The sequence below is a fragment of the Paraburkholderia sp. EB58 genome, assembly GCF_050436665.1.
GTDB lineage: Bacteria > Pseudomonadota > Gammaproteobacteria > Burkholderiales > Burkholderiaceae > Paraburkholderia.
In genome coordinates this window covers 115,344-228,760 of sequence record NZ_JBNDMQ010000012.1, presented here as the reverse complement: position 1 = coordinate 228,760, position 113,417 = coordinate 115,344, and the positions used below count along the sequence as shown (strand labels likewise).

At 62.9% G+C, this 113,417-nt stretch carries 109 protein-coding genes, 5 tRNA genes and 1 pseudogene (2 of these 115 cut by a window edge); 65 read left to right on the top strand and 50 right to left on the bottom strand.

Features of this window, described 5'->3' with window-relative positions:
* On the bottom strand, positions 1–641 hold the 5' portion of the coding sequence (locus tag P3T40_RS19875; RefSeq protein WP_429269419.1) for a D-amino acid dehydrogenase. Its footprint begins 646 nt before the window's first position; 641 of the gene's 1,287 nt are visible here — the first part of the coding sequence; it begins with the start codon at positions 639–641; its stop codon lies off the left edge, out of view.
* Positions 642–810: 169 nt separating this feature from the next.
* Between P3T40_RS19875 and P3T40_RS19870 the strand changes: the two genes are divergently transcribed.
* Both P3T40_RS19870 and P3T40_RS19865 read left to right on the top strand, forming a co-directional pair.
* Positions 811–1,299 carry an Lrp/AsnC ligand binding domain-containing protein gene (locus P3T40_RS19870; protein WP_429269418.1) on the top strand — a complete coding sequence of 163 codons (489 nt, stop codon included), beginning with the start codon at positions 811–813 and terminating at the stop codon, positions 1,297–1,299.
* Positions 1,300–1,423: 124 nt separating this feature from the next.
* Positions 1,424–2,563, top strand: a complete 1,140-nt coding sequence (locus P3T40_RS19865) for a PA0069 family radical SAM protein (RefSeq protein WP_429269417.1) — start codon at positions 1,424–1,426, stop codon at positions 2,561–2,563.
* Positions 2,564–2,600: 37 nt separating this feature from the next.
* Here the strand turns inward: P3T40_RS19865 and P3T40_RS19860 are convergent, their stop codons facing one another.
* Together P3T40_RS19860 and P3T40_RS19855 are read right to left on the bottom strand one after the other, a co-directional pair.
* The gene (locus tag P3T40_RS19860; protein WP_429269416.1) at positions 2,601–3,068 is read right to left on the bottom strand and encodes a TM2 domain-containing protein; all 468 of its coding nucleotides are present in this window, start codon (positions 3,066–3,068) and stop codon (positions 2,601–2,603) included.
* 129 nt (positions 3,069–3,197) lie between these two features.
* Positions 3,198–4,280, bottom strand: a complete 1,083-nt coding sequence (locus tag P3T40_RS19855; RefSeq protein WP_429269436.1) for a PQQ-dependent sugar dehydrogenase — start codon at positions 4,278–4,280, stop codon at positions 3,198–3,200.
* 265 nt (positions 4,281–4,545) lie between these two features.
* Here P3T40_RS19855 and rpsP point away from each other — a divergent pair, with 265 nt between their 5' ends.
* The 6 genes from rpsP to P3T40_RS19825 all read left to right on the top strand — a co-directional run bounded on the left by rpsP (position 4,546) and on the right by P3T40_RS19825 (position 8,830).
* Positions 4,546–4,800, top strand: a complete 255-nt coding sequence (gene rpsP / locus P3T40_RS19850; RefSeq protein ID WP_429269415.1) for a 30S ribosomal protein S16 — start codon at positions 4,546–4,548, stop codon at positions 4,798–4,800.
* A 132-nt stretch (positions 4,801–4,932) separates the two neighbouring features.
* Complete coding sequence (rimM, locus tag P3T40_RS19845) at positions 4,933–5,667, top strand: ribosome maturation factor RimM (RefSeq protein ID WP_429269414.1); 735 nt, start codon at positions 4,933–4,935, stop codon at positions 5,665–5,667.
* Positions 5,668–5,692: 25 nt separating this feature from the next.
* Positions 5,693–6,460 (top strand): tRNA (guanosine(37)-N1)-methyltransferase TrmD, encoded by a 768-nt coding sequence (gene trmD, locus P3T40_RS19840; RefSeq protein WP_429269413.1) that lies wholly within the window; start codon positions 5,693–5,695, stop codon positions 6,458–6,460.
* A gap of 143 nt (positions 6,461–6,603) precedes the next feature.
* Positions 6,604–6,984, top strand: a complete 381-nt coding sequence (gene rplS / locus P3T40_RS19835) for a 50S ribosomal protein L19 (protein ID WP_074263789.1) — start codon at positions 6,604–6,606, stop codon at positions 6,982–6,984.
* A 99-nt stretch (positions 6,985–7,083) separates the two neighbouring features.
* On the top strand, positions 7,084–7,764 hold the full coding sequence (locus P3T40_RS19830) for a CoA pyrophosphatase (RefSeq protein ID WP_429269412.1): 681 nt from the start codon (positions 7,084–7,086) through the stop codon (positions 7,762–7,764).
* 127 nt (positions 7,765–7,891) lie between these two features.
* Positions 7,892–8,830 carry a CobD/CbiB family protein gene (locus tag P3T40_RS19825; RefSeq protein WP_429269411.1) on the top strand — a complete coding sequence of 313 codons (939 nt, stop codon included), beginning with the start codon at positions 7,892–7,894 and terminating at the stop codon, positions 8,828–8,830.
* 122 nt (positions 8,831–8,952) lie between these two features.
* Here P3T40_RS19825 and P3T40_RS19820 read toward each other — a convergent pair whose 3' ends face one another.
* The 3 genes from P3T40_RS19820 to P3T40_RS19810 form a co-directional block, all read right to left on the bottom strand.
* On the bottom strand, positions 8,953–9,273 hold the full coding sequence (locus P3T40_RS19820) for a putative signal transducing protein (protein WP_429269435.1): 321 nt from the start codon (positions 9,271–9,273) through the stop codon (positions 8,953–8,955).
* Between the two features lie 98 nt (positions 9,274–9,371).
* Positions 9,372–10,307, bottom strand: coding sequence for a ribosome small subunit-dependent GTPase A (gene rsgA, locus P3T40_RS19815; protein ID WP_429269410.1), 936 nt, complete (start codon positions 10,305–10,307; stop codon positions 9,372–9,374).
* Complete coding sequence (locus P3T40_RS19810; RefSeq protein ID WP_429269409.1) at positions 10,304–11,563, bottom strand: M48 family metallopeptidase; 1,260 nt, start codon at positions 11,561–11,563, stop codon at positions 10,304–10,306. Before P3T40_RS19810 ends, rsgA begins: the two co-directional genes overlap by 4 nt.
* 140 nt (positions 11,564–11,703) lie before the next feature.
* On the opposite strand from P3T40_RS19810, the gene orn reads away from it, so the two are divergent.
* A complete protein-coding gene (orn, locus tag P3T40_RS19805) occupies positions 11,704–12,312 on the top strand; it encodes an oligoribonuclease (protein ID WP_429269408.1) in 609 nt (202 codons plus the stop codon).
* A gap of 146 nt (positions 12,313–12,458) precedes the next feature.
* On the opposite strand, the gene mog is transcribed toward orn, so the two are convergent.
* On the bottom strand, positions 12,459–13,085 hold the full coding sequence (gene mog, locus P3T40_RS19800; RefSeq protein WP_429269407.1) for a molybdopterin adenylyltransferase: 627 nt from the start codon (positions 13,083–13,085) through the stop codon (positions 12,459–12,461).
* Positions 13,066–13,677: a ribosome biogenesis factor YjgA gene (gene yjgA / locus P3T40_RS19795; RefSeq protein WP_429269434.1), complete on the bottom strand. Its 612-nt coding sequence runs from the start codon at positions 13,675–13,677 to the stop codon at positions 13,066–13,068. The genes mog and yjgA overlap by 20 nt, the downstream gene beginning before the upstream one ends.
* Before the next feature lie 195 nt (positions 13,678–13,872).
* Between yjgA and pmbA the strand changes: the two genes are divergently transcribed.
* Positions 13,873–15,243 carry a metalloprotease PmbA gene (pmbA, locus tag P3T40_RS19790; RefSeq protein ID WP_429269406.1) on the top strand — a complete coding sequence of 457 codons (1,371 nt, stop codon included), beginning with the start codon at positions 13,873–13,875 and terminating at the stop codon, positions 15,241–15,243.
* Positions 15,244–15,373: 130 nt separating this feature from the next.
* Here pmbA and P3T40_RS19785 read toward each other — a convergent pair whose 3' ends face one another.
* From P3T40_RS19785 to P3T40_RS19745, 9 genes are all read right to left on the bottom strand, one after another.
* Positions 15,374–15,901, bottom strand: a complete 528-nt coding sequence (locus P3T40_RS19785; protein WP_429269405.1) for a dihydrofolate reductase — start codon at positions 15,899–15,901, stop codon at positions 15,374–15,376.
* Between the two features lie 98 nt (positions 15,902–15,999).
* Positions 16,000–17,619 (bottom strand): sigma 54-interacting transcriptional regulator, encoded by a 1,620-nt coding sequence (locus tag P3T40_RS19780; protein ID WP_429269433.1) that lies wholly within the window; start codon positions 17,617–17,619, stop codon positions 16,000–16,002.
* A gap of 24 nt (positions 17,620–17,643) precedes the next feature.
* On the bottom strand, positions 17,644–19,050 hold the full coding sequence (locus P3T40_RS19775; protein WP_429269432.1) for a hypothetical protein: 1,407 nt from the start codon (positions 19,048–19,050) through the stop codon (positions 17,644–17,646).
* Between the two features lie 145 nt (positions 19,051–19,195).
* Positions 19,196–19,990: a peptidase C39 gene (locus tag P3T40_RS19770; RefSeq protein WP_429269404.1), complete on the bottom strand. Its 795-nt coding sequence runs from the start codon at positions 19,988–19,990 to the stop codon at positions 19,196–19,198.
* 6 nt (positions 19,991–19,996) lie between these two features.
* Positions 19,997–20,611, bottom strand: coding sequence for a C39 family peptidase (locus tag P3T40_RS19765; RefSeq protein ID WP_429269431.1), 615 nt, complete (start codon positions 20,609–20,611; stop codon positions 19,997–19,999).
* A 171-nt stretch (positions 20,612–20,782) separates the two neighbouring features.
* Complete coding sequence (locus P3T40_RS19760; protein ID WP_429269403.1) at positions 20,783–22,177, bottom strand: hypothetical protein; 1,395 nt, start codon at positions 22,175–22,177, stop codon at positions 20,783–20,785.
* A gap of 29 nt (positions 22,178–22,206) precedes the next feature.
* Positions 22,207–22,854 (bottom strand): hypothetical protein, encoded by a 648-nt coding sequence (locus P3T40_RS19755; RefSeq protein WP_429269402.1) that lies wholly within the window; start codon positions 22,852–22,854, stop codon positions 22,207–22,209.
* Entirely contained in the window at positions 22,851–23,348 is a 498-nt protein-coding gene (locus tag P3T40_RS19750; protein WP_429269401.1) for a hypothetical protein, read from the bottom strand. The genes P3T40_RS19755 and P3T40_RS19750 overlap by 4 nt, the downstream gene beginning before the upstream one ends.
* Positions 23,349–23,427: 79 nt before the next feature.
* Positions 23,428–23,928, bottom strand: coding sequence for a hypothetical protein (locus P3T40_RS19745; RefSeq protein WP_429269400.1), 501 nt, complete (start codon positions 23,926–23,928; stop codon positions 23,428–23,430).
* A 536-nt stretch (positions 23,929–24,464) separates the two neighbouring features.
* Here P3T40_RS19745 and P3T40_RS19740 point away from each other — a divergent pair.
* Both P3T40_RS19740 and P3T40_RS19735 read left to right on the top strand, forming a co-directional pair.
* Positions 24,465–25,856 carry a sigma 54-interacting transcriptional regulator gene (locus P3T40_RS19740; RefSeq protein ID WP_429269399.1) on the top strand — a complete coding sequence of 464 codons (1,392 nt, stop codon included), beginning with the start codon at positions 24,465–24,467 and terminating at the stop codon, positions 25,854–25,856.
* Positions 25,857–25,947: 91 nt separating this feature from the next.
* Positions 25,948–26,919 carry a thymidylate synthase gene (locus tag P3T40_RS19735; RefSeq protein WP_429269398.1) on the top strand — a complete coding sequence of 324 codons (972 nt, stop codon included), beginning with the start codon at positions 25,948–25,950 and terminating at the stop codon, positions 26,917–26,919.
* Between the two features lie 18 nt (positions 26,920–26,937).
* Here P3T40_RS19735 and P3T40_RS19730 read toward each other — a convergent pair whose 3' ends face one another.
* The 5 genes and pseudogenes from P3T40_RS19730 to P3T40_RS19710 all read right to left on the bottom strand — a co-directional run bounded on the left by P3T40_RS19730 (position 26,938) and on the right by P3T40_RS19710 (position 31,914).
* A complete protein-coding gene (locus P3T40_RS19730) occupies positions 26,938–27,363 on the bottom strand; it encodes a HipA domain-containing protein (RefSeq protein WP_429269397.1) in 426 nt (141 codons plus the stop codon).
* Positions 27,360–27,698, bottom strand: a pseudogene (locus P3T40_RS19725) (HipA domain-containing protein); the annotation flags it as partial. The pseudogene P3T40_RS19725 and the gene P3T40_RS19730, both read right to left, overlap by 4 nt.
* A 107-nt stretch (positions 27,699–27,805) precedes the next feature.
* A complete protein-coding gene (locus P3T40_RS19720) occupies positions 27,806–28,147 on the bottom strand; it encodes a helix-turn-helix domain-containing protein (RefSeq protein WP_429269396.1) in 342 nt (113 codons plus the stop codon).
* 236 nt (positions 28,148–28,383) lie between these two features.
* On the bottom strand, positions 28,384–31,029 hold the full coding sequence (locus tag P3T40_RS19715) for a DUF6600 domain-containing protein (protein WP_429269395.1): 2,646 nt from the start codon (positions 31,027–31,029) through the stop codon (positions 28,384–28,386).
* Between the two features lie 171 nt (positions 31,030–31,200).
* Positions 31,201–31,914, bottom strand: coding sequence for an ArsR/SmtB family transcription factor (locus P3T40_RS19710; RefSeq protein ID WP_429269394.1), 714 nt, complete (start codon positions 31,912–31,914; stop codon positions 31,201–31,203).
* A gap of 202 nt (positions 31,915–32,116) precedes the next feature.
* Between P3T40_RS19710 and P3T40_RS19705 the strand changes: the two genes are divergently transcribed.
* The 4 genes from P3T40_RS19705 (at position 32,117) to P3T40_RS19690 (ending at position 35,572) form a co-directional block, all read left to right on the top strand.
* The gene (locus P3T40_RS19705) at positions 32,117–32,260 is read left to right on the top strand and encodes a hypothetical protein (RefSeq protein WP_429269393.1); all 144 of its coding nucleotides are present in this window, start codon (positions 32,117–32,119) and stop codon (positions 32,258–32,260) included.
* 156 nt (positions 32,261–32,416) lie between these two features.
* The gene (locus tag P3T40_RS19700; protein WP_429269430.1) at positions 32,417–33,703 is read left to right on the top strand and encodes an MFS transporter; all 1,287 of its coding nucleotides are present in this window, start codon (positions 32,417–32,419) and stop codon (positions 33,701–33,703) included.
* A 111-nt stretch (positions 33,704–33,814) separates the two neighbouring features.
* The gene (locus P3T40_RS19695; RefSeq protein ID WP_429269392.1) at positions 33,815–34,852 is read left to right on the top strand and encodes a GlxA family transcriptional regulator; all 1,038 of its coding nucleotides are present in this window, start codon (positions 33,815–33,817) and stop codon (positions 34,850–34,852) included.
* 213 nt (positions 34,853–35,065) lie between these two features.
* Positions 35,066–35,572 carry an acyl-CoA thioesterase gene (locus tag P3T40_RS19690; RefSeq protein WP_429269391.1) on the top strand — a complete coding sequence of 169 codons (507 nt, stop codon included), beginning with the start codon at positions 35,066–35,068 and terminating at the stop codon, positions 35,570–35,572.
* Between the two features lie 137 nt (positions 35,573–35,709).
* Here P3T40_RS19690 and fumC read toward each other — a convergent pair whose 3' ends face one another.
* The 5 genes from fumC to P3T40_RS19665 form a co-directional block, all read right to left on the bottom strand.
* Positions 35,710–37,110, bottom strand: coding sequence for a class II fumarate hydratase (fumC, locus tag P3T40_RS19685; RefSeq protein WP_429269390.1), 1,401 nt, complete (start codon positions 37,108–37,110; stop codon positions 35,710–35,712).
* A gap of 82 nt (positions 37,111–37,192) precedes the next feature.
* Complete coding sequence (locus tag P3T40_RS19680) at positions 37,193–38,770, bottom strand: phospholipase D family protein (protein ID WP_429269429.1); 1,578 nt, start codon at positions 38,768–38,770, stop codon at positions 37,193–37,195.
* Between the two features lie 435 nt (positions 38,771–39,205).
* Entirely contained in the window at positions 39,206–40,165 is a 960-nt protein-coding gene (gene panS / locus P3T40_RS19675) for a ketopantoate/pantoate/pantothenate transporter PanS (RefSeq protein ID WP_429269389.1), read from the bottom strand.
* A 158-nt stretch (positions 40,166–40,323) separates the two neighbouring features.
* Positions 40,324–41,724 carry an MATE family efflux transporter gene (locus P3T40_RS19670; protein WP_429269388.1) on the bottom strand — a complete coding sequence of 467 codons (1,401 nt, stop codon included), beginning with the start codon at positions 41,722–41,724 and terminating at the stop codon, positions 40,324–40,326.
* Between the two features lie 153 nt (positions 41,725–41,877).
* Positions 41,878–42,096, bottom strand: coding sequence for an RNA-binding S4 domain-containing protein (locus P3T40_RS19665; RefSeq protein WP_074265967.1), 219 nt, complete (start codon positions 42,094–42,096; stop codon positions 41,878–41,880).
* 329 nt (positions 42,097–42,425) lie between these two features.
* On the opposite strand from P3T40_RS19665, the gene P3T40_RS19660 reads away from it, so the two are divergent.
* The 3 genes from P3T40_RS19660 (at position 42,426) to P3T40_RS19650 (ending at position 45,602) form a co-directional block, all read left to right on the top strand.
* On the top strand, positions 42,426–42,875 hold the full coding sequence (locus tag P3T40_RS19660) for a hypothetical protein (RefSeq protein ID WP_429269387.1): 450 nt from the start codon (positions 42,426–42,428) through the stop codon (positions 42,873–42,875).
* A 132-nt stretch (positions 42,876–43,007) separates the two neighbouring features.
* Positions 43,008–43,244 (top strand): hypothetical protein, encoded by a 237-nt coding sequence (locus tag P3T40_RS19655; RefSeq protein WP_429269386.1) that lies wholly within the window; start codon positions 43,008–43,010, stop codon positions 43,242–43,244.
* A 243-nt stretch (positions 43,245–43,487) separates the two neighbouring features.
* Positions 43,488–45,602, top strand: a complete 2,115-nt coding sequence (locus tag P3T40_RS19650; RefSeq protein ID WP_429269385.1) for an ATP-dependent helicase — start codon at positions 43,488–43,490, stop codon at positions 45,600–45,602.
* 163 nt (positions 45,603–45,765) lie between these two features.
* Here the strand turns inward: P3T40_RS19650 and P3T40_RS19645 are convergent, their stop codons facing one another.
* The 8 genes from P3T40_RS19645 to fdxA all read right to left on the bottom strand — a co-directional run bounded on the left by P3T40_RS19645 (position 45,766) and on the right by fdxA (position 50,273).
* Entirely contained in the window at positions 45,766–46,548 is a 783-nt protein-coding gene (locus P3T40_RS19645) for a DUF4088 family protein (RefSeq protein WP_429269384.1), read from the bottom strand.
* Positions 46,549–46,815: 267 nt separating this feature from the next.
* Positions 46,816–47,139: an AzlD domain-containing protein gene (locus P3T40_RS19640; protein ID WP_429269383.1), complete on the bottom strand. Its 324-nt coding sequence runs from the start codon at positions 47,137–47,139 to the stop codon at positions 46,816–46,818.
* Positions 47,139–47,807 carry an AzlC family ABC transporter permease gene (locus P3T40_RS19635; protein ID WP_429269428.1) on the bottom strand — a complete coding sequence of 223 codons (669 nt, stop codon included), beginning with the start codon at positions 47,805–47,807 and terminating at the stop codon, positions 47,139–47,141. The genes P3T40_RS19640 and P3T40_RS19635 overlap by 1 nt, the downstream gene beginning before the upstream one ends.
* Positions 47,808–48,011: 204 nt before the next feature.
* Positions 48,012–48,839 (bottom strand): AraC family transcriptional regulator, encoded by an 828-nt coding sequence (locus tag P3T40_RS19630; RefSeq protein ID WP_429269382.1) that lies wholly within the window; start codon positions 48,837–48,839, stop codon positions 48,012–48,014.
* A gap of 62 nt (positions 48,840–48,901) precedes the next feature.
* Positions 48,902–49,375: a CreA family protein gene (locus tag P3T40_RS19625; RefSeq protein ID WP_429269381.1), complete on the bottom strand. Its 474-nt coding sequence runs from the start codon at positions 49,373–49,375 to the stop codon at positions 48,902–48,904.
* Between the two features lie 230 nt (positions 49,376–49,605).
* Positions 49,606–49,681: transfer RNA gene (locus P3T40_RS19620), tRNA-Asn, on the bottom strand.
* A 59-nt stretch (positions 49,682–49,740) separates the two neighbouring features.
* Positions 49,741–49,816, bottom strand: a tRNA-Asn gene (locus P3T40_RS19615).
* Positions 49,817–49,949: 133 nt separating this feature from the next.
* Positions 49,950–50,273, bottom strand: a complete 324-nt coding sequence (fdxA, locus tag P3T40_RS19610; protein WP_027198371.1) for a ferredoxin FdxA — start codon at positions 50,271–50,273, stop codon at positions 49,950–49,952.
* Positions 50,274–50,539: 266 nt separating this feature from the next.
* Here fdxA and pncB point away from each other — a divergent pair, with 266 nt between their 5' ends.
* The 5 genes from pncB (at position 50,540) to rmuC (ending at position 56,566) form a co-directional block, all read left to right on the top strand.
* On the top strand, positions 50,540–51,736 hold the full coding sequence (pncB, locus tag P3T40_RS19605) for a nicotinate phosphoribosyltransferase (RefSeq protein WP_429269380.1): 1,197 nt from the start codon (positions 50,540–50,542) through the stop codon (positions 51,734–51,736).
* A 127-nt stretch (positions 51,737–51,863) separates the two neighbouring features.
* The gene (locus tag P3T40_RS19600) at positions 51,864–52,526 is read left to right on the top strand and encodes a LutC/YkgG family protein (protein WP_429269379.1); all 663 of its coding nucleotides are present in this window, start codon (positions 51,864–51,866) and stop codon (positions 52,524–52,526) included.
* A 95-nt stretch (positions 52,527–52,621) separates the two neighbouring features.
* Positions 52,622–54,046: a sodium:proton antiporter gene (locus tag P3T40_RS19595; protein WP_429269378.1), complete on the top strand. Its 1,425-nt coding sequence runs from the start codon at positions 52,622–52,624 to the stop codon at positions 54,044–54,046.
* A 55-nt stretch (positions 54,047–54,101) separates the two neighbouring features.
* Positions 54,102–55,091: a 2-hydroxyacid dehydrogenase gene (locus P3T40_RS19590; protein ID WP_429269377.1), complete on the top strand. Its 990-nt coding sequence runs from the start codon at positions 54,102–54,104 to the stop codon at positions 55,089–55,091.
* Positions 55,088–56,566: a DNA recombination protein RmuC gene (rmuC, locus tag P3T40_RS19585; protein WP_429269376.1), complete on the top strand. Its 1,479-nt coding sequence runs from the start codon at positions 55,088–55,090 to the stop codon at positions 56,564–56,566. Before P3T40_RS19590 ends, rmuC begins: the two co-directional genes overlap by 4 nt.
* Before the next feature lie 165 nt (positions 56,567–56,731).
* Here rmuC and P3T40_RS19580 read toward each other — a convergent pair whose 3' ends face one another.
* The 6 genes from P3T40_RS19580 to P3T40_RS19555 all read right to left on the bottom strand — a co-directional run bounded on the left by P3T40_RS19580 (position 56,732) and on the right by P3T40_RS19555 (position 64,276).
* On the bottom strand, positions 56,732–57,235 hold the full coding sequence (locus tag P3T40_RS19580; protein ID WP_429269375.1) for an N-acetyltransferase family protein: 504 nt from the start codon (positions 57,233–57,235) through the stop codon (positions 56,732–56,734).
* Entirely contained in the window at positions 57,235–57,510 is a 276-nt protein-coding gene (locus P3T40_RS19575) for a hypothetical protein (RefSeq protein WP_074301714.1), read from the bottom strand. Before P3T40_RS19575 ends, P3T40_RS19580 begins: the two co-directional genes overlap by 1 nt.
* 69 nt (positions 57,511–57,579) lie before the next feature.
* The gene (gene moeA / locus P3T40_RS19570) at positions 57,580–58,875 is read right to left on the bottom strand and encodes a molybdopterin molybdotransferase MoeA (protein WP_429269374.1); all 1,296 of its coding nucleotides are present in this window, start codon (positions 58,873–58,875) and stop codon (positions 57,580–57,582) included.
* A gap of 111 nt (positions 58,876–58,986) precedes the next feature.
* Positions 58,987–59,610: a molybdenum cofactor guanylyltransferase MobA gene (gene mobA / locus P3T40_RS19565; RefSeq protein WP_429269373.1), complete on the bottom strand. Its 624-nt coding sequence runs from the start codon at positions 59,608–59,610 to the stop codon at positions 58,987–58,989.
* Positions 59,611–59,623: 13 nt separating this feature from the next.
* Positions 59,624–60,733, bottom strand: coding sequence for a GTP 3',8-cyclase MoaA (moaA, locus tag P3T40_RS19560; RefSeq protein WP_429269372.1), 1,110 nt, complete (start codon positions 60,731–60,733; stop codon positions 59,624–59,626).
* Between the two features lie 159 nt (positions 60,734–60,892).
* Positions 60,893–64,276, bottom strand: a complete 3,384-nt coding sequence (locus tag P3T40_RS19555; protein WP_429269371.1) for an Rne/Rng family ribonuclease — start codon at positions 64,274–64,276, stop codon at positions 60,893–60,895.
* A gap of 732 nt (positions 64,277–65,008) precedes the next feature.
* Here P3T40_RS19555 and P3T40_RS19550 point away from each other — a divergent pair.
* The 4 genes from P3T40_RS19550 to P3T40_RS19535 are packed head-to-tail and all read left to right on the top strand — an operon-like array spanning position 65,009 to position 68,098.
* Positions 65,009–66,034: an RluA family pseudouridine synthase gene (locus P3T40_RS19550; RefSeq protein WP_429269427.1), complete on the top strand. Its 1,026-nt coding sequence runs from the start codon at positions 65,009–65,011 to the stop codon at positions 66,032–66,034.
* Positions 66,027–66,686 carry an HAD-IA family hydrolase gene (locus P3T40_RS19545; RefSeq protein ID WP_429269370.1) on the top strand — a complete coding sequence of 220 codons (660 nt, stop codon included), beginning with the start codon at positions 66,027–66,029 and terminating at the stop codon, positions 66,684–66,686. The genes P3T40_RS19550 and P3T40_RS19545 overlap by 8 nt, the downstream gene beginning before the upstream one ends.
* Positions 66,683–67,075, top strand: coding sequence for a Rieske (2Fe-2S) protein (locus tag P3T40_RS19540; RefSeq protein WP_429269369.1), 393 nt, complete (start codon positions 66,683–66,685; stop codon positions 67,073–67,075). The genes P3T40_RS19545 and P3T40_RS19540 overlap by 4 nt, the downstream gene beginning before the upstream one ends.
* An 18-nt stretch (positions 67,076–67,093) precedes the next feature.
* Positions 67,094–68,098 carry a S49 family peptidase gene (locus P3T40_RS19535; RefSeq protein ID WP_429269368.1) on the top strand — a complete coding sequence of 335 codons (1,005 nt, stop codon included), beginning with the start codon at positions 67,094–67,096 and terminating at the stop codon, positions 68,096–68,098.
* Between the two features lie 150 nt (positions 68,099–68,248).
* Here the strand turns inward: P3T40_RS19535 and P3T40_RS19530 are convergent, their stop codons facing one another.
* Positions 68,249–68,968 carry an SAM-dependent methyltransferase gene (locus P3T40_RS19530; protein ID WP_429269367.1) on the bottom strand — a complete coding sequence of 240 codons (720 nt, stop codon included), beginning with the start codon at positions 68,966–68,968 and terminating at the stop codon, positions 68,249–68,251.
* Positions 68,965–69,582, bottom strand: a complete 618-nt coding sequence (locus tag P3T40_RS19525; RefSeq protein ID WP_429269366.1) for a Maf-like protein — start codon at positions 69,580–69,582, stop codon at positions 68,965–68,967. Before P3T40_RS19525 ends, P3T40_RS19530 begins: the two co-directional genes overlap by 4 nt.
* Positions 69,583–69,854: 272 nt before the next feature.
* Between P3T40_RS19525 and P3T40_RS19520 the strand changes: the two genes are divergently transcribed.
* The 22 genes from P3T40_RS19520 (at position 69,855) to nagZ (ending at position 89,948) form a co-directional block, all read left to right on the top strand.
* Positions 69,855–70,499, top strand: coding sequence for a DUF177 domain-containing protein (locus P3T40_RS19520; protein WP_429269365.1), 645 nt, complete (start codon positions 69,855–69,857; stop codon positions 70,497–70,499).
* Positions 70,500–70,598: 99 nt separating this feature from the next.
* Positions 70,599–70,778 carry a 50S ribosomal protein L32 gene (rpmF, locus tag P3T40_RS19515; RefSeq protein WP_074263835.1) on the top strand — a complete coding sequence of 60 codons (180 nt, stop codon included), beginning with the start codon at positions 70,599–70,601 and terminating at the stop codon, positions 70,776–70,778.
* A gap of 172 nt (positions 70,779–70,950) precedes the next feature.
* Positions 70,951–72,057: a phosphate acyltransferase PlsX gene (gene plsX, locus P3T40_RS19510; RefSeq protein ID WP_429269364.1), complete on the top strand. Its 1,107-nt coding sequence runs from the start codon at positions 70,951–70,953 to the stop codon at positions 72,055–72,057.
* On the top strand, positions 72,057–73,046 hold the full coding sequence (locus P3T40_RS19505; protein WP_429269363.1) for a beta-ketoacyl-ACP synthase III: 990 nt from the start codon (positions 72,057–72,059) through the stop codon (positions 73,044–73,046). The genes plsX and P3T40_RS19505 overlap by 1 nt, the downstream gene beginning before the upstream one ends.
* Before the next feature lie 101 nt (positions 73,047–73,147).
* The gene (fabD, locus tag P3T40_RS19500; protein ID WP_429269362.1) at positions 73,148–74,080 is read left to right on the top strand and encodes an ACP S-malonyltransferase; all 933 of its coding nucleotides are present in this window, start codon (positions 73,148–73,150) and stop codon (positions 74,078–74,080) included.
* 96 nt (positions 74,081–74,176) lie between these two features.
* Positions 74,177–74,926: a 3-oxoacyl-ACP reductase FabG gene (fabG, locus tag P3T40_RS19495; protein WP_429269361.1), complete on the top strand. Its 750-nt coding sequence runs from the start codon at positions 74,177–74,179 to the stop codon at positions 74,924–74,926.
* A gap of 153 nt (positions 74,927–75,079) precedes the next feature.
* Entirely contained in the window at positions 75,080–75,319 is a 240-nt protein-coding gene (acpP, locus tag P3T40_RS19490) for an acyl carrier protein (RefSeq protein WP_004197638.1), read from the top strand.
* A 219-nt stretch (positions 75,320–75,538) separates the two neighbouring features.
* Positions 75,539–76,777: a beta-ketoacyl-ACP synthase II gene (gene fabF / locus P3T40_RS19485; protein ID WP_429269360.1), complete on the top strand. Its 1,239-nt coding sequence runs from the start codon at positions 75,539–75,541 to the stop codon at positions 76,775–76,777.
* A 14-nt stretch (positions 76,778–76,791) separates the two neighbouring features.
* A complete protein-coding gene (locus tag P3T40_RS19480; RefSeq protein ID WP_429269359.1) occupies positions 76,792–77,295 on the top strand; it encodes a protein YgfX in 504 nt (167 codons plus the stop codon).
* Between the two features lie 101 nt (positions 77,296–77,396).
* The gene (rpoE, locus tag P3T40_RS19475) at positions 77,397–77,996 is read left to right on the top strand and encodes an RNA polymerase sigma factor RpoE (protein WP_006051939.1); all 600 of its coding nucleotides are present in this window, start codon (positions 77,397–77,399) and stop codon (positions 77,994–77,996) included.
* An 82-nt stretch (positions 77,997–78,078) separates the two neighbouring features.
* Positions 78,079–78,705 (top strand): sigma-E factor negative regulatory protein, encoded by a 627-nt coding sequence (locus tag P3T40_RS19470; protein WP_429269358.1) that lies wholly within the window; start codon positions 78,079–78,081, stop codon positions 78,703–78,705.
* A gap of 4 nt (positions 78,706–78,709) precedes the next feature.
* Complete coding sequence (locus P3T40_RS19465) at positions 78,710–79,753, top strand: MucB/RseB C-terminal domain-containing protein (RefSeq protein WP_429269357.1); 1,044 nt, start codon at positions 78,710–78,712, stop codon at positions 79,751–79,753.
* 28 nt (positions 79,754–79,781) lie between these two features.
* Positions 79,782–81,335, top strand: a complete 1,554-nt coding sequence (locus tag P3T40_RS19460) for a DegQ family serine endoprotease (RefSeq protein ID WP_429269356.1) — start codon at positions 79,782–79,784, stop codon at positions 81,333–81,335.
* Positions 81,332–81,595 (top strand): glutaredoxin family protein, encoded by a 264-nt coding sequence (locus P3T40_RS19455; RefSeq protein ID WP_429269355.1) that lies wholly within the window; start codon positions 81,332–81,334, stop codon positions 81,593–81,595. Before P3T40_RS19460 ends, P3T40_RS19455 begins: the two co-directional genes overlap by 4 nt.
* 171 nt (positions 81,596–81,766) lie before the next feature.
* On the top strand, positions 81,767–83,560 hold the full coding sequence (lepA, locus tag P3T40_RS19450) for a translation elongation factor 4 (RefSeq protein ID WP_429269354.1): 1,794 nt from the start codon (positions 81,767–81,769) through the stop codon (positions 83,558–83,560).
* Between the two features lie 18 nt (positions 83,561–83,578).
* Positions 83,579–84,472: a signal peptidase I gene (gene lepB, locus P3T40_RS19445; protein ID WP_429269353.1), complete on the top strand. Its 894-nt coding sequence runs from the start codon at positions 83,579–83,581 to the stop codon at positions 84,470–84,472.
* Positions 84,473–84,648: 176 nt separating this feature from the next.
* Positions 84,649–85,788, top strand: a complete 1,140-nt coding sequence (gene rnc, locus P3T40_RS19440; protein WP_429269426.1) for a ribonuclease III — start codon at positions 84,649–84,651, stop codon at positions 85,786–85,788.
* Between the two features lie 54 nt (positions 85,789–85,842).
* Complete coding sequence (gene era, locus P3T40_RS19435; RefSeq protein ID WP_429269352.1) at positions 85,843–86,742, top strand: GTPase Era; 900 nt, start codon at positions 85,843–85,845, stop codon at positions 86,740–86,742.
* The gene (gene recO / locus P3T40_RS19430; RefSeq protein WP_429269351.1) at positions 86,729–87,679 is read left to right on the top strand and encodes a DNA repair protein RecO; all 951 of its coding nucleotides are present in this window, start codon (positions 86,729–86,731) and stop codon (positions 87,677–87,679) included. The genes era and recO overlap by 14 nt, the downstream gene beginning before the upstream one ends.
* Complete coding sequence (gene pdxJ, locus P3T40_RS19425) at positions 87,676–88,440, top strand: pyridoxine 5'-phosphate synthase (RefSeq protein WP_429269350.1); 765 nt, start codon at positions 87,676–87,678, stop codon at positions 88,438–88,440. Before recO ends, pdxJ begins: the two co-directional genes overlap by 4 nt.
* Positions 88,441–88,452: 12 nt before the next feature.
* Positions 88,453–88,863 carry a holo-ACP synthase gene (acpS, locus tag P3T40_RS19420; protein WP_429269349.1) on the top strand — a complete coding sequence of 137 codons (411 nt, stop codon included), beginning with the start codon at positions 88,453–88,455 and terminating at the stop codon, positions 88,861–88,863.
* A gap of 56 nt (positions 88,864–88,919) precedes the next feature.
* Entirely contained in the window at positions 88,920–89,948 is a 1,029-nt protein-coding gene (gene nagZ / locus P3T40_RS19415) for a beta-N-acetylhexosaminidase (protein ID WP_429269348.1), read from the top strand.
* A gap of 112 nt (positions 89,949–90,060) precedes the next feature.
* Here nagZ and P3T40_RS19410 read toward each other — a convergent pair whose 3' ends face one another.
* The 4 genes from P3T40_RS19410 to earP form a co-directional block, all read right to left on the bottom strand.
* Entirely contained in the window at positions 90,061–91,443 is a 1,383-nt protein-coding gene (locus P3T40_RS19410; RefSeq protein WP_429269347.1) for a sigma-54-dependent transcriptional regulator, read from the bottom strand.
* 116 nt (positions 91,444–91,559) lie between these two features.
* Positions 91,560–91,763 (bottom strand): CsbD family protein, encoded by a 204-nt coding sequence (locus tag P3T40_RS19405; protein ID WP_429269346.1) that lies wholly within the window; start codon positions 91,761–91,763, stop codon positions 91,560–91,562.
* Positions 91,764–92,071: 308 nt separating this feature from the next.
* The gene (gene efp / locus P3T40_RS19400; RefSeq protein ID WP_429269345.1) at positions 92,072–92,629 is read right to left on the bottom strand and encodes an elongation factor P; all 558 of its coding nucleotides are present in this window, start codon (positions 92,627–92,629) and stop codon (positions 92,072–92,074) included.
* Between the two features lie 353 nt (positions 92,630–92,982).
* A complete protein-coding gene (gene earP, locus P3T40_RS19395) occupies positions 92,983–94,209 on the bottom strand; it encodes an elongation factor P maturation arginine rhamnosyltransferase EarP (protein ID WP_429269344.1) in 1,227 nt (408 codons plus the stop codon).
* Positions 94,210–95,318: 1,109 nt separating this feature from the next.
* Here earP and ltrA point away from each other — a divergent pair.
* From ltrA to P3T40_RS19340, 11 genes are all read left to right on the top strand, one after another.
* A complete protein-coding gene (ltrA, locus tag P3T40_RS19390) occupies positions 95,319–97,019 on the top strand; it encodes a group II intron reverse transcriptase/maturase (protein WP_429269343.1) in 1,701 nt (566 codons plus the stop codon).
* 172 nt (positions 97,020–97,191) lie between these two features.
* Positions 97,192–99,492, top strand: a complete 2,301-nt coding sequence (uvrC, locus tag P3T40_RS19385; protein ID WP_429269342.1) for an excinuclease ABC subunit UvrC — start codon at positions 97,192–97,194, stop codon at positions 99,490–99,492.
* 153 nt (positions 99,493–99,645) lie between these two features.
* On the top strand, positions 99,646–100,239 hold the full coding sequence (gene pgsA, locus P3T40_RS19380) for a CDP-diacylglycerol--glycerol-3-phosphate 3-phosphatidyltransferase (protein ID WP_429269425.1): 594 nt from the start codon (positions 99,646–99,648) through the stop codon (positions 100,237–100,239).
* Positions 100,240–100,382: 143 nt separating this feature from the next.
* Positions 100,383–100,458 (top strand) — tRNA-Gly (locus P3T40_RS19375).
* Between the two features lie 74 nt (positions 100,459–100,532).
* Positions 100,533–100,608: transfer RNA gene (locus P3T40_RS19370), tRNA-Gly, on the top strand.
* Positions 100,609–100,722: 114 nt separating this feature from the next.
* Positions 100,723–100,796, top strand: a tRNA-Cys gene (locus P3T40_RS19365).
* A 144-nt stretch (positions 100,797–100,940) separates the two neighbouring features.
* Positions 100,941–101,357, top strand: coding sequence for a hypothetical protein (locus P3T40_RS19360; protein WP_429269341.1), 417 nt, complete (start codon positions 100,941–100,943; stop codon positions 101,355–101,357).
* Positions 101,358–101,452: 95 nt separating this feature from the next.
* The gene (locus P3T40_RS19355; RefSeq protein WP_429269340.1) at positions 101,453–102,202 is read left to right on the top strand and encodes a TraB/GumN family protein; all 750 of its coding nucleotides are present in this window, start codon (positions 101,453–101,455) and stop codon (positions 102,200–102,202) included.
* A 503-nt stretch (positions 102,203–102,705) separates the two neighbouring features.
* On the top strand, positions 102,706–103,599 hold the full coding sequence (locus P3T40_RS19350) for a hypothetical protein (RefSeq protein ID WP_429269339.1): 894 nt from the start codon (positions 102,706–102,708) through the stop codon (positions 103,597–103,599).
* A gap of 286 nt (positions 103,600–103,885) precedes the next feature.
* The gene (locus P3T40_RS19345) at positions 103,886–104,866 is read left to right on the top strand and encodes a diguanylate cyclase (RefSeq protein ID WP_429269338.1); all 981 of its coding nucleotides are present in this window, start codon (positions 103,886–103,888) and stop codon (positions 104,864–104,866) included.
* 124 nt (positions 104,867–104,990) lie between these two features.
* Positions 104,991–105,485 (top strand): GNAT family N-acetyltransferase, encoded by a 495-nt coding sequence (locus P3T40_RS19340; protein ID WP_429269337.1) that lies wholly within the window; start codon positions 104,991–104,993, stop codon positions 105,483–105,485.
* A gap of 60 nt (positions 105,486–105,545) precedes the next feature.
* On the opposite strand, the gene P3T40_RS19335 is transcribed toward P3T40_RS19340, so the two are convergent.
* Both P3T40_RS19335 and P3T40_RS19330 read right to left on the bottom strand, forming a co-directional pair.
* Positions 105,546–106,007 carry a copper chaperone PCu(A)C gene (locus P3T40_RS19335; protein WP_429269336.1) on the bottom strand — a complete coding sequence of 154 codons (462 nt, stop codon included), beginning with the start codon at positions 106,005–106,007 and terminating at the stop codon, positions 105,546–105,548.
* Between the two features lie 73 nt (positions 106,008–106,080).
* Positions 106,081–106,644, bottom strand: coding sequence for an SCO family protein (locus tag P3T40_RS19330; protein WP_429269335.1), 564 nt, complete (start codon positions 106,642–106,644; stop codon positions 106,081–106,083).
* A gap of 506 nt (positions 106,645–107,150) precedes the next feature.
* On the opposite strand from P3T40_RS19330, the gene otsB reads away from it, so the two are divergent.
* Both otsB and otsA read left to right on the top strand, forming a co-directional pair.
* Positions 107,151–107,900, top strand: a complete 750-nt coding sequence (otsB, locus tag P3T40_RS19325) for a trehalose-phosphatase (protein WP_429269334.1) — start codon at positions 107,151–107,153, stop codon at positions 107,898–107,900.
* Between the two features lie 67 nt (positions 107,901–107,967).
* Complete coding sequence (gene otsA / locus P3T40_RS19320) at positions 107,968–109,407, top strand: alpha,alpha-trehalose-phosphate synthase (UDP-forming) (protein WP_429269333.1); 1,440 nt, start codon at positions 107,968–107,970, stop codon at positions 109,405–109,407.
* A 99-nt stretch (positions 109,408–109,506) separates the two neighbouring features.
* On the opposite strand, the gene P3T40_RS19315 is transcribed toward otsA, so the two are convergent.
* Positions 109,507–111,342, bottom strand: a complete 1,836-nt coding sequence (locus P3T40_RS19315; RefSeq protein WP_429269332.1) for an ABC transporter ATP-binding protein — start codon at positions 111,340–111,342, stop codon at positions 109,507–109,509.
* Between the two features lie 712 nt (positions 111,343–112,054).
* Here P3T40_RS19315 and P3T40_RS19310 point away from each other — a divergent pair.
* Positions 112,055–113,119, top strand: a complete 1,065-nt coding sequence (locus P3T40_RS19310; protein ID WP_429269331.1) for a glycosyltransferase family 4 protein — start codon at positions 112,055–112,057, stop codon at positions 113,117–113,119.
* Between the two features lie 231 nt (positions 113,120–113,350).
* Positions 113,351–113,417, top strand: partial view of a hypothetical protein gene (locus P3T40_RS19305; protein WP_429269330.1) — the 5' end (the start) only. The gene runs 800 nt beyond the window's last position; 67 of the gene's 867 nt are visible here — the first part of the coding sequence; its start codon is at positions 113,351–113,353; the stop codon falls past the right edge of the window.

Genomic DNA, 113,417 nt, shown 5'->3' with positions numbered 1-113,417 from the left:
AGTTCCTCAGCCATTGCGGCGAGCCGCGTGGTGAAGAGCTGGCAATCGCCGGTTTCGTCGCCCGGCAGACGCAGGCCGCCGGTCAGCTTGTGCGCGGTCGCGGCGAGCGCCGGCTCGGCGCGCGCCAGTTCGGCCGATGTCAGCAACTCATACGGTACGTTAGCGTCTTTCAGCACGGCGATGTCTTTCGCCGCGCCATCGAATTGCTGTTGCGTGCGGAACAGTTGCAGCGTGCCGCCCGTGCGGCCTTCGTATTGAATGCCGGTATCGGCGCGCAGCGCTTGCAGGCAGTCGCGGCTGTATTCGGCGAGACGCACCATGCGGCCCTTGTTCACGGCGTAGCGCGCGGACGTGCAGTTCTGCAGCATCTGCCACATCCACTGCAGCTGGAATTGCGTGCCGTCAAGCCGGATGGCAAGCGGCGCGTGTTTCTGGAACATCCATTTGACGGCCTTCAGCGGCACGCCTGGTGCTGCCCACGGCGACGCGTAGCCCGGTGAAATCTGGCCAGCGTTGGCAAAGCTCGTTTCGAGCGCTGGACCGGCTTCGCGGTCGATCACAGTCACCTCGTGACCCGCGCGCGCAAGATAATAAGCGCTCGTCACCCCGACGACACCACTACCCAAAATAACGACTCGCATAGCTGCTCCAGAAGGTTCTTTGGGGCTTGCGCGTCCGTGGATGGCACAACTCGCTCTCAAATAGTTCGATTAACGAGGTGATACGCTTTCAGCCCAGTGTTATCCGCTATACTATTGACTGTCAGGTAGGTTTTGTTATTGTATTTTTCTGATTTTCAGTAAAAAGACCATGCGAACTCAGCGTCATCCGATACGTGCGCTAGACAAGCTCGATCACAAGATCCTCAAGCTGCTGCAACAGGACGGCCGGATGGCGATGAAAGACCTCGCGGAGCAGGTCGGGCTGTCGGTTACGCCGTGTATCGAACGGGTCAAGCGCATGGAGCGCGACGGCGTCATTACCGGCTATCACGCCCGCGTGAACCCGGCCGAGCTGGGTGCGGCGCTGCTGGTGTTCGTCGAGATTACGCTCGACCACAAGAGCGGCAACATGTTCGACCAGTTTCGCCGCGAAGTGCAGAAGATTCCCGAGGTGCTGGAGTGCCATCTGGTCTCGGGCGACTTCGACTACCTGATCAAGGCGCGCATCGGCGAGATGGCCGATTACCGGAAGCTGCTTGGCGACATCCTGCTGCAACTGCCGGGCGCGGTGCAGTCGAAGAGCTACGTGGTGATGGAAGAAATCAAGGAAACCTTGACGATTGCGGTCGGCGAGTAAGCCGCCGCAGGCAGCGCAAGACAGGGCTCGACAAACGGCTCAAACACTGTATATTTATACAGTATTGTTTGAGCTTTTTTCGTTTCCGCTCTCGTTTCGTTGTTCGCTTGCGCTGGACTTCACTGTGACCGATTCCGTCCCCGAATATCCGATCGCTCCACCAGCGCCACGCAAGGGGCGTGGTGCCGTGACCAACCTGCAGGGCCGCTATGAAGTCGACCAGCGTGAAACGGTCGACGACGGCTGGATGGTGCACGAGGAAGAAGAGGGAGAGGGCGGACCGCCCGCACTGCGCACGCAGGTCTTCGACGAGCGGGCGAAAACCATTCTGACCCGCAACGCGTCGCCGGACATTCCCTTCAGCGTGTCGCTCAACCCGTATCGAGGGTGCGAGCATGGTTGCATCTACTGCTTCGCGCGGCCCACGCATAGTTATCTGGGCTTGTCGCCGGGGCTCGATTTCGAGAGCCGCATCTATGCCAAGGTCAATGCACCGGAACTGCTGGAGCGCGAGATATCGAAGAAGTCGTACGTGCCCGAGCCGATCGCGTTGGGTGTCAATACCGACGCCTGGCAGCCCGTCGAGCGCGAGTTGCGCCTCACACGGCGGGTGATTGAAGTGCTGAGCGCGCGCGGCCATCCGTTCGCGGCTATTACGAAATCGTCGCTGATCGAGCGCGATCTGGATCTGCTGGCGCCTATGGCGGCGCGCGGGCAATTCATGGCGGCCATCACTATTACCACCCTGGATGCAGACATCGCCCGCACGCTCGAACCGCGCGCGGCCACGCCGGCGCGCCGGCTGCGCACGATCCGCACGCTGAGCGAAGCCGGCATTCCGGTTGGGGTGAGCATTGCGCCGGTGATTCCGTTCGTCACCGAGCCGGACATGGAGCGGGTCCTGGAGGCGTGTGCCGAAGCCGGGGCAAGCATTGCCAGCTATATCGTGCTGCGCTTGCCGTGGGAAGTTGCGCCGCTCTTCAAGGACTGGCTCGCGGCGCATTTTCCGGATCGCGCGGAGCGGGTAATGAGCCGCGTGCGCGACATGCGCGGCGGCAAGGATTATGACGCCAACTTCGCGACCCGCATGAAGGGCGAGGGCTTGTGGGCCGATCTGCTCAAGCAGCGGTTTCATCAGGCGGCGCGCCGACTCGGGCTGAACGAGCGCCGCCACGGTATTCTGGATATGTCGCACTTTGTGCGCGCGGGCCCGGCCGCGCCGTTAGCCCCGGCGCGTGACGATCCGCAAATGAATCTGTTCTAGACGGCGGAGCCCGCAGTACAACGATGGCGCCGGTCTGCTATTGAGACAGCGTCTTGGCCGCCTGGACCTGCGACTCGAAATAGGTCTGGAACGACACGGCAAGGCCTGTCATGAGCAGCATCGCGCCGATGAACAGCGAAAAGATCACCACGAAAATCACAGCCCAGCCGGAGCGGCTGCGTTGCTGGGCCTGCGGGTTGAATTGCGCGTCCCATTTCTCATCGGGACGCAGGCCGTAGACGATCGCCACAAGGAATGCGGCGAACAGCGAGATGGCGCCTGGAACCGCTAGTACCCAACCGAGCGCCGAGGTCCGCTCGCTGGCGACCAGCAGCAGAACGCCTGGAATGCCGGCCAGGGTGCAGATGAGATGGATCCAGCCGTACACGTCACGCTGGCCATATAGATAGAAGCGGTGCGCGCCGAGGCTGCCGAAGAAGAAGGCGAGCGCGGCGGTCATCGTCTTGGACCTGAAGCGTGGGGAATTCGAAACGCGGGTGGACATGTGGGCGAGAGTTCAGTGACAGGCGGTCGCAAGGACCGGCGCGCAACGGTGCGCGGACCGACGCGCATTCTACGCCCCGGCGTGGGGCGAAGGTCATGCCGCACCCTGATGGACAGCATTCGTCGGTTGTCAGGGCGCCATGTACGTCACGCGATAAATCGCGCCCGCATAGTCGTCGCTGATCAGCAAAGAACCGTCGGGCATCGGCAGAACGTCGTCCGGGCGGCCCCAGACGCTTTCATCGGGCATCAGCCAGCCTTGGACGAAGGCCTCCTGATGGATGCCGCTGCCGTCCGGATCGGTCACGACGCGCATGACCCGGTAGCCGACTTTCTTGCTGCGGTTCCAGGAGCCGTGCTCAGCGATAAAGATGTTGTTGCGATACGCAGCGGGGAACATCGAGCCGGTATAAAACCGCATGCCAAGCGACGCGACGTGGGCGCCAAGTTTAAGCGCGGGCGGCGTGAAGGCGCTGCAGGGGTGGTCCTTGCCGTACTCGGGGTCGGGCGTGTCGCCGCCGTGACAGTACGGATAGCCGAAATCCATGCCGGCTTGCGGAGCGCGGTTGAGTTTGTCGTCCGGGACGTCGTCGCCCATCATGTCGCGGCCGTTGTCGGTGAACCAAAGTTCGTGGGTGACCGGATGCCAGGCGAAGCCCACCGTATTGCGTATGCCGCGTTCGACGGTCTCATAATGGCTTCCGTCCGGATCCATCCGCCCGATCATGGCGTAGCGATCGCGGTCCGGAAGGCAGATATTGCAGGGCGCGCCTTGTGGCGCATAGAGCTTGCCGTCCGGGCCAAAAGCGATGAATTTCCAGCCGTGATGGCGATCGGTGGGCAGCTTGCCGTTGATGACAACCGGTTTGGGCGGGTCATTTAAATGGGTGTCGATCGCATCGAAACGCAGGATCTCCGACACCGCCGACACGTAGAGCGCCCCGTCGCGCCATGCCACGCCGGCCGGCATCTCCAGTCCGGACGCAATCACGTACCGCGCAACGACGTGCGCGTCACGCAATTCGAGCGCATAGACGTGGCCGTCGAGGCTGCCGGCGTACAACACGCCGTTCGGCGAAAGCGCCATCTCGCGCGCACTCGGAACCTCATCGGAGAGCACTTCGATATGGAAACCCGGCGGCAGCTTGAGCCGCTCGATGGGCAGGGCGGCAAGCGCCGGGCCGGTGAGGACCAACAGCAGGGCGGCTGCCAGATAGCGGCCGGCGCGCGTCGCGCCCGCTTGTGTGGCAAGCTGGAGCCGGGCGAAAAGCGCAACGGACAGCGCGGCGATGAGGGCAGGTTTCACGGGCTCTCCATCCGGTTATTCGGGCGATCTGACGGGCCCTGGCCGGCTGGACTGTATGACCAGCGCAACCGCGAATGTCAGTTTATCCCGGTAAGTGTTTGTTATGGCTTCAGTTTCCCGCTATAATCGCGTGTTTCAGTGGTTCCGAACCCCGGTTTTCAAGGATTCTAGTATGGTCATCATCCGCTTGGCTCGTGGCGGCTCCAAGAAGCGCCCGTTCTACAACATCGTCGCAACCGATTCGCGTAACCGTCGTGACGGCCGCTTCATCGAACGCGTTGGCTTCTACAACCCGATCGCTACGAAGGGTGAGTCGCTGCGTATCGCTCAAGACCGCCTGACGTATTGGCAAGGCGTTGGCGCACAACTGTCGCCGACGGTCGAGCGTCTCGTGAAGGTAGCGCAAAAGGCGCAGCCGGCTGCTTAATGGTAGCTAGCATGTGCATCGCTGGCGGCTCGCGCAGCTTGCGCGAGGTGTCGGATGCGCGATTTTTGCTGCGTGTTTTGCTAAAACAGCAAACGTCGAAGGTAGCAGCGAGCTTCGCCTTGAGGTGTTTTCATGTCTGAGCGTGATTCGGGAAGTTCAGGTCGCGCCAAGGCGGGTCCGGGTGCTCGGGCGTCAAGTCAAGCATCGGGTCAGGCACCGTTCGGCGCATTCGTCCGCAAGCCGGTCGAACGCGCCCAGGGCAAAGCTAAGTCCGATGCCGTAGTTGATTCGAGCGCTGCAGCCATGCGCGCCGAAACGGCCGAAAGCTGGCCGGACGACGCTGTCGAAGTGGGCGCGATCGTCGATGCCTACGGCCTCAAGGGCTGGGTCAAGGTAGCCGCGCATGCGGATGCCGGGCGAGGTGGCGACGCGTTGTTGAGCGCGAAACGCTGGTGGCTGATGAAAGGTCACGAGCGCACTTCGGCGCCGGCGTTGCAGGCAAAGATTCACAGCGACAGCATTGTGGCCCATCTGGGCAGCACGGCTGACCGCGACGAGGCGCTCGCACTGCGTGGCACTCGCGTGTACATCTGTCGCAGCGATTTCCCGGCACTGGAAGCTGACGAATTTTACTGGGTCGACCTGCTCGGCCTGGATGTCGTGAACCTGACCGGGGTCGCCCTCGGCAAGGTGGCCGACATGATCGACAACGGTGCGCATTCGGTGTTGCGCATCGAATACCCAGCTACCGATAAAGACGGTAAGCCGGTGACTGGCGAGCGCTTGATCCCGTTCGTTGGTGTCTATGTCAAAACGGTGGACCAGAAGGCGAAGCAGATCACCGTCGACTGGGAAGCCGACTATTAAACGAGCTCGATGACTGGAGAGAGCGATGCAGTTCGATGTCGTCACGCTCTTTCCTGAGATGTTTCGTGCGCTGACCGACTGGGGCATTACCAGTCGCGCGGCGAAGCAGGAGCGCTATGGTTTGCGTACGTGGAATCCGCGCGATTTCACAACCGACAACTATCGCACTATCGACGATCGCCCATATGGCGGTGGCCCAGGCATGGTGATGCTGGGCCGGCCGCTGGAAGACGCGATCGGCGCGGCGAAAGCCGCGCAGGCAGAGCAGGGCATTACCGGTTCGCGCGTCTTGATGATGTCCCCGCAAGGGGCGACGCTCAATCACGAGCGGGTGATGGGATTTGCCGCGGAACCTGGCCTGATCGTGTTGTGCGGCCGCTATGAAGCGATCGACCAGCGCCTGATCGACCGGTGTGTCGACGAAGAAGTGAGCCTCGGCGACTTCGTGCTGTCGGGCGGCGAATTGCCGGCGATGGCCTTGATGGACGCTGTGGTGCGTCAGTTGCCTGGCGTGCTGAACGACTCGCAATCGGCAGTGCAGGATAGTTTTGTCGACGTGCTGCTGGATTGTCCGCATTACACGCGTCCCGAGGAATACGAGGGCGTGCGTGTGCCCGATGTGCTGCTTGGCGGCCATCATGCGGAGATCGAGTTGTGGCGCCGGCGCGAAGCGTTGCGCAACACGTTCAACAAGCGGCCCGATCTGATCGAAAAGGCCAGAAAGAACAAGATGTTGAGCCGTGTCGATGAGGCATGGCTTGCAAGTCTCGCGAAGGAAGCATCGAAGGCGTAAAGCCCCGGTGTCACTAGCGAATAGGCGGCGCCGCACATGCGTGTACGGTGCCTGATGTGAACCCATCCTCTATCGGGGCCGTAGCCAAGCAGTTTTCTGCGAGGCAGGTACGAACGCCGACAAGATGGCACTAGGAGTCAGTGATGAATCTGATTGCAAAACTCGAGCAGGAAGAAATCGCGCGCGCCCTCGGCGAGAAGACCATCCCCGAATTCGCCCCCGGCGACACGGTGATCGTCAGCGTGAACGTGGTTGAAGGCACGCGTAAGCGTGTTCAGGCTTACGAAGGCGTCGTGATCGCCAAGCGTAACCGTGGTTTGAATTCGTCGTTCATCGTCCGCAAGATTTCGTCGGGCGAAGGCGTCGAGCGTACGTTCCAGACGTACTCGCCGCTGCTGGCAAGCATCGTCGTGAAGCGTCGTGGCGATGTGCGTCGTGCGAAGCTGTACTATCTGCGCGACCGTTCGGGCAAGTCAGCTCGGATCAAGGAAAAGCTGGTCTCGAAAGACCGCGCTGCTTCCTAAGCGTAAGAGCTGTAAGAAAAAGCACCCTTCGCGGGTGCTTTTTTCTTTGTTGGGTCAAAATAGCGGCATGTCCTATACAAGCTCGCTCCGAGAGTCCCGTTGACCCGCCCCGTCTTCGAACCCGAAACCCTGCCTGTCGAATCGACGGGCGACGATCTGCCAGCGATTGCCCCCGCGCGTCTGACGCCCGACGGGTTGCGTGCCCGCTTCGAGCAGCGCCTGTCATGGACGCCGGAGGCGGCGGATGCGCGTTGGAAAGAGTTCGACGACCCGCGGGTTGCGGCGGTACTCGTGCCACTTGTGGTGCGCGACGAAGGTCTCACGGTGCTGCTCACGCAGCGTGCCGATCACCTTAACGATCATGCAGGCCAGGTGAGCTTTCCCGGTGGGCGTCACGAACCGTTCGATGCAAACGCAACGGCCACCGCGCTGCGCGAGGCGCAAGAGGAAGTCGGGCTGGACCCTCAGCGTGTCGAGGTACTCGGTTCGTTGCCCGACTATCTGACGGGCACGGGTTTTCGCGTCACGCCGGTGGTGGGACTCGTGCATCCGCCATTTACCGTCGAGGCCGACTCACTCGAAGTCGCCGAAGTCTTCGAAGTGCCGCTACGCTTTCTGATGGATCCGGCTCATCATGAGGTACGGGTGTTTCGCTGGGAAGGCGGCGAGCGGCGCTTTTTTTCGATGCCTTACCCGCGCGGCGACGCAGCCGGACACTACTTCATCTGGGGCGCAACGGCGGGTATGTTACGCAACTTCTATCGCTTCCTCGCCGCATGACCGGCATGGAGCGGTACGAACGGGCCCGAGTGTCGCGGCTTTGCAACCATCGCTGCGCTCAGTCGCATCCGACCCTGTGCTATCGTTATAAAACAATCGTAAAAACTCGAATGGCACGGCGCACCGCATGACTTTTTTCTCCGTATTGCTGGCTCTGATCATTGAACAGGTACGCGCGCTGTCGCCGAACAATCCGGTGTCTGCGCTGCTTCAATATCATGCGGAGTCGGCGGCGCACGGATTCGATGCCGGTAAGCCCAAGCACGGCCTGCTCGCGTGGCTCGTGGTGGTGGTGCCGTGGACGCTGGCCGTCGCGCTCGTCTACTACGTGCTGTATCACATCAACTTCGTGCTGGCGTTCCTGTGGAACGTCGTGATCGTCTATTTCACGCTCGGCTTCCGCCAGTTCAGCCACTACTTTACGGATATCCACCTCGCGCTCAACAACGACGACGTGCCGCGCGCCCGGGAGATCCTCAATGAATGGACGGGCCTCGATACGGTCGATATGCCGGTCAGCGAGATCGTGCGTCATACGTTGATTCATGCGGTGGTGGCGTCGCACCGCCACGTGTTCGGCGTGTTCTTCTGGTTCCTTGTGCCAGTGGGTCCGGCCGGTGCGGTGCTGTACCGGATCGCCGAGTATCTGGCGCGGACGTGGTCGCGCCCGGCAGATGACCGTACTGTGGCGTTTTCCAGTTTCGCGCAGCGGGCGTTTTTTGTAATCGACTGGGTGCCGGCACGGTTGACCTCGCTGGGCTTTGCGATCGTCGGCAATTTCGAGGACGCCATTTATGCATGGCGCAATCATGCGCGCCAGTGGCCCGACACCAACGATGGCGTGTTGCTCGCGGCAGGTAGCGGCGCCTTGGGCGCCCGCCTGAGTGGACCGCTCGCGGAGCCGTCGAGTCTCGATGCGCTGGCGACGGGTGACGGCGGCCCGATGCAGGTCGGCGACGACTGTACGCCGCGTACGCTGCAATCGGCGGTGGGCCTGGTGTGGCGCGCCGTGATCCTGTGGATGATTCTGCTGCTGATGCTGACGATTGCCGTATGGCTCGCGTGAGGCAGATGTCAGCCAAGCGACGACGTCGCCTGCGTAGCGATACCCCTAAAGCAACACTCCGATCGAGGCCGGCTATCCCGGCCTCGATGCTTTTCGGCCACGTGGTGAGGCGGCTGCTACCGTTACCCGTCGAGCGGATTACGCGCCGTTCCGCATTGCCAGCACACAGTGAATTGCGCCTCCAGCGTCTCGCCGCACTGAGCGCAACGCCATGACGGCGAGCCCGCGCTCGGACCGTGCGCCGCCACGTCGATGAGCTTGCGCGCTATCACTTCGTCGCGTTCGTCGACGAGCCACAGTTCCGGCGCGCACTGATCCGCGGGAATCTCACCCAGCGCGCCGTTCAGGTAGCGGTTGTGCAGCTCACATTGAATTCCCGCCGTCGCCAGCACATTGATCCAATGCTGTCCGATCAGCAGATTCGGCGCGCGCATCAGTTTCATCATGAGGGGAGATCCGTGGCGAGTGAGTACGGCTGGTTAGGGATTGCCAATGTGTCGCTTGGGGCGCTCTGAACGACCGCTCGGGCACCGCGCTGCGTTCACCGTACGATCTGACTCGCCTCGTGCACGAGCTGCGCATAGAGCGCGTGCCGTGCCGGTGCGATCCGTCCGTCGGCGACCGCTTCGAGAATTGCACACCCCGGTTCCTGCAGATGATGGCAGTTGTAGAAGCGGCAATTGGGCAACAGAGGTCTGAACTCAGGAAAGGCACGTTCGAGCTTGCCCTCGGTCAGGTGATGAAGCCCGAACTCCTGGAACCCCGGCGAGTCGATCAGCGCACCGCCATCCGGCAGCGGGTAGAGCCGCGTGAAGGTGGTCGTATGGCGACCGCTGTTCAAAGCGGTGGAGATCTCGCGCGTCGCTACCTCGGCGTTGGGCACCACGAGGTTGACCAGCGTCGACTTGCCCATCCCCGACTGGCCGAGCAGCAGCGTCGCATGACCGTGCAGATGCTCGTCGAGCGCGGCGCGCGCCGCCTCGGGCTGGGTCTTGATCGACAGTTCGACAACCGTATAGCCAAGCGCCTGATAGCGCGCGAGCCGGGCACGTGCGCCGGGCAACTCGGCGGTGACGTCGGTCTTGTTCAACACGATCAGCGGCTTGAGCTCGTTCGCCTCGGCGGCCACCAAAGCGCGGCCGAGCAGGTCCTCGCTGAAGTGCGGCTCGGTGGCGAGCACGATCAGCAACTGATCGAGGTTCGCCGCGAAGAGCTTCGATTTGTACTGGTCGGAGCGATAGAGCAGGTTGCGCCGTTCGCCGATCTCCACAATCACGCCCTGATCGGCCGAAGTGGGTTCATAAATCACGCGATCGCCGACCGCCACTTCGCTGCGCTTGCCGCGCGGGAAACACTGCAGCATGGCGCTGCCGTCTTCCGGCGCGACCAGGTAGTGCCGCCCATGGGCCGCTATCACGAGGCCGCCCACGCGCGTTGCGGACGGTGCGCGCGGTGCCTTCGGGGAGCGGGCGCTCATGCGTGCCGCATCAGGCGGTCGATCCGCTGCGACGCCGGTGGGTGCGAATAATAGAACGCGGTATAGAGCGGGTCAGGCGTGAGGGTGGACGCGTTGTCCTCGTACAGCTTGACGAGCGCGTTGACGAGATCCTGCGCGTCTGTCTGGGTGGCGGCAAACGCATCGGCTTCGAATTCGTGCTTGCGCGAACTGAGGCTGCTGAGCGGCGTGACGAAGAACAGGAACACCGGCAGCGCGAGGAAGAACAGCACCAGCGCGAGCCCGCTATTGCCGCCTAGCAGCGATGGCCGCACGCCAAGCCCTTCGTAGAACCACACGCACTGCATGAGCCAGCCGAGCAGCGCCAGCATCGCGAGGCTGACGGCGAAAATCACGATCATCCGCTTGATCACATGACGGCGCTTGAAGTGGCCGAGCTCATGCGCGAGCACCGCTTCGATCTCGCTGCCCGACAGACGCGCGAGCAGCGTGTCGAAAAACACAATGCGCTTGGCGGCGCCGAAGCCCGTGAAGTAGGCATTGCCATGTGCCGAGCGGCGGCTGCCGTCCATCACGAACAGGCCCTTGGCGGCGAAGCCGCAGCGTTTCATCAGCGCTTCGATACGGCTCTTCAGGGCCTCATCCTTGAGCGGCTCGAACTTGTTGAAAAGCGGTGCGATAAACGACGGATACAGCACGAGCACCAGCAACTGGAACACGACCCAGACCACCCACGTCCACAGCCACCACAGGCTGCCGGCCTGATTCATCAGCCACAGCACGACGAACAGCAGCGGCAGGCCGAAGGCCGCGCCGAGCAGCACGCCCTTGATGCGGTCGGCGAAGAAGATGCCCTTGCCCATCCGGTTGAAGCCGAAGCGCTCTTCGATGCCGAACTGGCGGTAGTAGTCGAACGGCAGGTCGATCACGCTGGTGATCGCGATAACGGCGGCAATTAGCGCGATCTGGCCGACGTAGCCCCGCCCAAGCCAGTCGGAGATGACCAGATCGAGCGCCTGCACACCGCCCAGCAGCGTGAGCCCGATCAGCACGGCCGCGCTGACGACAATCTCGATCATCGTGAGGCGTGTGCGTTCGACCGTGTAGTCGGCGGCGCGCTGGTGCGCGGTAAGCGCGATCGTGGCCGCGAACTGACCCGGCACCTGCTCGCGGTGCGCCGCGACGAAGCGGATTTGCCGCGACGCGAGCCAGAGCTTGGTGCAGACCATCGCCACAACGGCGATCGCGAACAGAACGGTGAAGTACAGGGTTGGCATCCGGGGATCCGTGGTAACTATGCGAGAATTATATGTTTCTTCCCGCCGGCTGGCGGGGCCACGCTAAAACGAACTGTTTCAACAACCAAAAACGCGCGTCGCACAGGGCGCGTGGCCGCTCTCCACCAAGGTTGCCCTTCATGACTGACATCCTCGAATCCACCGACCAGCCCTCGCTCGTGCGCAGCGACATGAACCTGATCTGGCTGGACATGGAAATGACCGGGCTCGAGCCCGATACCGACCGCATCATCGAGATCGCCGTGGTCGTGACCAATTCCACGCTCGACAAGCTGGTCGAAGGGCCGGTGCTCGCCATCCATCAGAGCGACGAGACGCTCGCCAAGATGGACCAGTGGAACCAGAACACCCACGGCCGTTCCGGACTGATCGACCGGGTGCGCGCCTCGACCGTCAGCGAAGCGGACGCCACCGAGCAGATCCGCGAATTCCTCGGCCAGTTCGTCCCGCCGGGTAAGTCACCGATGTGCGGCAACTCGATCTGCCAGGACCGCCGCTTCATGGCGCGCTGGATGCCGGATCTGGAGCGCTTCTTCCATTACCGCAATCTCGACGTTAGCACGTTGAAGGAATTGTGCCGCCGCTGGCAGCCCGCAATCTACAAGGGTTTCCAGAAGCGCGCCATGCATACGGCGCTGGCCGACATCCACGAGTCGATCGACGAACTCAAGTACTACCGTGAGCATTTTCTGATCCCGGCTGCGGGCGCGCCGGTGGACGAGGCGTAAAGGCTGCCGCGTGACAAAGTCGTGAGCCGCTGGGGCGGCACCCAGCTTGCCCCGCCTTTGCGAAACTCCGGCCGCGCCGGGGCAGGCAGCACTAGCAACACGCGGGAGCCCGCCCGGCAAAGCTGGCCGCGCCAACCCTCGGAATCTCAGTCCTGGCGCGGCGCGCGAATCGCGTTTTTCGGCCGGAACGCTTTCACGATTTCAGCGTTCGTTTCCACGTACGGGCCGCCGATCAGATCCACGCAGTAAGGCACCGCGGCAAAAATACCCGGCACCTTCACCGCACCCGCCTCGTCGCGCAAGCCCTCCAGCGTTTCCCGGATCGATTTGGGCTGCCCCGGCAGATTCACGATCAGCGCGGCGTGGTCAGCGGTTTCGCGGATCACCGCCACCTGGCGCGACAAAATCGCCGTCGGGACGAAATTCAGGCTGATTTGCCGCATCTGCTCGCCGAAACCCGGCATTTCCTTAGTTCCAACCGCCAGCGTGGCCCCCGGTGTCACATCGCGCCGTGACGGCCCAGTGCCGCCGGTAGTCAGCACCAGATCGCAGCCCACCTCGTCAACCAGTTCGGTGAGCGTGGCGGAGATCGTCGGCGCGTCGTCCTGAATCAGCCGGGTGACGGCCTGCCAGGGCGAGCTCAACGCCTCGCCCAGCCATTTCTGCAGCGCTGGAATGCCCTTGTCTTCGTAGACGCCCGTGCTGGCGCGGTCGCTGATCGACACCAGCCCGATCAGGATTTCGTCGGGGTGGCTACGCGTGATCTTCGTCATCGTCGTCTTCCGGGGCGTTGTCTTCGCCGTCCTCAGCCGCTGACGGGCCATCCGCGTGCTTGATCCACTGGAACAGCTCGCGGAAATAGCGCGGCGGCTTGCTCTGCTGCGCTTCCTTGCGGGCGTTGCGGATCAGCGTGCGGCCTTCCTGCGGGTCGGCGGCCGGGTGCTGGCGGATGAATTCGGTCAGCGCGGCGTCGTCGGCGAGCAGCTTCTCGCGGGTGCGCTCGATCCAGTGCATGCGCGCCGTTTCGGCCTTGTTGACGCCGTTGTAAGAGTCCAGCGCGGTGCGCAGCGCGGCGGTTTCGTCTTCGTGCAGCGAGCGCATTACGCGGCCCACGTACTGGACTTGGCGGCGCTTGCCCTCATGGTCGGTGATGCGGCGTGCTTCGCGCACCGCGTCATCGAGCTTTTCGGGCATCGGCATGCGCTTTAAGGCATCTTTCGGCAGCGCGATCAGCGCCTCGCCCAACTCCTGCAGCGCGTGCATTTCGCGCTTGAGCTGGGATTTGCTGGGACGGTCGTACCCGTTTTCGTCGACGACGTTGTCGGCGGCGGGTTCCATCGGTTGAATGCGGGTTTTGCGTGTCATACCGATATTGTAACGTGCCGTGCCCATGAATCCTGCCGCCCAGCCGTCCCGCCATCCTGTCGTCCGGCGTAGCGAATGCCAGGTGCGTCCGCGCGGACCTTGCTATGATCGCGGGATAGGTAGCGACGTACTTGAGAACACACCGGAGGGCCGCTTGCGGCCCCGACCAGGACGCAACGAAGGACGGCAACGAATATGGCAGCAGACATGGACGTCAGACAGCGCTTTTTCCCGCATACCCAGGATGAGCTGAAGGAAATCGCCTCGGACATTCTGCGTCACGCAAAGTCGCTCGGCGGCACCGACGCGGCGACTGAAATCTCCGAAGGCGACGGCCTGTCCGTCTCCGTGCGGCGTGGCGAGGTCGAGACGATTGAACACAATCGTGACAAGATGGTCGGCGTGACGGTTTTTATCGGCAACAAGCGCGGTAATGCGAGCACCTCGGACTTTTCGTCGCAGGCGTTGAAGGATACGGTTGCGGCCGCCTACAACATCGCGCGCTTCACGGCGGAAGACGATTGCGCAGGCCTCGCCGAGGCCGAGCTGCTCGAAACCGCGCCGCGTGACCTCGATTTGTATCATCCATGGAACCTCACCGCCGACGAAGCGGTTGAGATCGCCCGCCGCGCCGAAGACGCCGCCTTCGCGACCGATCCGCAGATCCGTAACTCGGAAGGTGCAAGCGTCTCCGCGCAGCATTCGCAGTTCGTGCTGGCCACCTCGCGCGGCTTTCTCTCCGGCTATCCGTATTCGCGCCACTATGTGGCGTGCGCGCCGATCGCCGGCAGCGGCCGAAATATGCAGCGCGACGACTGGTACACCTCGCAGCGCAGCGCGGCAGAACTGGCCGACCCGGAAGCCGTCGGCCGTTACGCCGCGCAACGCGCGCTGGCGCGCATCGGCGCGCGCGGTCTCGACACCCGCAAGGTGCCGGTGCTGTTCGAGGCGCCACTGGCGGCAGGCATCCTCGGCGCGTTCGTGCAGGCGGTGAGCGGCGGTGCGTTGTACCGCAAGACCTCGTTCCTCGTCGACAGCCTCGGCAAGCCGGTGTTCGCGCCGCACGTGCAGATAGTCGAAGATCCGCACGTGGCCCGCGCCATGGGCAGCGCCCCGTTCGACGAAGAAGGCGTGCGCACGAAGCAGCGCTCGGTGGTGAAGGACGGCGTCGTCGAAGGCTACTTCCTCTCGACGTATTCGGCCCGCAAGCTCGGCATGAAAACGACCGGCAACGCCGGCGGCTCGCACAACCTGTCGTTGCTCAGCTCAAAGACGCGCCCGGAGGACGACTTCGAGGCGATGCTGAAGAAACTCGGCACGGGTCTCCTGCTGACCGAACTGATGGGGCAGGGCGTCAACTACGTGACGGGCGATTATTCGCGCGGCGCGTCGGGCTTCTGGGTCGAGAACGGCAAGATCCAGTACCCGGTGGAAGAGATCACGGTGGCGAGCACGTTGCAGGAAATGTTCCACCATATCGTCGCGATCGGCGCGGACACGCTCGTGCGCGGCACCAAGCAGACCGGTTCGGTGCTGATCGAGCGGATGACCATCGCTGGGCAGTAAGCCCCGGCAGCCAGCGGCACGGCATCGCGCCCGCACGGCACGCTACAAAGCAAAACGCCACGGAAAGTGCTTTCCGTGGCGTTTTTTTTACCCGCGCCAGACGCTTTACACCCAGCGCCGTGTCCCGCCCTTACGCTGACGCCTCGCGCGCGGCCGCAACGGCGCCCTTGCGCCGGTACGTCACAAATGCATAGTCGAACTCGTTGGGCGCGTGGGCCCGATGCGTCTCGTGGGCGACTTCTTCCCATTCCTGCGGATCGAGCGCGGCAAAGTGAGCGTCGCCTTCGAAGTCGATCGAGATTTCCGTGATGACGAGCTTGTCCGCGTGGCGCAAGCCTTCGGCGTAAAGTTCGGCGCCGCCGATCAGGAAGGCTTCCGGCGCCTGATCCTGGGCCGCAAGCGTGAGCGCTTCGTCGAGGTTGGTGGCGGTGTCGCAGCCGTTAAAGCGGCGCGTGGCATCGCGGGTGACGACAATATTGCGCCGTCCGGGCAACGGCCGGCCGATCGACTCATGGGTCTTGCGGCCCATGATGATGGGGGCGCCCATGGTCGTGCGTTTGAAGAACGCAAGATCCTCGGGCAGGCGCCAGGGTAACTGGTTGTCGCGGCCGATCACGCCGTTGCGGGCGCGAGCGACGATCAGGGTGAGCGTCGTCATCGAGTGAACACGGGAACGTAATCGCTCCGATTCTACCTGAGGCTCAGCCCGGGCCGGCCACATCGGTGTATGCGGGGGCGGGGCGGACAGCCCCGCCGTCACTCGTGCGCCTCGGCACGCTCATTGGGCAAGCCTTCCTCGCCCGGGGCGATCATCTCGCGCAAACCGTACGCAACCATCAAGCGGGACAGCGTCGCCCGCGAGACGCCCAGATCCTGGGCCGCTTCACCCAAACGGTACCGGTGGCGCAGCAGCGCGGCTTCGATCGCGCGCTTCTCGGCGGCCTCACGGGCCTGCGCGAGGCTCATGGTCTGCTGCGCGGTGAAGTGGGCCAGATCGAGGTCCTCGGCGGAAATCAGCTTGTTTTCCGCCATCACGATGGCCCGGCGCACGCGGTTGATCATCTCGCGCACGTTTCCGGGCCAGTTGTAGTTGTACATGGCCTCGATCGCCGACGGCGTGAAGCCGCGGATCTTGCGCGCGCTGTCGGTCTTGAACTTGTGCATGATGTGATGGGCGAGGATTTCGATGTCCTTGCCGCGGGCGCGCAGCGGCGGCTCATCGACGCGCAGCACGCACAGGCGGTGGAACAGGTCGGCGCGGAACCGCCCATCGCGCATCGCGGTTTCGAGGTCCACGTGGGTGGCCGAGATGATGCGCACGTCGATGGGAATCGATTCGCGGCCGCCCAGACGCTCGATCTTGCCCTCTTGCAGGAAGCGCAGCAGGCTCGCCTGGCTTTCGAGCGGCAGGTCGCCGATCTCGTCGAGCAGCAGCGTGCCGCCGTCCGCCTCTTCGACTCGGCCGATCTTGCGCTGGTTGGCGCCGGTGAAGGCGCCGCGTTCGTAGCCGAATAGTTCGGACTGCAGCAGATGGTGCGGAATCGATCCGCAGTTGATGGCGATGAAAGGCGCCTTGCGGCGCCGCGAGCGCTCATGGATCGCCAGCGCGGTGAGTTCCTTGCCGGTGCCCGATTCGCCCGAGATGAACACGCTGGCGTCGGTGTTGGCGACCTTGCGGATGGTGCGAAACAGTTGCTGCATCGCCTCGCACGTGCCGACCATTTCGTCTTCGTCGCTGGGCGCGGCGCTCGCGATGTCGTCGGGATCGCAAAGCGTGACCATGCCGAACGCGTGACTGACGAGGTAGTCGATCGTTGCGTGGGCAACCGGTGTCTTGACGTAGTCGAAACAGTAGTGACGGATCAGGCGGCGCACTTCCGGATCGGTCAGACGCTCGGAGGTGGACAGCGCGATCCAGCCGATCTGCTGCTGACGAAGACCCGCCTCGAGGCCAACCAGGTCGCGCAGGGCAAAGCTTGCCAGATCGACGATCCCCGCGCAGACCACGTCGGGCTTGATGAGGCGGCCCGCCTCATGCGCCGAGCGTGCGACCATGACGTTCCAGCCGCGGCTCTTCAAATGAGCGGTCAGCGTTTCGTCCGGTGTTCGTGCGACATAAAGCAGCGCTCGCCCGGTCTGCGCGTGAGGGCTCTTCTGTGCCTCTTTCGATCCTGCGGACGTGTCCTGCGGCCGTCCCATGGAGGCGTCCTGTGGGCGGTCCACAGGGACTTCCTTCGGGCATATCACGGGCACCTCATGGGGAATGCCGGCGCGGGCTTCCGTTGGTCGTCCTACAGGGACTTCCTGCGGTCGCGCCAAAGAGAGATGCGCGCCTGAGGGCGGTGTAACACTAGTCAGATGGGGTGATTCGCGCACGATCAACCTCGTATCGTTGGCACGTCAGAAGGTGTAGGGAAAGCGCACGCCGACCACGAAGTTCGGCGTATCAGGCGTCAGCCCGACCGAAACCGAACCGTTGATCGTCAGGTGTTTGTTCACTACGTGATTCAACCCAAAGGTGATGGCCGAAGCGGTCGTCTCGCTGCCCGGTACCTTCGAATAAGTGCCGCCTGGCGCCTTGGTCTGCGACTCCGGCTCCAGCGCCATGGTGTAGGACACGCTCGCTGAATCCTTGTCGGAGAAAGCAAGCGCCGCGCCGCCACCAAACTGGATGACGTCGCCGAGCTTGACCGTCGCCGGTTCGGTCTGGCCGATGACCGACGAGATATCCGAGAACGAACGCGCGATGTTGTAGGTGTACGAGACGCTGCCGAACAGCACGACCGGATCGTAGGTCTTCAGCGCCGACAGGCCCGCTGTGACGTTCCAGAAGCCCGTGCCGGTAGGCAACTTGTCGGGGGCGACGAGGTTGGTATTGTTCGCGTCGACCTGCTGAAGCTTGATGCCGAACGGCGACGAACCGCTCGGTGTCTTGATGCGCAGACTGCCGACCAGGTCCGGCAGGTTGTTGGTTTCCTTCAGGAATTCATAGTAAACCCCGAAGTTGACGTCACCGATATCGCTCGAGTTCGCCGACGCATCCGAAAGCGTGCTGGCCGCGCCGCCGGCGCCGCCGACGATGAAGTTGCTGTGCCGGTAAATATACGGCACGTCGACGTCGACGCTCAGCCGGTCGCTGATGCCGTAGCGCGTGTCGAGATCCGCCATCACCTGGTGCGACTTGGTTTCGCCCAGGTTGATGTTGCCGAGGAAAATCGCATCGAGCGCGAGGAAGCCGGACAGTTGCAGCTGGCGGCGGTCGTAGTAGGTATCGCTGATGCCCCAGTCGAAGGTCAGCTTGTGGTCGAACAGCGGCGTGTGCTGCTGGCTCTGTACCACGGCGTCTTCCGATTGCGTACGCACGGGCTGTGCTTCTTTCTGGGTCTGGCCGACCGCGCCGGTTCCATCGGTGGCAGCCGGCAGTCCGCCGGCAGTGCTGCTCGCCGGCGCAGGCGGATTGACCGGCACACCGGTCGCGGTGCCGGTGCCGCCGCCGGGCGCGGGCGTCCCGGGGTTGACCTGGGCGAGCGGCGGCAGCGGCACGGGCAGCCCGTCGGCGCCGGGCTGCTCGGCGACCGCGGCGCTGTCGGTCGGCGCTCCGACCCCCGGCATCCCCCGGCCGCGCTGCGACATTTCGAGGTTGGTGACCTGCTGTTCGAGCGAATTGATCTGCTTCTGCTGCTCGCCGATCACGCGCATCAGCGTGTTCAGCCGTTCTTCGACCGATTGATCCGCAAGCGCCTGCGCACTGGCCGCTTGTGAAAGTGCAAACAGCATGACTGCTGTAGGGATGGCCGCTAACATCATGCGCGGTGACCCGGTCCTGGAAAGTCTGGTCATTTTTGTTCCCCCGGTATTCTGACCGCGCCTCACATGTCTCCTTGTGCATAGCGCGGTCGCTTTGATACTTCAATGCTTCGTATTCCTATTTTTCATCGGATTGCAGTCCGTGTTATCTCCTCGCCGTGTTTTGCAGGGCTTGTAATACGCCGAGTTGGCGAAGCATCGAGGCCGACATCTGTTGCGTCTGCAAATGCAGTTGCAACGCGTTGGCGACTTGCTGGTTATTGCCTGCAATCTGTAGTAGTTGGGCGATCTGACCGGATTGTTGTGACGTACCCGGGGTGATCGTTTGTGTGGCGAGGCCCGCCGGTGTTTGCAGCGCGATCGAAATGCCGCCGTTGCCGAACGCGACGCCGGCTTTGACGGAACCGCTCGTATTGCTCGCGAAGGCTGATGTCTGGTTGTTATAGGTGCCGCCTGCGAGGCTGTTCAACGGGGTGTTGAAGTCGATCACCGCCTGGTTGTTGCCGGAGTTGCCGTTGCCGGCCACCTGGGTGATCTGCGAGACGCCGTTGACGTTCGCATTCTGGCCGCCTGTGGCGCTGGCGTTCGGATTGGCGCCGCTGCCCGAGGTGTTGTTCGAGCCGATGACGGCGGCGGACGAACTGACCTGGACGGAGACCTGATTGAGCGCGTTGGTCACGATGGCGAGCGCGCCCCGCGCGACGGCGGTGGTGCCGTTAGGCAGGTTCCATTGCGACAGCAGGTTCACTACGACGCCGGAAATGATGTCGCCGGCAACCCCTTTGCCGCTTTGCGATGCGAGGATAGTGTCGTCGACCGGTTGCAGTTTGACGGCGGCGACGTCTTCAAAAATAGGAGCTGCCGTCGGCTCGGCAGCATGCGCGACCCCGCATGTTGCGAAACACAACGCGCAACCGACAGTGATTAGGTTTTGATCCATGATGAGTCAGAACAACTCTGCCTTGATCAGACCGTATTCAACAAAGGGAATCGCTGCCGTACCGTTTTCTAGCGCACGTTCACGCAGCTTTAGCGCGAGCGACTCGTTGCCCTGCAAGAGCGGAGAATCCTCCATAAATGGCTTGCCCACGACTGCGAACACGAGGCCGTTCCACTTCTTGACGAAGTCGTCTTCGGAAATGATGCGGTTGCCCAACGCCGGGTCGGCGACGAAGATGAGCCCGTTTTCAGCGTGCTTGACGATGATGAAGTGTTCGTAACCGTCGCTGTTCATCAGCACGATCACGGGAATCTGCAGGTGGTAGAGCGCCTCGGATGCAACCCGGAAGCCACGGCCACGCAGGCCGAGCGTCTCGACGAATTTCTTCATGTCGAGCATCGAGAAGCCGTTTTTCACCACCACTTCCGGTGTCGAGAACACCATCATGCGGCGGATCATTTCGGTTTCGGGAATATCGATGCCGTAGCCGTACTTCAGCAGCGTGGCGAGCGCCGCTGACCCACAGCTATAGTCGTACCGCTGGGAAACGATGTGGTTGTAGCGCAGATCGCGGATCGAATGCACGTTCACGTTGAACGGCACGCCCGCGGCGGCATACATGTTGAGCGCACTCTGCGCATGACCCGGCTGCGACAGCAAAAGGCCGGTGCTGAGCGCCAGAAGAAGACAGCGCGCTGCCCTGCTCACCCCGAACATGGTCCTACCCCCCTGCGGAGACAGCCGGCCAGCCCGTGGGCTGACCGGAGTCTTCCTGCCTTGATGCTTTAGAGACTAGTGCGACACGCTGGCGACTGCGAGGCCGTTGTGTTGCAGGTTGCCTACCCCCGACGCGATATTCACGCCGATGTTGCCGGTTGCGCCGGCGAGAGCGCCAGCGCCGAGCAGCGACGAGCCGGTGAACTGGCCGTTCACAGCTGCTTCAGCGGTCTGGCAGTTCTGGTCGCTGGCGACCACTTCGCCGCCGTCACCCGAGGCGCCACGCGAGCCCCTGCCGGTCGTCGGAGTGCTGTCGGTCGTGGCAGATGCAGAGAGGCTGTTGTTCTGCACGTTGCCTGCGCCCGACGCCACGTTCACGCCGACATTGCCGGTCGCGCCCGCCAGCGCGCCTGCTCCGACCGAGGAGACGAAGTTGAAGTCACCAATCTTGGCCGTGCCGCCCGATGCCTGGGTCGAGTAGATCTGCGCGCTGCCGAAGACTGGGCCCACATCCATGTTCGACAGGGCCGCGTCGTTGGACTGCGCGTTGTCCACACCGGTGGCGATGTTGACGCCGATGTTGCCGCTCGTGCCGGTCAGTGCATTGCTGCCGATGCCCGCCGACATTTCCGTCGCCGTTTGGGTATTGATGTGCTGAGTAATGCTGCCGTTCACCGTCACCGAACCCGCGTTGTCGGAATAGTTATGTGCCCACGAACTGGCGTGGCTGCCTTCCGAGAAGGCATAGTTCGTCCTGCTGCCGTGGCCATGGCTGGAATTCGTGGTCGTGCTCGTGCTGCCGGCTTCATAGCCGCCGTATGCCACGCCGTAGCCTGCTGCTGCCGCCTCGAAGCCAGCGCCGGCGTTTTCCGACTCGTGGGTGTTCAGTGCTCCGGCGAAGCCCGCTGCCAGTCCGCCGACGATAACCCCGTTGCCGCCGCCGATCCCCGCGATCAAGCCTGCTGCGAGGAAGCCGTTTGCCGAGGCATGCGTGTTCGAGTAGCTGTAGCTCTGAGCGGCCGCAGCGACGCCCGCTGCGAAGCCGCCGCCGGCGACAAAGCCGCCGCTGGATGAGCTGGTCGACGTATGGGTGTTGGTGTTGTTGTACGCGTATCCCGAGGTGCTGTACGACTGGCTGTAGCCGCCGCCGCTGTTGCTGCCGCTTGCGTTGTTCCAGGAATCATTCGTGTGGATGCCTGTCGTCACGCTGCCGGAGGTGTAGCTTTGCGGGGGCGTCTTCATGTCGACACCGCCGACATTGACGTTCTGCGTGTTGTTGACCGTGGCGCCGTTGCTGCTCGACACATCGACCTTGCCGCGCAGGGTGATGAAGCCGAATTCGCCGATGTCGGTGTAGATGTTGGTGGCGGTAAAGAGCTCAGCCGGGTCGCAACCCGCCGTGCATTCGGCGTAGGCCGAACTTGCTGCCATCGTCGAAAGAACAGCTGCTGCAATGAGAGTGCGCTTCATGATGACGCTCCGATAAAGAGTGTGGCTCGTTAGAAAAAGGTGCCCGCCGGGGGACGGAGCACAAAACTATTTGAACTGACATTGCCTGAGCCGGCAGTCTGGTTGATCTGGACAATCCCACTGACGTTCTTGAGCGCGTCCGTACCGATAGATACCTCGCGTGTGCTGTGGTTTTCGCCAGATCCGCCTGTCCCGCCGTTTTTGGCGGTCGTAGCGGATAGGACCCCATCCGCTACGATCTCCCCTTCAACCGGCGCAGAACCGATAACGGCACTGTTCCGCTGAAGATTCGCTACACCCGCCGACTGATTCACTTCGATAAGGCCAGAGGTGTTTGAGAATGCATTACTGCCGATGTCGCTTTTCGCGGCCGTCGACTTCGCGTTGACCGACGCGGCTTGCGCGCTGCCGGTCAGGTTCAGAGGCACGGGCCCGTTCATGAGGACACCCTGATTGGCTTGCACGTTGTCGAGCCCGGCTGTTTCGTTGATGGCCACGACGCCATTGGCGCCACTTGCTACGCCGCCGCCGATCACCGACTGCGCGTCCACCAGAGCGGGCGGCGTCTGGGCTTGGGCTGCGAAGCTCGCGCAACCGAGCAGCGCGAGGGCGATCAGCGAACGCAGCGGCTGGCGTGACGGCAGGGTTTTCATGGACTGAGCCCGGGAAGTGTTCATTTGATGGCTCCCATCGCTGCGCCGAGCGGTGCCAGGGCGCCGGTGATGGTCTGGGTAATCGTGCTGCCGAGCCCGCCTGCGCCGCCGAGGCCGGCGGCCGCACCGGCGGACAGGCCAGTGCCGTTGCCGTTGCCCGCGAGCAGGTGCGTGACACCGTTCGTGCCGACCAGCGCCGGCATGAAGGCGCTGCCCGTGATGCCGGCGGTGCCGTGCGCGCCGTTCAGATCGAGATCGCTCGCCATCGAGCCGATCGCTCCGTCGAATGCGGCGGTTGGGAACGTCTGGACCTGCACGCCGATCGGATCGTCGCTCTTCGGGACCGGCACGAACGCATCACGCGGCGTGACGTCACGCTCGATGATCAGGTTGCCGGGCTGCGTCGCTTCCTGCGCGGCGGCGGGGGCGATGGCCCCGGCGGCGAGCACGCTGCACAGCGCACAGAGCAGGGCGGTGTGGCCGCTGCGCAGGCGTGGCATCTGGGTTGAGGCGTTCATGTCGGGTCCTTGCTGGCGGACGGTCGGTCGGTGCGGGCTTGGGTGATCTTTAGCCGGCAGCGGAGCGGGCGTCGTTCAACTAATTGCGCTGATAGGTCGTAACATTGCCCTGTGCTGAGCGGGCGACGTCGACCGGAATCGGCAGCGGCGAGGGCGGGGCGATTTCGTCCCACAGCGTCACGCCGTTGCCACCGTTGCCGCCGCTGCGCACCAGCTGCGGGGTTGCGGAGACCATCAACATGCCGCTGAAGCCGCCGCGCTGCTGCGACAACGCCTGATCGTCGAGCGCCAGATCGTTCACCGCGGCCGCGTCGGCAGGGATGCTCAGCGCGTCGCCGGCGAGATCGCTGGCTGGCGCAGCGGTATTCGCGGTAGTTGCTGGATCGCTGACCGCCGTAGCCGGGGCCGTCGCCGCTGCGGGCGCCGTGCTCGCGAGGGTGACGGACCCGGTGTCAGGGGAACTGGCTGTGACGGCTTCCTGTGCGTTGACGCCAGAGGGCAGTGCAACAATCAGCAGCGCGGCGCAGAGTGCGGCGCAAGGCCGGAAGTGGCGCAAGTCGATGCGGAAAGCGAGTCGCATGATGTGTCTCCTTGGTGCAGGGCATTTAGCGAAACATGTGCCATGAGGCGCAATCCGTTGATACGACTGGGTGCGTGATAAGCAGTGGGGAGGGAATCCGCAAAAATGCGGCAAAAACGTTTCAGCCCTGAAACGGCTGGCAGGAAATACCGATAAATCGCAATTAGCGCCGGTACGCGAAAGGCCAGGGTAGACACGTAGCCGGCCACCCTGGAAACGTTTTATTAAAAATGCGCAGACTTGTGCGACGCCCGCCCAGCCTTGCTGGGCGGCGAAAGGGGCGATTAAATTCGCATATTTGTTTTCGAAGCGGCGCGCGTATAGTAAGCTCTCGAAAACAGAGTCACATTTAAAAAAAGCCTGAAGCTGGGCCGTCTCAATCACACACGCCGCTTTTCGGGGATCAGCTGTCCGCACGGAATGGAATGGCCGTTCGGTTTTTGCTACGCGCGAATCCCGGACTGAGTCAGCGTGTCTGAAACATGTTCAGGTGCGTGCCGTCATCCTTAACGTTCGTTGACGAGAGGATCTGAATAATGGAACCCGCAACGCGGCAACTGATTTACGTTTCGCGTGACCCTAGCGCGGAATTGAATACCCGGTTTCACCAGCGCGGCTGGCACGTCGAAGTCGTGGGTTCGGCGCGCGATGTCCGCCGTGCCGTTCGGGCCGGTACGGCCGCGGGCGGTCTGCTCGATCTGTCGAGCCATTTCCAGCAGCACGAGATCGCTGCGTTCGAATCGTGCCTGACGATGCCGAACGTCGGCTGGGTCGCCGCGACCATGCCTGGCCAGTTGCAGGATGCCGCGTTACGCCGGCTCGTGCGCGACTACTGTTTTGATTACGTAACGGTGCCTTATTCGGGTGACAGGATCGTCGACTCGGTTGGGCACGCCTACGGCATGATCTCGCTTGGCGAGCCTGCTTCGAACGAGGGCCTGCCGAACGGCGCCGAAGGGGAAATGGTTGGCTCGTGCGATGCGATGCTCGCGTTGTTCCGCTCGATCCGCAAAGTGGCGATGACCGACGCACCGGTGTTTATCTCGGGCGAATCGGGCACCGGCAAGGAACTCACGGCGGTGGCGATCCACGAGCGTTCGTCACGCCGCAGCGCGCCTTTTGTACCGATCAACTGCGGTGCGATTCCGCCGCATCTGTTGCAGTCCGAATTGTTCGGCTACGAACGCGGCGCCTTTACGGGCGCCAATCAGCGCAAGATCGGCCGGGTCGAAGCTGCCAACGGCGGCACCCTGTTTCTGGATGAAATCGGCGATCTGCCGCTCGAAAGCCAGGCGAGCCTGCTGCGTTTCCTGCAGGAGCGCAAGGTCGAGCGGCTGGGCGGCCACGGCGCGATCGACGTCGATGTGCGCATTATCTCGGCAACCCACGTCGATATGAACGCGGCGATGATCGAAGGGCGTTTCCGTTCGGACCTGTATCACCGTCTGTGCGTGCTGCAGATCGACGAACCACCGTTGCGTGCACGTGGTAAGGATATCGAACTACTTGCGCGGCACATGCTGGAACGTTTCAAAAAGGATGCAAGCCGCCGTCTGCGCGGTTTCGCGCCCGATGCGATCGCGGCGCTGCACAATTACAGCTGGCCGGGTAACGTGCGTGAACTGATCAACCGGGTGCGGCGCGCCATCGTGATGTCGGAAGGGCGTGCGATTACGGCCCGCGATCTCGAGCTTGCGGAGTACGTGGAGATCGTGCCCGTCTCGCTCGCTCAAGCGCGCGAAGCGGCGGAGCGGCAGGCCATCGAACTGGCGTTGTTGCGCCATCGCGGCCGCCTCGGCGACGCGGCGCAGGAACTGGGCATCTCACGTGTAACGCTGTACCGTTTGCTGTGCGCGCATGGGATGCGCCATATGGAAGGCGAACCCATCCTGCCGCATGGCGAACCGGCTACGATGCCGCACATCTGAGGCGCGTTGGGCGCCGGTCGCCCGCGCTTGCTAGAATCGGGTTTTGTCGCAAAAAGTCCCAGGCGCTCAGCGCCGGGCCGAAGGAACCCGAATGAAACAATACCTCGACCTCGTCCGCTCGATTCTCGATACCGGCACGTGGCAGGAGAATCGCACAGGCATCCGCACCATCAGCATGCCGGGCGCGATGCTACGCTTCGACCTCCAGCAGGGTTTCCCCGCCGTCACGACCAAGAAGCTCGCGTTCAAGTCGGCCATTGGCGAGCTGGTGGGATTCCTGCGTGCGTCGCGCAGCGCGGCGGACTTTCGCGATCTCGGCTGCAAGGTGTGGGACGCGAATGCGAATCAGAATCCGCAGTGGCTCGCCAATCCGTATCGCGAAGGTCCTGACGACCTCGGCGACGTGTACGGCGTGCAATGGCGCAAGTGGCCGGCATACAAGGTGCTGGATGCGTCCGCCAGTGCGCAGATCGCGGATGCGACCGAACGCGGCTATCGGGTTGTCACTGAATTCGACGAAGACGGCGGCCGCAAGGTGCTGCTGTACAAGGCCATCGACCAGTTGCGGCAGTGTCTCGACACGATCATGCAGAACCCTGGCGACCGGCGCATTCTGTTTCATGCGTGGAACCCTGCGGTGCTTGAAGAGATCGCTTTGCCGGCGTGCCATCTGCTTTATCAGTTTCTGCCGAATGCGGCGCGCCGCGAGATCTCGCTATGCCTGTATATTCGCAGCAACGATGTGGGCCTCGGCACGCCGTTCAATCTGACCGAAGGCGCGGCCCTGCTGCATCTGGTCGGACGGCTGACGGGCTATACGCCGCGCTGGTTTACGTACTTTATCGGCGACGCCCACATCTACGAGAATCAGTTCGACATGCTGCAGCGGCAACTAACGCGCGAGCCGTATGAGAGCCCGCAGTTGGCAATTGCCGAGCGCGTGCCCGATTACGCGAAAACAGGCGTGTACGAGCCTGAGTGGCTCGAAAAAATCGAGCCGGCGGATTTCTCGCTGGTCGGGTATCGACATCACGAACCGCTGACCGCGCCGATGGCGGTTTAAGGCGGAGCCCGGGGCCTCTCACGGTAAGAGCTTGCGCAGCTCGGGGGTCGAGATATCGTCGATGTGACGAAACGCTGGCGCGGCTTTATCCATCTCGGCCGCGTCGACGCCGAACTCCTCGAAGTAGACCCGCCATTCCCGCACCACGCGCCAGATGTCCGCAATCATCTGGCCGGCAGCGCGCTGGGATAGCGTGAATTTGCTGTACCAGCTGAGCGCGTTGTCCAGCGTGGCCAGTCTTCCATCCTTGCCTATGCTCAGGTGAAGATAGCGTTCGGTGGCATGGCTGGCGCGAGGCAGAACGTCGTAAAGCGGGCTCAGCCTCCAGCCGGGCAATGCAGCATCCCAAACGACGCCGTGGTTGCGCAGATGGTCATCGTCGTTGCTGACGAAGATGTTGTAGACCATGCGCTTGAAGAGCTCCGCGTTGTTGTCGCGAATCACGTCCGGATGGCAATATTTTCGAATGGCTTCGGCCAGGTCCTATACGACTTGTTGCGCGACTCGGTCTCACCACACGCTACCAGCGTGAGGCCGCTGACAAACGCCGAGCGATGCTCTACTCGCCCCTCGCCGGACCCGAGATTCAGCAGGTCGGCGTGCTGCACCGGCTTGCCGCCCGGCGCCATCCAATAGCGATCGAATCGACGGATCAACATAATGCGACGCTCGCCAAGCAACAGCGTTTTCACCGGCGGTACCGTCAACCCAGCTTTCTCTGCCATCCTGAGTGCGGCGCACTCGATTCCCGGAATATCGAATCGGTCGTGGCGGCTCGCGAATTTGGCGAGCGCCTATTGCGTGCCGATGTTGGCAAAAGTGATCAGTTTTGATTCGCGAGCTGCGATCGAAATCCTTTTTTATCAGAGCGGGGTCAGGCGCGTCGTTAGAAATCCAGTTCGTCGCGCTCGGCTGCGCTCATCTCGCGAACCCGGGATTTGCGCTCGCGCGCTGTTAGCGCCGCCAGCGCCGGGTCTTGTTCCGCGTAGAGGATTTCAAGTGACGTGCCGGGCGCGATGGCTTCCAGATACCGTAGCACCTGGCCGATGGCGAGGCCTGTGTCCCCGTGTTCAAGGCGATACGCGGTATTGCGCGATAGACCCGCGCGTAGCGCCGCGTCGGTCTGTTTGACGCCGCGCGCGATGCGCAGGCGCGCCAGCAGTTCCCCGAGGCGCTTGCTCTGTTCGAGAAGTGACGGCGAGAGGCTGGAAGCTTGAGTGATCTTCATGCTCGTTAAAACGCTCATTACGGGCTGAATGCTCGATATATCGAGCATATTGGTCGGCCAGTTCTCATGCGTCAAATTTTTGATCGTGGAATTATGTGCGTAAAATCGAGCATAAAGACCATAATGCTCGATTTTACGAGCATTATGGTTTGCGGCAAGCGGCGGTATGTGAAGCCATCTGCGAGTCCGGCAGCGGCGCGGCTCCCCTGCAAGCCTCGTATCGCCGGTGGGTAACGTTACCCCTTGCGATGCTCGTCGTGGCCGCCGTTGTTCGAATGTTGCTCCTGATGCGGCTGAGGACGTGGCTGTTGAGCCTGCTGTGGGGGGCGCGCTTCGGGCCGCGGCTGCTGCGCCTGCTGCGGGTGGAATTCCTGACGCGGGGCCTGCTGCGCCTGCTGCGGGTGATATTCCTGACGCGGCTGGGCTTGCGGCTGCGGCCGGGGCTCCTCACGCGGTGCCTGTTGGACCTGTTGCGGGTGATATTCCGGCCGCGGTTGGGCTTGCGCTTGCGGGCGGGACTCCTCACGCGGTGCCTGCTGGGCCTGTTGCGGGTGATATTCCTGCGGCGGTTGGGCTTGCGGTTGCGGTCGGGCTTCTCCACGTGGCGCTTGCTGCGCCTGCTGCTGGCGATACTCCGCTGCACGCGCCTGCTGTTGCTGCTGCTGCGCATTGACATCCCGCTCAGCTTGTTGAGGCGCACGCGCAGCCATCGACGGATTCTCCGCCGGATGCGGAACACCATGCTCCTGCGCCTGCTGTGCAGCGAACGCGCCTGGCTGCTGGCGATTCTGCGTCTCGCCTTGTTGTTGCGCGAGCGGCTCGCGTCCGCCGGCCTGCTGGGCCGCACCATGCTCCTGTGTCTGCTGGGCCTGCACCGCCATCGGCGTGTGCGGCTGCGTCCACGCCGGCTCGCGGCGCGCTTCGGCCGCCGTCTGCTGGCCTGCTGCAAGAGCGGCAGCACCGTGCTGCGCGAACGCGTTCGGATTGCCTCCTGCTGCTTGCGGCGGACGCGGCACACCGTTGTTCGGCTGTGGCCGTTCATTAGCAAGCTGGGCCGGCGCACCCGGTGCCCCAGGCCGCGCCTGCTCAGCCACGCCATGGGGCGCTTGCGCCGCATTCGGGCCGCCAGCAAGCGGACGCGCACCGTTCGAAGCAGGCTCACCGGGTCGCGCTGCACCCTGCGCGACACGCGGCTCGGCGCCAGGCGCCATGCGCGGCGAGTTCGCCTGTACCACCCGCACGTTCTGCGCGCCCATCGTGGGGCCACCATGCGTCTGGGCAGCCACGAAATGCGCCGGCACGGAAGTGCGCACGATCGGTTCGCCCGCGCCCGGCACCCGGCCGCCGCCTTGCGCGAAACGTTGCGCCAGCGTGTCGTGATAGGCCGGCGGCACGGCCGGACTGCGCGTCGCCACCACAGAGCGGGCCGTCACCGCTGCGGGCGGCCGGTAGTTCGCATTGCGCAAGCCGGAATCGAAACTCTGACGGACCGGCGCGATGCCCGGGCCGCCCGGGTTGATCTGCGGGTTGCGCCATTGCCGCGGGTCGACCTTCTGGGCGAAGCGACCGACCGGCTGGCCATGCACGAAGGCAGCTGCCGGAACCGCGGTAACGCCACCCGGCGCACGGTAGTTGATATAGGTGTTGTGAATGTTGGTGATGTTCGTGACATTCACGTTGTGGTTGTGGTTGTAGTTGTTGACGCGGTTGTAGTAACCCGGGCTCCAGCCGCCCCCGCGCGGATGCCACGGTTCGCCCGGACCGAGCGGGAACCAGGCCACGCCTACCGCGGCCGCGGCGCCGATCCCCAGACTCACGCCCCAGTCGAACGAGCCGCCTCCACCGCCGACAAAGGCGACTAGCGCCGGCGCGTAGACCGGCGGTTCGTTCTCGACGATCGGGCCCGGTACCCATGCCCAGGAGTCGTCGACCTGGGCCCAGCGGCCGTAGTGATACGGCGCGAAGCCCCACGGCGCGTCGTCGACCCAGGTCCAGCCCCACGGTGCCTGCCAGACCCAGTGGCCGTCGTGGTAGGGCGCCCAGCCAGCCGGCACTGCGCTCGGCACCCACACTTCGCCGTACTGCGGGCTGCTGCGCCAGCTACCGTTCGCGTCGAGGTCTTCGTAACCCGGCACGTCGCGTGACACGTAGCGAGCCGACACCGAGCGGTCTTCGGCCACGTCGCGGCTGGTAGCCCATTGATCGAAGCCATCGAGGCCTGGCGCGCCGTTGTCGGCCACCTGCTGCAGGGCGGTGCCCGCAAAGCGGATCTGCTGGCCGGCGGCGACCGGCACCTGGCCGTTGTCGCCATACACGGTCGCGCTGCCGCTGCGCACAGTGACAGTCGTGCTGCTTCCGTCCGGGGCGACATCCACGCGGTAATCGCCGGGACCCGTCACGCCGAGGGCGAGATTCGGCGTGTCGATCTCATAGGTCGAGCCCGGAGCAAGTTCGCGCACGCGGGTCGACAACGTGCCTTGCGCGACTTTGAGCTGCGCGCTGGTGTCGTCGAGATTGAGGATGTCGAGGCTGGTCGAGTCGCCAAGCCGTACCGCGGTCGAACCGATATGCAGTTCCGCGCGAGCGTTCTGGTCGTCCCAGAGCTGGTCGCCGGTGGTGAGCGGACGGTTGATCTGCGCATAGGACCAGTCGGTAGCGCCCGCGGGTTCGGTGGTCACGGCGCCCGATGTGTAGTTCAGGCGTGCAACGCGTCCCGGTGGATCGATATTGCCGGTGTTCTGGGTGGCGCCAGGCGCGTTGTCCGGCGGCGGCGCTTCCTGCGCAACAGTAGTTTGGGCTGCGAGTGTGAACGCCGCTGCGACGATAAGGGTGTAGCCGGTGACGCGGCGCAGTGCGGGTCGGGGTGCGATGAGCTTTTTCATGTTGTGTCTCTCTAACGGACGCTTCGTGGTTTTGCATCCGTGAAAACACTCTACCGTCGCGGCCTGTTTCAAGGCGTCGACATTTGTAAGCCTCCTTACCTGCCGTGTAACAAAAAGTGCTGCGGGGCTGATTCGCAACGAAACTGAAGGTTCGGCGTAGACGGTTTGCGATCAGTTCGTCAGAAAATCGTTGAAATGCTGGTGACCGCACGGTGTGACTCTAAGGATGCGCGGCCGTTCGGTGCGCTCCACCCAGCCGTGGCTCGACCAGGCGTCGAGCAGCGCCGCGCCGAGCGCGCCGCCCAGGTGCGGCCGCCGCACGCTCCAGTCAGGACAGGTGCACGCGAAGCGGCGCCGTCGGCTGCGCTGGCCGGCTGCGTCGATGCCCCATTGGGCGAGCTGGGCGATGCCATCCGCGGTAGCTTCGAGCGTGTTGCCGTGCAAGCTCAGCAGCTTGTGGCTCAGCATCCGCTCGAAGAGCTGCACCGACAGTTCGCCGGCCATGTGGTCGTAGCAGGTGCGCGCGTAGCGCATGTCGACGGGCACCGTGCGCGCGGGGCGCGGCGCTGCGCGTTGCGGCGCGCTCGCTTGCGCCACGTTGGCGAGTGCTTCGATTGACGCCGCGATATCCGGCGAGGCAATCCGGAAGTAGCGATGCCGGCCGCGCACCTCGACTGCCAGCAGTCCGCCTTCGGTAAGGCGCGCCAAATGGGCGCTGGCGGCAGACGGCGACAGGCCGGCCACCATGCTCAGCTCGCCGGCCGGGCGCGCGCTGCCGTCCATCAGCGCCCACAGCATGGCGGCGCGGCCGGGGTCGGCGAGCAGCGCGCCGATCCGGCTCAAGCCGGGGAAGTGGTTCTGTTCGTCGGACAGTGAAGCAGACATTGAAGACTCCTGAGGCGCGGCGCGCATGAGCGCTCGCCAACATCTTCACTATATCGGACTGCGGTATTCGACGTTTCAGCCTGGCGTGAAGCGTCGAATGTCCGCACGGCGGACGGCAGGCGCGGCGGCCAGGGTAGTGCTTCTGCGCGGCCTCGGAACGCCAGGCTAGAATCAAAATCTGTCTTTGGAGAAAAGCACCGCCATGAAACTCCTGCTAGCCATTGCCGCCACCGTGCTGCTGTGCGCAGCCTGCGCACAGGGCGGCTCGGCGCCCCCGAGCGCGGATTCGAGCGGCATCACGATGTACGGCACGATCGACGAAGGCATTTCCTACCACAGCAAATGAAATGTCGTGCTGCGCCGCGTCGAGGATCGCATCGGTGTGTGCGTGCGACGTCTGGCAGAAATTGATGCATCATTGGCACTACTGCCAACGTTAACCATGTGACGATCAGGCTTCGTTCTTTCTGCCATGCGAGGCTTGCCGATGTCGTCATCGTTCATGGTTTCCTCTGCCGGTACTCGTGACCGCTCCGGTACCGGGCCTGCCCCTACGGCAGAGTCTCGCGGCCCCGTACCTGAACCGGGCCGCTGGCGCGGCACCGGCGTGCTCGCGGTCTGCCAGGCGCTCTATACGTCCTCGGTCTCCATCGATCTGACGCTGACCGGTCTTGTCGGCTACAACCTCACTACAGACAAAGCCTTCGCCACGCTGCCGTTTTCGCTAATCACCGTCGCCGCCGCGCTGACGACGATCCTCGCCTCCTTCCTGATGGCGCGCATCGGCCGGCGTGCGGGTTTCCTGCTTGGCGCCGGAGTGGGCGCGCTGGGCGGCTCGATTTCGGTGTGGGCGATCTTCCACCACAGTTTCTGGGCTTTCTGCGCGGGCACGGCGACGGTGGGCGTGTTCCAGGCATTCGCGCAGTACTACCGGCTCGCCGCGGCCGACGCAGTGGCCGTGCCCGCGAAGAGCCGTGCCATTTCGAGCGTGCTGACGGGCGGCGTCGTCGCCGCCGTGCTCGGGCCACTACTCGCCGCATGGAGCAAGGACTGGCTCGCCCCGGTCGCATTTGCCGGGTCGTATGCGCTGGTGACGGTGCTGGGGCTGGTCTCGATGGCCTTGCTGGCGTTGGCGTATCGCGATACCGCGCCGTCCACGCATGCCAATTCGGCCGCCGCCTTTGCAGAAAATGCGCCGCGCCCGCTCGGCCAGATCGTCCGGCAACCGATCTTCATCGCCGCGCTGGCGAACAATGCAATCGGCTACGCAGTGATGATGTTCGTGATGACCGCGACGCCGATTGCCGCGGTGGCATGCGGACACACGATTGGCGACGGCGCGCAGATCATCCAGTGGCACCTGGTCGGCATGTTTGCGCCGTCGCTGTTCTCGGCACGGCTGATCCAGCGCTTTGGCGTGCTGCGCGTGATCGGCTGCGGGATCGTGCTGTCGGCGCTGTGCGGCGTGTTCGCGCTGCGTTCGACCGACCTGCCGCATTTCTACGCGGCGCTCGCCTGTCTCGGGGTGGGTTGGAATTTCATGTTCGTGGGCGGCACGACGCTGCTCACGCAATCGTATCGGCCGGCCGAGCGCGCCAAGACGCAGGCGACGAGCGAGTTCACCACCTTCGCCTGTTCGGCGCTCGGCTCGTTGTTCGCGGGGCAGTTGCTCGCGCACTTCGGCTGGGCGGCGATCAACGCGGCGATCTTCCCGCTGCTCGCGCTCGCCGCCGTGGCGACGCTCGGCTATGCCTGGTCGCGCTCCCGGCAGGCTGCGTGGGTGGCGTGAGCGCGGCCGTCGGATTGCTCGACTTTGTTCGATTGAGGAAAAACGCTGATGGTCTCTTCGTTTTACGCTGCGGCTTCGGATTCTGTTGAACCGCCTCGCGCGGAGGGATCGATGCCCGGGATGCGCCACATAGTGTTCGCCGTGGCGCCGGAGCTGGTGCTGCTCGATGCATGCGGGCCGCTCGAGGCATTCTGGCGGGCCGAACTGGCGGTCGCGGCGCGCTCGGCGCTTCCCGCGGGCGGGCAGTCGGGGTCGCGCGGCGTGGCGGCGGCCTATCGCACGACGGTGGCGTCGATCGACGGCGGGGTGTTGCAGACCTTTCCCGGCCTGCCCGTGGTGACCTCGCGACTGGATGCGCTCGACGACGAGCCGATCGACACGCTGATCGTCCCTGGCGTGCCGGTCGATGACGGCGCGCCGCTGCAGCCCGAACTCGTCGCGTGGCTCGCGCGCCGCGCGCCCCGCGTGCGTCGCGTGTGTTCGGTGTGTACAGGCGCGTTCTACCTGGCCGCCGCGGGCCTGCTCGACGGCCGCCGCGCGACGACCCACTGGCGCGACGCGGCGCAGCTGGCCCGGCGCTTCCCGAAGGTCGAAGTCGACGCCGATCCGATCTTCATCCGTGACGTGCGAGATGGCCGGGCGGTGTGGACCTCGGCGGGCGTAACGGCCGGCATAGATCTCGCGCTGGCGTTGATCGAAGAGGATCTCGGGCATGCGGTCGCCATGCAGGCTGCCCGGCGGCTGGTGGTGTTCATGAAGCGGCCGGGCGGCCAGTCGCAGTTCAGCGCGGCGCTCGCGGCGCAGGCGTCGGCGGGCGGCCCGTTCGAGGCCTTGCATAGCTGGATGGCCGAGAATCTGCGCGACGATTTGTCGGTCGAGCGGCTCGCGGAGCGTACCCGGATGAGTCCGCGTACCTTTGCGCGGCGCTATGTCGACGAGGTGGGCCGCACGCCCGCCAGGACCGTCGCGGCGCTGCGTCTGGAGGCCGCTTCGCGCTGGCTCGCCGAATCGCGCCGGCCGCTCAAGCGGATTGCGCTGGAGTGCGGTTTCGGCAGCGAACAGAACCTGCGGCGGGCGTTCATGCGGCGCTTCGGCGTGCTGCCGCTCGATTACCGGGAGCGCTTTGCCGCGGCCGAACCGCTACGGTGAGGCGTCCGCCGGGACCTGGCCGTGCGCAGGTCAAACGACGCTGGAAGGACGCAGGAAAGGCCCCGAGCTGCGAAGCGGTCGCGTGACGCACTGCCCGCATTGACCCTTTTGCGTGCGGTAAAACATCATTGTCCGACGCTCTTCGCGCGCCGTAGTCAAAATTGCGCTCGTATAATCGGCTCCTTTCGATACATTTGTTTGCCCGGAGTCAAGATGAGCACCCCTGCCGCTGCGCCGCTGGACCGTTCGGAAACCACCTTCCGCTTTCTCGCCGAGCCGACCTCGGTCAACTTCGGCGGCAAGGTGCACGGGGGCGCGTTGATGAAGTGGATCGACGAGACCGCCTACGCGTGCGCCGCTGTGTGGTCCGGGCGCTATTGCGTGACGGTCAGCGTCGGCAATATCCGTTTCCGCCGGCCTATCCTGGTGGGCAACCTCGTCGAACTGCGCGCACGTGTGGTCAACACGGGGCGCACCAGCATGCACATCCATGTGTCGGTGCAGGCAGGGGACCCGAAGGGCGGTGAACTGATGCAGACCACCGACTGCCTCGTCGTGATGGTGGCGGTCAACGAGAATGGCCACCCGGTTCCGGTGCCCGCGTACGTGGCCGAGACTGAAGAACAGAAGCGCCTCGCCAAGTACGCGCTGGACGTGAAGGAGGCGCTCGACGCGATCGTCGAACTCAAGCCGGAAGAAGTGGCGAAGGGCAGGATTTAAACGCAGTGAATAAAGCGCCGCGCCGATCCTGACGACCGGCGCGACGCTTTGCATCTGCGTAGCAGAGGGGTTTCACTGGGCTTCGTTCGAGACGAGACCCGGTTTCACTCAATCAGGCCCTGAACGCGGTCCTGCCATCACCCCGGTGTATTGCCGACCATGTCGTGCGGCTTTACCCACTCGTCGAACTGCTGCTCCGTGACAAAACCGAGCGCCAGCGCCGACGCCTTCAGCGTGGTGCCTTCCTTGTGCGCCTTCTTCGCGATCTTGGCGGCCTTGTCGTAGCCGATGTGCGGATTGAGCGCCGTGACGAGCATCAGCGACTCGTTGAGCAACGTGTCGATACGCTCGCGATTCGGCTCGATCCCCACCGCGCAGTTGTCGTTGAAACTGTGCGCTCCATCGGCGATAAGACGGATTGATTGCAGTACGTTGTGCGCAATCATCGGACGGAATACGTTGAGCTCGAAGTTGCCACTCGCGCCGCCCATATTCACTGCGACGTCGTTGCCGAACACCTGGCAGCACAGCATGGTCATGGCCTCGGACTGGGTCGGATTGACCTTGCCCGGCATGATCGAGCTGCCCGGCTCGTTCTCCGGAATCGATAGCTCGCCGAGACCACAACGCGGGCCGCTCGCGAGCCAGCGCACGTCGTTGGCGATCTTCATCAGGCTGGCGGCCACGGTCTTGAGCGCGCCATGCGCAAACACCAGCGCGTCGGCAGCGGCCATCACTTCGAACTTGTTCGGCGCCGACACGAACGGCACACCGGTGAGCTTGCCGATCGCCGCCGCGACCTTGTCGGCGAACTGCGGATGCGCGTTCAGACCCGTGCCGACCGCAGTGCCGCCTTGCGCGAGTTCGTACAGATGCGGCAGCGCCGCTTCGACGTGGCGAATGCCGTGATCGAGTTGCGCGACATAGCCGGAGAATTCCTGGCCGAGCGTGAGCGGCGTCGCATCCTGCAAATGCGTGCGGCCGATCTTGACGATCCCGGCAAACGCCTTCGCTTTGCTGTCGAGCGTCGCGCGCAGCGTCTTCAGCGCAGGCACCAGATGCTTGACGATCCCCACCGCCGCCGCCACATGCATGGCGGTCGGAAACACGTCGTTGGACGACTGGCCGCGGTTCACGTCGTCATTCGGGTGCACCTTGCGCGCTTCGCCGCGCTCGCCGCCGAGCAGCTCGCTCGCGCGGTTCGCGATCACCTCGTTGAGGTTCATGTTGGTCTGCGTGCCGGAGCCGGTCTGCCAGACCGCCAGCGGAAACTCGCCGGCATGCTTGCCTTCGATGATCTCGTCGGCGGCCTGCATGATCGCCTTCGCTTTGCTTTCATCGAGCACGCCGAGGCCGAGATTGACCTCGGCCGCCGCGCGCTTGATCACGGCCAGTGCCGTAATCAGTTCGGGCGACTGCTTCTCCGTGGAGATTTTGAAATTCTGCAGCGAGCGCTGGGTTTGTGCGCCCCACAGGCGGGCGTTCGGCACGGCAATCTCGCCGAACGTGTCGCGCTCCATTCGTACGTCTTCGGTCATGGTTCAACTCCGCTTTTGCTGAATAACTGCGCTGATAACTGCGTGGTTCGGATGGCCTGCGCGCCGCTGCTGCATGGCGCCATCAAAGCTGTCCCTGGACTGGCAATAGCAAGAATAGACCCGTCATCAGATTTCGGTAAAAACCCGCTTGCGGGTCGAAGTTGTAGGTGCGCTGCGTGCCATTCTCGACGTCGGTCCATTCGAGTTGCGACTGCGGCGCACCAATGTAGCTGAGTCCGGCGAGTTGTGCAGGCGTCGCGAGCGTCACGCGATAGCTGACCTCGGGTGTCGTGGCGCGGTCGAACATTACGGCGACCTGGCCGGCGAGTTCCGTACTGTGGATCACCAGCGCCAGTTCGGTGTTCAGATTGGCCGAGCGTGGATCGAGGTTCATCGAGCCGATCACGAGAATCTTGCGATCGATCACGTAGGTTTTCGCATGCAGGCTCGCGTGCGAACCCGAGCCCGCGACCGAGAGGCGCGGACCGCTCTGGTCCGGCTTGAACTCGTACAGTTCGACGCCGTTTTGCAACAGCGGGACGCGGTATGGGCTGTAGCCGGCTTGCACGGCAACCGCGTCGGTGGCGGCGAGCGAGTTGGTCAAAACCGCCACCCGCACGCCGCGCTGCGTGAGTTGCGCGAGCGCTTTGAGGCCGGCATCGTGCGGCACGAAGTAAGGCGATACCACGAGAAATTCCGTCTGCGCGTCTTTCATCAGTTCGGCGAGCCGTTGCATCGGCGGACTGACGTAATCCGGCGACGGCTGATCGATCTTGCCGGGCGTGTCGGCCTTGAATTCTGCCGGCGCCCAGGTCAGACCGAGTTCGTCGTTGGTGATTTGCGCGGCAAGCGGCGTCGCATTCAGCGGTTTCGCGTTATATGGGTCCGCGTTGGTGCGCCAGTGCTGACGCAGGGCGTCGCGCGTCGCGTCGAGTTCCTGCGTCGAGAAGGTTTGGTGATTCAGTGCCTTCAGTGGATAGGCACCTGAACTGTTCCAGTACTCGTCGAAGCTGGCGGAGACGTCGGCGGTGATCGGGCCGGCTGCCAGCACATCGAGATCGCGGAACTGCAGCGTCGGGCTCGCGCTGAAATATTCGTCGCCGAGATTGCGGCCGCCGACGATCGCCAGCTGGTTGTCCGCGATCATCGCCTTGTTATGCATGCGGCGCGTGAACTGATCGATCTTCGTCAACAGATTCGTAGTGCGTTCGAACATGCTGCGATGCGTGCTGCCGTACGGATTGAAGACGCGGACTTCGATGTTGGGGTGCGAATTCAGGCTGGCCATCACATCGTCGATGTCCTTGAAGTTCAGGTCGTCGACCAGCATGCGCACGCGCACGCCGTGGTCCGCCGCGTAGAGCGCGGCGCCGAGCAGCAGTTTGCCAGTGGTGTCCTCGTTGGCGATGTAGTACTGCATATCGAGCGTCTTGGTCGCGGCGCGGGCGAGCGCGATACGCATCTGCAGCGCTTCAGTGCCATTCGCGAGGACGCGAAAACCCGAGTCACCAGGATGGGCAACTTCGACGGGAGCGAGGGCGGTGCCGAGTGCGGTAGGGGTGGCAGCGGGTAGGGCGTGGGTGACCGGACGGTCGAACGCGGCGGCCGGTGGCCTGCTCGCGCAGGCGGTCAAAAGTGCCGCCGCGGCGCATAGCAACAGGCAACGCTTGCCGATGCGCAATGCAGTTTGCGCTGCGGTGCGCGCGAACGGCGCCGCTCTTGCGGGACCTTGATGAGATTGCGACGCGATGTTGTTGTTGCTGTCGTACGCCGGCACGCTATTCCTCCGCTTGATTCAGTGCACGCACCCTTCTTCGACGCAGGCGCGCACCCGATGCATCTGGGTGCTGATAAGGAATGCATTCTAAGGGGAATTGATCGGACGAGTTGCTGGATAGCGCAATTGGCGTGGGTACGCGAGGGGCACGCCTTGTTTCAATGTGATGTCGTGAATGCTGTTCGAGCCATCGCACGTGGATCTGTTCGTTATGCCAATGAATGACGAAGCATGTGCAGCCGCCAGATAACTCGTGCGAGTGGTGCGTTCATCACGGACGAGCGCGCCACGAGCCTCGCGAGCCCTCGCGAACTCCCTTTATCCGCGTTCGACCTCGAGGGCCGCTGCGCCTTCAGGATGCGTGGAACCCTTGGCGGGGCGGCCCGCCCAGTAACCTGCGAGCAGCGATCCAGACAGGTTGTGCCAGACCGAGAACAAGGCCCCTGGCAGTGCCGCGAGTGGCGAGAAATACAGCTTGCCGAGCGTGGCTGCGAGACCGGAATTCTGCATGCCGACTTCGATCGCCAGTGTGCGGCAGACGGCTTCGTCGAAGCCGAGCAGCCGGCCGCCCCAATAGCCGCCGAGCAGGCCAATGCCGTTGTGCAGCACCACCCCGACCATCACCACGAGCCCGACCGACGCAATGCTCTTCTGCGTGCCGCCCACGACCGCCGCGATGATCAGCAGGATCGCGACCATCGACACGAGCGGCAGAATTGGCTCGACCTTGCGTACCAGCTTGCCGAACAGATGATTGATGACGAGGCCCACGACGATCGGCAGGCCGACGATCTCGAGAATGCTCATCAGCATGCCGTGCACGTCGACGGCGATCGACGCGTCGACATAGAGCCGCGTGAGCAGCGGCGTGGCGAACACGCCGACCAGCGTCGACAGCGCGCTGATGGTCACCGACAGAGCCACGTCGCCACGCGCCAGATAGATCATCACGTTCGAAGCGGTGCCGCTCGCGACGCTGCCCACCAGCACCATCCCGGCGGTCAGATCCGGCGGCATGCGCAGCACTTTGGCAATGGCCCAGGCGGCAAGCGGCATCACCAGATAGTGCAGCACGATGCCGGCGACGACCGGTGCGGGCCGCGTAAAGACACGTTTGAAATCGGCGATGGAGAGCGTCACGCCCATCGCCAGCATGATGATGGTCAAGAGCGTGGTGACGTGCGGTGCGATGGGGCTGAAGGAGGCTGGCGAAAAGTAGGCGGCGAGCGAAATCAGCACGGCCCACAGCGGAAAGAGACGGGTAACCCGGGCAAGCATGTCAGGAGGTCCTTGATTCTGTTTCGACGAATAGTTGGGTTCGATGCGATGGCGGCGCATGCACACCCTTGTGGGACGCGCGGCGGACCTTTGAGGCGACCGGGATGGGTCTGGGAGGCAACCGCGGCGTATTTTACCGTCTGCGCGCCGGCCTCTCTTCACGCCGCCGGTCTCGAAGACGCGGGTACGCGTCGCAGGCTAAGGCGGTGAAAGCGCAGCGTCATCAGCAGCGCGACGCTCGCGAGGCCCGCGGCGAGACCCCACCACAGACCGCGCGCGCCCAGTCCGAAGTGGAACGCCAACGTGTAGCCGGTCGGAAAGCCGATGGCCCAGTAACCGAACGCCGCGGCCACCATCGGCACGCGCGTGTCCTTCAGGCCGCGCAGGCAGCCTGAGCCGACCGTCTGCATGCCGTCGACGATCTGGAAGATGGCGGCGACGCCGAGCAGCGAACTGGCGAGCTTAACCGTGGCCGCGTTGGCGGGGTCGTCCAGATGCAGATACAGGCCGACGATCCAATGCGGCGCCAGAATCAGCACGAGCCCCGACAATGACATGAAAGCGACGCCGAGCGCAATCGCCACAAAGCCGGCATGCCGCGCGGCGAGCGGCTGACCCGCGCCCGACCAGTAGCCGACCCGCACGTTGGCCGCCTGGCCGATCGCGAGCGGCACCATGAAGGCCACAGACGCGACGTTCAGCGCGATCTGGTGCGCAGCGAGTTGCGATTCGCCGAGCAAGCCGACCATCAGGCCGGTTGCGAGAAATAGCGTGGATTCGACGCCATAGGTGATCGCGACCGGCCAGCCTATGCCGAACAACTCGCCCATCAACGGCAATCTGGGTCGCGTCGCCGTGACAAAATGACGATAGCGGGGCCGCAGATGCAGCCACGCCATTAGCACGAGCGCGGTCATCCAGACGGTGATGGTGGTGCCGCAGGCCGAACCGAGAAAACCGAGGCGCGGCAGGCCATATGCACCATGGATCATGCCGTAGTTCAGAAAGCCGTTCACAAAGACACCGCCCAGCGAGACCCACAGCAGGCGCTTGGCCGCGCCGATGGCCGGCAGGAAGGAGCGCATCAAACCAATACCGATCAGGCTGCCGAGCGCCCCCCAGCGCAGCACGGCCGCGTATTCGCCGACGTTGTGCGCGAGCAGGGCCGGTTCGCCGAATGCCAGCAGGATCGGCGTGGCGAACGACAGCAGCGTGAAGGCGGGAATCGACAACAGCACCGACATCACGAGGCCGGTCCAATAGATGTGCGGCACGCGGTCGTCGGCCTGCGCGCCACGTGCATGCGACACGCTCACGCTCACCGAAGTCAGCACGCCCTGCAGCAGCGTCACGACCACGAAGAACAGGTTGGCGCCGAGGCCGCCGGCGGCGAGCGCGTCAGGGCCGAGCGAGCCAAGCAGGATCGTGTCGGTGACGCCCATGGCCATCTGCGACAGTTGGGCGATGGCGAGAGGGGCGGCGAGGCGGGCGGTGTCGGCGGCGTGGCGAGATAGGGTCGGCGGCGGGGCGGCCACCCGGGAGAGGCCGGATTGCGTCATCAAAGGTGCACGGTTGCGGGCTGCGCCCGCGTCGTTTTCTGTCAAAACAGACAGCTTATGGCGTAGGCGAGCTGTTGTCGATCTGTAAGCACACTTTTGGTGCGGATTTTTGACGCGTGGCGCGCGAGGGCAGCTGCGCAGGTGTCCGAGGCGCTACGCCTCGTGCACGGCAATGCGGGTGTCGCCGAGTAACACCACCTGTCCTGCGCGGATTTTGCAGGTTTTGCGCAGTTCGACCTGGCCGTCGACCGTCACGGCGCCCGAGGCCACCATCAGTTTGGCGGAGCCGCCGCTGTCCGCGAGCCCCGTTATCTTCAGGAGATTGTGAAGTTCGACATAGTCGCCGGTCAGGGTGAAATCGAGATTAGGCATGGCGATTGCGGCTCGGGTAACGGGGTTCGCATCATAAGCCAGAAGCTGGCACACAGGCCTGTGCAATGCGGAAACCGGTTAAATGAAAGTATGTGTTTGGTAATTGTTAGAAAATGAAACGTTCCGTAACAGTAGACGTTTCTTACGAACTTCACTCACAAAGGGTTGGTCTGTAGAAAAGCCTGCTGACCTGGTGACGTTTCGCAGCGGGTAACGACAGACCGGGCGAGCTGCATCGCCAGCCTCGCTGTCGGCGTCCAGTTGCAGTTCGACTGGGAGATTGACGCGTCGACGCCCGAGTCCTGACAACAATTTTAGAGAGGATAGCTATGACCCAGATTCGTTCGCTCCTGATCGGTACCGCCCTGACCGCTTTTGCCGCCACCGGTGCGTTTGCGCAGACCAACGCGCAGCCGGATGCCGGCGCTGCTGGCCAGCAAATGATGGCGCCGGGCGCCGACACCGCCGCTCCGGCTGCACAAGGCGTCCAGCCGGTGACGCCGGCGCCGCAGCGCCTCACGGCATCCGGTTCGACCGATCCGCTGGTGCAAAAGCGCGACGCAGACGCCAAGGCTAACGCCGAATACAGCGCGTCGAAAAAGGCGTCGAAGACCCAATTGAAGGAGCAGCAAGCCGAGGCCAAGCAGAAGTACAAGGAACAGGTCCGCGACGCCAAGATCAACAAGAAGGCCGACAAGCAGACCGCCAACAACGAGATGAAGATGGACATGCAAGGCCAGACGCCAAGCCAGGATGATCCTTCGGACGTTAAGCACTAAGCATAGATGCAAGGGGCGGGGAGTCGGCTTGACCGCCTTTGACGATGACGGCGGGTCAGGCTCTCCACCACCGGCCGCCTCCTCTCACTTCTATTCACTCTTGGCCATCATGGAGGTCATGTGAACAAGCCCATGAACAGGATTTACGCAGCGCTGATTGCCGGCTGCCTGTCGTCGGTCGCGTTGGCGCAAACGAACCCGTCGGCCGAGCCCACGCACGCGGATAAGAAGGCCGCCAAGGCGCAAGCGAAGGCGGACAAGAAGTCTGATGTCGCTCAGGCGAAGGCCGACAAATCCAGGACGGAAGCCCAGACGGACGCCGATAAGGCCGCCGCCGACGCGAAGGAAAAGGACGCAAAGAAGGAGTAGGTTCCTTTCCGGGCGCGCAGGGCGGGTTGTCCACGGAAGTGGCTACTCTCGTGTGCCTGGCGACAAAAAGCTAAGACCTAACGAATTGCGGCCCGTGGCGCGTCAGCGCCCGGGCTGTTTGCGTTTGGGTTCGAGGACGGCCTGCGCCGAAAAAAGGGCGCTTGTCGCCGCCGGTTGTATGGATATACAGTATGCGACGCTGATCCCGTCCTGCGACCCCTTCACCTCCTGATACCGACCACTGTGCTCTCCGTTGCCGACTCCGCGCCGTCCGATACCGCTGCCTGGCTGGCGAAGCTCAACGACGCGCAGCGCGAGGCCGTCGAATACGGCGCCGACAATCCCGCGCAGCCGGGCGGCGCCTTGCTGGTGATCGCCGGCGCGGGTTCGGGCAAGACCAATACGTTGGCACATCGCGTTGCGCATCTGGTGGTCAAGGGCGTCGATCCGCGCCGCATCTTGCTGCTGACGTTCTCGCGCCGTGCCGCGCTCGAAATGACCCGGCGGGTTACGCGGATCGCCGGTGAGGCGCTGGGTGCGCGGGCAGCGGTGGCGCAGGGCTTGACGTGGTCGGGCACGTTTCACGGCATCGGCGCGCGCCTGTTGCGCGAATATGCCGATCTGATTGGCCTCGCCCCGACCTTCACGATCAACGACCGTGAGGACTCCGCCGACCTGATGAACCTGGTGCGGCACGAACTCGGGCTGTCGGCCAAAGAGCGGCGTTTTCCGGCGAAGGGCACCTGCTTTGCGATCTACTCGCGCGTCGTCAATACCGGCGCGGCGCTCGCCGACGTACTGGCGAGCGCGTTCCCGTGGTGCCGCGAATGGGAGGCGGATCTGCGGATGCTGTTTGCCAGCTACGTGGAGGCCAAGCAGACGCAGAGCGTGCTCGACTACGACGACCTGCTGCTCTACTGGTCCCTGATGGCCGAACAACCGACAATCGCCGCTGATCTCGCGGGCCGTTTCGATCACGTGCTGGTGGACGAGTATCAGGATACCAACCGCCTGCAAGCGTCGATCCTGCTTGCCTTGAAGCCGGACGGGCGCGGCCTGACCGTGGTGGGCGACGACGCCCAGTCGATCTACTCGTTCCGTGGCGCGACGGTGCGCAACATCCTCGATTTTCCGACGCACTTCAATCCGCCCGCGAAGCAGGTCACGCTCGAGCGTAACTACCGCTCCACCCAGCCGATTCTGGCCGCATCGAACGCGGTTATTGAACTCGCTACCGAACGCTTCACGAAGAATCTCTGGACCGATAAGGCCTCTGCCCAGCGTCCACGTCTCGTGAGCGTGGCGGACGAAGCCGATCAGGCGCGCTATGTGGTCGAGCAGGTGCTCGAAGCGCGCGAAGCCGGCATGAAGCTGAAATCGCAAGCGGTGCTGTTTCGCGCCGCGCACCACAGCGCGGCGCTGGAAGTCGAACTGACCCGGCGCAATATCCCGTTCGTTAAATTCGGCGGCCTCAAGTTTCTCGATTCGGTGCACGTGAAAGACGTGCTTGCGGTACTGCGCTGGGCGGAGAATCCGCGTGATCGCGTCGCCGGGTTTCGGGTCATGCAGCTGTTGCCCGGCGTTGGGCCAGCCACGGCGGCACGCCTGCTCGATGCCGTGGTTACGCGTGCCACACCCAGCCACACCGTCAGCGCTCTCGCCGCCTTCGCTCCGCCGCCGCGCGCACTCGAAGACTGGCAGCCCTTTGTTGCGTTGATGTCGAGCGTGTGCAGCCTGAGCTCGCCATGGCCGGCCGAGTTCGAACTGATCCGGCGCTGGTACGAGCCGCACCTCGAGCGCAACCATGAGGACGCCGCCTTCCGTCATGCGGATCTGCTGCAAATGGAAAGCATCGCCGCCACGTATGCGTCGCGCGAGCGCTTCCTTACGGAACTGACGCTCGACCCTCCCGACGCCACCAGCGGCGAATCCGGCGTGCCCTTACTGGACGAGGACTACCTGATCCTCTCGACGATTCACTCGGCGAAAGGGCAGGAGTGGCGCAATGTGTTCGTGCTGAATGGCGTCGACGGCTGCATTCCGTCGGATCTCGGCACTGGCAGTGACGCGGAGATCGACGAGGAGCGGCGCCTGCTGTACGTGGCGATGACGCGCGCCAGGGAGGATCTCCACATCGTCGTGCCGCAACGCTTCTATGTGCATAACCAGACGCATCTGGGCGACCGCCACGTCTGGGCGTCGCGCACGCGTTTCATCCCTGCGCATCTGATGCCGCTTTTCGATGCTTATGCCTGGCCGCGTATGCCTGAGCCCGTCGCGCCGAGCGCAGCGGGACTCGCTGCCGCGGCGCAGGCGAAGCTCGAAATTGCGGCGAAGCTCAAGAGAATGTGGGACTGAGCGCGGTTGCGGTGGCTCGGAACGGCGACGGTAGCGCACGACAACCGCGCGAGCGCAAGACGACGCGGGGCAGCGCAGGGCACTGCGGCAGCCGGTACAACGGCGGTAGCGCAGGACCACGCCTACTACGCAACCCCACGCCTACTACGCAACCCCACGCCCTTTAGCGCGTTTGTCGGGGCTGCTGTGCCGCCTGCCGTGTCTGCTCTTGCCGGGGGAGCGGCGTAAAGAAGGCTCGCAGCCACGCCGCGAGGCGCGAGAAAATATCGTAGGGCTCTTCGACGAAGATGTCGGGCTTCAGCAGGCGCAGATATTCCATGATCTGCTGTGCTTCCTGTTTCTGGAACGAGCCATGCGAGATGCCGAGGCGCAGCAGGCCGCGCAGTTCGCCGAGCTTTTCGCGCGCGGTGCTGCCGACGCTCGTCTCACAGGCCACTTTCGCTTCGTACACCCGCTGCCGCAGCGACTCGACAAGCCGCCACGCGGGCGTCTGCATGGCTTCTTCCAGCGCCTGGATGTCCTGCGCGGCGCCCTTGATCTGGGCGGCGAGCGGATCCACGAGCGACGCATCGCCTTCCGATTCCTTGACAATCGCCGCAGCCCAGTCGTGGCACTGCTTGGCCAGCTCCTCGGGGGTCCATTCTGAACGCGACGCAAAGCCGAAGCCGAACTCGGTGGCCTGCTGCATCAAAATCGCCACGACATCCGGAAATTCCTTGTCCAGCGTGCGCTTGGCCCACGCGTACTGGCCGCCCTGCAACATCCGCTTCACTGCATGTTCGGTGAGCGGCAGCATGTTGTCGAGCAGCTTGGCGCGCAGAAAGTCCTCAAACGATGGCGTCGCGAACTGCGGGTCGAGCTTGAGCGAGACGCGCAAAAAAGCGTCGAAATCCTTGCGCAAGGTTGCGACGGTTTCGTCTTTGAGTGAAAGGGTGATCTGACCCATGTCTTATCCCGTTTGGTCCTCCCGCGTGGCATCGCAAAAGTGCCGCCATCTGCGAACTGCCCCCGTGAGAGGGCGACGTCAATGCTCGACGCGGTTGATCCTGCATTGTTGCCGCATAACCAGCGGGGATACCTTCCCGACGAGCGGACCTCGACTGCATAACGGCGGATCGGGGTAAAACTTGAGGGCGCGGCGGGCCTCTGTGACCGGGCACAGCGCCGGTTGCGGCGCTGCACAAGGCTCACGGAGCATCCCAGGTAATGGGCTCTATTTGAGCACGATGCCTTGCCAGACAAAAAATACCGCGAGTCCAACGGCGATGGTCAGCAACGGCCGGCGGGTCAGTGCACTGACCGCTACGGCGGCGAGTGCGCCGACCAGTTGCGGATTGCGCCAGGTGAGCTCGGCACCGCCGCCGTGCGGAGAGACGGCCATCGGCACGATGATGGCCGTCAGCACCGTCACCGGCACGAATCCGAGAGCGGTGCGCACCAACTGTGGGAACACCAGCCGGTCGCCGAGTACGAACACGGTTGCACGGATCGTCCACGTGATCAGCGCCATGCCGAGAATCAGAACGACGTAGTTCATCATCGAGCCACCTCCGCGGTACGCGTCTGGCGGTTGGGGCGCGACAGCAGGACGCCGACCACGACTCCGGCGAACACCGCGCCGAGCAGGCCCAGCTTGTACGGCCACGCCTGCCAGAAGAACGCCAGCGCGCCCGAGGTGACGGCGGCGGCGACATAGCGCAGCGCGACGAGCTGCGGCACGACGATCGCGATAAAGGTGGCGACCATCGCGAAATCGAGCCCGAGCGACTGCAGACCGGGGAACGCCGCGCCGAACAGCAGGCCGGCCAGCGTCCAGATCTGCCAGTTGACATACATGGCGAGGCCCGCGCCGAGGAAGTAATACGGGCTCACCGAGCCGGGCGGATGATGCCGGTAGTGCGACCAGGCGACGGCGAAGACTTCGTCGGTGAGCACGCCGCCGAGCGCGAGGCGCCAGCGCAGCGGCAGATGCGAAACGTAGGGGGCGAGCGTGGCGCTATATAGCACGTGGCGCAGGTTGACGACCAGGGTGGTGGCCCACACCACGGCGAAGCTCGCGTGGCCCGCTATGAGGCCCAGCGCGATGAACTGGGCGGATCCAGCGAAGACCACGAGCGACATCAATTGCCCGTGCCACAGGTGCAGCGGGCCGGACGTGACGAGGGTGCCGAAGATCACGCCGAACGGCGCCGCGCCGACCATCATGGGGATGATGTCGCGCGCGCCGGCGTTGAATTCAGTCAAGCGGTTGGGATGGGTCAATCTTGCCTCCTTGGTCTGCCGAGCATAGCCGCGGCGGGGCCGGGAGGGCTTGTACGTTCTTGCTGTGGATGATGCTGTGCCGCCGGTTAGGCGAGCCCGCGGCCGCGGGCCGCTTCGCGCGAACTCGCTGTCCCGGCGCCGCGGCGCTCAGGCCGCCTGCCAGCGGCCCGGCGGCACCCCAAACATGCGCCGGAAGTGCCGCGTGAAATGGCTCTGGTCGGTGAAGCCGCTGGCCGCCGCCACCTCTGTGACGGGCACGCCGGCGCGCAACGGCGCCAGCGCACGTTGCAGCCGTACCTGATTGCGCCACGCGTGCGGCGGCATGCCCGTCGCCTGCGTGAAGAGGCGAGCCGCGTGGAATGGCGACAATCCAACTGTTCCGGCCAGTTCGGCCAGTTGGAGCGGGGTGGTGAGGTCGCCGGTCAGGTGCTCTTTCATGGTCGCGACGCGGGTGTCGTCGGCGGCGAGGCGCGCCGGCTTCGTTTGACCGCCCGAATAGCGGACCAGCAGCGTCGATAGCGCGTCGAGCATCGCAGCTTCAGCCGCGAGCGGATCGGCCTGCGCTTCAAGCAGGCGGTGAGCGCGTGCGAGCCGTTGGGCGAGGTCCAGATCGCGGATCACGCCGGGTTCGAACCACGGCAATGCCTGTTGCTGGCCGGCGACGTCGGTCGCGAGTTGCTGGATGAAATCAACCGGCGCATACAAGACGCGATAGCGCCAGCCTTCCTCGATAGCCCGTGCGCCCGTATGCAGCTCACCCGGATTGATGATGGGCACGCTGCCGGCTTCGGCGACGTAGTCGGTACCCAGATACCGGTACCCCTCCGCGCCGGCCACGATCACGGGGATGGTGTACGCGTCATGCCAATGCGGCGAGAACTCGTGATCGTGATATTCGGCCGTGAGCAGATCCGCGCCGGGCAAAAGCGGCGTGCGCCAGTAGCGGGCGGAATCGCGGAAACGGGTGACGGTCATGATGGAAATCCGGCTCGGCCTGCCAGTTTAGCGCGCGCCGGCGTGTTCCGTACAAGCGGCTTTCATTTGAGCGGGATGGTGGTGCCGGTGGGCATCGGCACGGCCGTCACGCTGTTTTTCGCGCTGCCGCTTGCGACGCGGTCGCTATAGGTCAGATACACCAGCGTGTTGCGCTTTGCATCGACCACGCGCACGACGTGCAGTGTCTTGAAGATCAGCGACATGCTCATGGAAAACACATCGGCTTGCTGCTTGAGCGGCCCGGTGAATTTGATCTCGCCGACCTGCCGGCAAGCAATCGACGCCTCCGTTGGATCTTCGGCGATGCCCAGCGTGCCTTTGATGCCGCCCGTGCGTGCTCGCGAGACATAGCAGGTGACACCTTGGACGAGCGGATCGTCGTAAGCCTCGACCACGACGCGGTCGGATCCGGTGAGATGGAAGTTGGTGTTGACGCTGGCCACTTCCTCGCTGTGGGCGAGCGGAGCGAAGAGGGCAGCAGCGGCGAGTGCGACGTACAAGAAGGTGGATTTCATTGGGAGACCGGAATAATCGCGCAGGGAAAGCCCCATCGTATAACGGCAAGCACGACGCAGGTGGCGTGTGCGAGGACCGCAGAAAGGAAGGCGTGAAAGCGGGAGGGAGGCGAAGGGGCTTTCCCTGCGTTGGGCGAAAGGTGAGAGCGCATCGCGCACTTCCCGTGCGCGCATCCAAACCCAGAACCCAAAACAAAAAGGCCCGCATGGATGCGGGCCTTCGAATTTTTTGGCTCCTCGACCTGGGCTCGAACCAGGGACCTACGGATTAACAGTCCGGCGCTCTACCGACTGAGCTATCGAGGAACAGCAGTACAACCTTTACATAAAAAAGCCCGTCTTGGTTAACGGGCCTTTGCAATTCTTGGCTCCCCGACCTGGGCTCGAACCAGGGACCTACGGATTAACAGTCCGGCGCTCTACCGACTGAGCTATCGGGGAACAACAACAGCAGAGAAGCGAAATTGTAGGGGGTGCTCCAAGGCCTGTCAAGACCCCGAACTCATCTCTATTTCATTCGAACATGAGAGCCGCAACGGAGTCCCGGCCGGGCCGGCGCACCGCCCATGGCCGCTCAGCGGGCGAGCAGAGCCAGTTTTTCCTTCACGTCCTTGAACTCATCTGCCTCGGGCAGCGGAGCCTTGGTTTTCGTGATGCTGGGCCAGCCCTTGGCGAGATCGGCATTCAGCGCGACGAAGTCCTGCTGGTCACCCGGCACGTCTTCTTCGGCGTAAATGGCGTTCACCGGACATTCGGCGACGCACACTGCACAGTCGATGCACTCATCGGGGTCGATCGCGAGGAAGTTGGGACCTTCGCGAAAGCAGTCCACCGGGCACACATCAACGCAGTCGGTATAGCGGCACTTGATGCAGCTTTCGGTCACAACGTGAGTCATTCAGGCAGCTCCTGCATGCGGTATCTGGGGAGGCGAAACGCCAAAAGCGCTATTGTAACGTAACGTCAAGTGGCGTATGTAGCAGCGGCCCAACCGGTTTATACGTTTTCGTGATTAGTTTATGGCGCCGCAGGCGGGCGGGCCGGTGGCGCGATATGGCCGCGCGCATTCGGGTAACATGCGTCAAGTCGGCGCGCCGGGGCGTGCCGCAGGCGCATGGGCCAGTTCAGGCCTTCCGTTTCTCCTGCTGTCCGGTTCGCACCATCATGATTATTACTTCGCTGCTCGATACTGATCTGTACAAGTTCACGATGATGCAGGTGGTTTTGCATCATTTTCCTGCCGCGAGCGTGGAATACCGCTTCCGCTGCCGGACCCCGAACGTCAACCTCGTGCCGTATATCGACGAGATCCGCGATGAAGTGCGCAAGCTGTGCGAGCTGCGCTTCACCGACGGCGAGCTTGATTACCTGCGGCGCATGCGCTTCATCAAGGGCGATTACATCGAGTTTCTCGCGCTCTTCCATCTGAACGACAAGTACATTTCGATCACGCCTTCGCCCAAGGGCAACGGCGAAATCGACATCGAAATCAAGGGGCCGTGGTTGCACACGATCCTGTTCGAGATTCCGGTGCTGGCGATCGTCAACGAGGTCTACTTCCGCAACACGCAGCGGGAGCCGGCGTACGGCGAAGGCCGCGAGCGTCTCTCCGAGAAGATCAAGCTGCTCGGCGCACGTCCTGAATTCGCGGACTGCAAGATCGCCGATTACGGCACGCGGCGCCGCTTCTCGAAGCGCTGGCACGAGGAGGTGATCCTCACGCTGAAAGACGACCTCGGCGAACAGTTCACCGGCACGAGCAACGTCTTTTACGCCATGAAGCATGGCCTGACACCGCTCGGCACGATGGCCCACGAATACCTGCAGGCCTGCCAGGCTCTCGGACCGCGGCTGCGCGATTCGCAGATTTTCGGCTTCGAGATGTGGGCGAAAGAATATCGCGGCGACCTCGGCATTGCGCTCTCAGATGTATATGGCATGGAAGCGTTCCTGCGCGACTTCGACATGTATTTCTGCAAGCTGTTCGACGGCGCACGCCATGACTCCGGCGATCCGTTCGACTGGGGCGAGCGCCTGCTCAAGCACTACGAGGCGAACCGCTGCGACCCGCGCACGAAGATTCTCGTGTTCTCGGACGCGCTGGATATCCCGAAGGTCCTGCAGCTATACGAACGCTTCCGCGGCCGCTGCAAGCTGGCGTTCGGAGTGGGCACCAACCTGACCAACGACCTCGGCTATAACCCGCTGCAGATCGTAATCAAGATGGTTCGCTGCAACGGCCAACCGGTCGCCAAGCTATCCGACTCGCCCGGCAAGAACATGTGCGAAGACAAGGCGTATCTGGCCTATCTGCGCCAGGTGTTCGGCATCAAGCAGCCGGACGAGGAAGTGTCGAAGTAACGTGTGTGGCGGGCGGTTGTTGCGCCCGCCTTGGCCATCTGGACGAGTGTTCGAGCGCGGGGTGGCCGGTATAATCCTCGCGACGCCGCACGGCTATCGTAACGAGACACTCGCGAGGATTTGGCCCATGGATACATCGATCGCCCGCCGCAACATTCTCGCGCGCATCCGCGCAGCCCAGGGGCGCGAAGCCGAACCTACCGCCTCCGAACTCGAGGCCGCTGCCGACTATCTCGCACGCCATCCGCAAGGCCCACGTCCGCCCATGCCGGACGATCTCACCGCACGCTTTATCGACGAGGCGCAGAAGATGGCGACCACCGTCGAGACCGTCGAAGCATTGAACGATGTGCCAGCTGCCGCGCATCGCTATCTCACGCAACATGGCTTGCCAGTTCAGGCAATTGCATGGCAAACGCTGCAGGATCTTGGCTGGATCGACGCGGGTCTCACCGTCGAATTCCGCAAGCCCGAAGATAGCGACGTGGTCGGCATCACGGGCTCTTTTTGCGCCACAGCGGAGACCGGCACACTGGTGCTGTTGTCCGGGCCTGAAACCTATGCGTCTGCGAGTCTGCTGCCTGAAACGCACATTGCTATCGTGCCGGCCTCGCGTATCGTCGCCGGGCATGAAGAGGCCTTCGAGCTGATTCGCGCTGAACGCGGCGAACTACCGCGCGCGGTCAACTTTGTCTCGGGCCCATCGCGCACCGGCGACATCGAGCAAACCATCGTGCTCGGCGCACATGGGCCTTATCGCGTGCATGCGATTGTCGTGCGCGGCGCATGAGCGAGAGGCGTGGCTGGTTGATCTGCACGCTGCGTGCCGCATGCGCTTCGTATGCGCGCCTCGCTAGGCCTGGAAAACAAAAGGATTCTTCGTATATGACGCGATATGCCGGATGGACGGGCACGGGGCTCGTCGCCGCACTCGCACTGTGGCCCCAACTGGCATCGGCCGCGACGCTGGACGGCGCGACGCTGTCGGCATGGTGGGGCCTGCCGTTCGCCGGCGTGCTGTTGTCGATCGCGGTGTTTCCGCTCATTGCGCCGACTTTCTGGCATCACCACTACGGCAAGATCGCGGCAGCATGGGCGATCGTGTTTCTCGTGCCGTTTGCCGTCACGTTCGGCGCGGGCGTTGCATTGGGAACATTCGTTCACGCGATGCTCGAAGAGTATGTGCCGTTCATCGTATTGCTGACCGCGCTTTATACCGTGGCGGGCGGCATCTGCGTGCGCGGCAACCTGCACGGCACGCCGCGCATGAATACGTCGATCATCGCACTGGGCACGGTACTCGCCAGCATCATGGGCACGACCGGCGCAGCCATGCTGCTGATCCGGCCGCTGCTGCGCGCCAACGATAATCGCAAGCATGTTGTGCACGTTGTCGTGTTTTTTATCTTTCTGGTCGCCAATGCCGGCGGCTCGCTGTCGCCGCTCGGCGACCCGCCGCTTTTTCTCGGCTTTCTCAACGGCGTGAGTTTCTTCTGGACCACCACGCATCTGGCGTTGCCGATGCTGTTCGTCTGCGGCGTGCTGCTTGTGACGTTTTACGCGCTCGATTCGTACTATTACCATCGCCGTGAAGAGGAGCGCTCGCCGTTTCTCGATCCGACGCCTGACACGCCGCTCCTCGGCATCGACGGCAAAATCAACTTCGTGCTGCTTGGTATGGTGATCGCTCTCGTGCTGATGAGCGGCTTGTGGAAGCCGGGCATCGAGTTCGACGTCTTCGGCACGCACGTTGCGTTGCAGAACGCGGTGCGCGATGTGGCGCTGATCGGCGTCACGCTGTTGTCACTGGCCGTGACGCCGCGCGCGGGGCGCGCAGGCAATGACTTTAACTGGGCGCCGATCGAAGAGGTGGCGAAGCTGTTCGCGGGCATCTTCGTGACGATTGCGCCGGTCATCACGATTTTGCGCGCCGGCGACGCGGGGGCCTTCGCGGGCATCGTGCATCTGGTCAACGACGCGTCCGGCCAGCCGCATGACGCGATGTATTTCTGGGCGACAGGTTTGCTCTCGTCGTTCCTTGACAATGCGCCGACCTATCTCGTGTTCTTCAATCTCGCCGGCGGCGACGCGCAAACCTTGATGACGCAGGGCGCCGCCACGCTGGCTGCGATCTCGGCCGGCGCGGTATTCATGGGCGCGAACAGCTATATCGGCAATGCGCCAAACTTCATGGTGAAGGCGATCGCGGAGTCTCGCGGCGTGCGCATGCCGAGCTTTTTTGCGTATCTGGGCTGGTCGGTCGCGATACTGGTACCGGTGTTTCTCGTGACGACCTGGTTGTTCTTTTAGCGGTTGATGATGACGGGACCGCTGGCGGTTCCGTCACGCTATTCGGAGAATTGCAATGCAGAAGATTCTTGTTGCCCGTCCGATTTTTCCGGATGTAATCGAACGCCTCAAACAGCATTTCGAGGTTGACTGGAACAACGGCGAGGTCCTCTCCGCCGAAGAACTGACGCGCCGTCTCGCCGACAAGGACGGCGCGCTGACTGCCGGCGACCCGGTCGGCGCGGCTGTGCTAGCGGCGGCGCCGCGACTGCGGGTCGTGTCTAACATGGCGGTCGGCTACAACAATTTCGACATGGCTGCGTTCAACGCGGCGAACGCCCTCGGCACCAATACGCCGGACGTGCTGAACGAATCCACCGCCGATTTCGGCTGGGCGCTGATGATGGCAGCGGCGCGCCGCGTCACCGAGTCCGAGCACTGGCTGCGCGCCGGCAAGTGGCAGAAGTGGGCATACGACGGCTTTCTCGGCACCGACGTGTATGGTTCGACGCTCGGTGTGATCGGCATGGGCCGCATCGGCCAGGCGCTGGCGCGCCGTGCCCGCGGCTTCAACATGCAGGTTATCTATCACAACCGCTCGCGGGTCGCGCCTGAGATCGAAGCCGAACTGAACGCACAGTATGTGTCGAAAGCGGAGTTGTTGAAGCGGGCCGATCACGTCGTCCTCGTGTTGCCCTATACCAAAGACAACCATCACACGATCGGCGCAGCGGAACTCGCGCAGATGAAGCCAACGGCGACGCTCACCAACATCGCGCGTGGCGGCATCGTCGACGACGCGGCGCTGGCCGAGGCCTTGCGCGCGAACCGTATCGCGGCGGCGGGGCTCGATGTCTACGAGGGCGAGCCGAACCTGAATCCGGCACTGCTCACTGTGTCGAACGTCGTGCTGACACCGCATATTGCGAGTGCGACAGAATCGACCCGGCGCGCGATGGCTAATCTCGCTGCGGACAATCTGATCGCCGGGCTCGGTGAGGGTCCGAATGCGGGACGCCCGGCGAACCCGATCAATCCCGAGGTGATCGGCAAGGCACGCGCATGACGACGATGTTGCTCGCGGCGGTCGGGGTACTGGCCGTCGCATTGCTGATCGCTTTACTGGTCCTGATGCGTGGCGGCCGCCGTGGCGATCTGGAGGCTCAGCTCGACGACCTGGGCGACCACATCGGCTCGACCGGGCAAGCGCAGACGCGCGCGTTCGAGCGCCTCGAGCGCGAGTTGCGCAGCGAGATCGAGCAAACCGCCCGCGTCTCGCGTACGGAACTGAATGGCGGGTTCGCGCAGTTTCAACAGACGCTCGCCGCGCAGTTCACCAGTATGACGACGTTGCAGAACGGCAAGATTGACGGCTTTGCCCAACAGCTTGTGAAGTTAACCGAAACGAACGCGCAGCAGCTCGAGGCGACGCGCCACAGCTTGCAACAGCAGGCCCAGCAGGCGCGCGACGAGCAGGGCGTGGCGCTGCGGCGCTTCGGTGAGACGCTGACCTTGCAACTTGGGCAACTGACGGAGTCGAACGACCGCCGCTTCGCCGAAGTGCGCGCGACGATCGAACAGCGTCTGAAGGATATCGAGGCGAACAACTCGGCCAAGCTCGAAGAGATGCGTCGCACGGTGGACGAGAAGCTGCATGCCACGCTCGAACAGCGCTTGGGTGAATCGTTCAAGCAGGTGTCGGATCGCCTCGAGCAGGTGCATCGCGGGCTGGGTGAAATGCAGACGTTGGCCGCGGGCGTGGGCGATCTGAAGAAGGTCTTGACCAACGTCAAGACGCGCGGCACATGGGGCGAGGTGCAGCTCGAAGCCTTGCTCGAACAACTGCTGACCCCGGATCAGTATGCGAAGAACGTCGCGACCATACCGAAGAGCGGTGATCGGGTTGAATTCGCCATCAAGCTGCCGGGCCGCCAGGATCCGGATGGCACCGCGGTGCCGGTATGGCTGCCAATCGATGCCAAATTCCCGCGCGAAGACTACGAGCGCCTGATCGACGCCCAGGAGCGGGCCGATCCGGTGGCCGTCGAAGACGCATCGCGCGCGCTCGAAGGACGTATTCGCACCGAGGCGCGCACGATTGCGGAGAAATATGTCTCGCCGCCGCATACCACTGATTTCGCGCTGCTGTTCCTGCCGACCGAGGGGCTCTACGCGGAAATCCTGCGCCGGCCGGGGCTCACGGATATGCTGCAGCGCGACTACCGCGTGACGATTGCCGGACCGACTACGCTCACCGCGTTGCTCAACAGTTTGCAGATGGGCTTCCGCACGCTCGCCATCGAGAAGCGTTCGAGTGAGGTCTGGCAGGTGCTCGGCGCGGTGAAGACCGAGTTCGGCAAGTTCGGCGATGTGCTCGCGAAGACGAAGTCGCAGCTCGAAACAGTGACCCGTTCGATCGAAGCCGCGGAGACGCGCACCCGCATGATGAACCGCAAGCTGCGCGATGTGGAAGCGCTACCGGGCGATGAAGCGAGCGGTTTCCTGGGAGATGCGCTGCTCGGCGCGGATGCGGACGAATAGGGCGAGGGTGTACGCGGGTGAATGGCCAGAAAGGGAGGCAGTTTTAGCAGAGATGCCCCGCAGGGTCCCGGTCTGGTCCCTCGTAGCAGCGCCATTACGCTGACAAGCGGCTGGATGCGCCCACGCGGTGCAAGCGAGCGGCTCGGCCGCCCGTTTGGCGTGCCCTCACCAGGAAACGTTCACTGCCGCCCTGCCCGCCAGCTTGTCCAGCGCTTCACCCGTGATACGCACCACTCGCCAGTCGGACAGCACGGTCGCCCCCATCTTCTCGTAGAAGTTGATGGCCGGCTGGTTCCAGTCGAGTACCGTCCATTCGAAGCGGCCGCATTGGCGCTTCACTGCCAACGCCGCCAGTTCCTTCAGCATCCGGGTCCCGAGACCGCTGCCGCGCTGCGTAGGCTGGACGTACAGGTCTTCGAGATACAGTCCGCGCCGACCTAGGAAGGTCGAGAAATTATGGAAGAACAGCGCGTAGGCGACGATGCGGCCGTCTTCTTCCTCTGCCACCATGGCTTCCGACGACGGCCGCGCGCCGAACAGCGCATCGTGCACGCCGGCTTCGGTGGCGACAAACAGATGGGTGAGCTTTTCGAACTCGGCCAGCTCGAGCATCAGCGAAAACATGGCGCCGACGTCGGCGGGCGCGGCGGCACGGATTGTTGCGGTCATTACGCTTCCTCGGGTACGTCGCTCAACTGGATCTCGATGCCGCCGAAGCGCGAGGCCACCCAGTTATAGGCATGACAGGCAATCCACAGCAACACGAAACCGAGGATCGCATTCAGCAACAGCGCGCTGAACACGGTGCTCAGCTCGACTGAACCGTAGCGAATAAAAGCGACCAGCACGCCGAGCAGCACGATAGGTACGCTGAAGGTCAGATACACCAGGATCAGCGCCTTGGCGGTCTGTCCCGGCGCGATGAAAGAGATCTGTTTTTTCATGTAGGTCAAACCCGTTGGTCTTAGTGAGGGTAGAGGGTAAGGGTTGGGAGCAGGCAGTCGGCGGGTGCGTCAGATCAGGCCGTCGAACAGCATGATGTCGACATTCTCGCCGGAGGCGATGTCAGCGCGCTCGTGCTCGAGCACGATAAAGCAATTGGCTTCGCTCATCGAACTGAGCACGCCGGAGCTTTGCGAGCCGGTTGGCGTGACATGCCATTGGCCACGGGCGTCGCGTTCGGCGACGCCGCGTTGATACTCGGTGCGACCCGCGCGCTTGCGGATAGCCTCGCGGCTGGCGGCCTGCAGGAGCGCAACCGGTTGCTGCGTGGCGCCGGACATGACCAGCAGCGCTTCGCGCACGATCTGGTAGAACGTCACCATCACGGCGACCGGATTGCCCGGCAGACCGAAGAACAGCGCGGGCAGGCCGAGGCCAGGCCGGTCGCCGGACCAGACGCGGCCGAACGCGAGCGGGCGCCCCGGGCGCATCGCGAGGCTCCAGAACGCGACGTCGCCAAAGGTCTGCACCAACTGCTTGGTGAAATCCGCTTCGCCGACCGAGACGCCGCCCGAAGTCAGGACCACATCGGCGCTGGCTGCTGCGCTCCGTAGCGCGGCTTCGAGCGCGGCGGCCCGGTCGCGCACGACGCCGAGGTCGAGCGTGTCGATGTTCATGCGCCGCAGCATCGCAAACAGCGTGTGACGATTGCTGTCGTACACGCAGCCCGGTTCGAGCGGCTCGCCGAGCGAACGCAGTTCGTCGCCGGTCGAAAAAAACGCCACCCGCAGACGCCGCCGCACCGGCACTTCGGCGATGCCGAGCGACGCGATCAGACCGAGGTCCGATGCGCGCAAAACGCGGCCGCCGCGCAAGGCTGCGCTGCCGCGGGCGAGATCTTCGCCGGCGAGGCGCCGGTTGCCGCCCGCACGTACAGCGGAGGCGGGAAACTGGATCGTCTCGCCGTTGCGCGTAACCAGTTCCTGAGGCACGACCGTGTCACAACCGGCCGGCATGCAGGCGCCCGTCATGACCCGGACACATTGTGTGACCGCGACGGCGCCGTCAAACGGATGACCGGCCAGCGCCTTCCCGGCGACCGTAAGTTCGACCGCGGCCGACGGATTCGAGAGCGCGGCGCTCTGGAATGCGTAGCCGTCCATGGCCGAATTGTCGTGCGCGGGCACGTCGCTTGGCGAGACGATGTCTTCGGCCAGCACGCGGTCGAGCGCGTCGTGCAGCGGCACGCGTTCAATGGCGGTGACGGGCGTGGCCCACTGCCGCACGATTGCCTGCGCGGCCGATACCGGCAACGCATGAGGATCGTACTGGGCGACGCAACTGGAGAATTCGTTAAGCGTGGTCATGTATTGAGGAGCGTCGCGACCGGGTGCGGTTGGCCGACGCGACGGCCGGACTCGAATCCGGTGGCCGCCGTGCGGCCGGAGCAGGACGATTGCGGCGACCTCCGTGATGTCTCAGTGACGCTCGAGGTCGGCGAGTTCTTGCAAAGAGTTGATATTGTAAAACGCGCGCTCATCGGGAAAGGCGACTTCAACCGTCCTGTGGCGCGCGTACCACGCGCGCACCTTGCGCTCACCCGCCTCCAGAAAGGCTGCCAGGTCGTCGGCGAGACTCGTGCGCAACAACGCAAAGACGGGGTGAATCGACGACTCTCCGTACGCGTCGGTGGTGGTGACGGTGGCGATATCAACCTCGTCCGAGTCGAATGCAAGCGCCAGACGCGCGGCAAGATCGGCAGGCAGCCCGGGCGAGTCGCACGGCGCGCTCAGCACGAACTCCGTGCCGGCGGCGCGCAAGCCGGCCAGCAGGCCCGCCAGCGGCCCGGGGAAGCCCGCCAGGGTGTCTGCCACGACGGCCGCGCCGAACGGCGCGCCGAGCCCGGCATAGACCTCGGCGTGGCGGTTGGCGCTGATCAGGAGCGGGCCGGTCTGCGCTGCGAGCCGCTTCAGCACGTGCGCCGCGAGCGGCTCGCCGTGCAGCAGTTGCAGCCCTTTGTCGACGCCGCCCATGCGCGTGCCGCGGCCGCCGGCGAGGACGAGGCCGGTGAGGTTGGCGGTGGTGACATTCGTGGCAATCATTGACCACGCTGCCTCAACCGCCGATGTACGACATTTCGACCCGGCGCTCGTCCGGTGAATGGAGCGCGGTATCGCCGCTGCCGCGCAATTGCGAGTAGCGGTCGGTGCGGGTCTGCCAGATGTGCGCGACGGCCGAGGCGATCTCGGCGTCGCTCGAACCGTTGCGCAGGAGCGCGCGCAGGTCGTGTCCCGCCGACGCAAACAGGCAAAGGTAGAGCTTGCCTTCCGTCGAAAGCCGGGCGCGCGTGCAGGTTCCGCAGAACGCGCGCGTGACGCTCGAAATCACGCCAATTTCACCGCTGCCGTCCGTGTAGCCCCAGCGTTGCGCGGTTTCGGCGGCGCTGTGGGCCTCGAGCGGCGCGAGTGGGAAGTGCTCGGCGATCCGCGCCACGACTTCGGCAGACGGCAGCACCTCGGCCATGTTCCAACCGTTCGACGTGCCGACATCCATGTATTCGATAAAGCGCAGCACGCAACCCGAGCCTTTGAAGTGACGTGCCATCGGCACGATTTCCGTGTCGTTCGTGCCGCGCTTGACCACCATGTTGACCTTGACCGGCGTGAGGCCGACCGCCTGGGCCACCGCAATGCCTTCGAGCACATCGTCCACCGCAAAGTCGGCGTCGTTCATGTGGCGAAACAGCCTGTCGTCGATCGCGTCGAGGCTTACTGTCACACGGGTGAGTCCGGCGTCCTTGAGGCTGCGCGCCTTGCGGGCGAGCAGCGAGCCATTGGTGGTGAGCGTGAGGTCGAGCGGCCGGCCATCCGGCGTGGTGAGCAGCGCGAGCCGCTCGATGAGCAATTCCAGGTTTTTGCGCAACAGCGGTTCGCCACCGGTCAGGCGGATTTTTTCCACGCCGTGCGCGACGAATAACCGGGCCAGCCGTTCGATCTCCTCGAAGCTCAGCAACGCGCTATGCGGCAGGAACGCGTAATCCTTGTCGAACACCGCCCGCGGCATGCAGTAGACGCAGCGGAAGTTACAGCGATCCGTCACCGAGATGCGCAAATCCCGCAGCGGGCGCGACAGGGTGTCGCGCAGCACGCCGCGTGGTGCCTGCACGGGGCCGGAGATGACCGGCACCGCGCTGACGTCGGCAACAGGGATGATGCGTCGGGCCATGGAAGGCTGGATGGAGCGTTAAGAAGTACAGACTTCCATTCTAGCGGAAGGGGGGCGGGTCATAGTGCGGCGAACGCGCGCCCGAACATAACAAAAAAGCCCGCCAGTGACGGCGGGCTTTCTGACTCACGGGCTAACTCACTGCCCGGGAGGGACGGCTTACTGCTGGTGCTTTGCCGTTTCGACCTGTTGCATCGGCGCGCTGTCGGCCGGCGGCAGCGGTTTGCGCTCGCGCGGCACGCGGACCGGCTTGGCGGCGTGCGCAGCGGCTTCCTGCGCCGCACGCAGCTTGGCTGTGTCCGTATTGACCCACACGAGGCCGGCGCTTTCCAGCACCGGCTTCAGGGCTTCTGCCGACAGGCCGTTACGTGCTGCTACCGGCTGCGCGGCGGCGGCCGCTGCCGGTTCGACTGCGGGCGCCGGCGCTTGCTTTGCAACAAACGCGGGTTGCGCTGCGGCCGGGGCCGGGGCCGCGGCTTCGGCAGGGACCTGCGGCGCTGCTTCAGCCACGGGCTGTGCTTCTACCGGTGCGGCGACCTGGACGGCCGGAGCAACCGATGCTGCATCGCTGACGGGCGCGTGAGCCACCACCGGCTCTGCGGCCACCTGTTCAACGGTGACCGGTTCGACCGCCGCTGGTGCTTGCACGGGCGCTTCAACCGCCGCTGCTTCAACGGCTGCGTGCGTCGCTTCGACGAATGCAGCGGTTTCAGTCACGACCGGTGCTGCAGGGGCAGCCTCGGCAACCGGAGCAGCCGGAACTGGCGTCGGCTCAGGTTGTGCAACCACCGGCGCTTCGGCAACGGCGGGTTCAGCGGCCGGCGTCGGCACGAAGGCTTCCGCCTTGGCTGCCTGCTCCGCAGCCAGAACCGGCGTTTCGGTTGCGGCGTGCAGTTCTGCGACGACAGCCGTTTCCGTTGCGACCGCTGCCACAACCACTTCGACCGGCGCGACTGTCGGCGTTTCGCGATGCAGTTGCTGAGCCGGAGCCTCGACCGCTGCGCTAGCCGTTTCGCTCTCTGCTTCGGCGCTTTCAACTGCTTCAGCACCCTCGGCGCCTTCCGCGCCTGCGTTACCGTTCACGCCTTCTTCTTCACGCTCGCGACGACCGCCACGGCGACCGCGACGACGGCGGCGGCGTTCTTCACCTTCGCGTGCCACAGCTTCCTGATCGACCGGCGCGCCGCCTTCGACGTTGCCTGCCTCGTTCTGCGTCAGCAGATCCTGGTTTTCTTCCTGGCCCAGTGCTTCAGCGGCTTCCGGCTGTTGCTTGCGGCGCTCGCCGCGTTCCGGCCGCTCGCCACGCTCACGACGCTCGCCCCGTTCCTGGCGCTCGCCACGCTCAGCGCGCGGTGCGCTTTCCACGGTTTCACCACGGTCCTGGCCACGCTCGCCACGGCCTTCGCCGCGGTTATCACGACCCTCGCGGCCTTCACCGCGGGTATCACGACCTTCGCGGCCTTCGCGCGGCTCACGGTTACCACGCGGCTCGCGTACCTCACGGGCTTCGCGGCTCTCACGCGGTTCACGTGCCTCGCGTGCTTCACGCGGCTCACGACCTTCGCGCGCCTCACGGCCTTCGCGTCCTTCACGTTCGTCGCGACGCTGCGACGGCTGGCCTTGACGGCCGCCGACAGCAGCACCTTCGCTACGAGCGGCGCCATCACGGCCGGTTGCGCCGCCACGGCGATTGCGGTTGCGGTCGCCGCCGCGCTCGCCGGTACGCTCACCGCGTTCCGGACGATCGCCGCGTTCCGGACGTGCCGTCTTCTCGGCGGGTGCCGGTGCGACCGGTGCCGGAGCAGCCGGCGCCATGCCGAACAGATTCTTCAGCCAGCCGATGAAGCCACCGCCGGCCGGCGTGACCGCGACAGGCGCAGGCGTGGCCGGGGCAGCCGGGCGAACCGGTGCGCTCGGCGCTGGCTTGTCCGGCGTGATGCCCTTGACTGCCGCTTCCTGCTTCGGCTTCACTTCTTCGGTGCGCTTGCTGTAGCCGGTTTCCGATTCCAGCTCGCGAGCCGCTTCTTCGGCCATCTTCCACGAAGCACGCGGATCGTCGAGGCGCGCATCGTCGTGACGCAGGCGCTCGAGCTTGTAATGCGGCGTGTCGAGGTGCTTGTTCGGGATCAGGACGACATTGACCTTGAAACGCGACTCGATCTTGTTGATTTCCGCACGCTTCTCGTTCAACAGGAAGGCGGTCACTTCGACCGGCACCTGGCAATGGATTGCCGCGGTGTTTTCCTTCATCGCTTCTTCCTGAATGATCCGCAGCACTTGCAGCGCGGACGATTCGGTATCGCGGATGTGGCCCGTGCCGTTACAACGCGGGCAGGTGACGTGGCTGCCTTCCGACAGAGCCGGACGCAGGCGCTGGCGCGACAATTCCATCAGGCCGAAACGCGAAATTTTGCCCATCTGGACGCGCGCACGGTCGTGCTTCAACGCATCTTTCAGGCGCTGTTCGACTTCGCGCTGGCTCTTGGCCGATTCCATGTCGATGAAGTCGATCACGATCAGGCCGCCCAGGTCGCGCAGACGCAACTGGCGGGCCACTTCGTCGGCGGCTTCGAGGTTGGTGCGAGCCGCGGTTTCCTCGATGTCGGCGCCCTTGGTGGCGCGGGCCGAGTTCACGTCGATCGCCACCAGTGCTTCGGTGTGGTCGATCACGATCGCGCCGCCGGAAGGCAGCGGCACCGTGCGCGAGTACGCCGTTTCGATCTGATGTTCGATCTGGAAACGCGAGAAAAGCGGCACATCGTCGTGATACCGCTTCACCTTGCTGACATTATCCGGCATCACGATATCCATGAAGGCGCGGGCCTGGTCATGGATTTCAGTGGTGTCGATGAGGATTTCGCCAATGTCCGGCTGGAAATAGTCGCGAATCGCGCGGATCACCAGGCTCGATTCGAGATAAATCAGCATCGGCTGACCGCTCGAACCGCTTTGCGACGCGGCTTCGATGGCGCGCCACAGTTGCATCAGGTAGTTCAGGTCCCACTGCAGCTCTTCGGCGGAACGGCCGATGCCGGCCGTGCGCGCGATGATGCTCATGCCCTCCGGCAGTTGCAGCTGCGCCATGGTTTCGCGCAGTTCCTGACGGTCGTCGCCCTCGATCCGGCGCGACACGCCGCCGCCTCGGGGGTTGTTCGGCATCAGGACCAGATAGCGGCCTGCCAGCGAAATGAAGGTGGTGAGCGCGGCGCCCTTGTTGCCGCGCTCTTCCTTTTCGACCTGAACGATCAGTTCCTGACCTTCTTTCAGGGCGTCCTGGATACGCGCGGAGCGCATGTCGACGCCGTCACGGAAATACTGGCGGGCGACTTCCTTGAACGGCAGAAAACCGTGGCGGTCTTCGCCGTAGTTGACGAAACAGGCTTCGAGCGACGGCTCGATGCGGGTGATGATGCCCTTGTAAATATTGCCTTTGCGCTGTTCGCGCCCGGCGGTTTCGATGTCGATATCGATGAGTTTTTGCCCATCGACGATGGCTACGCGCAGTTCTTCCTGCTGCGTTGCGTTGAACAACATTCGTTTCATTGAACGGCTCCAGAGCGGCTTAGCCTGCCCACGCCTTACGTTTGTCGGACGCAAAGGACGATCAGGGCAGCGGCATGCCGCGCCTTATATTGTGTTTTCACAAGCACGCTGGAGCGGGAAAAATGGCGGGGAGAATTGCCTGAGAGGGCCCGGTCCACACAAAAGGACACGGTGCCGCAGGGCACATGCGAACACGGCTTCAAATAACGACCCGACACGCCGCGGGTTCTGCCGGCTGACCTGAATCTGCCTTCGTCCACTCGCGCCGGTGCGCCAACTGGGCGCGTGACCGGAGGGTCGAAGGATGGGGGTCATGCCGCAGCGGGAAGTTCGCGCAAAAGGCGCGTCTTTTCTCGCCGGGGGTGTCTCGCCTCATTTTGACGTCGCCATGTCTTGTACTTTCTACAAGACGCCTCGGGCGCACGCCGTATTTTCGCAACTGGAAGCCTCGTCCTGCAGGGCGTCAAACCGCCCGATACCAAGGCTCACAGCTAAATTCTTTTTTACCAAAATTCCGTTACCGCGGAGCCGACCATGACCGAACGCGCCTGTGGGCGCCGTCCCTGCCGGGTGCTGACTCCGTGCGTACAACTTGTTGCATCTCGTTATGCGGGTGAGCAACCAGACCCGGGCGCAAGTAAAATGACTGTTTATCGCTTGCACCTGCGCAGACCGCCGGAATACCGGACAATGCGCCGGCCGCCGCAGACTGCTGGGCAAATTATATTCAGAATGAAAGAGTTAGGCAAAATATCCCAGAAATCGGTCGCAAGCGACCAGGTCTCGATGATCGAGATCGACGACGGCGCGGCCGGACAGCGCATCGACAACTTCCTGTTACGTGTCTGTAAAGGGGTCCCGAAAAGCCATATTTACCGTATCTTGCGCAGCGGGGAAGTGCGTGTAAATAAGGGCCGGGTCGACGCGCAGTACCGCCTCGAGCACGGCGATCTGGTGCGCGTGCCCCCCATCCGGATCGCCCAGGGAACTGAAGCGAGCACTCACGCCGCGGTACCGGCAGCCCATTTCGATATTCTTTTTGAAGATGACCACATGCTGGTCATCGACAAACCGGCTGGCGTCGCAGTACATGGCGGCAGCGGAGTCGCCTTTGGAGTGATCGAGCAGATGCGCGAGGCGCGTCCGCAGGCGAAATTCCTTGAACTGGTGCACCGGCTGGACCGTGAGACCTCCGGCGTCCTGATGCTGGCGAAGAAGCGCGCAGCACTGGTCGGTCTGCACGAGCAGATCCGCGAGAACAAGATGGATAAGCGCTACTATGCGTGCGTCCACGGCGAATGGGCGAGCGACTGGGGTCGCCGCAGGGCGGTCAAGGAGCCGCTTCACAAGTATCTGACCGCGGACGGCGAACGCCGCGTGCGGGTGCAGGCGGACGGTCTCGCGTCGCATACGGTCTTCAATCTGGTGAACCGCTGGCCGGAGTACGCGCTGCTCGAAGCGGAACTGAAGACGGGTCGCACGCATCAGATCCGGGTTCACCTCGCGCATCTGGACCTGCCGATCGTCGGCGACGCAAAGTATGGCGATTTCGCGCTGAATAAAGAGTTGGCGCGCACCAATGCGCGCCCGGGGCTCAAGCGGATGTTTCTGCATGCATACCGGCTCAAGCTGACGCATCCCGTCACGGGCGCGGTGCTGCAGTTCGAGGCACCGCTGCCGGCGGAATGCCGGCGCTTCATCGACCAGCTCAATGAACTGAATAAAGGGTCAAACCCGGAGACGGATACGCATGGCTAGAGAGCAATTTGACCTGATCGTCTTCGATTGGGACGGCACATTGATGGATTCGACCGCGCACATCACGCGGAGTATCCAGTCGGCCTGCCGCGATCTTGGTTTGCCGGTGCCGGCGGACGAGGCGGCGAGCTACGTAATCGGCCTCGGCTTGCGCGACGCGCTGCAGATCGCCGCGCCGACGCTCGATCCGTCGGACTACCCGCGGCTCGCGGAACGTTACCGCTTCCACTATCTGATCAAGGATCAGACCACCGAGCTGTTCAGCGGTGTGCGCGAGATGCTGCAGGCCTTGCGCGACCAGGGCTATCTGCTGGGCGTCGCCACCGGCAAGAGCCGCGTGGGCCTGAACCGGGCGCTCGACCAGTCGCGTCTCACGAGCCTGTTCGACGGTACCCGTTGCGCCGACGAAACCTTCTCGAAGCCCCATCCGGCGATGCTGCACGAATTGACGCGCGAGCTGGGTCAGGATCTGACGCGCACCGTGATGGTCGGCGATACGACCCATGACCTGCAGATGGCGATCAACGCCGGTGTGGCCGGCATCGGTGTCACCTACGGCGCCCATCCGGCCGCCTCGCTGGCCGCGCTCGAACCGAAGTTCGTCGCATCGAGCGTCGGCGTGCTGTCCACCTGGCTGCTTGAGAACGCATGAGTAGCACCGCAATGGAACCGGTGCGGATCTGCGCTTCCAACGAGCTGATCGAAGGCGGCGAGGGGCTGCGCCGCGCGGCGAAATATGCTGGCGGCGACGCAGTTGTCTTTTTCGTTCGCTATGGTGGCGAGGCTTACGGTTATCTGAACCGCTGTGCGCATGTGCCGATGGAGCTCGACTGGGTCGAGGGTCAGTTCTTCGAATCTTCGGGTTTATACTTGATGTGCGCCACGCACGGCGCAATTTACGCGCCGGACACGGGTAAATGTGTCGGCGGTCCGTGCCGTGGCGGCAGGCTGCGTCCCGTTCAGGTCGACGAACGGGATACGCCGGATGGCCGCGCGGTGTTCTGGCTGCCGGACGATGACCTGTGTCCGGTCACCCCCTGACTCTTCGATCTGCGACGCATGGCCGACAATCTCACTCCTGATCCGAACCAACCGTCTTCAGCGGGCCGCAAGCCGACGCCAACTGATGAACCGGGCTGGGAACGCGCCGCCCTCGAACGCATTGCGCTGGCTGCCATCAGCGAACAGCGCGCGGCACGGCGCTGGAAAATCTTTTTCCGCTTTGTTTTCATCATCATCGTGTTGCTGGTCGTCTGGGGCGTGTTCGACTTTTCCGGCGAGAAGGTGGCGACCACCGGGCGTCACACGGCGCTCGTCTCGCTGGACGGCGAAATTGCCGCGGACACCAACGCCAATGCCGATGACGTCGACTCCGCGCTGGAAAGCGCCTTCGACGATGCCGGTACGGCCGGCGTGATCCTGAGCTGCAACAGTCCGGGCGGCAGTCCGGTGCAGGCGGGCATCATCAATCGCGATATTCGCCGCTTGCGCGCCAAATATCCGTCCATTCCGCTGTATGTGGTGGTGGGAGACATGTGTGCCTCCGGCGGGTACTACGCGGCAGCGGCGGGGGACAAGATCTACGTGGACAAGGCGAGCATCGTCGGCTCGATCGGCGTGCTGATGGACAGCTTTGGCTTTACGGGGCTGATGGATAAGCTCGGTATTGAGCGGCGTCTGCACACGTCGGGCGAAAACAAAGGCTTCTTCGACCCGTTCTCGCCGGAGACGCCGAAGATGGACGCGCACGCGCAGGAAATGCTCGACCAGATCCACCAGCAATTTATCGACGCGGTGCGTGAGGGTCGCGGCAAGCGGTTGCATGAGACGCCGGATATCTTTTCGGGCCTCTTCTGGACCGGTCAGCAGAGTGTCGACCTCGGTCTGGCCGATGGCTTTGGCGACACGGACTACGTTGCGCGCGAAATCATCAAGGCGCCGGATATCGTCGATTACACGGTGAAGGAAAGCATCACCGACCGCGTGGCGCGCAAGTTCGGCGCCGCCGTGGGCAGCGCCGCCATGCACGCGATGGTGCTGGGTGGGAAGATGAGCTTGCGGTGAGTGCGGGCCGCTGGGCGTCGCTTGCGGCGCCCGCGGCGGCGGCCGCGCGGTTAGTCACTCGCGGACTCGCGGGCCGGCCAAATGGGGCTGGCCCGGTCAGGTAGTGGCTGCCACGTTGGGCAGCCGCAGCCAGGCTGGCGGGAGCCCCAGTCAGACAGCGAGCAGGAGGAAAATCGCCGGGCGCTTGTGCAGATCGAGCGCCGGCGCCTTTTTCCAGTCCGTCACGGTTCGGCTCGCAATCGTCTCCGTTTCCAGCGTCAGATCCACCGCGACGCACACCAGCGTCGACGGCGCGCAGGTCGCCAGCAGCGTCTCCAGCAACGCCTTGTTGCGATAAGGCGTCTCGATAAAGATCTGGGTCTGCTTCCCTTTACGCGACTGTTGTTCCAGATCGCGCAGCCGCTTGGCCCGCTCGGTTGCGTCCACCGGCAAGTAACCGTGAAACGCGAAGCTCTGCCCGTTCAGGCCGGATGCCATCAATGCCAGCAGAATCGAACTCGGTCCGACGAACGGCACGACTTTGACGCCGCGCTCGTGCGCCCGCCGGACCAGCAGCGCGCCCGGATCGGCCACGGCCGGGCAGCCGGCTTCGGAGACCAGCCCGGCGTCGGTGCCGGCCAGAATCGGCGCGAGCAGCTTGTCGATCTCGCCTGCGGGCGTATTCACATTGAGCTCGCGAATCTCGATTTGTTGGATTGGGCGCTCGGTACCGACCTTCTTCAGGAACGCACGCGTCGTTTTCGCGTTTTCGCCGATGTAGTAGTGCAGCGCCGCGGCGCGTGCCCGCACCGGCGCGGGCAGGACGGCGTCGAGCGCCTCTGCATCGCCTTCACCGAGGGTATTCGGGATCAAATACAGTGTGCCGCTCATTGCGCCCCCAACAAAGGAAAACCGGCTGCCAGCAGCATCCGCGATAAAGCAATCAGCGGCAGTCCGACGAGAGCCGTCGGATCGTCCGACTCGATCGCATCCAGTAGCGCAATGCCGAGCCCTTCGGATTTGGCGCTGCCGGCCACGTCGTAAGGCGTTTCGGCGTGCAGATACGCTTCCAGCGTGGCGTCGGGCAGGCTCCTGAAGCGCACCGTCGTAATGACATCGAGCGTCTGGGCGCTGCCGTCACGGCTATCGAACAGGCACAGCGCGCTATGAAACAGCACTTCGCGGCCGCGCATCGCCTGCAATTGGGCGAGGGCTTTGTCGTGCGAACCGGGTTTGCCGATCTGCAGGCCGTCGTAAGTGGCGACCTGGTCCGAGCCGATCACGAGCGCATGCTCGCCGGCGGGCAGTTTGGCTGCGACTGCCTGTGCTTTGGCTTCGGAGAGCCGCAGCGCAGTGGCTTCGGGCGCTTCGCCCGGCTGAGGCGTCTCGTCGACGGCAGGCACGACGACGTCGAACGGCACGCGCAGGCGTTCGAGAAGCTCGCGGCGATAGCGCGAACTCGACGCCAGAATCAGGCGCGGCGGGCGGGAAAGGGTATCCGGCATGGTGAACCAACGGCTAGAGAGGGCAGGCCGCACGGGCCGTGGCGCGTGCGGGCTTAAGTGTTTGACTCGAAAAGACAAAACGGATATGATTTTGGGCTTTTCATCGGTATGTGAATGTTGCAGCCACGTTGCAACGGAAATGCCAACCCCGTGCAAACCCCTCCGCAGCCTAGCTGCAATCAGGGTTTGTCTCGTAGTGGCAGCGCCGTAACAGGCAGCATACTCACCATACCGATAACCCCGGCTAAATCCGTGCCGACACAGGAGCGCACATGACTCAACATCCTGGCAAACCTGTAGGTCTCGCCGACCCGCATGATCTCGATCTGTTCGAATTCGCGCGTAGTGGGCGCCAGGCCGCGGGTCTCGTGCGCGTCTCGCAACTGCCGCGCATGTTAAACGAAGTACCGGCGGAAGCGCCAGAGCGCGAAAGCGCGTTCACCTGGCAGGCCGAAGGGGCGACGCAGCCGGAATTGCAGGACGACGGCACCGAGGGGCCGCAGCCTTATCTGAGGCTTGCGATTCACGGGTCGGCATGGCTCGAATGTCAGCGGTGTCTTACGCCGTATTTGCAGGCGTTCAACGTCGATGCGACTTACCGGATCGTCAACACCGAGGCGGAAGCCGAAGAGTTTCCGCTCGACGAGGATGAAGTCGATGTGATCGTGGGTTCAGCCCATTTCGATCTTATCGACTTGATCGAAGAAGAGTTACTGCTGAGTTTGCCGTTGGTGCCCAAACACGATGTTTGCCCCGAAGTGCACGAGTCTCTCGTGTCAGGGGTGGCGGGTGATGAGGGCGAGGGCGACGAAGCCGCGCAGGATGAAGCTGAAGAGGGCGGCGAGCCCGATCGGCCCAATCCGTTCGCGGCGCTCGAAGCGCTCAAGAAGGGCGGGTCCGGCGGCGAGAAGCACTGAACAGTTGCATAGGAGCGCGATGCGGCGCATTGGCCATCCGGTCATTGGCGATTGCAGTATCGGGCTGTGTTAGAATTCGGAAAATTTTTAGGAGTTATCATGGCAGTCCAACAAAACAAGAAGTCGCCGTCGAAGCGCGGTATGCACCGCTCGCACGATTTCCTCAGCGCAGCGCCGCTGGCTGTGGAACCGAGCACGGGTGAAGTGCATCTGCGTCACCACGTTAGCCCGAACGGCTACTATCGCGGCAAGAAAGTCGTCAAGACGAAGAACGACTAATCGTTGCACTGCGTTGCGCCCTTTGGCGTTTCGCGTGGCGATCGGCTCGCTTGACATTTTCCCGGCTCGGCAAAAAGGCGGCATTCTACTGCCGCTTTTTTGTGTCCATCGCGGTTGGCGCTTTAACGCCTGCTGCGATCCCATGCAGAGCGCCTGAAATTCGTCGCACTCCATGACAGTAAAGCTCACAATAGATTGCATGGGAGGCGACCACGGCCCGTCCGTGACCGTTCCCGCGGCTGTCAGTTTCGTTCGTTCGCATCCCGATGCGCAGTTGATGCTTGTCGGCATCGAAAGTGCCATTCGTGCGCAGCTCAAGAAGCTAAAGGCTGAGAGCGAGCCTTCCCTGATCGTGGTGCCGGCTTCCGAGATCGTCGCCATGGACGATCCGGTCGAGGTCGCGCTGCGCAAGAAAAAAGACTCGTCGATGCGCGTGGCGCTGAACCGCGTCAAGGAAGGTGAGGCGCAGGCCTGCATCTCCGCCGGCAACACCGGCGCGTTGATGGCCGTGTCCCGCTATGTTCTGAAAACGCTCCCGGGCATCGAACGCCCGGCGATCGCGTTCGCGCTGCCCAATCCCACCGGCTATACGATGATGCTCGACCTGGGCGCCAACGTCGATTGCGAGCCGCAGCATTTGCTGCAGTTCGCGGAGATGGGGCATGCGCTCGTGTCCGCGCTCGAAGGCAAGGACCGTCCCACGATTGGCTTGCTCAACATCGGCGAAGAGGTCATCAAGGGCAACGAGACCATCAAGCGTGCCGGTGAACTGCTGCGGGCGAGTACACTGAATTTTCGCGGTAACGTCGAAGGTGACGACATCTATAAGGGCACGACCGACGTGATCGTCTGCGACGGCTTTGTCGGCAATGTCGCGCTGAAGACCTCGGAAGGGCTCGCGCAGATGATCCGCGACATCATCAAGGAAGAGTTCGGCCGTTCCTGGTTGACCAAGATGATGGCCGTCCTCGCATTGCCGGTATTAATGCGCTTCAAGAAGCGTGTCGACCATCGGCAATACAATGGCGCTGCACTGCTGGGCCTGCGCAGTCTCGTGATCAAGAGCCATGGCTCGGCGGATGCGTACGCGTTTGAGTGGGCGATCAAACGCGGGTATGATGCCGTCAAAAACGGCGTGCTGGAACGCCTTGCGCGGGCGATGGAAGAGAATGCGAGTTCTCTGGAACAGGCGACGCGCGACGCAAGCGGCGCGGGTTACGCAAGCCCGGCCGCAGGCCAGCCAGCCGAGCCCTACGCTGCGCAATCCTCGAAGGCATAATGGCTCAATCGACAATTTATTCCCGCGTGCTGGGCACCGGCAGCTATCTGCCGCCTGGGCGCGTCACCAATCAGGAACTGGCTGAACGTCTCGCCAAGCAGGGCGTCGAGACGAGCGACGAGTGGATCGTTGCCCGCACGGGTATCCATGCGCGCCACTTCGCAGAACCTGATGTCACCACCAGCGACCTCGCGCTCATCGCCGCCCAGCGTGCGATCGAAGCCGCCGACGTCGACCCGCAATCGATCGATCTGATCATTGTCGCCACTTCTACGCCGGACTACGTGTTCCCCAGCACGGCATGCCTGCTGCAGAACAAGCTCGGCATCAAAAACAACGGCGCCGCGTTCGACGTGCAAGCCGTGTGTTCAGGTTTTGCCTACGCGGTGGCGACGGCCGACAGTTTCATCCGCAGTGGTCAGCATCGCACCGCGCTGGTGATCGGCGCTGAAACCTTCTCACGCCTGCTCGATTTCAACGACCGCACCACTTGCGTGTTATTCGGCGATGGCGCCGGCGCAATCATCCTTTCGGCCTCCGAACAGCCCGGCGTTCTCTCGAGCGCGCTGCACGCTGACGGCAGCCATTCCAACATTCTCTGCACTCCGGGCAATGTGAATGGCGGCGTGATCGCCGGCAGCGCGTTCCTGCATATGGACGGCCAGGCGGTGTTCAAGCTCGCCGTCAACGTGCTGGAGAAGGTCGCAGTCGAAGCGCTTAGCAAAGCTGGCCTCGAACCGCAACAGGTCGATTGGCTGATTCCGCATCAGGCCAATATCCGTATCATGCAAAGCACGTGCCGCAAGCTCGGCCTGCCGCAGGAACGGATGGTCGTCACAGTGGGCGAGCACGGCAACACGTCGGCTGCGTCCATTCCGCTCGCGTTTGACGTCGCCGTGCGCGACGGCCGCATCAAGCGCGGCCAGAACGTCCTGATCGAAGGCGTCGGCGGCGGCTTCACGTGGGGCGCGTCGGTTATCCGTTATTGACCCGCTGAGTGAGGCGGCGCATGGGCGCCGCCCGCAGGGGTTAATTGCGTCGATCAGGCTGTGCGCCGTGCGTATCTGAAAAATCGAATTTTGAGGATCCTATGAAATTTGCGTTTGTTTTTCCTGGTCAAGGCTCGCAATCGGTCGGCATGCTCAATGCATTTGCCGATCACGCTATCGTGCGCGAGACGGTTCAGGAAGCGTCCGACGCGCTCGGCCAGGATCTGGGCAAGCTGATCGCTGAAGGTCCGGCGGACGACCTGAATCTCACCACCAATACCCAACCCGTCATGCTGACGGCCGCGTACGCGATCTACCGTGCCTGGCTGGCCGCGGGCGGCCCGGCGCCGGCGATCGTCGCCGGCCACAGCCTCGGCGAATACACGGCGCTAGTCGCTGCGGGTGCGCTGAAGTTTCGCGACGCGGTGCCGCTCGTGCGCTTCCGCGCGCAGGCCATGCAGACCGCGGTGCCGGTGGGCGTAGGCGGCATGGCCGCCATCCTCGGTCTCGACGACGATGCCGTGCGCGCGGTCTGCGCGGAAGCGTCCGCTGCGGGTGTCGTCGAAGCGGTGAATTTCAACGCGCCTGCGCAAGTCGTGATCGCCGGCCACAAAGCCGCGGTCGAGAAAGCCTGCGAACTCGCCAAGGCCAAGGGCGCGAAGCGCGCGCTGCCATTGCCGGTCTCGGCGCCATTCCACTCGTCATTGCTCAAGCCCGCTTCGGACCAGTTGCGCGAGTACCTGGCGAGCGTCGAAGTGCAGGTGCCGAAGATTCCGGTCGTCAACAACGTCGACGTGGCCGTCGTCAACGAGCCGGCCGCCATCAAGGATGCGCTCGTGCGTCAGGCAGCCGGCGCGGTGCGCTGGGTGGAATGCGTGCAGGCGATCGCGGGGCAGGGTGTAACGCACGTGGTCGAATGCGGTCCCGGCAAGGTGTTGGCGGGTCTGACCAAGCGCATCGACGGAAATCTGGTTGGCGCATCGGTGTTCGATCCGGCCTCGCTCGAAGAGACGCTCAAGCTCGTAACGGCCTGAGCGCTGCGCAAGTAGCACAAGGCAAGTAGCAAGACCAGCCAATACCAACCCGCCTGAAGATTGCAATCAGCCCTCACGGGCAATCCGGACTGACAGATGGAAAAGACTCTCGATAAGCAGATCGCGATCGTGACGGGCGCCTCGCGCGGCATCGGCCGCGCCATTGCGCTCGAACTGGCGCGCCAGGGTGCAACGGTGATCGGCACGGCGACCAGCGAAAGCGGCGCAAACGCGATTACCGAAGCCTTCAAGGCCGAAGGCGTGAATGGCCGCGGCGCCGTGCTGAACGTGAACGACGCTGCCGCTGCGGAAGCGCTGATCGAAGGCACGGTGAAGGAATTCGGCACGTTGCACGTGCTGGTGAACAACGCGGGCATCACCCAGGATCAACTGGCAATGCGCATGAAGGACGACGACTGGGACGCGGTGATCGACACCAATCTCAAGTCGGTATTCCGCTTGTCGCGCGCCGTATTGCGTCCGATGATGAAGGCACGTGGCGGCCGGATCATCAACATTACTTCGGTGGTCGGTTCGGCCGGCAACCCGGGGCAGGCCAATTACGCAGCGGCGAAGGCCGGCGTAGCGGGCATGACGCGGGCGCTTGCGCGTGAAATCGGCAGCCGCGGCATCACCGTGAATTGCGTTGCGCCGGGCTTCATCGACACCGACATGACGAAGACCCTGCCGGAAGAGCAGCAAACCGCGCTGAAGGCCCAGATTCCGCTTGGCCGTCTGGGCAGCCCGGAAGACATTGCGCATGCTGTCGCGTTTCTTGCTTCGCCACAGGCCGGATACATCACCGGCACGACGATGCATGTAAACGGCGGCATGTACATGTCGTAACGGAATTCGGTTACCATCCGCGCCGTGACGCGTTTCTCGGCGCGGTGGGGCGGATGCCTTGACAGGAACCGTGCGCGCCGCTTTTTTGCAGGGGCAAACCTGATAAAATGCGCGCACCTGTATTTTTGAACTTCTTTTCCCTTGGAGGGGTTAATGGACAATATCGAACAGCGCGTCAAGAAGATCGTCGCAGAACAACTGGGCGTTGCTGAAGCGGAGATCAAGAACGAAGCATCGTTCGTGAACGACCTCGGCGCTGACTCGCTCGACACCGTCGAACTCGTGATGGCCCTCGAAGATGAATTCGGCATGGAAATTCCGGATGAAGAAGCTGAGAAGATCACGACCGTTCAGCAAGCGATCGACTACGCTCGCGCGAACGTCAAGGCCTAAGGTCATTCGCGCCCGCGTTGCTGGGTTGGCTGCGTGTGACGCCCTGTCGTGCCGGTTTCCGGCGCCCGCAGGGTTGGCGCTATTGCCAGCGAGGTTGGCGATGACGTTGCCAGCGCGATTTCGAGCGCAGTTTCCAGGTTAACAGCCACAGGGCTCACAGGTCTGATTCCTGTAGCCGCTGTGGCTTTTGCTTTTGTCACCTATGAAAAAGAGGTTACCGTGAGCCGTCGTCGTGTTGTTGTTACAGGCCTGGGGCTGATTTCGCCTGTTGGCAATAATGTTGCCGACGGCTGGGCCAATCTGGTCGCAGGCAAGTCGGGTATTGCCAATATCACGAAGTTCGATGCTTCGAACTTCACGACCCGCTTTGCCGGCGAGGTGAAGGGCTTCAATATCGAGGACTACATCCCCGGTAAGGAAGCACGTCACATGGATACGTTCATCCATTACGGCGTGGCTGCCGGCATCCAGGCGATGCAGGACAGCGGGCTCGAAGTCACCGATGAGAATTCAGAGCGCATCGGTGTAGTGGTCGGCTCGGGCATCGGTGGTCTGCCGATGATCGAAGTCACGCAAACCGAGCTGCTCAACCGCGGTCCGCGCCGGATTTCGCCGTTCTTCGTGCCGGCCTCGATCATCAACATGATCTCCGGCCACCTGTCGATCAAATTCGGCATCAAGGGCCCGAACCTCGCGATCGTCACCGCGTGTACCACCGGTCTGCATTGCATCGGCGAAGCTTCGCGCCTGATCGAATACGGCGACGCCGACGTCATGATCGCGGGCGGTGCGGAATCCACCGTGTCGCCGCTCGGCATTGGCGGCTTTGCAGCGGCGCGCGCGCTGTCGCAACGTAACGACGACCCGGCAACGGCTAGCCGTCCCTGGGACAAGGACCGCGACGGTTTCGTGCTGGGCGAGGGCGCAGGCGTGATGGTGCTCGAAGAGTATGAGCACGCGAAGGCCCGTGGCGCGAAGATTTACGCCGAAGTGAGCGGCTATGGGATGAGCGGTGACGCGTATCACATGACCGCGCCGCTGGAAAACGGCGACGGGGCGCGCCGCTGCATGCTGGCGGCACTGAAGAACGCGGGCGTGAACGTGGATCAGGTGAACTACCTGAATGCACACGGCACGTCCACGCCGCTGGGCGACCTGGCAGAAACCACCGGCATCAAGCGTGCCTTCGGCGATCACGCGAAGAACATGGTCGTGAATTCGACGAAATCGATGACAGGCCACCTCTTGGGTGGCGCTGGCGGTCTCGAATCCGTGTTTACGGTCCTGGCCGTGCACAATCAGGTCTCGCCGCCGACGATCAACATCTTCAACCAGGATCCCGAGTGCGATCTTGATTACTGCGCCAACACTGCGCGGGAGATGAAGATCGACGTCGCGCTGAAGAACTCGTTTGGGTTCGGCGGCACGAACGGCACGCTCGTCTTCAAGCGCGCCTGAGCAGGCCAGGTCGTTTGACCTCAACGTCAACACCCGCGCCCACGCAACACCCCACGCAGACCGGTTCGGCGCTTATGCCCGGACCGGCCTCATCCAATGGGGTGTCGTTAATCACGCTGGGGCGTTCGGTTGCGATGCGCGGCGCAACGGCGGCGTTTGTTCTGATTGCCGCGGCAGCCGTTCAGGCGTGCCTCGCAGCCCGGCTCGGCGCCTTGCAGGCAGCGCCTGCCACGCTGGCTGTGCTAGCCTCGCTGATGCTAGGGGTGTGGCGGAATTGGCGCACCGAGCCCGGCGCCGTCAAAATCGGGCCGGATGGCCTCACCGTCTGGAACCGCGCGGGGCAGATGCTCGCGCAGGGTCGTATTGCCGGTTGTTCGCAGTGGAGTGGCCGGCTCCTCATTCTGGCGCTCGCAGACGCGAGCGGTCGTTCCCGGGCAATATTGATCGCGGCGGACACGCTTTGCGCCGACGCTTTCCGCGAGCTGGCCGTGCTGGGCCGGCGTGCCGCGCGCGTCTGACTGTAACGACTGTAACCGCTGTTACCTTAGTACCGTGACGCGATGATGGGGACGCTACAATGGTGCCCCGCGATGCGCCCCATAGTTAACGGATTTATCAGGTGAGCGAAAAAGAAATTGATCAGGTGCTGGTCGAACGCGTCCAGAAGGGCGACAAGGCCGCGTTCGAGCTTCTGGTCTCCAAATACCACCGTAAGATCCTCCGGCTGATCTCGCGTCTCGTGCGCGACCCCGCTGAGGTTGAGGACGTGGCTCAGGATGCCTTCATCAAGGCATACCGGGCGCTGCCCCAATTCCGCGGCGAATCGGCTTTTTATACGTGGTTGTACCGGATTGCGGTCAACACGGCAAAGAACTACCTTGCGACCCAAGGGCGGCGCGCACCCACCTCGACCGAAGCAGATGCTGAAGAAGCTGAAACTTTCTCGGACGCCGACCAACTAAGGGATATCAACACGCCTGAGTCGATGTTGATGAGCAAGCAGATCGCTGAGACGGTCAATGCTGCAATGGCGGTTTTACCGGAAGAGTTGCGCACCGCCATTACTCTTCGTGAAATTGAAGGTTTGAGTTACGAGGAAATCGCTGAGATGATGGGGTGCCCCATTGGCACGGTCAGATCACGAATTTTTCGCGCTCGCGAAGCCATTGCGGCAAAATTGCGTCCGTTGCTTGACACACCCGAAGGCAAGCGCTGGTAAACACCGGCTAGCCCTACGGGGCAATGGGGCAATATCTGGGTTAGGTGGTGTCACTATGGGTGTCTGTAAGATGGGGAGCATCATGGGGTCGGTCTCGATGCAATCGCAAGCAAGCTCGCGAGGCGAGCGTCTGTCCGCTTTTGTCGACGGTGAGCTAATCGGCGAAGAGCATCTGAACAAGTTTATTTCGGAACTGGATCACGAAGATCGTGCATCCTGGTCGCATTACCACCTGATTGGCGACGTCATGCGCTCCGACGATCTGGCGGTGAGCCCTGCGGCCAGCAGCGCGTTCCTCGCCGGTTTTGCGGCGCGCCTCGAGCAGGAGCCGCACGTGCTTGCCCCTGCGGCGCTGCCGGTTGCACGCCGTTTGCTGGCGCTGCGCCGCCGTGTCGTGCCGGCCTTTGCGGTTGCCGCGGCCGCCGCCACGCTGACGTGGATTGTTGTGCCGCAACTGCAGGGTGTGCCGGGCGGTGCGGGCGTGAGCCAGGTCGCGTCGATCCAGTCCCATGGTGATGCAATGCAGCGTGTGGCGATGGCTTCCGTGCCGGCTGTAACCGCCGCGCAGCCGGTCCAGGACGGTAATATCATCCGTGACGCCAGTCTCGACCAGTATCTGGAAGCCCATCAGCAGTTCGCGCAGCAGCCGGTCATGCCCGGTTCGATGCCGCTGATTCGTACCTCCGCCATGACCACGCAAGGCCAATAGTCTGATGCAGACACTGCGGTTGAATAAAACGACTATCTGGGGGCGGCTGCCAGCATTTCTGTTCTGTGCAGCCGTATTGTTGTCAGCCACGCCGCGTGTCTTTGCGCAATCAGACGATCCGCTCGTCGCCCGCCGCACCGCGGCGGACTTGCTCAACCGGATCCACCAGGCCGCTCAGCAGCAGAATTACGAGGGTGCGTTCGTGTATCAACGGGGCAATTTCGTCCAGACCTCGCGGATCGCGCATTACGCCACCCGCAACGATGGCGAATTCGAGCAGCTCGAAAGCCTCGATGGCAAGCCACGCAAGATGTTGCGCCATAACGACGAAATGTACACGTTCATCCCCGAACGGCATCTGTGCGTCGTCGAAAAGCGCCAAAACAAGGATTCTTTCCCGGCACTCCTCGCCGCTTCCAGCGATGACGTGCTGTCGGTCTATGAGCCCAAGCTGCTCGGTACCGACCGCGTCGCGGGAATCGACAGTGATGTTGTCGAACTTGACCCGAAAGACGCGTACCGGTTCGCGTACAAGCTCTGGGCCGACAAGAAGACCGGTTTGCTGCTGCGCGCGCAGACGCTCGACCCGAGCGGGCAGGTGCTGGAGCAGTTGTCGTTCTCGCAGATCAGCATTGGCGTCCCGGTCGACAAGACCGCGATTGTCAACGGTATCCACAATACCGCGGGCTGGACGGTGGTGCGGCCGCCGGTCGAGCCGGTCGACATGGAGGCGCAAGGTTGGGATATCGCGCCCACCGTGCCGGGTTTCCACAAGATTCGTGAGTTGCGCCGCCCGATGGCTTCGGCCGATCCTGCCGAGCCGCCCATCCCAGTCGATCAGGCCGTGTTTTCGGACGGTCTCGCGGCGATTTCGGTGTTTGTCGAGCCGGTTGAGAACAACACGCGCAAGGAAGGCGCGGGCAGTAGCGGGGCGACGCACGTCCTGGTGAAGCGTCGCGGTGACTTCTGGATTACTCTGTTGGGGGAAGTGCCCCAAGCCACATTGCAGCAATTTGCGTCTGCCATAGAATATAAGGCTCCCAAGTAATCCCTCGAATCCCTCGGCTGGCTAAGATATGACGATTTTCACGGTGCGCAAATTTCTCGCAGCCGCGCTGGTGGCGGTTTGTCTGCCGCTTGTGCCGCATGCGGCGTCGGCGGCCCCTGCAGCCAATCTTCCCGACTTCACCGATCTCGTCGACAAAGTCGGCCCGGCGGTCGTCAACATCCGCACCACGACCCGGGTGTCGAGCAGCACCGGCAGCGCCCACGGCATGCCGCCGGGGATGGATGACGGCGACATGTCGGAGTTCTTCCGGCGCTTCTTCGGCATCCCGTTGCCTCAGCAGCCGGGCTCTTCGCCCCATGGCGGCGGAGGTGGCGGCGACAACGGCGATAACGGCAGCAGCAACGGCGGGAGTGGTGGAAGTGGCGGCAGTCAGGACGCGCCCGACAATTCCGATACCGAGCAAAGCAGCGGTGTGGGATCGGGCTTCATCCTCTCGGCGGACGGCTATGTGATGACCAACGCCCACGTGGTGGACGACGCCGACAACATTTATGTCACGCTCACCGACAAACGCGAATTCAAGGCCAAGCTGATCGGCGTCGACGATCGTACCGATGTCGCGGTGGTGAAGATCAACGCATCAAATCTGCCGGCGGTCACGATCGGCGATTCGACCAAGGTCCGCGTGGGTGAATGGGTGGTGGCAATCGGCTCGCCGTTCGGCCTCGAAAACACGGTCACCGCCGGCATCGTCAGCGCCAAGGGGCGCGATACGGGCGATTATCTGCCGTTTATCCAGACCGACGTGCCGGTCAACCCGGGCAACTCGGGCGGCCCGCTGATCAACATGCAGGGCGAGGTGATTGGCATCAACTCGCAGATCTATAGCCGTACCGGCGGTTTCATGGGCATTTCGTTCGCGATCCCGATCGACGAAGCGATGCGCGTGGCCGACCAGCTGAAGACCACGGGCAAGGTCACGCGCGGCCGCATCGCGGTGGCGATTGGTGAAGTGACCAAGGACGTGGCCGATTCGCTTGGCCTGCCGACGGCGCAAGGCGCGCTTGTCAGCAGCGTCGAACCGGGCGGCCCGGCCGATAAGGCAGGCGTGCAGCCGGGCGACATCATCCTGAAGTTCAATAGCCATTCCGTCGATACGGCCACCGATTTGCCGCGCATGGTCGGCGATACGAAGCCGGGCACCAAGGCCACCATCACGGTTTGGCGCAAGGGTCAAACGCGCGATTTGCCGGTGACGATTGCTGAGATGCAGCCCGACAAGACGGCCAAGGTCGACGAGAAGCAGGCGCCGCCGCCGAAACAGCGCGCCACCAACTCGCTCGGCATCGCAGTGAGCGACATCCCGACTGACCAGCAAAAGACGCTGAAGGTGCACGGTGGTGTGCAGGTCGATCAGGTGGACGGACCGGCTGCCCGCGTCGGCTTGCAGAAGGGCGATCTGATCCTGCGCGTCGGCGACACGGATATCTCCAGCGCCAAGCAGTTCGACGATGTCATTGCGCATCTCGACTCGCAGAAGATGGTTGCGTTGCTCGTGCGTCGCGGCGACAACACGCAGTTTGTGCCACTGCGCCCGCGTAGCAGCTCCGCGCAGAAATGACGACGGCGGCACCGCTCACGCTCTTTGGGCGCGCGTGGTGCCATTTGTGCGACGACATGCGGGCCGCACTCGAGCCGCTACTGGCCGAGTTCGGTGCGCAGGTCGAGGTGGTAGACGTCGACGCTGACCCGGCACTTGAAGCACGTTACAACGAGTTGGTGCCGGTTCTGGTGTGCGATGGTGTCGAGTTGTGCCACTATCATCTCGACGAAGGGCGGGTCCGTGCAGTGTTGAGCGCACGCGCCGGACAGACCCGCTAGCGCATCGAAAGTCCCCGGGCCTGACATGACGTCTGAGCCCACTTTCCGTGCTCTCCTGCAAGATATGCCGGGCGCAAGCCTTTTTCGGCTAAAATAGACAGGTTTTTCACCTACTTACAAGGCGTGCTCCGCAATCGTCCGAGCGCGCCTTTTTCGCTTGATCGGTACTGAATGGATCATATTCGTAATTTCTCGATCATTGCGCACATCGACCATGGCAAGTCGACGCTCGCCGATCGCATCATCCAGATTTGCGGTGGACTGTCCGACCGCGAAATGGAATCGCAAGTGCTCGACTCGATGGATCTCGAGCGCGAGCGCGGCATCACCATCAAGGCACAGACCGCCGCACTGACGTACAAAGCCCGCGATGGGCAGATCTACAACCTCAACATGATCGACACGCCGGGGCACGTCGACTTCTCGTACGAAGTGAGCCGTTCGCTGTCGGCGTGCGAAGGCGCACTGCTGGTGGTTGACGCGAGCCAGGGCGTCGAAGCCCAGACGGTCGCCAACTGCTATACGGCTATCGAGCTCGGCGTCGACGTCATTCCCGTGCTCAACAAGATCGACTTGCCTGCCGCTAACCCGGAAAACGCGATCTCCGAAATCGAAGACGTGATCGGCATCGACGCAACCGACGCGACGCGTTGCAGCGCGAAAACCGGCCTCGGCGTCGAAGACGTGCTGGAAGCGCTGGTCCTGAAAGTACCGCCGCCCAAGGGCGATCCGGAAGCACCGCTGCAGGCATTGATCATCGATTCGTGGTTCGACAACTACGTCGGCGTGGTGATGCTGGTGCGTATCGTCAACGGCACGCTGCGCCCGAAAGACAAGATCCGTTTGATGGCGACCGACGCGCAGTTCCCGGTCGAGCACATCGGCGTGTTCACGCCGAAGTCGAAGAATCTCGAGTCGCTGTCCGCAGGGCAGGTGGGCTTTATCATCGCCGGCATCAAGGAGTTGGCCGCTGCGAAGGTGGGCGACACCGTCACGCTGGTGAACCGTCCGGCCGCCGAGCCGCTGCCTGGCTTCAAGGAAGTGAAGCCGCAGGTGTTCGCCGGTCTCTATCCCGTCGAAGCAAACCAGTACGACGCACTGCGTGACTCACTGGAAAAGTTGAAGCTCAACGACGCCTCGCTGCATTACGAGCCGGAAGTTTCGCAGGCGCTCGGTTTCGGCTTCCGTTGCGGCTTCCTTGGTCTCTTGCACATGGAGATCGTGCAGGAGCGTCTGGAACGCGAGTTCGACATGGACCTGATCACCACGGCGCCGACCGTGGTGTATGAAGTTCTGCAACGCGACGGCACGACCATCATGGTCGAGAACCCGGCGAAGATGCCCGATCCATCGCGGATCGAAGAAGTGCGCGAGCCGATCGTCACCGTGAACCTGTACATGCCGCAGGATTATGTGGGCGCGGTGATCACGCTGTGTACGCAAAAGCGTGGCAACCAGATCAACATGCAGTACCACGGCCGTCAGGTTCAGCTCACCTATGAAATCCCGATGGGCGAGGTCGTACTCGACTTCTTCGATCGTCTGAAGTCCATATCGCGTGGCTACGCGTCCATGGACTACGAGTTCAAGGAATATCGCGCGGCGGATGTGGTGAAGGTCGACATGCTGATCAACGGCGACAAGGTCGATGCGTTGTCGGTGATCGTCCACCGCTCGCAGAGCCAGTATCGCGGTCGTGAAGTGGCGGCGAAGATGCGCGAACTGATTCCGCGTCAGATGTACGACGTGGCGATCCAGGCGACCATCGGCTCGAATATTATCGCCCGCGAAAACATCAAGGCTTTGCGTAAGAATGTGCTGGCAAAATGCTACGGCGGCGACATTTCACGTAAGAAGAAGCTGTTGGAAAAGCAGAAGGCAGGCAAGAAGCGAATGAAGCAGGTCGGGTCCGTCGAGATTCCGCAAGAGGCTTTCCTCGCGATCCTGCGTGTCGAAGACAAATAAGACGAAGAACGGAACTCTATGAATTTTGCGCTGATTCTTTTTGTGCTCGTCATCATTACGGGCATCGCATGGGTCGCAGACAAACTGGTTTTCATGCCGCAACGGCGGCGCGCAGCGGACGAGGCGGTCGCGGAGTTCGATCGCCAGCAGGCACGGGTCGGCGAGCGCTTTGCCGACGAAAACGCCCCGCAAACGCGGGCGCGTCTGCGTGACGAGAAGCTGCGCCAACCGTGGTGGCTCGAGTACTCGGCGAGTTTTTTCCCGGTGATTCTGGTGGTTTTCGTGGTTCGCTCGTTTGTGGTCGAGCCGTTCAAGATTCCTTCGGGGTCGATGGTGCCGACGCTGCTGGTGGGTGACTTCATCCTCGTCAACAAGTACGAATACGGCATCCGTCTGCCGATCACCAACACCAAGATTACCGAAGGTCGCCCGCTTCAGCGCGGCGACGTGGTGGTGTTCCGCTACCCGAAAGACGAATCGGTCGACTACATCAAGCGCGTGATCGGTTTGCCAGGCGACGTGGTGTCGTATCAGGATAAGCAGCTCACGATCAACGGCAAGCCGGTGCCGGAAACACCGCTGCCTGATTATTTCGACGACGAGCGCATTGGTTACGCGAAGCAGTTCGAAGAGGACATCGACGGTCGCAAGAACGCGATTCTGAACAATCCTGCCGTGCCGCCGTTCATCGTCGGTGCAGAAGATTATCCGTATCGCGATAACTGCACGTATAACGCACGTGGCGTGATCTGCAAGGTGCCGCCTGGCAACTATTTCATGATGGGCGACAACCGCGATAACAGTGCAGACAGCCGTTACTGGGGTTTCGCTCCGGACCAGAATATCGTCGGCCGTGCGTTCTTTATCTGGATGAATTTCAGCAACCTGAAACGCATCGGGACGTTCCACTAATTGTCACCGCGCTTGACCGCGCATTAACCGCACAACACGCCGCGTCGATGTCATCCATCGGACGCGGCGTGTTATGACGCTACTTTAAGAACGTGCGGTAAGGTCGCTTCACTACGCTTTTTCCGTTGGCCGCCCCGCGTTTTCGCTGGGGCAGGCGCCCGCGTTATACTCTGCACATGCCCCTATCTCCGTTGGAAAGCCGTTTGCGCTACGAATTTCGCAATGCGGAATTGTTGCGCCAGGCTTTAACTCACCGCAGTCACAGTGCCACGCATAACGAACGGCTCGAGTTTCTCGGCGATTCCGTTCTGAACTGCGCGGTGGCTGCGCTATTGTTCCAACGTTTCAGCAAACTGGACGAAGGCGACCTGTCGCGCGTCCGCGCCAATCTGGTCAAACAGCAGTCGCTTTACGAAATTGCTCAGGCCCTGAATATTTCTGACGGTCTGCGGCTGGGTGAGGGCGAACTGCGCAGTGGCGGCTTCCGCCGCCCGTCCATCCTCGCTGACACGCTCGAAGCCATTCTGGGTGCCATCTTCCTTGACGGTGGCTTCGACGCCGCGCAGACGGTCATCAAGCGGCTCTACGTGCCGATTCTCGACCATATCGACCCGCGCACCCTCGGCAAGGACTCCAAGACGCTGCTGCAGGAATACCTGCAGGGCCACAAGATCGCACTGCCCACCTACACCGTGGTCGCAACGCATGGTGCGGCGCACAATCAGCAATTTGAAGTCGAGTGCACCGTGCCGAAGCTCGAGGTGAAGGTGTCCGGTTCCGGCGCCAGCCGGCGCGCGGCCGAGCAGGCTGCCGCCAAGAAGGCGCTCGATGAGGTGATGGCGGCGGCGCCTGCCGTCGTGGCCAAGCCGAAGCGCTCGAAGAGCGCCCGCGCAGCCAAGCACGCGGAGCCGGAGATTGTCCCCGGCGTGACCGGTGTGCAGACCGCGCTCGATCTTCGCGCGCCCGATCGCAAGAACGAGCGTCACGCGCGCGGCGAACCTAAGGCGACCGTCGCTGAGGCCCTGGCCGAGCGCCCGATGGCCGCCGCGGCTCCGGTCGTCGCGCCACTCGCCGTGATTCGGGCCGCCCACGTCGAATACAGCAACCAGGCTGCGCTGGAGAAGGATAAAACGGAAAAGTCGGATAAGACGGAAAAGACGGAAAAGACCGACAAAGCCGACGCCCACTCACGCAACACCGACAAACCCGCCGCCTCCCGTAGCCGCGAACCCGCGCCTGGCGTGGTGGAGCCTGCCGAACTCGAACCCGGCATTGCCGACGCGGTGCAAACGCGCGTCGCCGATGCGGGCCACTGATGTGACGGGCGCGCGTTTCTTCGCGCGTCCATACAAACTTGCCGTAGCCTGAATATGAACGCTTCCACTTCCACTGGTTTTCGCTGCGGCATGGTCGCGATCGTCGGCCGCCCCAACGTCGGCAAGTCCACGCTGATGAACGCGCTGGTCGGCCAGAAAGTCAGTATCACGTCCCGCAAGGCGCAGACCACGCGCCATCGCATCACCGGCATTCATACGCTGGAAGACGCGCAGTACATCTTCGTCGACACGCCGGGCTTTCAGACCAAGCACAGCGGCGCGCTGAACCGCTCGCTCAATCGCGCGGTCACCTCGACGCTGACCTCGGTTGACGCGATCCTGTTCGTCATCGAAGCGGGCCGTTTCGGTCCGGACGACCAGAAGGTGCTCGACCTGATCCCGCCGTCGGTGCCCACGCTGCTGATTGCCAACAAGCTCGACCGCGTGTCGGATAAGGATTCGCTGTTTCCGTTCATGCAACAGGTGAGCGCGCTGCGCCAGTTCAACGAGATCGTGCCGCTGTCCGCCAAGAATCCGGACGACATCAAGCGCCTAATGGCGACCATCAAGCCGTTCCTGCCGGAAGGCGCGCCGATCTACGGCGAAGATGACCTGACCGATCGCAGTGAGCGCTTCCTCGCCGCCGAAATCCTGCGCGAAAAAGTCTTCCGCTGGACTGGCGACGAACTGCCGTACACGAGTACCGTGCTGATCGACAAGTTCGAAACGGAAGGTCGTTTGCGCCGCATCTTCGCCACCATCATGGTGGATCGCGATACGCACAAGGCCATGATCATCGGCCAGAAGGGCGCCAAGTTGAAGCAGATCAGCACTGAAGCGCGCCTCGACATGGAAAAGCTGTTTGACGGCCCGGTGTATCTCGAGACCTTCATCAAGGTGAAGAGTGGCTGGGCCGACAACGAAGCCGGACTCCGTGCGTATGGGTACGAATGACGCATGGATGACGCTGCAACCCGACGCTGAACCGGACGATTCCGAGCCGGACGCGCGGGCGCGCGAGCCATCGAAGGCTCGCGCATCGAAGAAGTCTTCTTCAGGTACCTCATCGCGCGGTTCAGCGCGCGATTCAGCGCGCACCCCCCCGGACAACACGTCTGACGCCACCGGCGAACCACGCAAGGCGCCCGCGCGCCGGCCGTCGCGCAGTTCCGGCTCCGAGTACAAGGTCACCGAGCAACCGGCCTTCGTACTGCACAGCTATCCGCATCGCGAGACCAGTCTCATCATCGATGTGCTGACGCGCGATCATGGCCGCCTCGCGCTGGTGGCGAAAGGCGCCAAGCGTCCGCACTCCGCGTTGCGCGGGGTGCTGCAGACCTTCCAGCCGCTCGCGCTGTCGTGGTCCGGCAAATCCGAACTGCGCACTTTGACCGGCGCCGAGTGGGTGGGCGGCATGCTGCCACTCGCCGGCGACGCTTTGCTGTGCGGCTTCTACGTCAACGAACTGCTGGTTAAATTCTGCGGCCGCGAAGATCCCCATCCGCAACTGTTCCAGCACTACGTCGTCACACTGGCGCGGCTCGCGCACGACGAGCCGGCCGTGCAGGTGCTGCGTTCGTTCGAGCGCGTGCTGCTGCGCGAGACCGGCTACGCCATGGCGCTCAACCGCACGGTGTCGCGCAAGACCGTGGTCGCCGAAGGCCGCTACGTGTTCGATCCCGAACGCGGCGTGCGTGAAGCCTCGGATGATCTGCCCGCGCAATGGCCGGTGATTGCCGGCCAGACCTTGCTCGATATGGAAGCGGACGATTACCATCGTCCCCAGACCGTGGCGCAAAGCAAGACGCTGATGCGCTTTCTGCTCAATACTTACCTTGGCGGCACGCCGCTCGCGACGCGCCAGATCCTGATCGACCTGCAGAACTTATGAGCTTCTTTCTTACGTCGCCTAATGTGATCGACCTGGGCGTGAATATCGATCACGTCGCTACGCTGCGCAATGCGCGCGGCACGTCCTATCCGGATCCGATTCGCGCGGCGCTCGACGCCGAAGCGGCCGGCGCCGATGCCATCACGCTGCACTTGCGCGAGGACCGCCGGCATATCGTCGATGCCGACGTGCGCACGCTGCGTCCATTGCTGAAGACGCGTATGAACCTCGAATGTGCGGTCACGCAGGAGATGCTCGACATCGCCTGCGAAGTGAAACCGCACGACGTTTGCCTTGTACCCGAAAAGCGCGCCGAGCTGACGACGGAAGGCGGTCTCGACGTCGCCGGCCAGTTCGAAGCCGTACGCGCTGCCTGCAAGCAACTCGCAGAGGCGGGCTCGCGCGTGTCGCTTTTCATCGATCCCGACGAAACGCAGATCCGCGCCGCCCACGAAGCCGGCGCGCCGGTGATCGAGTTGCATACCGGCCGCTATGCCGAAGCACATGACCCGGCCGAGCAACAGCGCGAGTACGAGCGCGTGGTGCGTAGCGTCGAATTCGGGTTGTCGCTTGGCATCAAGGTGAATGCTGGCCACGGCCTGCATTACTCGAACGTCCAGCAGATCGCGGCGATCGACGGCATCGTCGAGCTGAATATCGGCCACGCGATCGTCGCGCATGCGATTTTCGCCGGTTGGGACAACGCCGTGCGCGAGATGAAGGCGATCATGGTCGCCGCGCGTCTCGCGGCGCGCGCTTAACGCCTCGTCGACATGGCAATCTACGGAATCGGCACAGATATCGTTCAGGTCAGCCGCGTGGCGGGGGTGATGACACGTACCAACGGGCGCTTCGCCGAGAAGGTGCTCGGGCCGGATGAACTGAAGATCTATCACGCTCGCCACGCCCGCTCGGCCGCACGCGGACTCGCGTTTCTCGCCACCCGTTTTTCGGCGAAAGAAGCCTTCTCAAAAGCCATCGGCCTCGGCATGCGGTGGCCAATGACCTGGCGCGCGCTGCAGACGCTCAACGAAGCGAGCGGCAAGCCCATGGTCGTCGCCTCGGGCGAACTGGCCGAATGGCTGGAAGCACGTGGCATCACCGCCCAGGTCACGATCAGCGATGAGCACGACTATGCGGTGTCGTTCGTGATCGCCGAAACAGCGAACCCGGTTACTCCCTGACTTCTCCCGGCGCGGCGTCAGCAACCCGCACCTTCTCTTTTTTCTTGCGGAATTCGATGAAAACCAATCCCGGACCGGTGATGCTCGACGTGGTCGGCAAGACGCTGAGCGCCGACGACAAGCGCCGTCTCGCGCATCCGATGACCGGCGGCGTGATCCTGTTCGCACGCCACTACGAGAGCCGCGCGCAACTGATTGCGCTGACCGAGGCGATTCGCACAGTACGTGAGGACCTGCTGATCGCCGTCGACCACGAAGGCGGTCGCGTGCAGCGCTTCCGTACCGATGGCTTCACGGTGCTGCCGGCTATGGGCAAGCTCGGTGCGCTGTGGGATTCGGATGTGCTTCACGCCACCAAGGTCACTACGGCGGTGGGCTATATCCTCGCCGCCGAATTGCGTGCCTGCGGGATCGACATGAGCTTTACGCCGGTGCTCGATCTGAACTATGGCCAGTCGCAGGTCATCGGCGACCGCGCGTTCCATCGCGATCCACGCGTGGTCACGATGCTCGCGAAGAGTCTGAATCACGGGCTTGCGCTGGCGGGCATGGCCAATTGCGGCAAGCATTTCCCCGGGCATGGTTTCGCCACCGCGGACTCGCATGTCGCGATGCCGGTGGACGATCGTCCGCTCGACGCCGTCCTGCGCGACGACGTGGCGCCGTATGACTGGCTCGGCCTTGCGCTGGCTTCGGTGATTCCGGCGCATGTGATCTATTCGCAGGTCGACTCGAAGCCGGCGGGTTTCTCGCAAGTCTGGCTGCAGGAGGTGTTGCGCGGCAAGCTGCGTTTCCCAGGCGCTATCTTCAGCGACGACCTGTCGATGGAGGCCGCGCGCCAAGGCGGCACGCTGACCGAAGCAGCGAGCGCGGCCTTGCATGCGGGATGCGACATGGTGCTGATCTGCAATCAGCCTGAGGAAGCGGAGAAGGTGCTTGACGCGCTGCGCTTTACACCGTCGAAGGAATCGCAGGCGCGCCTCAAGCGGATGCGCCCGCTCGGCAAGGCACTCAAGTGGAGCAAGCTGGTGGCCGAGCCCGAGTATCTGCAGGCTCAGGCCCTGTTGCGCAGCGCGTTTGCCTGAGCACGAAGCAAGCGGCGCGACGCACAAAGCACGAAGCACGCAGTCGAAGTAAAACGGCCGAAGGCGGCGCTATCGCGCCCACTTCGGCCATTCCTCAAGCTACGGCGAATAATCAGTTCAGACGCATCCGCTGCAGCTTGTTGTAGAGCGTCTTCGGACTGATCCCCAGCAGCGACGCGGCGCGATGCCGTGTGCCGCCGACTGCGTCGAGCGTCGCGCGGATCAGCATCTCCTCCACATCCGCGAGCGGCGTGCCGACGGTCACCTGCACGCGGCTGCCGTTCAGGTCGCGGCCCCCAACCGAACCGGCTTCATCGGCGCGCAGCGTTTCGAGCACGTCGCCTGATGCCTGATACGCGCGTCGCACGCGGTCCTGCAGTTCGCGCACATTGCCCGGCCATTCATACGAGAGACACTCGCGCAGGAAATTCGGCCCGATCTGTTTGGTGGCGTCGGTCACGCCGCGAGCGCTTGCCTCGCGATTCAGCTCGTCGACCAGCGATTGCGCAAAGAGCGCGGCATCGTCGCCGCGTTCACGCAGTGGTGGCAGCGACAGCGCCGCTGCGTCGAGGCGCAGCGCGAGATCCTCGTGAAGGCTGCCGTCAGCGACCGCCGCACGTGGCGACTTGCGGGTCGACGCGATCAGGCGGAAATCCGTGACGACCTGATGCGTGCCGCCGACCCGCATAAAAGTCTGCGAATCGAGTGCACGTAACAGTGCTTCCTGTTGGGCGCGCGGCAATTCTGCGATCTCGTCGATAAACAGCGTACCGCCGCTTGCCTGTTCGAACAGGCCCTGTTCGCGATGCTCGGCGCCGTTGAACGCGCCACGCTCGTGACCGAACAGAATGCTGTCGAGCGAGCGGTTCACCGCAAGGTTCGCCGCCGTGCGGCAATCGAACGTCACGAACGGCCCTTTGCGGCGCCGGCTCATCTCGTGCAGCGTGCGCGCGGTGACTTCCTTGCCGGTGCCCGCTTCGCCCGAGATCAGCACAGCGGTCTCGGTGGGCGCGTTGTGTTCAATGAGGTCGTACACGTGCTGGATCGCACCGCTCCTGCCAAGCATGGGTCCGAAGCGGCCGAGTTGGCGCAACGTCGCGCGCAGGGTCTGGACTTCTTCGGTCAGCTCGTACGGACGCGGAATGCGCGCGAGCAGGCTGCGCAGACGCGGAATGTTGACGGGCTTGAGCAGGTAATCCCAGATTCCGTGCCGCAGGCCTTCAATCGCGCTTTCGACGGTGGCGTTGCCCGTCATCACGATGACAGGCAGGGCGCCGCCTGGCGGTTGCGCAGGCAGATTCTGGAGCAGGTCGAGTCCGCTGCCGTCGGGCAGGTTCAGATCGACCAGCACGACGTCAGGGATGAAGCGCGTCAGCGCCGCGCGCGCTTCGGCGAGCGTCGTCGCGGTGTCGACCGAAAAGCCATCAGCGGCGAGGATTGCAGACAGGCCTGACAGGCTATTGGGATCGTCTTCGACAATCAGGGCGTGTGGCATGGCGAGCGCTATTTTAGGTTGATGGAAACCCCTGCCGGGACACCGTGAATCCGGCGCAGTGGAGGGGTGCGTTGGCCGGGCGCTGTTCCTCGCGGAATACAGCGCGCCGCGCGCGGTTAGTCCCGGTACTCATCGAAGAAGCGGTCCACTTCACGTATAGCTTCTTCACGAGTCTTGCCGTAGCGCTCCTGAATCAGCCCGGCGAGCTTGTCGGCGCGGCCTTCGGCCTTCGTCAACTCGTCGTCTGTCAGTTCGCCCCACGCGGTTTTCGCCTTGCCGATGATTTGCTTCCACTTGCCTTCAGCGATGTCGTTGTTCATGGCGCATCTCCGTATTGAGAAAGAAGAAGAAAAAGCCTTGGGAGGCCAATGCTTTCCTTTAGCAGGGAGCGTGCCATTAGCAATTACTTAAGCTTATCAATGGTTTGCCGAGCGCGGAGGGTCATGAAATGCATACGGACTGGAAAAATCGAAAACCGTACCGGTAAAGTTTTCCTCAACCATACACGGTCACGGAAAAAAGAAAAAGCGCCCAAAGGGGCGCTTTTTAATTCGGCCGCGCTCCCGCTGTATGCGGGGCGGGCCTTGCAGGCTGGCGCTTGGTTGCGCTCAGTTGCCCGCCGTGGCCTTCAGGCGCGGCTGCGGTACTCGTTCGTACGCGTGTCGATTTCGATCTTGTCGCCGATGTTGCAGAAGAGCGGCACTTGCAGTTCGTAGCCGGTTTGCAGCTTGGCGGTCTTCAGTACCTTGCCCGACGACGTGTCGCCCTTGACAGCCGGTTCCGTGTAGATGATTTCGCGGACCAGGGTGGTCGGCAGTTCGACCGAAATAGCTTTCTCGTTGTAGAACACGACTTCGCAAGGCATGCCGTCTTCGAGGTAGTTCAGCGCGTCGCCCATCATTTCGGCTTCGACTTCGAACTGGTTGTAGTCGGCGTCCATGAACACGTACATCGGGTCAGCGAAGTACGAGTAGGTCACTTCCTTGCGATCCAGCAGAACGACGTCGAACTTGTCGTCGGCCTTGTACACCGATTCCATGCCTGCGCCGGACAGCAGGTTCTTGAACTTCATCTTGACGACGGCGGAGTTACGGCCCGATTTGTTGTATTCGGCCCTTTGCACGACCATTGCGTCTGCGCCGATCATCACGACGTTGCCGGTGCGGAGTTCCTGTGCGGTCTTCATAAAACTGTCCTGTACGAAATTAGTAGCTTCAACTTTGCTCAACGGCATACGGCGCAAGCGGGTACGACACCTTTCGCTCCTGTTTGCGGCTAGCTCGTGAAGCTGCAAAGCGCGCTGCAAACAGGGCGGGGGGCGGTGCCGCGGGCGTGGCCGGTACTACGGGCCGCCGCCTGCTTGCCGCGGTTGCCCGCGGCCCGTCACCTTCCGATAACTTGTTTTACCCGGAGCGGGCGCGTACACGAGTGGCGCCGATGCACGAGGACGATCCGGTGTCAGTGAGGATGCACCTCTCGGTGCCGGGATTCGCCGCCGCCATCGTGCCGCGCTTGCGTCGTCGGCCGTTGGATAACCGCTTATTTTAACTGACTTTTTGCGAATTCGGCCAGATTTCCGGTGAGGTCACCAAGGGCCGCCAGTTCCAGTGCCCATTGCGCCGCGCGCCGCTCGAAAACGGCGCGGTGGCGCTGGAATTCCGCCCAGTCTGGCTTGCCGACGCCGTTCCAGGCGTGCCAGAAGCGCGCCAGCGCCGCGCGGGCCGCAGCGGGCAACCCATCGGCATAGTGGGCGAGGGCGGCGTCCAGCTTCGGCAGGTGCGCGTCGTCGGACTGCGGATAGATATGCCAGACGAACGGGCGGGCCGCCCATTGGGCTCGCACGAAGGAGTCTTCGCCGCGCACGAAGTTGAAGTGGCTGGCCCACAGCAGCGCGTCGTAACCGGGCTGGTCGGTGAACGCCAGTGCATGGGCGCGAAGGTTGCCGCGTTCGGCATGCGAACCCGCCGCGAACGACGGCACGCCGAAAAAGCGTGCGAGCGCAGCCGAAATCCGCCCTTCCGGCACAAGCAGCACTATCGGATCTGGGCTGTCGCGCCACTGTTCGAGCAGGCTGTCGACCGCGGGGTTCTCATAGGAGAAGAGCGAAATAACGGTGCTGTCCGGGGCGGGCTGGCCGGTGGCTTGGCGCCACCATGCTTCACGCGCTTGCGGCGACGCTTCGAACGCCGCCCGCGCGGTGTCCAGGTGATGTTCCTTCAGCACGCCGCCGGTCCCCGCGCCGAGGCCCGGGAAGAAGAACGTCTTCGTCAGCGGATAACGTGGGTGCGGCGACTGGCGCAAATGAAAGTCCGCGACCCAGTCTTCGGCGCTCAGGTATTCCAGATTCAGCCATACCGGTGCGCGCTCGCGGCGTGCCATCGCGGCCACGTAGACGTGCGGCAGTTCGCAGCCGAACGCCTCGATCACGACATCCGCTACTTCGAGCGTGTCGCCCGCGTGCGCCGGCTCATGCCAGTGTTCGATGACGATGCCGCTCACCGCCTGGCGACTGCGATCGAGTGCGAGCGCGGGACAGAGCTTCTGGAACGCGTGCAGATCGTCGACGAAAATGCGCACCTGCCAGCCGTGCTCGCTTGTCAGCTGGCGCGCGAGGCGCCAGCACACGCCGATATCGCCGAAGTTGTCGATCACGGCACAAAACAGGTCGCAGGCGATGGCGGTGTCCGCCTGCGCGGTCGTGGACGACACTGCGGTCCTGGACGGCGTGGCTTGCGAAATCGGGGCAGAAGGGCGCGCGGAGGACATGATGACCGGCATCCGGATCTCGGATGCGTGCGGAATGTTCTAAACTGGCGATTCTAGTGCGACACGACACCCTTCGTGTAGAGGGCGCCGAAGCTCTTTAAGGCGGCATTATTTAGGTGTGGCAAGGCTTTCGCGCAATACTACCTGAGGAATTTTCGCAGGTACAACAGCGGGAAGTAGCTTGCGAGCAGTTCTCGGTGGACTATGTTTTTGCGCCATCGACAGCTGGATTAACTCAGAAAGCGTTGTATCCGAACGACACTTCCTAGGAAATGTTGTTACGGAGAATTACGACGCTTAAAACGACAATAGCGCAGGTCCCTCTCACCATCTTCGCGATGGTTGGTCGGTCACGTGCATAAATCTGAACCTAAAGACCCTCGAAGGGTTAAAAGCTCTGTTTGTCATTGTTCAACTGTGGTGTTCTAGCAGCAGCGAACCGTTTGTACGACCAAACGTAGCCTAGGAAGACATGCGTCACTGGTAACGGTGGGGTGTGAAGCTCTTCCGACAATGTAGCCTCCTGAAGTTTTCGGGCAGTCAGGTGTTGCGAAACACGTGGCTGGAAGATCGTCAGCAGCGATGATCCAGGAGCTAGGCTGGCCGATACGGTCAATGTAAGTGAACCGCTGATAAACCTCGTTACCAGTGTTGAGCCAAATGCTGCTCGGGCTCTAGTCAAACGGCGCGTGGCCAGTTAGTCCACTTAGAATTTGGGCTACGTCGTTGAAGTGCCACCGGGGGATAGGCGGGACCTAAGTCGGTCGTGTGACAGGCAGGGAACGTGGTAAGCCCGTATCGTCGCCAATCGAAGCTGATTGGCAAGGTGGATCGCAAGATCCATTGACGGTGGTGCGGGTATGGGAGGACGGAAAAAGCGAATGGCAGTCTGTAATCGGCTGCATAGGGGTTGGGACATTACTCCACGCGAAAGCGGGCAGACTTCCGTCTGGTCTACCGTCGCAAGACGGCTGACAGACCCTTGAAACTTGGTGATCCAGACGATTTCGTCCGGATCAATTGAAATTCTCCCTAGCGGGTGCGTATTTTCCCCGCTGGGGAAGATGCGTCTCCTGTCCGGGACTTTCTTGTCCAGTAAGGAGAGCAGCATGGAAGAATCAGTCCGAAAGGGCGGATCTGCGCTTTCCCACGCGCCGGACCACTGGCACGCCGTAGATTGGCGTCGGGTTGAACGGAACGTGAGGGGAATGCAGATTCGAATTGCGAAGGCAACGCAGGAAGGCAACTGGCGTCGGGTGAAAGCCCTGCAACGGATGCTGACCCGCACGTTGTCCGCGAAGCTGTATGCGGTACGACGTGTTACGCAAAATACAGGCGCGCGAACGGCTGGAGTCGATCGCGAACTGTGGGTGACGCCTGAAAGTCGACTGGCAGCAGTCGACGGGTTAAAGCGGCGCGGATATCGGCCTTTGCCACTACGGAGGGTTTATATCCCGAAAGCCAATGGGCAGGAGCGCCCTCTGGGTATTCCAACCATGCGAGACAGGGCGATGCAGGCCCTGTATCTACTGGCTCTCGAGCCCGTGGCTGAAACGACGGGCGATCTGAATTCGTACGGGTTCAGAAGAAGTCGCGCGACGGTTGACGCCATGTCCCAGCTATTCCAATGCCTCAGACGGGAAGAGTCGTCGGCATGGGTGTTGGAGGCGGACATTAAGGGATGCTTTGACCACATTAACCATGACTGGTTGGAAACCAATGTCCCAATGGACAGCGAGATCCTACGGAAGTGGCTGAAATCCGGTCTGCTTTATCGGGGCCGGTATCAGGCGACAGAAGCCGGAACGCCTCAAGGGGGCATCATTTCCCCGACGCTGGCGAACATGGCGCTGGACGGGTTGGAACGGGACCTTACGAAACACCTCGGTGCCAAGTTTGGAATCGGTAAAGCCTCGGAACTAAAAATCCATGTTGTGCGGTATGCGGATGACTTCGTGATTACGGGTATCTCGAAAGAGGTCTTGGAAAGGGAGGTCAGGCCTTGGGTGGAAGCATTCCTCGCAGTTCGAGGTCTGCGGCTGTCTGAGGAAAAGACGCGCATCGTATGCATTGACGAAGGTTTCGATTTCCTAGGGTGGAACTTCCGGAAATATTCGGGAAAACTTCTCATTAAACCGAGCAAGAAAAACGTGAACACGTTTTACCGCAAGGTGGCGGAAACGATCAGCGCGAACAAGACGACCAAGCAGGCGGATCTAATCCGCAAGCTGAATCCGATGCTGCGGGGTTGGGCACAGTATCACCAACCCGCGGTCGCCAAGCAGGCGTTCATTCGCATGGAGCATCTGGTTTTTCAGAGACTCTGGCGGTGGGCCAAGAGGCGGCATCCAGACAAGAATACCGAATGGGTTAAACGGAAGTATTTTCACTCGGTCGGTGGTCGAAGCTGGGTGTTTGCCACACCTGCAGTACGACATGACGGTAGCACCGCGATGCTGGAGCTCTATCACACCAGTGGTACGGAGATCCGGCGACATAGGAAGGTGAAAGGGGAGTTCAACCCCTTCGATCCGATCTGGGAGCCGTACAGTGAAAAGCTGCGACAGAAGCGGATGGAGCGATCCAGAGGTTATCTGAAACAGTGGTACAAACTGTATGCGTCGCAGAGCGGCAATTGTGCGCACTGCGGCCACGCTCTCGAGTTTGATACGGGTTGGCACGACCATCATCTCGTGTACAGGATGCATGGCGGTACCAATGCCTTGTCAAATCGCGTGTTACTTCATCCTGATTGTCACCGGCAAGTGCACGTTGGTAGCATTGCTGTAACTAAGCCGGTTCCGATGTAATCTTGACGGGACTTTGAAAAGGTAACTTTTAACGTAGGCTTGAGCCGTATGCGGGGAAACTCGCACGTACGGTTCTTAGGGGGCCCTTCTTCCGTAAGGAAGGGGGGCTACCCTACAAGCACTCACCCCACTATCCGCGTGAATCCTGGCGCGGTGCTCACCCCGATTCTGCATGACCAATCCAGACGCTCCTGAAGCTTCCGAGGCATTCGAGCCAAAGAAGGTGCTCGCCCAGTTGCCGCATCTGCCGGGCGTCTATCGCTATTACGACGCGCATGGCGCCGTGCTGTACGTGGGCAAGGCGCGCGACCTGAAAAAGCGCGTGTCGAGCTACTTCACGAAGACGCTGCTGTCGCCGCGCATCGCGATGATGGTGACGCGGATTGCCCGCATCGAGACCACGGTTACGCGTTCCGAGGCCGAGGCGCTGCTGCTCGAAAACAACCTGATCAAGGCGCTCGCGCCGCGCTACAACATCCTGTTTCGCGACGACAAGTCGTACCCGTATCTGAAGCTGACCGGCCACACGTTTCCACGCATGGCCTACTACCGCGGCTCGGTGGACCGCAAGAACCAGTACTTCGGACCGTTCCCGAGCGCATGGGCCGTGCGTGAGAGCATCCAGATCCTGCAGCGCGTGTTCCAGTTGCGTACCTGCGAAGACTCGGTGTTCAACAACCGCACGCGGCCTTGCCTGCTGCATCAGATCGGGCGCTGTACTGCGCCGTGCGTCGGCGCGATCAGCGCGGAGGATTACGCGCGCGACGTCGCCAATGCCTCGCGGTTTCTGCTGGGACGGCAGAGCGAAGTGATGAAGGAGCTCGAGGAGAAGATGCACGCGTTCGCCGCCGAGCTGAAGTTCGAGCAGGCCGCGGCGGTGCGTAACCAGATGAGCTCGCTGTCGACGGTGCTGCATCAGCAGGCGATTGAAGTGGGTAGCGACAGCGATGTGGACATTCTCGCGGTGGTGGCCCTCGGTGGCCGCGTGTGCGTGAATCTCGCGATGGTGCGCGGCGGCCGGCATCTGGGCGACAAGGCTTATTTCCCGTCACACGTGGAAAGCGCATTGACCATCGACGAGGGCGGTCTGGAAGATGGCGATGCCGATGCGCAGGGCGTGCTGAAGGCGGTTGTTGCGCAAGGCTTGCGGGCGGCGGAGGAGGCGTCTTTGGCGAGCGTGGCGGCGCAGCGTAAAGCAGCCGCCATGGATGCTGACCACACCGCGGACGCGTTGGCGATTGCACAGGATCTGCCGCCTGAAACGGACGATGTGGAGGACGAAGCGTCGGACGACCTGGATGATGAGGCGGCAGATGAGGTGGACGATGAGGTGGACGCCGTCGATGAGGCAGCGTCCGGCGAAGCGGACGAGACCGGCGAGGAAGCCGTCGCGACCACCTCCAGTAAACCTGGGCGCCGCCGCGTGACCGGTATCGAATCCGAAGTGCTCGAAGCCTTCATCGCACAGCACTACCTGGGCAACCGTGTGCCGCCCGTGCTGGTCGTGAGTCATGCGCCGGCTAATCGGGAACTGGTCGACTTGCTGATCGAGCAGGCGGGACACAAGGTCACGCTGTTGCGCCAGCCCCAGGGGCAAAAGCGCGCGTGGCTGGCAATGGCCGAGCAGAACGCGCGGCTCGCGCTGGCGCGGCTGCTCTCGGAGCAGGGCTCGCAGCAATCGCGCACGCGCGTGCTTGCCGACACGCTCGGCCTCGAGTGCGAGGACCTCGCACACCTGCGCATCGAATGCTTCGACATTAGCCATACGATGGGTGAGGCGACGCAGGCGTCGTGCGTGGTCTATCACCATCACAAGATGCAGTCGTCGGAGTACCGGCGTTACAACATCACGGGCATCACGCCGGGCGACGATTACGCCGCCATGCGCCAGGTGCTCACGCGCCGCTACGAAAAGATGGTCGCGCAGGCCGCCGCGAACGCCGCTGACGAGGCGATCGAGCGGCCTGCGTCCGACCCCGCCGATCCTGCACTCGCGGCCGATGCCCCTGAGCCGGCCGCGGGTGGCGTGTTGCCGAACATCGTGCTGATCGACGGTGGCAAAGGCCAGGTGGAGATTGCGCGCCAGGTGTTCACTGAAGTGGGTCTCGATTGCGGGATGCTGGTCGGTGTGGCGAAGGGCGAGGGCCGCAAAGTCGGCCTCGAAACGTTGATTTTCGCGGACGGTCGCGCGCCGCTCGAACTCGGCAAGGAAAGCGCGGCCTTGATGCTGGTTGCGCAGATCCGCGACGAGGCGCACCGTTTCGCGATCACCGGCATGCGTGCGAAGCGCGGCAAGACCCGGCAAACCTCGCGCCTCGAAGAACTCGAAGGCGTGGGCGCGAAGCGCCGTCAGCGGCTGCTTGCGCGCTTCGGTGGGTTGCGCGGCGTGGTGGCGGCGAGCGTCGAGGATCTCGCCAGCGTCGAAGGAATTTCCCTCTCGCTGGCCGAGCAGATTTATCGGCAGTTGCACTGATTGCGCAACGTGACGGCGCGGCTATGTCGGACGCGCCGTCCCAGCTGAAACCTTCAGCATGCCGCTTTGCCGCGCGTTTGCGGCCTGTTTGCTTGTGGCAGGCCTTATGACACGGCACAATTGCAACTCCCTTGTCAGACGCTGCGCCTGCCCATGCCGTTTAATTTCCCGATTTTCCTGACGTGGCTGCGGATTGTTCTGATTCCGCTCGTCGTCGGCGTGTTTTATTTGCCGGACATGATGATGAGCCTTGCGCACCGCAATCTGGCGGCCGCGACGATCTTCATCTTGGCCGCCCTGACAGACTGGTTCGACGGCTATCTGGCCCGCAAGTGGAACCAGACCTCGGCATTTGGCGCATTCCTCGATCCGGTGGCCGACAAGCTGATGGTGACGGCGGCGCTGCTCGTGCTGGTGCAGCTGACGAGGCTCGATTCGGCGATTGCGTTGGTCATCGTAGGCCGCGAGATCGCGATTTCGGCGCTGCGCGAGTGGATGGCGCAGATCGGTGCCTCGAAGAGCGTGGCGGTAAATTCGCTGGGCAAATTAAAGACCACGTGCCAGATGATCGCGATTCCGATGCTGCTGCTCTACGGCCCGGTGCCGATCGCGCCGGGCGTGGTGATCGATACGCGTGTGTGGGGCCTGTGGCTCATCTTGCTGGCGGCGTTCCTGACGATCTGGTCGATGCTCTACTACATGAAGCTCGCATGGCCGCAAATTCGTGAACGGGGCGGGATCGTTTGAGCGAAAACTGTCCCGTAAAAGACCTGCGTGAAAGGGGTTGACACGTTTCAGCGCTTTATACATAATCTCGTTTCTCCGGTGCATGCAGTTCTGAACAACGGGGCGCAGTAAAGAGCAAGTAGGCGGTAAATAAGCAGCAAAACGCGGGAGTAGCTCAGTTGGTAGAGCGCAACCTTGCCAAGGTTGAGGTCGCGAGTTCGAGACTCGTCTCCCGCTCCAGATTTTTGAAGCAGCGTTTTGTGGCGAGTGTGGCAACAGTCAGGCAGTAGTAAAAACGTTGTTAGCAGGACCATGCGGGAGTAGCTCAGTTGGTAGAGCGCAACCTTGCCAAGGTTGAGGTCGCGAGTTCGAGACTCGTCTCCCGCTCCAGACATTCGGGGAAGCAAAGCTTCCCTTTTTGTTTGGTGGACCGACCGGCCATCGAACAAATCTGCGAACCCGTTGTACACGCAACTAGTTGCGACGGTTCAGCAGTCCGCTTACGGCGCGATAGCAAAGCGGTTATGCAGCGGCCTGCAAAGCCGTTTAGACCGGTTCGACTCCGGTTCGCGCCTCCAGCAGTTAAAGAAAAGCCCCGACTTGTCGGGGCTTTTCTTTTTTCGGCGGCGGTTTCTTCCGAAGCGAAATCTCGCTTGCCCACGGCTCAACATCAGCCAACTACAGCGCTATAGTTCACAAACTTCACTCGTCGAGGTACCCGCATGCCGACCACCGTGGCCGGAAAACACTCCCTGTGTTTGCGTGTCGTTTATGCGTTGTGCCTGGCAGGCGGTACATGGACGCACCTGCAGGTGGCCTTGGCGCACGGCCTCTGGTGGGACTACGGCGGCGCGGCTTTGGTGACACGTGTCTACTGGACTGCGCTGCTTTTTCTCGACCCTTTGGCCGCGGTGCTATTGCTGATGAAACCCCGGCTGGGGCTAATCGCGTGCGTGTCCATCATCGTGACCGATGTACTTCACAACACCTGGTTCGCGTTGCATAACCCGGCGAGGATGGATCTGTATCTTTCGCAAATCGCGTTCCTGCTCTTCGTTGCCCTCACTGTGCGAGCGGCATGGAAGGGCGCACCGCGAAGCAAACCCGCACGGCTGGGAATCTCTGGCAGCGAGGCATAGCCATCACGCGGAGCGATCAGGCGTAAGGTCGAGCCTCGCCCGCTGCCTATGAAATACTGACCGTCATTTCTCTTCGGACCACTGGCCCTCTATCCATGTACTTACAGCTCACCGGCACCCAGGTCCGGCTGCTTGGTTCAATGCATCTGTTCCCAGCCGCCAGTCCGCGAGTGCCTGCCTGGGTCTCGCAGGCGTTCGACTGGGCGGAAACGCTCGTCTTCGAATCCGATGCGCAATCCATCTTGCCGTTTCTGAAGCGGGGAGGCGGGCCATCGCTCGAGCATATGCTGCCGCCTGAAGTATGGCGTCGATTGGACGCGTCGTGGCCTACCGCGGGCGTGTTGGCCCCGCTCAGCGAGTTGCGGCCATGGGCCGCCATGATGGTGGCTCCGACGCTTTGCCAGCGAGTGGTGGAAGGCGTCGAGCCGCGGATGCTAAGAGAGGCCGCGGCGCAAGCGAAGCCGTATCGCTTTCTGGAGACTGCCGAAGAGGTGGTGACATCGCTCGAGTCGATCCCATTGCCGGCCATCTGCACCGGACTCGAACTGCTGCTCGCCGATCTGACCGAGCCTCAGCGCACGCTAGAACGCATGCAGGCCGCGTGGCTGCGGCGCGACCTTCAGGCCATCTATGACGTGGCGGCCGAGTCGCCGATGTTCAACTTGCCCGGTATTCGCAGTGCAATTCTCGACGCACGCAATCGCGCGTGGACGCCGCGCGTGCGGGAAGCGCTGGATAATCCGGCGCGCACACTCGTGGTGGTGGGCGCGCTGCATTTGTGCGGCCCCGACAACCTGGTCGAACGCCTGCAGCATCCCGTGGAGCACATCGCTGTGATTGATTGAGCGGCGTTGACGAACCGATGCCACGACCCAATGCCACGACCCAATGCCACGACCCAATGCTCTGGCTGGTAAGTCATAGACCCTCAGTAATTAGAGTTTCTCCTACGGGTCAATATTTCCACCAGTATCGAATGACGGCTCAAATTGGCATATTTCCAGTTCAGCAATTGTCGGGTAAGTTTCTGATCTGGCTCAGGCGATATGGCCGGCAGGATCGCTGCGCCGGCGCGGGACAGAGGCAAAGTCATCGGATAGAAATCGGGGGCGACTGATAAACCACAACGGGTCTGTCGGTCGAACAACTAAAATCGAAAGTAAAAATAAAGACAAATGAAATATAACGGCGGCTTTTCAGGGAAGAGGCATGCAATCGTTGTCGCTTTGTCGGCCATCGTGGCATCCGGCTGCGGGGCGGCGGTTCGAGTTCGTCGCCCAACTCGCTATTCAACGGTTCGGGCGGCTCCAATCTGAGTGCCGCCCAGCAGACTTATGAAAGATTCGCGTTGGCGGCTAACGGTGGTTTGCACTATCTGTCAGGTGAGCTGATCGTTACGACGTCATCAACTGGCGCAGTCTCCATCAGTCCCAGCAGTTTCTTTTATAGCGACAACTCAAGCGTCCCGGCGAGCCCGGCGAACGGCTCGCAAACCGTCACGGTTACCATGACCTCGGTGGCTTCGACGCTCTCGGTACCCTCGCTTACTCCGGGCCGCTTCCTGATCAATGGCACCATTTACGTCAGACCCGCCCCCGATCAGCCGAAGGTCAGCTATTCGGGGTCGAACGTGCTGGAGAGCTATCTCGCTACTGACGGGCAGACCGTCGACGAGTCCCTGCTTGGCACCGGCTATACGACCGTGCCCTTGTCGGGATTGCTTTCGAGTGCGCCCAGTGAACTCGTTACAGACAACAATTTTGGCCTTCTGACCAGTACCATCAACGGTCAATCGCTCTACAACCAGCAGGCAAGCTGGCAGGCGGGTTCGGCTTATATGAAGGTGGTCAGGCAGGTGGTCGGCAATACGGTTGGGGTCGGCGACTGCGTCGCGCCGGAGACGACGGGCACCAACATCACGCCGTGTTCGACCACGGTGTCGACGCTTGAGAATTTCTTCCCCTACGCGAGCGCGTTGGATGGCACCACCTACCAGCTTGCGGACGGTCAGATCACGACGCTGGCTGGGGTTCGCGCGTGGGTCGCAAACACTGCGCTATCGACGGCGACCCCGGAGTACCGCGTTTTCTACCAGAGTAACGGCGGCATTTACGCCGGTTATCTGATCAAGGACGGCACGCCGCTCCAGATCGCGCCGTCTGGGGGCGCAACGCCAACGAATTTCTACATCTTCCTGAACAGCGCGGCGCTGCAATCGATCAAGTCGGCCGTCAATTTTTAACCTTGGTACGAGCGCTCGGTCCTGCATGGTTTGAGCGCGAACGCCGCATAAGGCTCAGAGTGTGGGAGCCAGCCCTCAGGTAAAGATTGCTTCAAGTCATTGGAAGCCCCACTTCGTCGGGGCTTCATCGTTTCTACGCGGCGTCTGCATGAACCACACACTTCCTTACGGGTCCATATCATGAGTAGGCAATAGATCCTTATCCAAAGCGTACTCAATCTCCCGCGCCGTTTGCCGCTATACACTATCCCCCTGCAACCAAGGCCAACCTTCAACGGAATCCGACATGCTTGTACCGCCCATTCCAGCGAACGAGAGCACCCGTTTAAACACGTTGCGGACGCTGAGTATCCTCGATACCCCCGCTGAAGAGCGTTTCGATCGCCTGACGCGGCTTGCTAAGCGCATCTTCGGAGTGCCGATTGCACTCGTCAGCCTCGTCGACGAGAACCGCCAGTGGTTCAAGTCGTGCATGGGGTTGCCTGTCAATGAAACGTCGCGCGACGTCTCGTTCTGCGCGCACGCGATCCTCGACGACGATATCCTGATGGTGCCCGATACGCTGATGGACGAGCGCTTCCATGACAATCCGCTCGTGACTGGGGAGCCCGGCATTCGGTTCTATGCCGGTTGTCCACTGACCGTCCCGAACGGCAGCAAGCTGGGCACGCTGTGCCTGATCGACGTCAAGCCGCGCGGACTCGACGAGGAAGACCGCGCGCTCTTGCACGATCTGGGACGCATGGCGGGAGAAGAACTGGCCGCGGTCCAACTGGCTACGCTCGATGCACTGACGCACCTGTCGAATCGGCGCGGTTTTGAAGCGCTCTCGCAGCATGCACTCAATGTCTGCAAGCGAATGAGCAGGCCCGCCTCGCTGCTGTTTTTCGACCTGAACGATTTCAAGGCGATCAACGACACCTACGGCCATGCCGAGGGCGATCGCGCTCTGGTGAGCTTTGCCGAGATACTGCGCGAGGCATTGCGGGAGAGCGATGTGATCGGCCGTCTGGGCGGCGACGAATTCGTCGCGCTACTAACCGACTCCGATATCGCCAAGACGGCTACCGTCACTCAGCGTCTCCAGGAGCACCTCGCTGCACGCAACGCCGCTGCGCAACGCGGTTACGAAATCCGCTTTAGCGTCGGGCAGATCGAATACGACCCGCAGCACCATGCGTCGATTGCCGATCTGCTCGCCGCGGCCGACGCCGCCATGTACATGAACAAGCGGACGTCGAAGGCTCAGGCAAGACAGCGCGCGTGACGTACTCGTACTGATGCGCCGCAAGCGCGGCGCAGGTCCGGCTCGTGGTGCTCCCGAGCGGCATTCGCGGCATAATTCTGGAATCGCCGCCCGCCCGGGCGCACCCCTTTTGACGTGTTTCCCCATGAACGAGCCGCAACATTCCACAGCCACGCCGCAACCGAACATCGAATGGCGCTGGAAATTCTTCGATGACCTGACGACCACAGAGGTCTACGCCATGCTGGCCGCGCGCAGCCAGGTATTTGTGATCGAGCAGAATTGCCTGTATGGCGATATCGACGGTCTCGATACCGAAGCATGGCATCTGTTCGCGTTCGGTCCGGGTGAATCCAAGCCAAAGCTGGCGGGTTATCTGCGCGTGTTGCTGCCGGACGAGAGCGACGCGGATATCCGCATCGGCCGCGTCCTGACTACCGCGGATTTTCGCGGCATGGGGCTTGGCAACCAGATGCTCGCGCGCGCCGTGGGACACATTGCCGAGCAATGGCCCAACGTACCCGTACGTCTGCATGCTCAGGCGCATCTGCAAGGCTTCTATGGCGCATTCGGTTTCGTGCCGATCTCTGAGATCCACGAAGAAGACGGCATCCCGCACGTCTGGATGCGCGCTGCCTGAGAGTCTTGGCGCGGTGAACTTCGCCGCGCGTGCTTTGCGCTCAATTCAGCGCCTTACGCATCAGTTCGCCTGGGCCGGCGATTTGACGGCAAACGCCGTGTCGAGCGTCTCGCCATCCGAGAACTGCAGCTTCAGATGCACGGTGTCGCCTGGCGCCACCTTGTGTTGCGCGTGCTCCAGCATGATGTGATAGCCGCCCGGTGCGATCGCCACCTGGCCGTGCGCGGGCACGGTCAGCTTGTCGACCATCACCATCTGCTGCGTCGAGCCGTTCGCTACCGTTTGATGCAGCATCGTGCCTTGGTAGTCGTCACTCGAAATGTCGGTGAGATCGATCGGTTTGTCGCTCGAATTGACGAGCGTCACGTAGCCGGCCGCGGGCAGGTTATTCGGCAACCAGCGGACCCATGCGTGCTGGGTGGTGATGGCCTGCGGGCCGGCCGCTTGCGCGGTGGCGGCGAAGCTGAACGAGAGGGCGAGAGCGCAGCCCAGCGCTGCGAACGATTTGGTCTTGAGGTTCATGTACGGAGACTCAGGAAGGGAGCGGATAAGAGGTAGCCAGGGTGCAGATGGGGCAGCGGACAGCCGTCCATCATCAGGAATGGTCTTCAATGATACGACGCAGATCGGCGGCGACCACATCGGGTGAATCGCGGTCGGTGGCGAGCAGGCGCGCGTGGCCTTGCGCATCGAAGACGTACACGGCGGAGCTGTGCGTGACTTCGTAGTTGCCGTTCGGGTCGCGCTTTTCCATCTGGTAGGCGACGCGATACTTCCGCGCGAGCGTCTCGATCTGCCGGTCGCTACCGGTCAGGCCTATGGCGTGCTCGGCATCGAAAGCGCCGACGTAGTCATGCAGCGCCTGGGGCGTGTCGCGTGCCGGGTCGACGGTAATGAACAGGATGCGCACCTTTTGCGCGTCCGGGCCGAGTTTGGCGAGCACCTGCATCAGGCGCGCCATCGTCTCGGGGCAGACGTCCGGGCAGTGCGTATAGCCAAAGTAGACGAGAGCGGTGTCGCCCTTGAAGGTCTCGCCGGTGATCGGTTTGCCGTCATCGCCGGTGAGCGAGAAGTCGAGATCCGGCAGGTGGCCGGTCACGTTCGTCAGGTGCCAGGGCGCTTCCTTGTGCGTGCAGCCGGCGAGCAGGCCAAGCGCCATCGAGAGTGCCAACACCCCCGGCAACGCGGCCCGTTGCAGTCGCCGTGCGGTGCGAGCCTCGCGTGGCGCTTGCCGCGGCGGTTCAGGTTCATCCAATTGCACCCGTTGGCGCGAAATTCTGGGGAACAAAGCAGGCATCCATGACTCGATTAAAGGGGACGCCCCGCGGGGGCGCCTCGCAAAGGCGCGTCGCGACGCTGAGCGGCTGGCAGATCGCGGCGCTGCGGTTCTCGTGCGGACCTGTCAGCGTGGCTGGGACTGTATCGTAAATTATTGGGGCGCGTCATACACCACCTCGGAGGACCGGCATCGCGGGGCAATTTGACGCCTCCTGATGAAACCGGCCGAGGGCGGAACCTGCGGATTTTGCACGGAATTCGCGCGCCCGGCAGGTGGATTCCGATGCTGGCGTTGCGCTAAGCCTTACTTTCCCGAAAAATAGCGGGATGCGCGGTAAGATGCGCACACTTTTGCGGCTGCGAGCGGCTGAAAGGCAAGATAAACCGATGCAAGCACTTCCGGCTGTTCTGTCTCCCGGTGAGACGGCATTTTTCTTCGATTTCGATGGCACGCTGGTCGAACTGGCCCCCACGCCCGATGGTGTGTTGGTGCAGCCCCAGGTCATCACCCTGCTCACAGAGCTGCGCCGCCTGACGAACGGCGCCGTCGCGGTTGTATCGGGCCGCGGCATCGAGAGTATCGACTCGTTCCTCGGCATGCCCGATCTGCCCATTGCCGGCCTGCATGGCGCCGAGCGGCGCGACTCGAACGGCGATACCCAGCGCATCGGCTTTCATGATGAGCGGCTCCTGCGCATGGAGCAGGTGCTGGCCGATGTCGTCAATCACAATCCGGGCATGCTGCTCGAAATCAAGGGCGCGGCGCTGGCGCTGCATTATCGCAACGCGCCGGACCGCGAGCCGGTGGCACGCAAGGTCACCGAGCGGCTCGTGGCCGACTATCCAGGCGCCTATGTGCTGCAGCCCGGCAAGATGGTCTACGAGATCAAACCGAAAGACGTCGACAAGGGCCGCGCCGTGCGGGCCTTTCTCGAAGAGCCGCCGTTCACCGGCCGCCGGCCGGTCTTTGCCGGCGACGATCTGACCGACGAGAAGGGTTTTGCGGTCGTCAACGAGCGTGGCGGCGTGTCGATCAAGGTAGGCCCCGGCGACACGATTGCGCGCTCGCGGCTCGAGTCGGTCGGTGCGTTGCTCGACTGGCTCGACGCCATCGTCACAGCGGCGCGCGGCGCATGATGCGCGCCCAGTTTCGCTTCAGCCCTTGCTTCATTCCGAACGTCCTTCTGCACGGAAATCGCGCTTCATGAGTCGACTGATTATCGTATCGAACCGGGTCGCGCCGATCTCGGAAGGTGGCCCGGCAGCGGGCGGCCTCGCGGTGGGCGTCTACGATGCGTTGAAGGAAACGGGCGGCATGTGGTTCGGCTGGAGCGGCGAGGTGCTCGCGTCGGGGCAGCCGCAGATCAAGGTCGAAGAACGCGGTCCTGTGACCTTCGCGACCATCCCCCTGATGCGGCGCGACTACGATCAGTACTACCGCGGCTTTTCTAATGCGACCTTATGGCCGGCGTTCCACTACCGCGCGGACTTGCTGCAGTACGACCGGCACGACTTCGGCGGCTATTGCCGTGTCAACACCTGGCTTGCCCAGCAACTCGTGCCGCTCTTGCGCGCCGACGACGTGATCTGGGTGCACGACTATCACCTGATTCCGTTTGCGCAGGCCTTGCGCGCGGCGGGCGTCAAAAACCGGATCGGCTTCTTCCTGCATATCCCGTTTCCGGCGTCGCAGGTGCTGCTGGCGGTGCCGCCACATCGCGAACTGGTCGAAGCGCTCTGCTCATTCGATCTGCTTGGATTCCAGACGAGTCTCGACCTGCGGGCGTTTTGCGACTACATCGTCAACGAGGCGAATGGCACCGTCGAAATTCCCGCTGAGGGACCGCGTGTCGTGCAGGCGTTCGGCCGGACCTTGAAGGCGTCGGATTATCCGATTGGCGTGTATCCGGACGAGATCGCGGAGCTCGCGAAGGCGGGCGAGCGCGGCAAGCCGGTGCGCACGATGAAGGCCACGCTGCATTCACGCAAGCTGATCATGAGCGTCGACCGGCTCGATTATTCGAAGGGGCTGGTGGAGCGCTTCCGTGCGTTTGAGCGGCTTCTCGAACATTCGCCCGCACAGCGCAACAAGGTGTCATTCCTGCAGATCGCGCCGCCCACGCGGGCCGATCTGCATGCTTACCAGGACATCCGTTTGCAACTGGAAGGCGAGTCGGGCCGTATCAACGGCCGTTTCGCCGAGCTGGACTGGGCGCCGATTCTCTACATTCATCGCCAGTATGAACGGCCGGTGTTGGCCGCGCTGTTTCGTACGGCCCACGTAGGTTATGTGACGCCTTTGCGCGACGGCATGAACCTCGTGGCCAAGGAATATGTCTCCGCGCAGGACCCGGAAGATCCGGGCGTGCTGGTGTTGTCCCGCTTCGCGGGCGCGGCGCAGGAACTGGACGGCGCGCTGATCGTCAATCCGGTGGATATCGACGGGATGGCCGAGGCGCTGGCGACGGGGTTGTCGATGCCGCTCGTTGAGCGTCAGGCGCGTTACCGCGACATGATGGTGCAGTTGCGCGAGAACAACGTGTCGGTGTGGCGCGATAACTTCATGCGCGATCTGCAGGCGGCAGGTGCCGCGAAGGATGAAGGCGAGGTGGCGCCCGTGGTTCGCGAGCCCCTGACTGGGTGAGGGCAGGGCGAGCATAAAAAAAGCCGCTTCGATTGAGTTCGAAGCGGCTTTTTACATTCGGGCCGACCGTCACAGCGGCGTTGTTGCCGCCGCCAGGCTTCACACCACGTGCTGTTCGTCGACCTTCTTGCCACCGGCGTGCAGCGTCGCGCCTTTGCCGTACTGCTTCGACAACAGGTCGCGATACAGCCCGGGCCGGTTACGCAGCTCTTCGGGGGTGCCGTCGTCGACGACCTTGCCCGTGCTCATCACGATAATCCGGTCGAAGCTGTTCAACGTCGACAGCCGGTGGGCGATGGCGACCACTGTGCGGCCCACCATCAGCCGGTCAAGCGCTTTCTGGATCGCCTCTTCGGAGGCGCTGTCCAGTGCCGAGGTGGCTTCGTCGAGCAGCAGGATCGGCGCATTCTTCAGGATGGCGCGCGCAATGGCGATGCGCTGCCGCTGACCGCCCGAGAGCTTGACGCCGCGGTCGCCGACGATCGTGTCGTAGCCTTCCGGCATCGCTTCGATAAAGTCCGAGCAACGCGCTTCCCGAGCCGCTGCGAGCACTTCTTCGCGGCTCGCCTCAGGGCGCCCGTAGGCAATGTTCTCGTAGACGGTGCGGTGGAACAGGGCGATATCCTGCGGCACGACGGCAATGGAGTGGCGCAAGCTGTCCTGTGTGATCGAGGCGATGTTCTGCCCGTCGATCTTGATCTGGCCGCCTTGCGTCTCGTAGAAACGCTGCAGCAGCGAGAGCACGGTGGACTTGCCCGCGCCGGACTTGCCGATCAGGCCGACGCGCTGGCCCGGTTCGATATGCAGATCGAAGTGATCGAGAATCGGCCGGCGGCGCGGATATGCAAACGTGACGCTCTCGAAGTCGATACGTCCGCCTTGCGGCACCAGTTCGACAGCGTCCGAGCGGTCCGGCATGCCGTGCGGCTCGAGCAGCGTGCGCACCGCTTCGGCGAGCCGCGCGACGTGCTGCGTGACGTCGACGAGCGCGACGGCGAGGTCGCGCGTGCCGTGCAGAATCGTGAAGCCGAGCGAACTGACCAGCACGATGTCGCCCGAGGTGGCGCGGCCGTGATCCCACAGCCACAGCGCCCAGCCGAGCAGGCCCGCCGACAGCATGGCCGTGATGACCGCGTGCAGCAGACGCAGCTTCTCCAGATAGAGCAGGCTTTGCTGGCGCGCATCCATTTCGGCCTTGACGGTGGCGCCGAAGCGAGCCTGCTCGCGAATCGTCATACCGAACGCGCGCACGAGGCCCATGTTGCTGATCACGTCGACCAGTTCGCCATCCACCGAAGCCGCCTTGGTGGCGAAGTGATGATGACGCGCCGAACCGCGGCCGGCCAGCTTGTAGAGCACCACTGACAGGATCGCGGAACAGAACATCAGACCCGCCGCCATCAACGGATTGACGGCGGTGATCATGACGATGGCGCCGAGCACGGCAATACACGGCGGCAGCACATTCCACGCGGTGGTGTTCTCCGCCGTGTAGACGGCGTTCGACGTGGCCGTGATGCGGCTCGCGAGCATGCCTGGCTGCTTTTCCGAGTAGTACGTGGGCGAGTGGCCGCTCAGATACTGGAACAGATCGCGGCGCAGGTCGCCGGTGACGACAACGAAGGTGTGTGCGGCGACCCAACCGCCGACCCGCCACAGCAGGTTGTCGGCGGCAATCAGGCCGACAAGGATGGCGAACGCGCTCCACAGCGGGCCGGGATGGTGCCGGCCGCCGCCGAGGACGTCGATCAGATGCTTGATGGCATATTGAGAGGCGAGCGCACAACCCACAGCCGCGAACACGCTGCACAGGACGATCGCATGCGCGAGCGGGTGGCGGCGGATATAGCGAAAAAGAAACGCAAGCGGCCTGTGCGCATAGCTCGCAAGCTTTGCGTTGTGGGCGTTACGCTGGGCGATGGTGAGATGTTCCAATTGATCGTGTGGTCGGTGTGTTTCAGGTTATGTCATGCAACGGCATGGGCCACGGGACGCATCGCCACAATAGGCAGATGCTTCGCATTGTAAACACGCAAAAGGCATTCCGCCGTGTTTGAACGGCGACGGGACGCGACTGATTTCGCGATGGGCATCCGCAACACCTTGTTTGCTCGACCCCGCCACGCGGAAGTCGTTCATGCAGATTGCGGAATAATTTCGGGATATAATTACAAACGCCATTCAACGCGCTGCGACTTATGACTGCGCGTGGAAGAGCGGCACGCTAGAAGCATTGACGGGAAAATCTGCAAAAAAACTGCCTGCTGGCCGCGCGCCACAGCCAGTCCCTACTGTAGAACTGTCTTATAAAACAAGGGTTTGCAAAGTGTTTCCGCTTTGTAACAACGTAAAGTGTTTGAAATGTTTCACGCCCTGAGGGACTTCCGGCACCCATAATGCACGCTCGGTAGTCCCACGAAATTCTCTGACAGTTTGTCAACGAGTCTGACGCATGTGCGTTTATGGCACATGTACAGCCTGGTGACGATGATCAGTCTGGGCATCCTTACCAAGCGATCCATCGCAGGATTTCTCGAAGAAAGAGGCCCGCGCCGGTACCTCCGGCACGACTGGCCAGGCGAGCAAAGCGAGTCGCTTTTAACAAACCGCAGTACTTTTGCCTGATTTTTTACGAGGAGTTCTCTCTATGCGAATCGCACAAATCGCTCCGTTGCACGAGGCGGTTCCTCCCAAGCTGTATGGCGGAACGGAACGGGTGGTGTCCTACCTGACCGAAGCACTGGTCGAACAAGGACATGATGTGACGCTCTTCGCGAGCGGCGATTCGCAGACCTCGGCGAAACTCGAAGCTTTCTGGCCGCAGGCCCTGCGCCTCGACCCGACCATCCGCGACGTGATGGCTCCGCACATGCTGCTGCTGGAAGAAGTGCGCCGTCGCGCTGATGAATTCGATGTGCTGCATTTCCACATCGACTACTACCCGTTCTCGCTGTTCGCGCGCCAGCCGGTGCCGTTCCTGACCACGCTGCACGGCCGTCTCGACCTGCCCGAACTGCAACCGATCTTCAACACGTTCAGCGACGTGCCCGTGGTGTCCATCTCGGACAACCAGCGCATGCCGCTGCAGCAAGCTAACTGGTTGTCGACCGTTTATCACGGCCTGCCGGAAAACCTGCTCAAGCCGATCCCCAACGTCAAGCCGAGCTATCTCGCCTTCCTCGGCCGTATTTCCCCGGAAAAGCGCCTCGACACGGCTATCCGCATCGCCGAACAAGCCGGCATGCCGATCAAGGTTGCCGCCAAGCTCGACAAGGCTGACCGCGCGTACTACGAAGAAGTCATCAAGCCGCTGATGTCGCTGCCGCACGTCGAGTACATCGGCGAAATCAGCGAAGCAGAAAAGACCGAATTCCTCGGCAACGCCCACGCGCTGCTGTTCCCGATCGACTGGCCGGAGCCCTTTGGTCTGGTGATGATCGAAGCCATGGCTTGCGGTACGCCGGTGATCGCGTTCAAGCGCGGTTCGGTGCCGGAAGTGATCGAAAACGGCGTGTCGGGCTTCGTCGTCGAAGATGAAATCAGCGCGGTCGCTGCCGTCAAGCGTCTCAACACGCTGCCGCGCGAAACGGTGCGCAAGGCGTTTGAATCGCGTTTCTCGTCGAAGGTCATGGCGCAGAACTACGTCGCCTCGTACGAAGAGTTGCTGCGCCAGAAGCGCCGCACCGTGCTGCGCGAAGTCAACGCAGGCTAAGACTTCCCTAAGTCACACCGCTTCGGTGCTGCCTTCTGGCGGCCCGCAAGCGCCAACAACGCCCCGCGTGTGTCAAGCACGCGGGGCGTTGTTGCATGCGCGCCGCGCATTTATCGCGGAATCGTCTGAAAGTGGCGTTTTGGGGGCAGCAACCGTGAGGCGTCTCGGTAATATCCCTATAATGGCCGTGCCGCAAATTTGGCGCGGCGTCGTCAACGACCGGAGGATGCCTTGGCGAGAACGAAAGAGACGCGTGCGAACGCGGCGCCCGGCGCCGGAACGATTTTCGCGTTGCGCG

Coding starts and splice junctions, on each gene's coding strand:
- acpP (WP_004197638.1), top strand. CDS start 75,080: ATGGACAATATCGAACAGCGCGTCAAGAAGATCGTCGCAGAACAACTG.
- P3T40_RS19810 (WP_429269409.1), bottom strand. CDS start 11,563: ATGCCAACCCTGTACTTCACCGTTCTGTTCGCGATCGCCGTTGTGGCG.
- lepA (WP_429269354.1), top strand. CDS start 81,767: ATGGATCATATTCGTAATTTCTCGATCATTGCGCACATCGACCATGGC.
- yjgA (WP_429269434.1), bottom strand. CDS start 13,677: ATGACACGCAAAACCCGCATTCAACCGATGGAACCCGCCGCCGACAAC.
- P3T40_RS19360 (WP_429269341.1), top strand. CDS start 100,941: ATGCCGACCACCGTGGCCGGAAAACACTCCCTGTGTTTGCGTGTCGTT.
- pncB (WP_429269380.1), top strand. CDS start 50,540: ATGATTATTACTTCGCTGCTCGATACTGATCTGTACAAGTTCACGATG.
- P3T40_RS19590 (WP_429269377.1), top strand. CDS start 54,102: ATGCAGAAGATTCTTGTTGCCCGTCCGATTTTTCCGGATGTAATCGAA.
- P3T40_RS19340 (WP_429269337.1), top strand. CDS start 104,991: ATGAACGAGCCGCAACATTCCACAGCCACGCCGCAACCGAACATCGAA.
- P3T40_RS19460 (WP_429269356.1), top strand. CDS start 79,782: ATGACGATTTTCACGGTGCGCAAATTTCTCGCAGCCGCGCTGGTGGCG.
- rimM (WP_429269414.1), top strand. CDS start 4,933: ATGTCTGAGCGTGATTCGGGAAGTTCAGGTCGCGCCAAGGCGGGTCCG.
- P3T40_RS19575 (WP_074301714.1), bottom strand. CDS start 57,510: ATGAAAAAACAGATCTCTTTCATCGCGCCGGGACAGACCGCCAAGGCG.
- P3T40_RS19465 (WP_429269357.1), top strand. CDS start 78,710: ATGCAGACACTGCGGTTGAATAAAACGACTATCTGGGGGCGGCTGCCA.
- P3T40_RS19700 (WP_429269430.1), top strand. CDS start 32,417: ATGGTTTCCTCTGCCGGTACTCGTGACCGCTCCGGTACCGGGCCTGCC.
- rpsP (WP_429269415.1), top strand. CDS start 4,546: ATGGTCATCATCCGCTTGGCTCGTGGCGGCTCCAAGAAGCGCCCGTTC.
- P3T40_RS19410 (WP_429269347.1), bottom strand. CDS start 91,443: ATGCCACACGCCCTGATTGTCGAAGACGATCCCAATAGCCTGTCAGGC.
- mog (WP_429269407.1), bottom strand. CDS start 13,085: ATGACGAAGATCACGCGTAGCCACCCCGACGAAATCCTGATCGGGCTG.
- P3T40_RS19870 (WP_429269418.1), top strand. CDS start 811: ATGCGAACTCAGCGTCATCCGATACGTGCGCTAGACAAGCTCGATCAC.
- lepB (WP_429269353.1), top strand. CDS start 83,579: ATGAATTTTGCGCTGATTCTTTTTGTGCTCGTCATCATTACGGGCATC.
- P3T40_RS19690 (WP_429269391.1), top strand. CDS start 35,066: ATGAGCACCCCTGCCGCTGCGCCGCTGGACCGTTCGGAAACCACCTTC.
- P3T40_RS19540 (WP_429269369.1), top strand. CDS start 66,683: ATGAGTAGCACCGCAATGGAACCGGTGCGGATCTGCGCTTCCAACGAG.
- P3T40_RS19310 (WP_429269331.1), top strand. CDS start 112,055: ATGCGAATCGCACAAATCGCTCCGTTGCACGAGGCGGTTCCTCCCAAG.
- P3T40_RS19655 (WP_429269386.1), top strand. CDS start 43,008: ATGAACAGGATTTACGCAGCGCTGATTGCCGGCTGCCTGTCGTCGGTC.
- P3T40_RS19825 (WP_429269411.1), top strand. CDS start 7,892: ATGACTTTTTTCTCCGTATTGCTGGCTCTGATCATTGAACAGGTACGC.
- acpS (WP_429269349.1), top strand. CDS start 88,453: ATGGCAATCTACGGAATCGGCACAGATATCGTTCAGGTCAGCCGCGTG.
- recO (WP_429269351.1), top strand. CDS start 86,729: ATGGGTACGAATGACGCATGGATGACGCTGCAACCCGACGCTGAACCG.
- P3T40_RS19550 (WP_429269427.1), top strand. CDS start 65,009: ATGAAAGAGTTAGGCAAAATATCCCAGAAATCGGTCGCAAGCGACCAG.
- P3T40_RS19735 (WP_429269398.1), top strand. CDS start 25,948: ATGAAACAATACCTCGACCTCGTCCGCTCGATTCTCGATACCGGCACG.
- P3T40_RS19750 (WP_429269401.1), bottom strand. CDS start 23,348: ATGAACGCCTCAACCCAGATGCCACGCCTGCGCAGCGGCCACACCGCC.
- moeA (WP_429269374.1), bottom strand. CDS start 58,875: ATGACCACGCTTAACGAATTCTCCAGTTGCGTCGCCCAGTACGATCCT.
- P3T40_RS19470 (WP_429269358.1), top strand. CDS start 78,079: ATGGGGTCGGTCTCGATGCAATCGCAAGCAAGCTCGCGAGGCGAGCGT.
- P3T40_RS19710 (WP_429269394.1), bottom strand. CDS start 31,914: ATGTCTGCTTCACTGTCCGACGAACAGAACCACTTCCCCGGCTTGAGC.
- P3T40_RS19505 (WP_429269363.1), top strand. CDS start 72,057: ATGGCTCAATCGACAATTTATTCCCGCGTGCTGGGCACCGGCAGCTAT.
- fumC (WP_429269390.1), bottom strand. CDS start 37,110: ATGACCGAAGACGTACGAATGGAGCGCGACACGTTCGGCGAGATTGCC.
- rplS (WP_074263789.1), top strand. CDS start 6,604: ATGAATCTGATTGCAAAACTCGAGCAGGAAGAAATCGCGCGCGCCCTC.
- P3T40_RS19670 (WP_429269388.1), bottom strand. CDS start 41,724: ATGACGCAATCCGGCCTCTCCCGGGTGGCCGCCCCGCCGCCGACCCTA.
- panS (WP_429269389.1), bottom strand. CDS start 40,165: ATGCTTGCCCGGGTTACCCGTCTCTTTCCGCTGTGGGCCGTGCTGATT.
- P3T40_RS19705 (WP_429269393.1), top strand. CDS start 32,117: ATGAAACTCCTGCTAGCCATTGCCGCCACCGTGCTGCTGTGCGCAGCC.
- otsB (WP_429269334.1), top strand. CDS start 107,151: ATGCAAGCACTTCCGGCTGTTCTGTCTCCCGGTGAGACGGCATTTTTC.
- earP (WP_429269344.1), bottom strand. CDS start 94,209: ATGTCCTCCGCGCGCCCTTCTGCCCCGATTTCGCAAGCCACGCCGTCC.
- plsX (WP_429269364.1), top strand. CDS start 70,951: ATGACAGTAAAGCTCACAATAGATTGCATGGGAGGCGACCACGGCCCG.
- P3T40_RS19545 (WP_429269370.1), top strand. CDS start 66,027: ATGGCTAGAGAGCAATTTGACCTGATCGTCTTCGATTGGGACGGCACA.
- rpmF (WP_074263835.1), top strand. CDS start 70,599: ATGGCAGTCCAACAAAACAAGAAGTCGCCGTCGAAGCGCGGTATGCAC.
- P3T40_RS19630 (WP_429269382.1), bottom strand. CDS start 48,839: ATGACCGTCACCCGTTTCCGCGATTCCGCCCGCTACTGGCGCACGCCG.
- P3T40_RS19660 (WP_429269387.1), top strand. CDS start 42,426: ATGACCCAGATTCGTTCGCTCCTGATCGGTACCGCCCTGACCGCTTTT.
- rsgA (WP_429269410.1), bottom strand. CDS start 10,307: ATGAGCGCCCGCTCCCCGAAGGCACCGCGCGCACCGTCCGCAACGCGC.
- P3T40_RS19720 (WP_429269396.1), bottom strand. CDS start 28,147: ATGAAGATCACTCAAGCTTCCAGCCTCTCGCCGTCACTTCTCGAACAG.
- P3T40_RS19785 (WP_429269405.1), bottom strand. CDS start 15,901: ATGACGACGCTCACCCTGATCGTCGCTCGCGCCCGCAACGGCGTGATC.
- efp (WP_429269345.1), bottom strand. CDS start 92,629: ATGAAGACCGCACAGGAACTCCGCACCGGCAACGTCGTGATGATCGGC.
- P3T40_RS19355 (WP_429269340.1), top strand. CDS start 101,453: ATGTACTTACAGCTCACCGGCACCCAGGTCCGGCTGCTTGGTTCAATG.
- orn (WP_429269408.1), top strand. CDS start 11,704: ATGACTGACATCCTCGAATCCACCGACCAGCCCTCGCTCGTGCGCAGC.
- P3T40_RS19760 (WP_429269403.1), bottom strand. CDS start 22,177: ATGAAGCGCACTCTCATTGCAGCAGCTGTTCTTTCGACGATGGCAGCA.
- rmuC (WP_429269376.1), top strand. CDS start 55,088: ATGACGACGATGTTGCTCGCGGCGGTCGGGGTACTGGCCGTCGCATTG.
- P3T40_RS19330 (WP_429269335.1), bottom strand. CDS start 106,644: ATGGCGCTTGGCCTGCTCGCCGGCTGCACGCACAAGGAAGCGCCCTGG.
- P3T40_RS19555 (WP_429269371.1), bottom strand. CDS start 64,276: ATGAAACGAATGTTGTTCAACGCAACGCAGCAGGAAGAACTGCGCGTA.
- mobA (WP_429269373.1), bottom strand. CDS start 59,610: ATGATTGCCACGAATGTCACCACCGCCAACCTCACCGGCCTCGTCCTC.
- pgsA (WP_429269425.1), top strand. CDS start 99,646: ATGCCGTTTAATTTCCCGATTTTCCTGACGTGGCTGCGGATTGTTCTG.
- P3T40_RS19635 (WP_429269428.1), bottom strand. CDS start 47,807: ATGATGGTCGGCGCGGCGCCGTTCGGCGTGATCTTCGGCACCCTCGTC.
- P3T40_RS19595 (WP_429269378.1), top strand. CDS start 52,622: ATGACGCGATATGCCGGATGGACGGGCACGGGGCTCGTCGCCGCACTC.
- P3T40_RS19775 (WP_429269432.1), bottom strand. CDS start 19,050: ATGATGTTAGCGGCCATCCCTACAGCAGTCATGCTGTTTGCACTTTCA.
- P3T40_RS19580 (WP_429269375.1), bottom strand. CDS start 57,235: ATGACCGCAACAATCCGTGCCGCCGCGCCCGCCGACGTCGGCGCCATG.
- fabD (WP_429269362.1), top strand. CDS start 73,148: ATGAAATTTGCGTTTGTTTTTCCTGGTCAAGGCTCGCAATCGGTCGGC.
- P3T40_RS19535 (WP_429269368.1), top strand. CDS start 67,094: ATGGCCGACAATCTCACTCCTGATCCGAACCAACCGTCTTCAGCGGGC.
- moaA (WP_429269372.1), bottom strand. CDS start 60,733: ATGGCCCGACGCATCATCCCTGTTGCCGACGTCAGCGCGGTGCCGGTC.
- P3T40_RS19715 (WP_429269395.1), bottom strand. CDS start 31,029: ATGAAAAAGCTCATCGCACCCCGACCCGCACTGCGCCGCGTCACCGGC.
- fdxA (WP_027198371.1), bottom strand. CDS start 50,273: ATGACTCACGTTGTGACCGAAAGCTGCATCAAGTGCCGCTATACCGAC.
- P3T40_RS19600 (WP_429269379.1), top strand. CDS start 51,864: ATGGATACATCGATCGCCCGCCGCAACATTCTCGCGCGCATCCGCGCA.
- P3T40_RS19755 (WP_429269402.1), bottom strand. CDS start 22,854: ATGAACACTTCCCGGGCTCAGTCCATGAAAACCCTGCCGTCACGCCAG.
- uvrC (WP_429269342.1), top strand. CDS start 97,192: ATGACCAATCCAGACGCTCCTGAAGCTTCCGAGGCATTCGAGCCAAAG.
- nagZ (WP_429269348.1), top strand. CDS start 88,920: ATGAAAACCAATCCCGGACCGGTGATGCTCGACGTGGTCGGCAAGACG.
- pmbA (WP_429269406.1), top strand. CDS start 13,873: ATGGCAGCAGACATGGACGTCAGACAGCGCTTTTTCCCGCATACCCAG.
- P3T40_RS19640 (WP_429269383.1), bottom strand. CDS start 47,139: ATGAACTACGTCGTTCTGATTCTCGGCATGGCGCTGATCACGTGGACG.
- P3T40_RS19405 (WP_429269346.1), bottom strand. CDS start 91,763: ATGAACAACGACATCGCTGAAGGCAAGTGGAAGCAAATCATCGGCAAG.
- P3T40_RS19820 (WP_429269435.1), bottom strand. CDS start 9,273: ATGAAACTGATGCGCGCGCCGAATCTGCTGATCGGACAGCATTGGATC.
- P3T40_RS19335 (WP_429269336.1), bottom strand. CDS start 106,007: ATGAACCTCAAGACCAAATCGTTCGCAGCGCTGGGCTGCGCTCTCGCC.
- P3T40_RS19455 (WP_429269355.1), top strand. CDS start 81,332: ATGACGACGGCGGCACCGCTCACGCTCTTTGGGCGCGCGTGGTGCCAT.
- otsA (WP_429269333.1), top strand. CDS start 107,968: ATGAGTCGACTGATTATCGTATCGAACCGGGTCGCGCCGATCTCGGAA.
- P3T40_RS19530 (WP_429269367.1), bottom strand. CDS start 68,968: ATGAGCGGCACACTGTATTTGATCCCGAATACCCTCGGTGAAGGCGAT.
- pdxJ (WP_429269350.1), top strand. CDS start 87,676: ATGAGCTTCTTTCTTACGTCGCCTAATGTGATCGACCTGGGCGTGAAT.
- P3T40_RS19770 (WP_429269404.1), bottom strand. CDS start 19,990: ATGGATCAAAACCTAATCACTGTCGGTTGCGCGTTGTGTTTCGCAACA.
- fabG (WP_429269361.1), top strand. CDS start 74,177: ATGGAAAAGACTCTCGATAAGCAGATCGCGATCGTGACGGGCGCCTCG.
- P3T40_RS19520 (WP_429269365.1), top strand. CDS start 69,855: ATGACTCAACATCCTGGCAAACCTGTAGGTCTCGCCGACCCGCATGAT.
- era (WP_429269352.1), top strand. CDS start 85,843: ATGAACGCTTCCACTTCCACTGGTTTTCGCTGCGGCATGGTCGCGATC.
- P3T40_RS19665 (WP_074265967.1), bottom strand. CDS start 42,096: ATGCCTAATCTCGATTTCACCCTGACCGGCGACTATGTCGAACTTCAC.
- P3T40_RS19765 (WP_429269431.1), bottom strand. CDS start 20,611: ATGTATGCCGCCGCGGGCGTGCCGTTCAACGTGAACGTGCATTCGATC.
- P3T40_RS19745 (WP_429269400.1), bottom strand. CDS start 23,928: ATGCGACTCGCTTTCCGCATCGACTTGCGCCACTTCCGGCCTTGCGCC.
- P3T40_RS19740 (WP_429269399.1), top strand. CDS start 24,465: ATGGAACCCGCAACGCGGCAACTGATTTACGTTTCGCGTGACCCTAGC.
- P3T40_RS19860 (WP_429269416.1), bottom strand. CDS start 3,068: ATGTCCACCCGCGTTTCGAATTCCCCACGCTTCAGGTCCAAGACGATG.
- P3T40_RS19345 (WP_429269338.1), top strand. CDS start 103,886: ATGCTTGTACCGCCCATTCCAGCGAACGAGAGCACCCGTTTAAACACG.
- rnc (WP_429269426.1), top strand. CDS start 84,649: ATGCCCCTATCTCCGTTGGAAAGCCGTTTGCGCTACGAATTTCGCAAT.
- trmD (WP_429269413.1), top strand. CDS start 5,693: ATGCAGTTCGATGTCGTCACGCTCTTTCCTGAGATGTTTCGTGCGCTG.
- P3T40_RS19695 (WP_429269392.1), top strand. CDS start 33,815: ATGCCCGGGATGCGCCACATAGTGTTCGCCGTGGCGCCGGAGCTGGTG.
- ltrA (WP_429269343.1), top strand. CDS start 95,319: ATGGAAGAATCAGTCCGAAAGGGCGGATCTGCGCTTTCCCACGCGCCG.
- P3T40_RS19645 (WP_429269384.1), bottom strand. CDS start 46,548: ATGGGTCAGATCACCCTTTCACTCAAAGACGAAACCGTCGCAACCTTG.
- P3T40_RS19625 (WP_429269381.1), bottom strand. CDS start 49,375: ATGAAATCCACCTTCTTGTACGTCGCACTCGCCGCTGCTGCCCTCTTC.
- P3T40_RS19525 (WP_429269366.1), bottom strand. CDS start 69,582: ATGCCGGATACCCTTTCCCGCCCGCCGCGCCTGATTCTGGCGTCGAGT.